We start from the raw sequence: 112,933 nt of genomic DNA on the forward strand, positions 1-112,933 counted from the left end.
CCGCACTGGCTCAGGGCTCCGGAATCGTGGGATGCCGCCCGCCGGAAGCGCCCGCCCCAGGCTTCACAAATTCACAAGTGGGTGAAGCCCAGGTTCCCAGGCAAAGGGCCGGTCAACAAGAGGGCGCGCGGCGCGAGTTCAGGGGCGCTCGCGGTGCACAGCAGCACCCCTGTGCACCGCTGGTGTCTCGTACCGGCCGGTAGGCGCCACCGGTCGTTCAGACACCAGTAGGGCTGGTACCGGTCGGTCGTTCAGACACCAGTAGGGCTAGTACCGGTCGTTCAGATAGTCGAGCAGGGTGTCGTGGAGCAACCCGTTGGACGCGGCCGCGTTGCCGCTGTGCGGGCCCGGGCGGCCGTCGAGGCCGGTGAAGGAGCCGCCGGCCTCCGTCACGATGATCGCGTTCGCCGCCATGTCCCACAGCGACAGCTCCGGCTCGGCGCAGAGGTCCACCGACCCCTCCGCGACCATCATGTACGGCCAGAAGTCGCCGTAGCCGCGGGTGCGCCACACCGTGCGCGTCAGGTCGAGGAAGCCGTTCAGCCGGCCCTGCTCCTCCCAGCCCGACAGCGAGGAGTACGCGAAGGACGCGTCCGACAGCCTTGAGACGCGCGAGACGTGCAGCCGCGACGCCGAGGACAGACTGCGCCCCGTGAACGCGCCGTGCCCCTTCGCCGCCCACCAACGGCGGCCCAGCGCGGGCGCCGAGACAACACCGACGACGGGTTGGTAGCCCCCTTCGCCCGCCTCCATCAGCGAGATGAGCGTGGCCCACACCGGCACGCCGCGCACGTAGTTCTTGGTGCCGTCGATCGGGTCGATCACCCAGCGGCGCGGGCCCGTGCCCTCGACGCCGTACTCCTCGCCGAGGATCGCGTCGCGCGGCCGGGCGCGCTGGAGCTGGCCGCGGATGAGCTCCTCGGCGGCCTTGTCGGCCTCGCTCACCGGTGTCATGTCCGGTTTGGTCTCGACCTTGAGGTCAAGGGCCTTGAACCGGCCCATGCTCGCGGCGTCGGCCGCGTCCGCGAGCACATGGGCGAGCCGCAGGTCATCGAGATAGTCGGGCATGACCGAACCGTATCCGCCTCTTCGCCGGAAGGGCCACACGGGACGGGGGATCTTCCTGGGGCGCCTCCGCGGGCGGCCCCGCGCTGCCGTGCGATCGCGGCGTGTGACGGCCGGTACGCGCCCCTCAATGCCGCCGAGAACTCTTGACACTGTTGGTGCACGCGTCAACCCTGTGCGTCAGAGCCGCTGGTCCCGAGGGAGGCGATGATGCCTGCAGCGCGGGAATCCCTGCTGGACGCCGCTTATACGGCGCTCCAACACCGTCCGTGGTCCGCCGTGCGCATGGTGGACGTGGCCGCGGCGGCCGGTGTCTCCCGCCAGACGCTGTACAACGAGTTCGGCAGCAAGGACGGGCTCGCCCGCGCCTTGGTGCGCCGGGAGGCGGACGGGTACCTCGCCGGTGTCGAGAGGGCTCTCGCCCCACCCGGGGACATCGGCGAGCGACTGGCTTCGGCCGCGGAGTGGACCGTCTCGGCGGCCCGCCAGAACGTCCTCGTCCGCGCCATGCTCACCGGATGCTGGAGCGAGTCGTTGCCGTCGCCGTCGCTCGCGGCCGTGCCGTCCGGCTCCGCCGTACCGGCACAGCGGCGGGCCGATGGGCCGCTGCCCTCACCGTCGGATCTTGTGGGCCTGGTCCGTGATCGCGCCGTGACGGCGGTGGCCGTGCCCGGCCTCGGCAAGGGCGATGCCGTGGAGTTGGCCCGTGTTTGTGAGGTGGTCGTCCGGTTGTCGCTGTCGTGTGTGGCGGCTCCGCCAGGGGAGGGTGGGGTCGCGGAGCTGGTGCGGGCCGCTCTGCCGCGGCAGGTTCGGTGACGGTGCGCCCCGGGCCCCGCCTCTCATGGGGCGTGCCCCTGTTATGGGGCGTGCCCCCTCGGTCTCAGTGAGTCGAGCCCGAAAGCTGCAAGCCGATCACGCCCACGATCACGAACGTGATCGAGACGATCTTGAGGGTGGACACGAGGTCCCCCAGGAACACCATCCCGTAGATCGCCGTCCCCGCCGCCCCGATCCCCGTCCACACCGCGTACGCCGGACCCACGTCCAGCTTCTTCAGGGACAGCGTGAGGAGGCCGAAGCTGCCCAGCGCGAAACAGCAGAACGCGATGGTCGGCCAGAGCCTGGTGAAACCGTGGGAGAGCTTGAGGCAGACGGCGAAACCGGTCTCGAGAAGTCCGGCCACGATGACCAGCAGCCACGCCATGTGTCGTCCTCCCGCGTCCCCACGCCGACTGCTCAGGTCCTGTCGGATCTCGATGCGAGTAAGCCTTTACCTGCGGGTGAGCGACGCAAACACCGGCGAGGTCAGTCGCCCTCCCTGCGTTCCCTTGTGGAGAGCAGCCTGCGCAGGGAGTAGAGCCGGGCCGGATCCGCGTGCCCCTCGGCGACCCATGCGTCCAGCGCGCAGTCCGGTTCGTCGTGGCTGCACGCCCGCGGGCAGCCCTCGGTGCCGGGCTCGAGGTCCGGGAAGGCGTGGATGACGCGGGACGGGTCGATGTGGGCCAGGCCGAAGGACCGTACGCCCGGGGTGTCGACGACCCAGCCGCCGGCCTCCCGCAGCGGCAGCGCGAGCGCCGAGGTCGTGGTGTGCCGGCCGCGGCCCGTGACCGCGTTGACATGCCCGGTCATGCGACGGCGGTCCTCCGGAACCAGCGCGTTGACCAGGGTCGTCTTGCCCACACCCGAATGCCCGACGAACGCGGTGACCTTGCCGTCGAGGTGCTCGCGCACCCGGTCCGCGGCGTCGCCGGTCTCCAGTTCCTCACGGCTGGTGACGACGTAGGGGATGTCCAGGTCGCCGTACAGCTCCAGGAGCTTCTCGGGCGGGGCGAGGTCCGACTTGGTCAGCACCAGCAGCGGGTCCAGGCCGCCGTCGTAGGCCGCGACCAGGCAGCGGTCGATCAGGCGCGGGCGCGGCTCGGGGTCCGCGAGGGCGGTGACGATGGCCAGTTGGTCGGCGTTGGCGACGACCACGCGCTCGTAGGGATCGTCGTCGTCGGCGGTGCGGCGCAGCACCGACGAGCGCTCCTCGATGCGGACGATCCGCGCGAGAGTGTCCTTCTGGCCGGACAGGTCGCCGACCAGGGCGACGCGGTCACCGACCACAGCGGCCTTGCGGCCCAGTTCACGGGCCTTCATCGCCAGGACCGTACGGCCGTCGACGAGGCAGGTCAGCCGCCCGCGGTCCACGGTGAGGACCATGCCCTCCGCCGCGTCCTCGTGCTTCGGCCGGATGTTCGTACGCGGCCGGTTTCCCCTGCGGTTGGGACGCGTGCGGATGTCGTCCTCGTCGGTGTGCTTGCCGTAGCGGCGCATGGTCGTCAGTCCGCCCGTCAGTTCCCCAGCATCCCGGTCCACAGGTCGGGGAAGTCCGGCAGCGTCTTGGCCGTGGTCGCCACGTTCTCGATCCGCACGCCCTCGACCGCGAGGCCGATGACGGCGCCCGCGGTGGCCATGCGGTGGTCGTCGTAGGTGTGGAAGACCCCGCCGTGCAGGGGGCGCGGGCGGATGTGGAGACCGTCGGCGGTCTCGGTGACGTCACCGCCCAGCTCGTTGATCTCCTTGGTCAGGGCGGCCAGGCGGTCGGTCTCGTGCAGCCGCAGATGGGCCACGCCGCGCAGGGTGGACGGGGAGTCGGCGAGGGCCGCCACCGCCGCGATGCCCGGGGTCAGCTCGCCGACCTCGCCCAGGTCCACGTCGATTCCGTGGATGGCGCCGGAGCCGGTGAAGACCAGGCCGCGTTCGGTCAGTTCGCAGGAGCCGCCCATCTCGGTGAAGATCTCACGCAGGCGGTCGCCGGGCTGGGTCGTGCGGGCCGGCCAGTCCGGGATGACGACCTTGCCGCCGGTCACCAGGGCGGCGGCGAGGAACGGCTGGGCGTTGGACAGGTCCGGTTCGACGGTCAGGTCACGGCCGAGCAGGGCGCCCGGCGTGACCCGCCAGACATCGGGCTCGCCGCCCGACTCCGGGGTGTCCACCTGGGCGCCGACGGCGCGCAGCATGTCGACCGTCATGCGGATGTGCGGCAGGGAGGGCAGGGTCGCACCGGTGTGGCGGACCTCGACGCCCTGGTTGAAACGGGGGGCGGACAGCAGCAGGGCGCTGACGAACTGGGAGGACGAGGACGCGTCGACCGACACCGGTCCGCCGTCCAGCGCGCCGCCGCCGTGGACGGTCAGCGGCAGGGCGCCGCGGCCGTCGTCGTCGATACGGGCGCCCAGGGCGCGCAGGGCGTCGATCACGCCGTTCAGGGGGCGTTCGTACGAGCGTGGGTCGCCGTCGAAGCGGACCGGGCCGTCGGCGAGCGCGGCCACCGGGGGCAGGAAGCGCATCACGGTGCCGGCGTTGCCGACGTCGACCGTGGCCGGGCCGTGCAGTGCGGCGGGGATGACGCGCCAGGTCTCGCCGGAGCCGTCCGGGCCGACCCCTTCCTCGATGCCGACGCCCATCGCGCGCAGGGCCGCGGCCATCAGCAGGGTGTCGCGGGAGCGCAGCGGGCGGCGCAGCCAGCCCGGCTCGGAGGCGAGGGCGGCGAGCACGAGGGCGCGGTTGGTGACCGACTTGGACCCGGGCACGTGAACCGTCGCGTCGACGGCTCCGCTCGCGTGCGGGGCGGGCCAGAGGGCGGTGTGCGGGGGGTTCGGGGCCATGGCCCCACTCTATAAGGGCGCTGTTGAGGGGAGCATCGTTCGGGAGCGGCGCCGTCATGGCTGGTCGCTCCCCGCTCAAGTTCTCGGCTCCGTTCGAACAGCTCCTTTCGAACAGGGGACCTCCGTCGCGGCGGGGCCGCACATCGACACGGTCGGTCCCTGTTCGGCGTCACATTTCCAGCAGCCAGCGTCCGCCGCCCATCAGGGAGCAGAGCGACACCGTGTGGAACAGGAACAGCCACAGCCCGGCGGGCACGTTCGTCAGCCGGGCGAGCTGGTCGGCGTCCGAGTCCCGGGCGCCCCCGCGGGACCGCTTGGCCTGCAGCTCGAAGGCGGGGCGTACGCCGCCGAGGAGCAGGAACCACACCGCCGCGTAGGCGAAGGCCGCCTGCACCTGCGGGCCGGTCAGCCAGGACACCGCCAGGAACGTGCCGCCGGTCAGCAGCACGGTCAGCGCCCCGTACGCGTTGCGGATCATCACCAGCATCGACACGAGCAGCGCGGTGGCCAGCCACAGCAGCGCGGTGATGTGCCCGGCGGCGAGCAGCGCGGCGCCGCCGAGGCCGAGGAGCGGGGGAGCGGTGTAGCCCGCGGCTGCGGTGAGGATCATGCCGAGCCCGTACGGCCTGCCACGGCTGACCGTGAGGCCGCTGGTGTCCGAGTGGAGCCGGATGCCGGTGAGCGTGCGGCCGGTGAGCAGCGCGACCAGGCCGTGACCGCCCTCGTGCGCGATGGTGATCGCGTTGCGGGATATCCGCCACACGCTGTGCGGGACGACCACGGCGAGCGCCGCGACCATGGTGGCGATCACCACCCACAGTGCGGGGTCCGGTTGGCTGCCGAAGACCGCGTCCCAGAGATCGGGCAGCGAACTCAGCGAGGTCGAGGCGAGGCTGTCCATTGCGGTGAGTGGCTCCAGGTGTGTCGGCGGATCTGGCAGTGTGGCACGCATGTGCGGACGGTACGCAGCGAGTCGCAGGCCCGAGGATCTCGCAGGAATCTTTGAAATCGAGAAGATCGAGGAGCCGGAGCCGGAGGGGTCCCCGGCGCCCGACTACAACGTGGCTCCGACCAAGGAGGTCTACGCGGTACTGGACCGTCCTGTGAAGGACGCCGGCGACACGCGCCCGGTTCGCCAGCTCCGCCGGCTCAGGTGGGGCCTCGTGCCCTCCTGGGCCAAGTCCCCCGAGGGCGGCGCCCGCATGATCAACGCGCGCGCCGAGACCGTGCACGAGAAGCCGTCGTACCGCCGCGCCTTCGCCGCCCGGCGGTGCATCCTGCCTGCCGACGGCTACTACGAGTGGGTCACCGGCAAGGACGAGCGCGACCTGGAGGTCGAGGGGAGGCGGAAGCGCCCGCGCAAGCAGCCGTACTTCGTGCTGCCCGCCGACGGGTCGGTCTTCGCGATGGCCGGGCTGTACGAGTTCTGGCGGGACCGGACCCTGCCCGACGACCACCCCCGGGCCTGGTGGGTGACCTGCTCGGTGATCACCACGGAGGCGGAGACGACCCCGCTGGCGGTGGCCCCCGCCGAGGGCCCGCGCACCCTCGCCGACATCCACCCCCGGATGCCGCTGATGCTCACCCCGGACCGCTGGGACGCCTGGCTCGACCCGTCCCGCACGGACCCCGACGACCTGCGCTCCCTGCTGGACCCGCCGCCCCCCGGCCTGATGCGCGCCTATCCGGTCTCCACGGCGGTCAGCAACGTCCGCAACAACGGCCCGGAGCTGCTGAAGGAGCTGGCGGGGCCCGAAGAGGGCACACTGTTCTGACGTGACCGATGTGACACAGAGCGTCGAGACGGACGCCGGCACGGCCCGCGTCACCTGGCACCGGGCGAAGCAGGCGAGTCTGGTCCTGGCCGTGAGCCACGGCGCCGGCGGCGGCATCGAGGCGCGCGACCTCCAGGCACTCGCCCAGGTCCTGCCCGCCCACGGTGTGAGCGTCGCACTCGTGGAGCAGCCCTGGCGCGTCGCCGGCAAGAAGGTGGCGCCCGCGCCGAAGACGCTGGATCTCGGCTGGCGCGGGGTGTGGCCCGCACTCGCCGCCCCCGGGCTGCCGGTGATCTCGGGCGGACGCAGCGCCGGGGCCCGGGTCGCCTGCCGCAGCGCCGCCGAGCTGGGCGCGCACGCGGTCCTCGCCCTGAGCTTCCCGCTGCATCCGCCGGGCAAGCCGGAGAAGTCCCGCGCGGACGAACTGCTGGGCGCGGGCGTGCCCACGCTGGTGGTACAGGGCGGCAACGACCCGTTCGGCAGGCCGGAGGAGTTCCCCCGGGGCGGCTACGAGATCGTCGAGGTGCCGTACGGCGACCACGGCTTCGCGGTGCCCAAACGTGCGGACATCACCCAGGAGGAGGCCCTGGAGACCATCACCGACGCCGTGGTGAAGTGGGTCACGTCACTCGGGTGACGGCGGGGAATGTTGCGAGGCGGACCACTGTTGTCGGGATCAGACAGCACCGGGCGTGCTGTACGCACCGACGAGAGGAAGTCCGCCGCATGGGTTCGACCATCTGCCCACCCGTCGCCCACCACCACCCTGTGGACGGGCTGCGCCCGGCGGAGTCTGATTCGAGCCGCAGCAGCAGCGCTGACCTGGACTGGACGGTGCTGCACGCGGCCAGGACCGCTCCGATTCGAGCGGCGGCGGGCAACGATGTTCGTCTATCCTCCGATTCGAGTGGGATCGGTTTCGGTCCTGCCATGTCGTTGGAGGAGGTGGGTCCGGTCACCGGTACCGACGCAGGGACCGACTACGGCCAGGCGGAGCAGCCCGAGGGCCGGGGCACGGGCATGGAGTCGTCCGGCGAGCGCAGTGCGCGCTTCGAGCGGGACGCGCTCGAATTCCTCGACCAGATGTACTCGGCCGCGCTGCGCATGACGCGCAACCCGGCCGACGCCGAGGACCTGGTGCAGGAGACGTACGCGAAGGCGTACGCGTCCTTCCACCAGTTCCGCGAGGGCACCAACCTCAAGGCCTGGCTGTACCGGATCCTGACCAACACGTTCATCAACTCGTACCGCAAGAAGCAGCGCGAACCCCAGCGCAGCGCGGCCGAGGAGATCGAGGACTGGCAGCTGGCACGCGCCGAGTCGCACATGTCGACCGGCCTGCGCTCGGCGGAGTCGCAGGCGCTCGACCACCTTCCCGACTCGGACGTCAAGGAAGCGCTCCAGGCGATCCCCGAGGAATTCCGCATCGCCGTCTACCTCGCGGACGTAGAGGGCTTTGCCTACAAGGAGATCGCCGACATCATGGGGACACCCATCGGCACGGTGATGTCCCGGCTGCACCGGGGCCGCCGTCAACTGCGCGGCATGCTCGAGGACTACGCCCGCGAGCGAGGGCTGGTCCCGGCCGGCGCCGGAGAGTCGAACGAGAAAGGCTCGGGCTCATGAGCTGCGGAGAGCCGCACGAGACTGACTGCAGTGAGGTCCTGGACCATCTCTACGAGTTCCTCGACAGTGAGATGCCGGACGTCGACCGCACCAAGTTCCAGCAGCACTTCAAGGAGTGCTCCCCCTGCCTGGAGAAGTACGGGCTGGAGGAGGCCGTGAAGAAGCTGGTCAAGCGGTGCTGCGGCCATGACGACGTGCCGACGGACCTGCGGGCGAAGGTCATGGGCCGCATCGAGCTGATCCGCTCCGGCCAGACGGTCCCCGAGCACGATGTCACCGTGACTCCGCAGGAGTCCTGAACTCGCGTTCGGATGCTCGGTCAATCTCCGGCGGCTCGTCACTCGAACGTGCTAATCCATGGGCCGGAGGCCCATGGATTCGGCCAATGCCACCCCGGTGCGCCACCTGCCCCCCTAGGCTCCCGAGCCTGAATGGGGCATGACCGGGCCCGCCCGGTTCCGGGGCCGGGCGCCGGTCGGCGGGAGGTGGCGTCGTGGGACCGGTTCGGCCTTGGGGCTACGTGTACGTCGGTTGCGCCGCCCTGGCCGCGCTGTTCTGCGTGGCTCCCGTGCCGGAGCTGCCCATCCCCTGGTGGGCCGTCGCCCTGCTCGCCGTGCTCTACGCCGGCTGCGCGCAGGTCCCCCGGTGCTCCCTCGTGGGCCGCCACGCACCTGACGGCATGGGCACGTTCTTCCCCGTTCTGCTCGCCGGCGCCTTCCTGCTGCCGCCCCCGGCCGCCGCGCTCGTGCCGCTGCCGGGTGCCCTGCTGGCCCGGGTCGACGGGCGGCCGGCCCGGCTGCGCCGGACCTGGCGGGCCGCACAACTCGCCCTGGCCGTGTGGGCGGCCTCCCGGGTGCACTGGTCGCTCGGCGGCCACGACGCGGTCGTCGGCCCCCGCTTCCCGTACGCGCTCCTGCCCGCGGGTGCCGCCGTGGTGGCGTTCTGCCTGGCACTCACCGCCCTCGACGGCGGAATCCTGGCGCTCGCCGAGGGCGTACCGGCGCACACCGCCTGGCGCGGCCTGTTCCTGCGCTCCCTCGCGCCCGTCACCGTGCACGGCCTGGCCGGGCTCATGATGGCCGTGCTGTGGCGCAGCACATACGGGCCGGTCGCGGCTCTGCTCGTGCTGCTGCCCATGTACGTCTCCTGCTGGGTCTTCGCCCAGTACCACCGCGAGCGGGCGGCCCATCAGGCCACGATCCGGGCGCTCGTCCAGGCGGTCGACATCAAGGACGGCTACACCCGGGGCCACAGCGAGCGGGTCGGACAGGCCTCGATGATGATCGCCCGCGAACTCGGCATGGACGACGAACGCGTCGAGGTGCTGCGGTTCGCCGGGATCCTCCACGACGTGGGCAAACTCGGCGTGCCCACCCGGCTGCTGCGCAAGGACGGGCCGCTCACCCCCGAGGAGCGGCGGATCATCGAACTGCACCCCGAGTACGGCCACGAGATGGTCCGCGGCATCGGGTTCCTCGACGAGGCGCGGTCCGCGATCCTCCACCACCACGAACGCCTCGACGGCAGCGGGTACCCGTACGGGCTGACGGGCGACCGCATCCCCGAGTGCGCCCGCGTGGTCGCCGTCGCGGACGCCTTCGACGCCATGACCTCCACCCGCTCATACCGGCGGGCCCGCCCCGTCGCCGCGGCCCTGGACGAACTCCAGCGGTGTGCGGGGTCGCAGTTCGACCCGGCGATGGTGCGGGCGTTCGTCCGGGCCCTGGAACGGTGGGGGTACCCCTGCTCGAGCGAAGGGGGAAGAGGGGGAGGCCGGCACCCGGTAGTGACCGTGGACGAGGAGCGGCGCGAAGGGGCCGGGGAAGCCCGGGCGCGCGGAAACGTACCGCCTCCGGCCCTGCCCTCGGCCGGCCGCCCGGCCGAGCGGGGACCCGGTGGGGGCGGTGCATGACCGCCCGCCGCCTGCCCCTGGTCCTCGCCCACGCGGCGGCCGGGCTTCTCGGCGCCGGCTGCCTCGCCCACACCCTCCGGCACGGCCTCGAGGAACCCGGTGCCGCCCTCGCCTTCGGGGTGCTCATCGGAGTCGGCGAGCTCGGCCGGTGGAGCGGGGGCGGCGAACGGGAGCCCGCACCCCTCGGGGCGGCCGGTGCGCTCGCCTACGCCCTGCTCGGGGAGACCGCCGGCCGGCCCACCCACCACGGCGTGCCCCAGGTCGTCGCGGTGGTGCTCGCGGCCTCCCTCGCCTGTTGCGTGCCGCACGTGGCCCGTGGGCGCGGCCCCACCACCGACCACCTCACCCGCCGCCTGCTCACCGTCGGCTTCGCCGCGGTCTGCTTCCAGCCCCTCTACCACCACAGCGGACCGCATCAGCGGAGCGGACCCGCGTACGCGCTGGTCGTCGTCGCCCTGCTCGTCCTGACCACCCTCTGCGACGCGCTGCTCGCCGCCGCGCTCGCGCACTGCCGGACCCGCTGGCCGTTCGGGCCGCTGCTGCGCGACGAGCTGCGCGGCAGGCGCGGCATCGGCTCCGCGGTGTGCGCCACGGGAGCCGTGATGTCCCTGGCCGTCGCGGTCGTCGGCCTCTGGGCGCTGCCCGTCTTCTCGCTGCCGCTGCTGCTCACCCAGCTCTCCTACCGGCGCTACGCGGCCGTGCGCACCACCTACCGGCAGACCATCGCCTCCCTGGCCCGTGCCACCGAGATCGCCGGGTACACGCCCCCCGGACACGCCCGCCGCGTGGCCGAGCTCAGCCGGGCCGTCGGCCGTGAGATGGGCCTCACCGAGCCCGAGCTGACCGTCCTGGAGTACGCGGCCCTCATGCACGACATCGGACAGCTCAGCCTGGTCGACCCCGTCCCCGCCGGGGCCACCGCCCGGCTGCCCGCCGAGGAGCAGCGGCGCATCGCCCTGCTCGGCGCCGCCGTGGTGCGTCAGACCGGCGTGGACGCCGAGGTCGCCGTCGTCGTGGCACAGCAGGCCGACCCCTACCGGGAACAGCCGGTGAGCGCCAGAATCGTCCGGGCGGTCAACGCGTACGAGGAGATGGCGAGGGAAGAGACAGGACCGGGGGGACCGCTCGGCGCGCTGGAGCGGCTGCGGCTCGCCTGCGCCCGCGACTACCAGCCGGAGGTCGTGGAATCACTCGCACGAGTGCTGCAGCGAGACGGTCTGAGGGCCCCAGTGGTGGGGTAACCCATCGGTAATGAGCGCCCGTCCGGCCGTACGTGGTTGGATGCGAGGAGAGGGTGTTCGGGGGCACAGCTTGGTCCGTGGCCCCCGCAGACGGCAGGAATCCGGCAGGCGGGAATCGCAAGGGACTGGCAGGCGGAATCGTGAGGATCTTCGGAAAGGGACGGCACCGGCCCTCCGCCTCCTGGCGGCAGGCCACCGACCGCGCGTTCACCCTGATCGGTGACGGCCGGTACGAGGACGCGGGAGCGCTGCTGACCCGTGCCGCGGACCTGGAGCCCTGGCTTTCGGAGTCCTGGTTCAACCTGGCGCTGCTGCACAAGTTCCGCCACGACTGGGAGCAGGCCCGTACCGCCGGACTGCGCGCGGTGGCGCTGCTCGAGAAGGAGACCGGGGCCCCCGACTGGTGGAACGTGGGCATCGCCGCCACCGCCCTGCAGGACTGGCCGTTGGCCCGCCGCGCCTGGCAGGCGTACGGGCTGAAGGTGCCGGGGGGTGCCGCGGACTCCTCGGAGCCCGCCGGGATGGAGCTGGGCAGCGCGGCCGTGCGGCTGTCGCCGGAGGGCGAGGCCGAGGTGGTCTGGGGGCGCCGGCTGGACCCGGCCCGTATCGAGGTGCTCTCCATCCCGCTGCCGTCCTCCGGGCGCCGCTGGGGCGAGGTCGTGCTGCACGACGGGGTCCCGCACGGGGAACGCACGACGGCCGCCGGGCACACCTACCCCGTCTTCGACGAGATCGAGCTGTGGGCGCCCTCGCCGGTGCCCACCTGGGTGGTCCTGCTGGAGGCCGCCACGGAGGCCGACAGGGACGCGCTGGAGCAGCTGGCCGCCGACGCCGGGTTCGCCGCGGAGGACTGGTCCTCGTCCGTGCGGCTGCTGTGCCGTACGTGCTCCGAGTCCCGGATGCCGGCCGACGAGGGTGACGGCGAGAACCTCGACCCGCACGACCACAGCGAGCCTGGCCACCCGGGGCCGCTGGGGCACCGTACGGACGGGCAACTGTGGGTGCCCGAGCGGGAGTGCGGGGTGGCCGCGCCGGCTTCGCTCGTTCGGGGGCTGCTGGACGGGTGGGTCGCGGACAGTCCTGACTCCCGGGACTGGCGGGACCTCGAAGAGGTGTGTTGACCGGGCCTTCACCGGTCTCCCGGGGAAGCCACCCGAGCACGCCCCGTAGGCTGTACTCGCAGATTCCCATGGTTGCAGGAAGGCGTACGTCGGTCATGGCGCAGCAGGACACCGATCAGCAGCACGCGGGCGTGCTCCCCGTGGACGACGAGGGCTTCGTCGTCGACACGGAGGACTGCGAGGAGCGCGAGACGGCCTGGCGGGAGCGTGGCACCTCACGGCCGATCACGGTCGTCGGCAACCCGGTGCTGCACAAGGAGTGCAAGGACGTCACCGAGTTCGGCGAGGAGCTCGAGCAGCTGGTCGCGGACATGTTCGCCAGCCAGCGCACCGCGGAGGGCGTGGGCCTGGCCGCCAACCAGATCGGTGTCGATCTGAAGGTCTTCGTCTACGACTGCCAGGACGACGAGGGCGTGCGCCACGTGGGCGTGGTCTGCAACCCCAAGCTCGTCGACCTGCCCGCCGAAAAGCGCCGTCTGGACGACAGCAACGAGGGCTGCCTGTCCGTGCCGACCGCCTACGCGCCGCTCGCCCGCCCCGACTACGCCGAGGTCACGGGGCAGGACGAGAAGGGCAACCCGATCAAGGTGCGCGGCACCGGCTACTTCGCCCGGTGTTTGCAGCACGAGACGGACCATCTGTACGGCTACCTCTACATCGACCGGCTCTCCAAGCGCGAACGCAAGGACGCCCTGCGACAGATGGCCGAGAACGAACCCCGCTACCCCGTGGTGGCCAACGACTGAGCCCAGGGGGCGTCTCGAACGCCCCCGGCACTCCCTCGTCGACGGCGCCGGGCCGGGCACTCCGCCCGGCCCGGCGCCGTTCGCGTAGGTGTCGCGTTCATGTGTGCGTCGCACATTCGATCCCTTGTACGCATGAACTGATCCTTAATCAGTCACACAAGGGGAGAATCTCGGCACAGTAGGGGAGTGGGTGAAGCAAATCCGTTCCCATGCCGGTCAGTTGTAGTGCTGAATGGAATGCGCGGGACAACGCGACGGCGGTGCGCCCGGCACGACGGAGGGGGCGCGGCGCCAACCGGCCGCTGAGAGGGGTTTGTTCGTGCCAGCTTTCCCACACAGCACTTCACCGACGGCGACCGCGGTCGCGGTTCCACCGGCGCTCCGACTACCGGTGATCGAGGCCGCGTTTCCCCGTCGACTGCACCCGTATTGGCCCCGCCTGCAGGAGAAGACACGTTCCTGGCTGCTGAAAAAGCGGCTCATGCCGGCGGACAAGGTCGAGGAATATGCCGACGGACTGTGCTACACCGACCTCATGGCGGGCTACTACATCGGCGCCCCCGACGAGGTCCTGCAGGCGATAGCCGACTACAGCGCGTGGTTCTTCGTCTGGGACGACCGCCACGACCGGGACATCGTCCACCGTCGGCCCGCCGCCTGGGGGAGGCTGAGGTCGCGGCTGCACACGGCCCTGGACTCTCCCTCGGACCATCTGCACCATCCGGATCCCCTGGTCGCCGGGTTCGCGGACAGCGTGCTGCGGTTGTACTCGTTCCTCGGCCCCACGTGGAACGCGCGCTTCGCCCGGCACTTCCACGCGGTGATCGAGGCGTACGACCTGGAGTTCCGGAACCGCACCCTCGGGCGGGTCCCGACGGTGGACGCCTACCTCGAGCTCCGCCGGCTCACCTTCGCGCACTGGATCTGGACGGATCTGCTGGAGCTGAGCGCCGAATGCGAATTACCGGAGCACGTCCGGAAACACCCCGCATACCGGCGGGCGGCCTTGCTGAGCCAAGAGTTCGCCGCCTGGTACAACGATCTGTGTTCGCTCCCCAAGGAGATAGCGGGGGACGAGGTCCATAATCTCGGAATCAGTCTCATCCATCATGAGGGGCTGACGCTCGAAGAGGCCGTCTCGGAAATACGGCGGCGGGTCGGTCAATGCGTCACCGATTTCATCACCGCCGAAAAGGAGGCAGTGCGGTTCGCCGACACCCTCGCGGACGGAACGGTACGGGAAAAGGAACTGGGCATCGCGGTCAGGGCGATCGTCGCAAACATGCGGAACTGGTTCAGCACCGTGTACTGGTTCCATCACGAGTCCGGCCGGTACCGGGTCGACAGCTGGGACGACCGGTCGACACCCCCGTACGTCGACAACGAAACGGCAGGTGAGAAATGACTCTGGAATCGGTCAGGGCCCAGGCGCCGATGGAGCCGTCTGTTCCGCCACTCGCCGGGGGTGGCGTCCCCGGTCTCGGGCACGGCTGGAAACTGGCCCGCGATCCGCTCGGCTTCCTCACCCGACTGCGGGACGACGGCGACGTCGTACGGCTGAGGATCGGCCCGAAGACGCTGTACGCGGTCACCAGCCCCGAACTCGCGGGCGCCCTCGCGCTCAGCACCGACTTCCAGATCGGCGGGGCGCTGTGGGAGTCGCTCGAGGACCTGCTCGGCAAGCAGGGCGTGGCCACCAGCAACGGGGCGCTGCACAGGCGCCAGAGGCGGGCCATCCAGCCGGCCTTCCGGCTCGAGGCCATCCCCGCCTACGGCCCGATCATGGCGGAGGAGGCGCACGCGCTCGTGGAACGCTGGCGCTCCGGCGCCGCCCTCGACGCCACCACGGAGGCCTTCCGCGTGGCCGTCCGCGTCGCCACCCGCTGCCTGATGCGCGGCAGTTACATGGACGCCCGGGCCGAGCGGATCTGTGCGGCGCTCACCACACTGTTCAGCGGTATGTACCAGCGCATGGTCCTGCCCCTGGGGCCGCTTTATCGCCTGCCGCTTCCGGCCAACCGCGAATTCAACCGGGCATTGGCCGATCTGCATCTCCTGGTCGACGAGATCGTCGCCGATCGCCGGGCATCCGGTCAAAAGCCGGACGATTTGCTGACGGCTTTGCTGGAGGCGAAGGACGAGAATGGCGAGGCCATCGGGGAACAGGAGATCCACGACCAGGTCGTCGCCATCATCACCGCCGGAAGCGAAACCGTCGGTTCCATGATCATGTCGCTCCTGAAGGTCCTCACCGAGCGCCCGGACCAGGGTGACAAGATCCGCGACGAGGTGAAAACCGTCGCGGGTGACCGGCCGGTGGCATTCGAGGACGTCCGCAAGCTGACGTACACCGCGCACGTCATCGTCGAGACAATGCGTTTGCATCCCGCCGTATGGATATTGACGCGGCGGGCGGTGGCCGACACACAGTTCGGCGGGTACCGCATTCCGGCCGGGGCCGACGTCGTCTACAGCCCGTACGCGATCCAGCGTGATCCACGCTCGTACGGGCGGCATCTGGAGTTCGACCCCGACCGGTGGCTTCCGGAACGGGCCAAGGAGGTCCCCAAGCACGCGATGACCCCGTTCGGCGTCGGCAACCGCAAGTGCCCGGGCGATCACTTCTCGATGGCCGAACTCACCCTCCTCACCGCGGCGATGGCCTCCGCCTACCGCTTCGAACAGGCACCCGGGTCCGAGCCCGGGCCCCGCATCGGCATCACGCTCCGCCCGCGCCGACTGCTGCTGCGGGCCCTGCCGCGCTGACCACCCGCACCCGCACCGGACGCGGGTTCAGGCGGCCCTGGGGCCGCCTGAACCCGCGTCGGCAGGCGTTCAGAAGTCCTCGTCCAGGTCGACGGTGCCCTCCACCGCGACCTGGTACGCCGACGGACGCCGCTCGAAGAAGTTGGTCAGCTCCTGGACGCCCTGCAGCTCCATGAAGGAGAAGGGGTTCTCCGAGCCGTACACCGGGGCGAACCCGAGGCGGGTGAGGCGCTGGTCGGCGACGCACTCCAGGTACTGCCGCATCGAGTCGGTGTTCATGCCCGGCAGGCCGTCACCGCACAGATCGCGGGCGAACTGAAGCTCCGCCTCGACGGCCTCCCGGAGCATGTCGGTGACTTGCTGCCGGAGCTCGTCGTCGAAGAGGTCCGGCTCCTCCTTGCGGACGGTGTCCACGACGTCGAACGCGAACGACATGTGCATCGTCTCGTCGCGGAACACCCAGTTGGTGCCGGTGGCCAGGCCGTGCAGCAGGCCCCGGCTGCGGAACCAGTAGACGTACGCGAAGGCGCCGTAGAAGAACAGGCCCTCGATGCACGCGGCGAAGCAGATGAGGTTGAGGAGGAACCGACGGCGGTCCGCCTTCGTCTCCAGGCGCTCGATCTTCTCGACCGAGTCCATCCACTTGAAGCAGAACTCGGCCTTCTCGCGGATGGACGGGATGTTCTCCACGGCAGCGAAGGCCGCCGCCCGGTCGTCCGGGTCGGGGAGGTAGGTGTCCAGGAGTGTCAGGTAGAACTGGACGTGGACGGCCTCCTCGAAGAGCTGGCGGCTCAGGTAGAGCCGCGCCTCGGGGGAGTTGATGTGCTTGTAGAGGGTCAGCACCAGGTTGTTGGCCACGATCGAGTCGCCCGTCGCGAAGAACGCGACCAGCCGGCCGATCAGGTGCTGCTCGCCCGGGGTCAGCTTGGCGAGGTCCGCGACGTCCGAGTGGAGGTCGACCTCCTCCACGGTCCAGGTGTTCTTGATGGCGTCCCGGTAGCGCTCGTAGAAGTCCGGGTAGCGCATGGGGCGCAGGGTCAGCTCGAAGCCCGGGTCGAGGAGGTTCTGGTTCCGGGTGGATGTCGCGGTCGGCACGGAGCGCCGTCCATCAGGGGTGTTGGTCGGGTGACGGGTGGGCATTACTGGCAGGCCTCGCAGGACTCGGGGTTCTCAAGGGAGCAGGCGACCGCGTCGGGGTCGGCGACCTGCTGGACGGGGATGGGCTTCTGGGTCTGCGCCTGGCCCTGGGCGGCACGGGCGATACGGGTCGCCGGCCGAGAACGCAGGTAGTACGTCGTCTTCAGGCCCTGCTTCCAGGCGTACGCGTACATCGAGGAGAGCTTGCCGATGGTCGGCGTCTCCATGAACAGGTTCAGTGACTGGGCCTGGTCCAGGAACGGGGTGCGGGCGGCGGCCATGTCGATCAGGCCGCGCTGCGGGATCTCCCAGGCCGTGCGGTACAGCGCCCGTACGTCGGCCGGGATCCAGGCGAAGTCCTGCACCGAGCCGTTGGACTCGCGCAGCGCCTCACGGGTCCGGGCGTCCCACACGCCCAGCTCCTTCAGGTCGTTCACCAGGTAGGAGTTGACCTGGAGGAACTCCCCGGAAAGCGTCTCGCGCTTGAACAGGTTGGAGACCTGCGGCTCGATGCACTCGTAGACGCCGGCGATCGATGCGATCGTCGCGGTCGGGGCGATGGCCAGCAGCAGCGAGTTGCGCATCCCGGTCTTCGCGATCCGCTCGCGCAGCGCCGCCCAGCGCTCCGGCCACGTGAACTCGACGCCGTAGTGGTCCGGGTGCAGCACACCGCGGGCCGTACGGGTCTTCTCCCACGCCGGCAGCGGGCCGTTGCGTTCGGCGAGGTCCGTGGAGGCCTCGTAGGCAGCGAGCATGATGCGCTCGGCGATTCGGGTGGACAGCTGCCTCGCCTCAGGGGAGTCGAAGGGCAGCCGCAGCTTGAAGAAGACGTCCTGCAGGCCCATCGCCCCGAGGCCGACCGGGCGCCACTTGGCGTTCGAGCGGCCGGCCTGCCCGGTCGGGTAGAAGTTGATGTCCACGACGCGGTCGAGGAAGGTCACGGCCGTGCGGACCGTCTCGTCCAGCCGCTCCCAGTCGATGTCGCCGGTTGCGGTGTCGACGAAGGCACCGAGGTTGACCGACCCCAGGTTGCAGACCGCCGTCTCCCCGTCGTCGGTGACCTCCAGGATCTCCGTGCAGAGGTTGGAGGAGTGGATCACGTGGCCCGGCTCGGCCGTCTGGTTGGCGGTGCGGTTGGCGGCGTCCTTGAACGTCATCCAGCCGTTGCCGGTCTGCGCGAGGGTCCGCATCATGCGGCCGTACAGGTCCCTGGCGGGGATCGTCTTCTTGGCGAGACCTGCCGCCTCGGCCCTGCGGTAGGCGGCGTCGAACTCCTCGCCCCACAGGTCGACCAGCTCGGGCACGTCCGAGGGGGAGAACAGCGACCACTGCTCGTCCGCGTTGACCCGGCGCATGAACTCGTCCGGGATCCAGTGCGCGAGGTTGAGGTTGTGGGTGCGGCGGGCGTCCTCGCCGGTGTTGTCCCGCAGCTCCAGGAACTCCTCGATGTCGGAGTGCCAGGTCTCCAGGTAGACGGCGGCGGCACCCTTGCGCCGGCCGCCCTGGTTCACGGCGGCGACCGAGGCGTCGAGGGTCTTCAGGAACGGGACGATGCCGTTGGAGTGCCCGTTGGTGCCGCGGATCAGGGAGCCGCGGGAGCGGATGCGGGAGAAGGCGATGCCGATCCCGCCGGCGTGCTTGGAGAGGCGGGCGACCTGGTGGTAGCGCTCGTAGAGGGAGTCCAGCTCGTCCTTCGGGGAGTCGAGGAGGTAGCAGGACGACATCTGGGGGTGCCGGGTGCCGGAGTTGAAGAGGGTGGGGGAGGAGGGGAGGTAGTCGAGCCGGCTCATGAGCCCGTAGAGCGCGGCGACGTCGTCCACCGCCCGGCTGCCCGTCTGCGGATCGAACGCAGTGTCCTCGGCGAGCCCGGAGGCGACGCGGAGCATGAAGTGCTGGGGCGTCTCGACGACCTTGCGGGTGATCGGGTGGCGCAGGAGGTAGCGGCTGTGCAGGGTGCGCAGGCCGAAGTAGCCGAAGCGGTCGTCGGCCCGCTCGTCCACCAGGGCGTTGAGACGGTCGGCGTGCAGGCGTACGAACGTGGCGGTGCGGTCCGCGATGAGTCCTTCCCGGTGGCCGACGGCGATGGACTCGGTGAACGACGTGACGCCCTGGGAGGCGGCCTCGGCGCGGATGCCGATGGTCAGCAGGCGGGCGGCCAGCTTCGAGTAGGCGGGGTCCTCGGAGATGAGGCCCGCGGCGGCCTCCGTGGCCAGCTCGCGCAGCTCGGCCTCGTCGGCACGGGCGGACCGTCCGCGCAGCGCGGCGGCGGCGACCCGGCCGGGGTCGGCGTCGGGAAGGTCGGTGGTCAGCTCGGTCAGGGTCCGCAGCAGCGCGGCACCGGGACCGTCGGATTCCAGGCCCGTGGCTGAAGCCGGATCGACTGGCGCGATGGTCACGTGGGGCTCTCCCTCGCTCGGCACGGGGCCTGGCGGAGGGCAGGGGGCAGCACACGAGCGCACGCGGCGTCGCGTCCACCGGCCCATTCCGCGAGGCCCGGACGTCAGGGCACCCGGACCGGACGGCCGGGCGCACTGTCGGCAGGTCCTCGGACTGACGCTCGTACGACGGTATGCGGGCATACGTGTACGAGTACACCGTTGCGGGACAGTTCCGGATTCGCACCGGATTCCCCTGCGGCGACAGCGAGCATGAGCATACATCTTGTGCCGAGCTGCGGCGCCACCCCCAGATGTTGTGTCGCAGTCGCCTCAGAGTGTCAACTCGTAGGTGAGGAGGGTGATGTCGTCGAGTTGAGGGAGAGGGTTCCAGTCCCGCTCGGGTGTGCGAACGAAGCCCAGGCGTTCATAGATGCGATGGGCGGTGCGCATCGTGCGCTGGGTCGACAGGACGACCCGTACGCAGCCGTCCGTGGCCCGTGCGCGGTCGACGCAGGCCCGGACGAGAGCCTCTCCCGCGCCCCGGCCGCGTGCGGCGTGCGCGACCGCGAGCATCCGTATCTCGGCCTCCCCCGGTCCCGCGATGTCGGCCATGGGGCCGCCGGTCGGTACGAAGGTGACGCCGCCGAGAACATGCCCGTCCGCCACGGCCACCAGCACCTCTGCCGCGGCCGCCCGCCCTGCCACGTCCTTCAGTTCGTCGAGGTAGGCGTCGCTCTCGCCGAAGTCGAGGAGGCCGTCCCGGAGATAGGCCTGCGCGGTGGTCTCGCCGAGCGTGTCGTACTCGTCGGGGGTCGCCTGCCGGATGATGAGGTCCATGGGGCCGAGTGTGCCGGACGGGTACGACAACGGGCCGCCGGATTTTCTCCGACGGCCCGCTGACCCGCGTGCGACGTGGACTCAGTGCGAGGTGCCGGCCGTGGCCGGCGGCAGCTCCACCTGGACCCCCGGGTCGCCCGCGTCCGCCGTGTAGTCCTCCGGCTTCGTCTCGTCGATGCCCTCGGGAGCCTTCAGCGCCTTCAGGACGAACGTCAGCACCACCGTCACCACCACGTTCATCACGAACGCCGTCAGGCCGATGTAGCCGATCTCGCCGATGCCGGGGATCTCCTTGGCGGAGCCGCCGAAGTGCGGCTGGGTCGGGGACGCGACACCGTACGCCGCCAGCGTGCCGTAGACCATGCCGACCGCCCAGCCCGCCAGCAGCGCCCAGCGGTGGAACCAGCGGGTGAACAGACCGCCGACCAGGGCCGGGAAGGTCTGAAGGATCCAGATGCCGCCCAGCAGCTGGAAGTTGATGGCGACCGTCTTGTCCATGGTCAGGACGAAGACCAGGGCGCCCACCTTCACCAGCAGCGACACGAGCTTGGAGACCCTGGTCTCCTCCGCTGCCGTCGCGTGCGGATTGATGAAGTCCTTGTAGATGTTGCGGGTGAAGAGGTTCGCGGCTGCGATCGACATGATCGCCGCGGGCACCAGTGCGCCGATGCCGATCGCCGCGAAGGCCACTCCGGCGAACCAGTCCGGGAACATGTCCTCGAACAGCTGCGGAATCGCCAGCTGCCCGTTCTGGACCTTCACACCCGCGGCGATCGCCATGAAGCCCAGCAGCGCCAGCAGTCCCAGCATCAGCGAATACAGCGGCAGGATCGTGGTGTTGCGGCGGATCACCTCACGGCTGCGCGAGGACAGCGTGGCCGTGATCGAGTGCGGGTACATGAACAGGGCCAGCGCCGAGCCCAGCGCCAGTGTGGCGTACGTCCACTGGGTCGCCTCGGCCGGGACCAGGGCACCGCGCGGCTTGCCCGTCTTCGGGTTGGCCTGCGCGAACGCATGGCCCGCCTTCGCGAAGACGTCGTCGAAGCCGCCCAGCTTGATCGGGATGTAGATGATCGCCACCGCGATGACGATGTAGATCAGCGCGTCCTTCACGAACGCGATCAGGGCGGGCGCCCTGAGGCCCGACGAGTACGTGTACGCGGCCAGCACACCGAAGGCGATCAGCAGCGGCAGGTCCTTCACGAACCAGTTGGTGTTCTCGCCGCCGCCCACACCCATCACGTCCAGCACGGCCTGGATGCCCACCAGTTGGAGCGCGATGTACGGCATGGTCGCCAGGATTCCGGTGAGCGCCACCGCCAGCGACAGGCCCTTCGAACCGAACCGGCCGCGCACGAAGTCCGAGGTCGTGACGTACCCGTGCCGGTGCGAGACCGACCACAGGCGCGGCAGGAAGGTGAAGATCAGCGGGTACACCAGGATGGTGTACGGCACCGCGAAGAAGCCCGAGGCGCCCGCCGCGTAGATCGCCGCCGGCACGGCCACGAACGTGTACGCGGTGTACAGGTCGCCGCCGAGGAGGAACCAGGTGATCCAGGTTCCGAACGAGCGGCCGCCGAGGCCCCACTCGTCGAGGCTGTGCTCGTTGTCGGCCCTGCGCCAGCGCGCCGCCAGGAAGCCCATGACCGTGACGGCCAGGAAGAAGAAGACAAAGACGCCGAGCGCGACGCCGTTCACGCCGTCCTTCACTGCGACGCACCCCCCTGCCGGCCGGCGCGGGCGCGCTGGTCACGCTGCCACAGCTTGTACGCGAGCATCGTCAGCGCCGTGGAGATGAGCACCCACAGCATCTGGTACCAGTAGAAGAACGGGATGCCGATGAACGCGGGGTCCGTCTTGGCGTACGAGCCGACCCACAGCATCGCGACGAAGGGTGCTACAAGGCAGAGGGCGATGACGACGCGCACCGGCGTCACCACCGCCGCTCTGGCTGCATCTGGTTGATCGGACATGCGGCTCCGTCCCCTCACTGGTCACCTGTGCACCTGTGTAATGCGCAGGCAATGTAGGTGACCCCGTCATGAGAGCGGAAGCCCTCGTCCGCATATCGGTCGTGACCAGGTCCGGAAAGGCGCTGCTGGTTTACTCCGCAGGCCGCTTCAGCCGGGCCACGAACTTGTAGCGGTCCCCTCGGTAGACGGACCGCACCCACTCCACCGGCTTGCCCTCGCGGTCGAGCGAGTGGCGGGAGAGCATCAGCATCGGCAGGCCCACGTCCGTACCGAGCAGACCCGCCTCACGCGGGGTGGCAAGCGAGGTCTCGATGGTCTCCTCGGCCTCCGCGAGATGGACGTCGTAGACCTCCGCGAGCGCCGTGTAGAGGGAGGTGTACTTCACCAGCGAGCGGCGCAGCGCCGGGAAGCGCTTGGCGGACAGGTGGGTCGTCTCGATGGCCATCGGCTCGCCGCTCGCCAGTCGCAGCCGCTCGATGCGCAGCACCCGGCCGCCGGGCGAGATGTCGAGCAGCCCGGCGAGCGTGTCGTCGGCCGTGATGTAGCCGATGTCCAGCAACTGAGAGGTCGGCTCCAGGCCCTGCGCGCGCATGTCCTCCGTGTACGAGGTCAGTTGCAGTGCCTGGGACACCTTCGGCTTGGCGACGAACGTGCCCTTGCCCTGGATGCGTTCGAGCCGTCCCTCGACGACCAGCTCCTGCAACGCCTGGCGCACCGTCGTGCGGGAGGTGTCGAACTCCGCGGCCAGCGTGCGCTCGGGCGGCACCGGCGTGCCCGGCGCCAGCGTCTCCGTCATGTCGAGCAGATGCTTCTTCAGACGGTAGTACTTGGGCACGCGCGCGGTGCGGACGGTCGTCCCGCCCTCGCTCTCCGCACTGCTGACATCGGTGCTCATGCTCTGCCTTCCCGGCTCCGGATGCCGAAGCGACCGACAGTCCGTCGGTCACGGCTCACATCGTGGCACGGCTTCATGGGGAGCAGGGCCCCACGCTCCGTGATCCCCGTTCCACGGACGGGGATCCCCTCTGTATACCGTCGGCATCCTCGCTGGTCTAGTCCACATCGTGGAAGTGGTCCAGTCGCGGCCGCGGGAATCCGGGTGCCCGTTTTCGCTGGGTTCCTACTTAAAGGTCCTTTCATATGTAGGTCACATAACGAACACCCTGAGCGGCTCGAACACCCTTGACGCGCCTATTGGTCTGAGCCAAGCTCCCCCCTACTGGTCTACACCATTGGTCCAGTCCCGGCCCCACGGGCGGTGCGCGTCGTCACGCCGCGGGGACAAGGGGGGTTTGTGGCATCCCTGAGGAGGATGGCGTGAAGCGCAAACTGACAGTCGCGATCGGTATCGCGGGCATGATGGTCTCCATCGCGGCGTGCGGCGGCGGGAAGTCCGGCGGGTCGAGCACGGGGGCGGACGCCAAGGAGCTCACCGTCTGGCTGACGGTCGACGCCCAGAACAACTGGCCGGCGCTGGTGAAGGCCGCCGACGACGCGGTGCTGAAGAAGCACCCGGGGCTGAAGATCAACCACGAGTACTACGGCTGGCCGGACAAGAACACCAAGCTCGACGCCGTCCTCGCCACCGACAAGGCGCCCGACGTGGTCGAGATGGGCAACACCGAGATGCTCGGTTACATGGTCAAGGGCGCCTTCGCCCCCGTGGACGCGGCCAAGTTCGACAACTCGGCCCAGTGGCTGGACGGCCTCAAGGCCTCCGTGACATACGACGGCAAGACCTACGGCGTCCCCTACTACGCCGGCGGCCGCGTCGCCAACTGGCGCAAGGACATCGCCGCTTCGGTCGGTGTGAAGACGCCGCCGAAGACGTACCAGGAGCTCACCGCCGACCTGGACAAGATCCAGACGAAGGAGGGCAGCGGGTTCAGCGCCTGGTACCAGCCCACGCGCGACTGGTACGCGGCCATGTCCTTCGTCTACGACGCCGGCGGCTCCATCGCCAAGCAGGAGGGCGGCCAGTGGAAGGCCGACCTCTCCTCGCCGGAGTCCCTCAAGGGCCTCAACGAGTTCAAGACGGTCATCGACAAGTACATGCACGGCGACAAGACCAAGGACGAATCCGACCGGTACATCGTCTACGGCCAGGGCAAGTCCGCCATGATCTTCGGCGCCGCCTGGGAGGGCGCGGCCGCGGCCGACCCGAAGGCCGACAAGACCGGGGGCAAGCTGAAGACCAGCCTCGAGAACTTCGTGATGCCTGGTCCGTCCGGCAAGAACATGCCCGTCTTCCTGGGCGGTTCCGACCTGGCGATCCCGGTGAAGTCCAAGGCGCAGGCACTGGCCGCCGAGTGGATCAACGCGTTCACCGGATCGCAGGGCCAGAAGGGCCTCATCGCCAAGGGCAACCTGCCCAACAACAAGACCGACCTCGCGACCCTGAAGAACGACCCGGCGACGGCGGTCCCGGCCACCGCGGCCGAGTCCAACTGGTTCGTCCCCATGGCACCCGGCTGGGGCCAGGTCGAGAAGGCGCAGGTCCTGCAGACGATGCTGCAGGACATCGGCACCGGCAAGAAGTCGGTCGAGGCCGCCGCGAAGGACGCGGACGCCGCGATCGACAAGGTCATCAACACCAAGTGAGCCGACGGCAGGGCCCCGTGGACCCCGGGGGTGTTCGGGGAGGGGCCCTGCGTCTCGTACGACCGTGGGGGCGCGGCTGCCGTCCTCCCGCGACCGTGCGGGTTTCGCCTTCGTACGACCTGAAGGACCGCTGAGGAGCGCGCGATGAGTGCCGCAGACACGACCACCCCTGCCAAGGTGCCGCCGCCGCGGCCGGCGCCTCCACCACCGGGCGTCGCCACCGTGAGGCCACGCAGAGGGCGGGCGCCGGGCGGGGCCGCCGTCCCCTGGGCGCTGCTCGCCCCCTGTCTGCTGGTCCTCGCCCTGGTGATGGGCTATCCGCTGGTCCGCCTGGTGACCCTGTCCTTCCAGAAGTTCGGCCAGTCCCAGCTGTGGGGGTTCCAGCCGGCCCAGTCGGCCGGCCTCGCCAACTTCACCAACGTCCTTGAGGACGGCGAGTTCTGGGCGGTCGTCGTGCGCACGACCGTCTTCGCGGCCGGCTCGGTGATCTTCACCATGGTCCTCGGCATGCTGATCGCGCTGCTGCTCCAGCGGGTCTCCGGCTGGATGAAGACGCTGATCAACGTCGTGCTGGTGGCCAGCTGGGGCATGCCGGTCATCGTGGCCACCACCGTCTTCAAATGGCTCTTCGACTCGGACTACGGCATCCTCAACGCTCTGCTGAGCAAGCTGCCCGGCGTGCATCTGATCGGCCACAACTGGTTCGCGAGCGGACCGCAGGGTCTGGCCGTGATCATGCTCCTCGTGGTCTGGGGAGCCGTCCCGTTCGTCGTCATCACGCTCGGCGCGGGCCTCACTCAGGTGCCGAAGGAGCTGGAGGAGGCGGCCCGGCTCGACGGCGCGGGCTCCTGGGGCGTGTTCCGGCATGTCACCCTCCCGATCCTGAAGCCGATCATCGTGATGCTCACGACCCTCTCCGTCATCTGGGACATGGGCGTCTTCCCGCAGGTCTTCGTGATGCGCGGCGGCCACCCCGAGGCCGAGTTCCAGCTGCTCACCACCTACTCGTACGACCGGGCGTTCGTGGTCAACGACTACGGCCAGGGCTCCGCGATCGCGCTGATCACCGTGCTGTTGCTGCTCGGCGTCGTCGCCCTCTACATGCGTCAGATGCTGAAGATCGGAGAAGTCGAATGAGCGGCATGAGCGCGACGACGCTCGCCGGGCGCGACCTGGCCCGCCGCCGGACCAGGTCCCGGCTCGGCTGGAACCTCCTCGGCCTGCTGGTCTTCCTCACCGCGGGCTTCCCCGTCTACTGGATGATCGACACGGCGTTCAAACCGGCGAAGGACGCCATCGACCCGGACCCGAGTCTGCTGCCCACGGGCGTCACACTGGCCAACTTCCGCCGGGCGCTGGACATCGCCGACTTCTGGGGACCGGTCGGCCGCAGTCTGATCGTGTCACTGTCGGTGGTCGCGATCGGCATCGTCGTCGGCATGCTGGCCGCGCTCGCCATCTCCCGGTTCGCCTTCCGCGGCCGGAAGATCGTGATCGTGGGCATCCTGGCGATCCAGATGGTCCCGCTCGTCGCCATGATCATTCCGGTGTTCCTGCTGCTCAACGACCTCGGACAGTACGACAAGCTGTCCGGCCTCATCATCACCTACCTGACCTTCATCCTCCCGTTCACGGTGTGGACGCTGCGCGGCTTCATCGTCAACATCCCGCGCGAGCTGGAGGAGGCGGCGATGGTGGACGGCTGCTCGCGTACCGGGGCCTTCCTGCGCGTGGTCTTCCCGCTGCTGGCCCCCGGTCTGGTCGCCACCTCGGTCTACGGCTTCATCCAGGCCTGGAACGAGTACCTGTACGCCCTGATGCTGATGAGCCAGCAGAACCAGACCGCGACCGTGTGGCTCGGCAACTTCACCACCAAGCACGGCACCGAGTACGCCCCGATGATGGCCGGCGCCACGATGATGGCGGTGCCGATCGTCGTGCTCTTCCTCCTCGTCCAGCACAAGATGGCCGCGGGCCTCACCGCGGGCGCCGTGAAGGGATAACGCCCTCCGATGACGACATTCGCCAGCGGTACGGACACTCTGACGCGCGACGCGCTGACGGTCCTCCAACCCGGTTTCATCGGCACCACCGCCCCCGACTGGCTGCTGCGGCGCCTCGGCGAGGGCCTGGCGTCCGTGGGCCTGTTCGGCCGCAACATCACCTCACCCGGACAACTCGCCGCGCTGACAGCCCAGTTGCGCGCCGAACGCGACGACGTGCTCGTCGCGATCGACGAGGAGGGCGGAGACGTCACCCGCCTGGAGGTGCGGACCGGCTCCTCCTTCCCGGGCAACCACGCGCTGGGCGCGGTCGACGACGTCGACCTGACCCGCGAGGCGGCGTACGCACTCGCCCGCCGGCTCGCCGAGTGCGGGGTCAACTTCAACTGGGCGCCCTCGGCCGATGTGAACTCCAACCCCGCCAACCCGGTGATCGGCGTCCGGTCCTTCGGCGCCGACCCTCAGCTGGTCGCCCGCCACACCGCCGCCTACGTCACCGGCCTGCAGTCCGCCGGCGTCGCCGCCTGCACCAAGCACTTCCCGGGCCACGGCGACACGGAGGTCGACTCCCACCTCGCCCTCCCGCGCATCGACGCGGAACCAGCGGTGCTCCAGGACCGCGAACTCGCCCCGTTCCGCGCGGCGATCACCGCCGGCACGCGGGCGGTGATGAGCGCGCACATCCTCGTCCCGGCCCTGGACCCGGACCGCCCGGCAACGTTGTCCCGGCGCATCCTGACCGACCTGCTGCGCGACGAGCTCGCCTACGACGGCCTGATCGTCACCGACGGCATGGAGATGCGGGCGATCGCCGGGACGTACGGCATCGAGCGCGGCAGCGTCCTCGCCATCGCGGCCGGTGCCGACGCCATCTGCGTGGGGGGCGGCCTGGCGGACGACGAGACGGTACGACGGCTGCGGGACGCCCTGGTGGCGGCGGTCCGCTCCGGCGAGCTGGCCGAGGAACGGCTCGCCGAGGCCGCGGAACGCGTACGGGCGCTGGCACGGTGGACGGCGTCGGCGGCAGCGGACGGCGCCGGCCCACACCGGCCGCCCGTCGCCGACATCGGACTGCTCGCGGCGCGCCGCGCGCTGACGGTCACCGGCGAAGAGGGCTTCACCCCGCTCACCGAGCCGCCCTACGTCGCCGCCCTCACCCCCGTCGCCAACATCGCGGTCGGCGACGAGACCCCGTGGGGCGTGGCCGCCGAACTGCTCCGCCTGCTTCCCGGCACGGAGACCGGCAGCTTCGCCGGGGAGGCGGCGGGCCGTGCGGCGCTGGCGGCCGCCGGGCCCCGGCGGATCGTGGCGGTGGTCCGCGACGAGCACCGCCACCCCTGGATGGCCTCCGCCCTGGACACGCTCCTCGCGCAGCGTCCCGACACCATCGTGGTCGAGATGGGCGTGCCCCAGGCCGCTCCTCGCGGCGCCCTGCACATCGCCACCCACGGGGCGGCACGGGTGTGCGGTCGGGCGGCGGCGGAGGTCATCGCGGGCCGTTGAGCCGTGGCGGGGAGGACGCCGGGTCCGGGTGCCGTCCGGACCCGGCGTCCTCCTTGTGAGGCGTCTTCCTTGTGAGGGGGCTAGATGCCCTGCCAGTCGGGCTTGTTGGCGTAGGTGTGCCGGAAGTAGTCGGCGAGCTTCAGCTTGGACGCGGCGGCCTCGTCCACGACGACGGTCGCGTGCGGGTGGAGTTGGAGCGCGGAGGCCGGGCAGACGGCGGCCACCGGGCCCTCGACGGTCGCGGCGACCGCGTCCGCCTTGCCCTCGCCGGTCGCCAGCAGCACCAGGTGCCGCGCCTCGAGGATGGTGCCTATGCCCTGGGTGATCACATGGTGCGGCACCTGGTCGATGTCGCCGTCGAAGAAGCGGGCGTTGTCGATACGGGTCTGCTCGGTGAGCGTCTTGATGCGGGTGCGGGAGGCGAGCGAGGAGCACGGCTCGTTGAACCCGATGTGCCCGTCGGTCCCGATCCCGAGCAGCTGCAGATCCACGCCGCCGGCCTCGGTGAGCGCCCTGTCGTACGCCGCGCACGCGGCCTGGACGTCCTCCGCGGTGCCGTCGGGCCCCAGGAAGGCGTCCATGCCTATGCCGAGCGGCTCCAGCACCTCTCGCCGGAGGACGGAACGGTACGACTCCGGATGGTCCGCGGGGAGTCCGACGTACTCGTCGAGCTGGGCGACGCGCGCCCGCGAAAGGTCCACGGCACCGGAACGCGCCCTCGCTGCCAGGGCCTCGTACACCGGCAACGGTGTCGACCCGGTGGCCACACCGAGCAGGGCGTCGGGCTTGCGTCGGAGCAGCTGTGCCATGGCCTCGGCGATGAGCTCGCCACCCGCCTGGGCGTCCGGAACGATGACAACTTCCACGCTGGGCCTGCCGATCTGAGGAGAGGGACTGGAACCAGGGAGAGGGACCATGTGGTTTAGACCAATCTAACAGAGGTGGGGCCGGCGCAGGGCTGCGGACAGGGGTACAGGCGGGAGGTGGGAAGGCGGTTCGGCGGGAGCCGGCGGCGCCCGGAACGCGGGCCCGGCCGAGGCCGCCCGCCTGGCGGATTCGGGCCGGCAGGCGTGCAGATCTGCCGCGCTCTGCCCGGTGTCACCGGGCGCAGATCCGCCACTGCCTCCCCGCCGAGGCATCGCCGGGTCCGAGGGGGTGGAATAGGAGCCGTCAGGACAGAGCGAGAGGCACTGCCCAGCCCGGGAGGAACCCCCATGACGCCGACGACACCGGACCCTCAGCGAGACCTCCCGGGACGGACCATGGCCCGGGAGATGGCCGAACAGCCCGCCGTGCTGCGCCGCATCCTCGACGAGGGGGCGCCGCGCATCCGGGAGGTGGCCCGCGAGGTCGCCGCCCGCAAGCCCCGGTTCGTGCTGCTGACGGCCCGCGGCACCTCGGACAACGCCGCGCTCTACGCCAAGTACCTCCTGGAGATCCGCCTCGGCCTGCCCTGCGGTCTCACCTCGATGTCCACGACCACGGCCTACGGCGCCCGCCCCGACCTCACCGACGTCCTCGTCATCACCGTCAGTCAGTCCGGCGGCTCCCCGGACCTGGTCGCCTCGACGCGGGCCGCCCGCGAGGCTGGCGCCCTCACGCTCGCCGTGACCAACAACCCGGACTCACCGCTGGCCGCCGTCTCCGAGTACCACATCGACGTCATGGCCGGTGAGGAGAAGGCCCTCCCTGCGACCAAGACCTACACCGCCTCCCTCCTCGCCCTCTATCTCTTCGTCGAAGGGCTGCGCGGCGGCGACGGCGCCCCCGCGAAGGCACTGCCCGACCTCGCCGAGCAACTCCTCGCCCGCCAGGACGAGGTCCGCACCCTCGCCGCCCGCTACCGCTTCGCCGAGCGCATGGTCATCACCTCGCGCGGCTACGGCTACCCCACCGCCAAGGAAGCCGCCCTGAAGCTGATGGAGACCAGCTACATCCCCGCGCTCTCCTACTCCGGCGCCGATCTCCTGCACGGCCCGCTCGCCATGGTCGACAACGTCTCGCCGGTCATCGCCGTCGTGACGGACGGCAAGGGCGGCGCCGCGCTCCAGCCCGTACTCGACCGGCTGCGCGGCCGCGGCGCCGACCTCGTCGTCATCGGGCCGACCAGCCAGGTCGAGCAGGCATCGGCGGGGTTCGTCCTGCCGACCGAGGGCGTGGCCGAGGAGGTCCAGCCGATCCTGGAGATCATCCCGCTCCAGCTCCTCGCGTACGAGGTCACCATCGCCCGCGGCCAGGACCCGGACGCCCCGCGCGCCCTGGCGAAGGTCACGGAGACGCACTGATAGCGGCTGGACGCGCCGGAAGTGACGGAGACGCACTATAAGGGGCTGGATGTGCCGAAGGTCCGCGGGAGCCCCTAGGTCAGCGAACCTCCCGTCGCGTCCACCCAGCTGCCCGTGACCCACCGGCCGGCGTCCGAGGCCAGGAACGCCACCACGTCGGCGACGTCCGCCGGAGTGCCCACGCGGCCCAGTGCCGATATGGAGGCGGCCCAGGCCGCGCCGTCCTGCGTGCCGTGCAGCAACTCCGCGGTGTTGTCGGTGTCGATGATCCCGGGCGCCACCGAGTTCACGGTGATGCCGCGATGGCCCAGCAGCTTGGACAGGTCGCGGGTGAAGACGTCCAGGGCGCCCTTCGTCATCGCGTAGGCGATCTGCTGCGGCATCGCCGCGGTCCTGGACAGACCGGAGGAGATGTTGATGACACGACCGCCGTCCCTCAACCGGTCCAGGCCGCGGCGCACGATGAAGAACGGCGCCTTCACATTCACCGCGAAGACCTTGTCGTACTCCTCTTCCTCGATCTCCGACAGCGGGCGCGCACCGCCGATCCCCGCGTTGTTGACCAGGATGTCCAGGCCGTCCGCATGGCGGTCGAACGCCTCCCACAGGGCCTGGGCGTCGCCCGGCAGCCCCAGCTCGACGCCGAGCGCGAATGCGGAACCGCCGGCCGCCTCGATCGCCGCGACCGTCTCCTTCGCCGCCGCCTCGTTCCGGCCGTAGTGCACGGCCACCCGCGCACCGTCACGCGCCAGCCGCTCGGCGATTCCCCGGCCGATGCCCCTGCTCGCCCCCGTGACGAGCGCGGTCCTCCCCGCGAGCACGTCCATGCCGATGCCCCCATTCCCTAGCGATCGATACAGAAAAGACCGTACTGCAGGGCCGGGTCATTTCTCTAGCCCCCGCTATAAAATCCATCCCATGGTGGAGAGCCAGGACACCGACCGACGGACCGAGCCGCTGCCCGGTGGGCTGACACGGGCCGCGGTCGAGCGCGAGCCCGCGGCCAAATCGACGCCGGCGCGCGGCGGTTCCGGGTCGTCCCGCCCACGCGGACGCCCCCGTTCCTTCGATCGCGAGACCGCGCTCGAAAAGGCCCTCCTCGCGTTCTGGGAGCACGGCTACGAGGCCACCTCCGTCTCCGACCTCACCCGGGTCATGGGGATCGGTGCGCCGAGCCTGTACGCGGCGTTCGGTGACAAGCGGTCCCTCTTCGAGGAGGTCGTCGGCGTCTACGACGAGCGGTACGGATCCTTCGGCGACCGGGCCCTCGCCGAGGAGCCCACCGCTCGTGCTGCTGTCGAGCGGATGCTGCGCGAGGCCGCCGAGATCTACACCGCTCCCGGGCACCCGCACGGCTGCCTCGTCATCCACGCCGCCGCCAACTGCACGACGCCGGAGATCGAAGAGTCCTTGCGGGCGCGGCGCAACGCCAACATCGACGCCTTCGAGAGTCGTATCCGGGCCGGAGCCGCCGCCGGTGAGCTGCCCGCCGATACCGATGCCCGCACACTCGCCCGGTACGTCGGCGCGATCATCCAGGGCATGTCCCAACAGGCGCGTGACGGGGCCACCCGGGAGGAACTGGAAGCACTCGCCGAGCTCGCCCTGGCCGTCTGGCCCCGCGCACGAACCGACCGGGACTACGCTCCGAGTGGGCCGTCGGGATGGCCGGGACGGATGCGTGCGGACATGGATGTCTGATAAAGAGACAACAACAAACATCCTCAAACGCATGGACACATGCCCCGAGACCCAGGCACCATGGTCTCGCCGGCGTGGTCTAGTCCATCACGCCGACAACCCTAGGTAAAGTAAGTAAAGACACAAGCCCCGCCTTCCCCGCACAGGAAGGCGGACCGAGGAACCGGCGCTCTCTGCCCTGACTGCTCCGGCTCCTCGACCTTCGGCCGACCGGGACCGCACACCCCGCGGCCGTTGATGCTCCGGGCTGCGGTGCCGGGAGGGTTGAGGGTCCCTCCCAGGCGCCGCGGCCCGCGGGTGCTTTCGGGGGCCGTACGTGGCGCCGCATCCCGGGCCGCCTCCCCGGCAGGGTCGTACCGAGGTGCCTGCACCGGCCGATTTCGATCGATGTCCGAACGCCCAGGTACCCTCGCACACGTGCCCTCCATGAACGAACTGGTCCGCCAGCACACCGCCCTCAGCGACTCCGACCTGGAGTGGCTGCATCTGCTGGTGTCGGAGTGGCAGCTGCTGTCCGACCTCTCCTTCGCCGACCTGGTCCTGTGGGTGCCCACTCTCGACGGCACCCGGTATGTGTCGGTGGCCCAGATGCGCCCCAACACCGGCCCCACGTCCTACCAGGACGACATGGTCGGCCACCTCGTCCCCCGCGGCCGCCGCCCCATGCTGGACGCGGCCCTGGACGAGGGCCGGATCGTGCGCGAGGGCGACCCGGAGTGGCGCGAGGAGGTCCCGGTCCGGGTCGAGTCCATCCCCGTCCGCTGCGGCGGGCGCGTCCTCGGCGTCATCGCGCGCAACACCAACCTGCTGACCGTGCGCACCCCGAGCCGCCTGGAGCTCACCTACCTCCAGAGCGCCTCCGACCTGGCCCAGATGATCGCGGCCGGCGCCTTCCCGTTCCCCGACCAGCAGGTCGACATGGACGCCTCACCGCGCGTCGGCGACGGCCTGATCAGGCTCGACGCGGACGGCATCGTCCAGTACGCCTCACCGAACGCGCTGTCGGCGTACCACCGGCTCGGCCTCGCCGCCGACCTCGTCGGCCACCACCTCGGCAAGACCACCGCGGAACTCGCCCCGACCAAGGGGCCGGTGGACGAGGCACTGGTCAAGCTGGCCAGCGGATGGGCGCCGCGCGAGTTCGAGATCGAGGCCAACGACGGGGTGATCCAGTTCCGCGCGATCCCCCTCAAGCCCAAGGGCACGCGCATCGGCTCGCTGGTCCTGCTCCGGGACGTCACCGAACTGCGGCGCCGCGAGCGCGAGTTGATCACCAAGGACGCGACCATCCGGGAGATCCACCACCGGGTGAAGAACAACCTCCAGACGGTCGCCGCCCTGCTCCGCCTGCAGGCCCGCCGCATCGAGTCCGATCGTGGCAGGGAGGCCCTCGAGGAGGCCGTGCGACGGGTCGGCTCGATCGCCATCGTCCATGAGACGCTGTCCCAGAACCTGGACGAGCGCGTGGAGTTCGACGAGATCGCCGACCGGGTGCTCGCCATGGTCGCGGAGATCTCGCCCGGCATGGTCACCGGCCGGCGCAGCGGCCGCTTCGGCATCCTCGACGCGGAGGTCGCCACGCCGCTGTCCATGGTGCTCACCGAGGTCCTGCAGAACGCGCTGGAGCACGGCTTCCGTCAGGGCGACACCGGCACGGTCGAGGTCTCGGCCGTCCGCGGCGGTACGCCGAAGGAGGCGCGCCTCCTGGTCACCGTCCAGGACGACGGGGTCGGCCTGCCCGAGGGCTTCGATCCGCAGACCGCGGGCAACCTCGGACTGCAGATCGTGCGGACGCTGGTGGAGGGCGAGTTGGGCGGGACCTTCGACATGGTCCCGGCCCCGGGGCGCGGCACGCGGGTGATCCTGGACATCCCGGTTCGTGCGCAGAAGTGAGCCCGGGCGGCGGCCGAGCCGGTACGGACACCGCCGTTCCCCGGCCCCTGAGGGCATCGTCCCCACAGCAATGAGCCCCGGACCACCAAGTGGTCCGGGGCTAAAGCTCGTTGGTGCCAGCTGCTGCTAGCGACTGCGCGCTGCGGCTCGGGGGCGGGAGAAGCGTACTCGCTGTACGCGCCGCCAAGCTCAGGCTCGTTGGGGCGGGTGTGTCAGGCGGAGGCCTGACGGGCCCGGTTGCGGGCGGCGCGGCGCTTCATGGCGCGGCGCTCGTCCTCGCTGAGACCACCCCAGACGCCGGAGTCCTGGCCGGACTCGAGCGCCCACTGCAGGCACTGCTCGATAACCGGGCAGCGACGGCAGACGGCCTTGGCTTCCTCGATCTGCAGCAGCGCAGGACCAGTGTTGCCGATGGGGAAGAAGAGCTCGGGGTCTTCCTCGCGGCAAACGGCGTTGTGACGCCAGTCCATGGCTGCTACCTCTCCGTGGTATTACGTGCAGATTGCTTGTGAATGTGAACGCTTTCACGAATCCCTCAACAAGTGAAGGGCCGATCGTCAGACTCACTGACGTGGTCCTGTGAATTGAGGAGGGGTTCGAGCGCTCTCGATGGAAGCCGGTGTTGCGGGCTGTCCCGAGCGCCACGTAGAGACTCGCAAACCTCAGCGGCGGATACAACCCCTTCCGGAAAGTTTTTTTTGATTCCTTGGTGTCGACTAGGTCACAGCCGTACTTCCAAGGGGTGGATCCTGGCCTAAACGTTCGAGTGAAAGGACTTTAGCCCCTTCTGCTCACACAATCACACGCAGTGCACGGCGTACGCCTGTGAACGTCACGCTCGTACGCACCCCGAGGTGGTCACCGTCCATCTGAAGGGGGAGGGGCGCCTTGGAATGCAAGGTGAACCCGGTCAGGTCGTGCAGCGCGACCACATGCCTGCCCCGGGGCCCCCGCTCGGGGGACGAAGTGAGCAACTGGGTCGCATACCGGGCAACCGAGGCCGTCGAGAGGCGGCTGAGGGCCAGCACGTCGAGGCCGGTATCGAACGAGGCCTTAGGCGAGGCGTACACCGGACGGTTGCCGAGAAACGTCCAGGGCGCGGTGTTGCAGATTATGGACATGACCAGATCCGTGACCGGCTCCTCGCCCGCCCGCTCCAGAGTGATCGTGCCGTGCCTGCGATGCGGTTCCTCCAGGAACTGGCGGACCATCTGGCGCAGATAGAGCGCATGCGTGGACCGCTTGCCCTGCTCCCGCTGCTGCTCCACTCGGCCCACCACTCCCGCGTCGAAGCCGAAGCCTGCGTTGAAGGTGAACCAGCGGGAGGGCACCGCCTCGTCCTCGGTGCCCGGGGTGCCCGCGGCGAGACCGAGGCCGACCACACGCTCACGGCGCTCGCGCAGGCCGTCGAGGATGGCGCCGGTGGCCTCCACGACGTCGTTGGGCAGGCCGAGGGCGCGGGCGAAGACGTTGGTCGAGCCGCCGGGCACCACGGCGAGCAGGGGGAGGCGGTCGGGGTCGGGGCCGTGGTGCAGCAGGCCGTTGACGACCTCGTTGACCGTGCCGTCGCCGCCGAGCGCCACGACCAGGTCTATGTCCTCGCTCTCCGCGGCCTGCCGGCCGAGGTCCCGGGCGTGCCCCCGGTACTCGGTGGTCACCGCCTCGAGCTTCATCTCGCTCGCCAGAGCGTGGATGAGGACATCACGGGTACGTGCGCTTGTGGTGGTTGCCGCCGGATTGACCACGAGAAGTGCACGCATGGTGTGCAGAGTACCTACTGGGCGGTACTCGGCCCTAGCCCGGGTAGGGATCGGGTAAGAGGGCCGGGAGTGGTCCTGGGCACAGAGGGGCCGAAGGCGTCGGCCGCGGTGGCCGGGGGCGAGGGCTACCCTTCAGGGGTGAGCGCTGAGCAGAACCCCACCCCTGAGACCCGCGAAGCCGGGCCCCGCCCCACGCGGCTGACCGCCGCGGCGGCGCTGGCCGGCCTGGAGGGGCTGGCCCTGGTCGGGGGCGGCGTCTGGACGCTCGTCCTCGGCCTCACGGGCTCGCCGGACGACCGTCAGCAGGCCGTCACTCTCGGCATCACCCTGATCGTGCTCGCGCTGCTCCCTCTGCTGGCCGCGCGGGGTCTGCTGCTGCGGCGCGGCTGGAGCCGGGGGCCCGCCGTCATCACCCAGATCATGGCGCTGCCGGTGGCGTACAACCTGCTCCGCGCCGACAGCGTCGCGATCCCGGTCGGCATCGTGCTCGCGGGCGTCGCGGTGACGGCCCTGGTGCTCCTCGTGAACCCGGCGACGACGCAGGCCCTCGGGATCCGCGGGCCCGGCCGCGCGGAGGAGCCGAAGCGGTAGGCGGCGCCCGGCTCTGCGGAGGAGCCGAAGCGGTGGCCGGCGTCGAAGAGCCGGCCGGCGTCCGGCCACGCGGGGCAGCCGGAGAGTAGCCGACGTCCGGCCGTGTCGGCTCGGCGTCGCGACGCCGAGCACAGGACCGCGCCTGATTTCCCTGCCCGACGACACCGGCGACAGCAGCGACCCGCCGACACCGGCGACATCGCGGCCGTCGCGGCCCTTCCGCGCCCCGAGCCTGCGCGAGGGTGGGGCGCCGGCCGTCGCGGGGCGCCGCTGACCGGCAGCCCCGCGTGCCGCCGTCCTACTCCTCCACCAGCAGCTTGTCCCGCAGCTGGGCCAGCGTCCGGGCCAGCAGACGCGAGACGTGCATCTGCGAGATGCCGACCTCCTGTGCGATCTGCGACTGGGTCATGTTGCCGAAGAAGCGCAGCAGCAGGATCCGCTTCTCCCGCGGCGGAAGGTCCTCAAGCAGCGGCTTGAGCGACTCGCGGTACTCGACGCCCTCCAGCGCCTCGTCCTCCGCGCCGAGCGTGTCGGCGACCGCCGGGGACTCGTCGTCCGTGTCGGGGACGTCCAGGGACAGCGTCGAGTACGCGTTGGCGGACTCCAGGCCCTCCAGGACCTCCTCCTCCGAGATGGCCAGCTTCTCGGCCAGTTCGTGGACCGTCGGAGAGCGGCCGTGCTGCTGGGACAGCTCGGCCGTGGCCGTCGTCAGGGCCAGGCGCAGCTCCTGCAGCCGCCGCGGCACCCGCACCGCCCAGCCCTTGTCGCGGAAGTGCCGCTTGATCTCGCCGACGACCGTCGGGGTCGCGTAGGTCGAGAACTCGACGCCCCGCTCCGGGTCGAAGCGGTCGACCGACTTGATCAGCCCGATGGTGGCGACCTGGGTCAGATCGTCCAGCGGCTCGCCGCGGTTGCGGAAGCGGCGTGCGAGGTGCTCGACGAGCGGCAGGTGCATACGGACCAGCTTGTTGCGCAGCTCCGCGTACTCCGGGCTGCCTTCCTTCAGCTTGCGCAGTTCGACGAACATCGCCCGCGCGCCGCTGCGGTCCTGTGGGTCGTGCTGTGCGCCGACCGGCACACCCTGCTCAGCGTTTCGCTCGTGCTCGCTCATCGTCCCGCCCGTCGTCCGCCGCCCTCCGGAGGACGTGCCCGTGGCTCCGCCTGCATCCCGTCGTGCGCCGCCCCGGACGGAGAGCGCCTCGTCCGCTCCGGCCGGACCCGTCTGCACGGGTGCCATGACCGCCGACGCCTGGCCCTCCGGGTGCGGACGGGCCTGCTCGGGGATGCCGTCCACGCCTTCCGCCATGCGCGGCGGCCCACCCGGGCCGCCCGCGCTCCCGGCGGAGAACTTCCGTGTGCCGCGCTCTTCGTCCCGCACCGGCCCGTCCCCGTTCGTCACGCCGGCCCGGGTCCCGCGCCGCGCTGTTTGTAGAGGCTGATGGACACGGTCTTGTCGTCGGAGACCGCGGAGGAGACCTTGCCGGCCAGGGCCGACAGGACCGTCCAGGCGAAAGTGTCCCGCGAGGGGGCATGACCGTCCGTGGTCGGGGCCGCGACCGTGACCTCCAGCGAGTCGTCGATGAGCCGGAAGACACAGCTGAGCACCGAGCCGGGCACGGCCTGCTGCAGCAGGATCGCGCAGGCCTCGTCGACCGCGATGCGCAGGTCCTCGATCTCGTCGAGGGTGAAGTCCAAACGGGCCGCGAGACCGGCCGTGGCCGTGCGCAGCACCGACAGGTAGGCACCCGCAGCCGGCAGCCGGACTTCCACGAAGTCCTGGGTCGCGGGCTCGCCTGCGATCTGGGACACCCTCACCTCCAAGGTGGTACAAGCTGTTTCGGGGGCCGAGGGTTGCCCCCGGGGTAACGCCCCTCGTGGTTCAGCGGTGACGCTATCGCGCTCTCAACGTACCTGTCCCCGGGACCCCGACCCCTTGCTGTCACTCATAGTAAACCCATGTATACGCACAGTGGCTAGGGGTCTGGCGGAACCAATCGGGAAGGCACGCGCCGCTTTGACGTACCCGGACGTCAGACCGGCGAACCGTCCGGGTCCAGGGTCACACGCGCGCCGGTCCGCGGTCACACGAGTACATGGTCGACGAAGCACCAGCGCCAGTTCTCACCCGGTTCGAACGTGCGCATCACCGGGTGGCCGCTGGCCTCGTGGTGCGCCGTGGCGTGCCGCAGGGGCGAGGAGTCGCAGCAGCCCACGTGTCCGCACTCCAGGCACAGACGCAGTTGCACCGGGTGCGTACCGGCGGCGAGGCACTCCAGGCAGGTCTCGCTCTGGGGCTTGGGCTCGGGGTCCGGCAGCGCGTCGCCGTGCGTGCACTGTTTCATGATGGCCAGATTACGACGGGTCCGCGGGAAGCGGCGCCGAAAAAGAGGGTGGGCGGAAGACGATGAACGTGGTGCCACTGCTGTTGCTGGTCGCCGGTAGCGCGGCCGTCGCCGGGGCGGCACGCCGGACCCCGGTGCCGGCGCCGCTGCTGCTGGTCGCCGTGGGTCTCGCGGTCTCGTACCTGCCCGGGGTGCCCGAGTACACCCTCGACCCCGAGATCGTCCTGCCGCTGGTGCTGCCCCCGCTGCTGTACACGGCGGCCGCCGACAGCTCCTACCTGGACCTGAGGGCGCAGATGCGGCCGGTCGCCCTGCTGTCCGTCGGATACGTGCTCTTCGCGACGCTCGCCGTGGGCTGGGCGACGTATCTGATCGTGCCGGGCCTGCCGCTGACGGCGGCGCTGGTCCTGGGTGCGGTGGTCGCGCCGCCGGACGCGGTCGCGGCGACGGCGGTCGCCCGGCGGGTGGGCCTCCCCTCGCGGATCACCACGATCCTGCAGGGGGAGTCGCTGGTGAACGACGCGACCGCGATCACCGCGTACAAAGTGGCGCTGGCCGCGGCGGTCGGCGAAGGCGCGACCTGGTCGGGCGGCGTGCGGGAGTTCCTGCTCGCGGCGGTCGGCGGTGTGGTGATCGGTCTGCTGCTGATGATGCCGATCCACTGGCTGCGCACCCACCTGAAGGAGGCGCTGCTGCAGAACACACTCTCCTTGTTGATCCCGTTCGTCGCCTACGGCGCCGCGGAATGGGTGCACGCCTCCGGTGTTCTCGCCGTGGTCGTCGTCGCCCTCTACCTCGGCTACCACAACTATCAGGTCGACTTCGCGACCCGGCTCCAGGAGGAGGCGGTGTGGAAGATGGTCGCGTTCGTGCTGGAGTCGGCGGTGTTCGCGCTCATCGGACTGCAGCTGCCGGTCGTCCTCAGGGGGCTCGGTCCGTACGAGGGCACGCGCGCGGCCTGGTACGCGGTGGCCGTGTTCCTGGTGGTCGTCGTGTCCCGGTTCGTCTGGGTGTACCCGGCGACCTTCCTGCCGCGTGCGCTCTTCCGCCGCGTCCGGGAGCGCGAGGACAACCCGACGTGGAAGGGGCCGTTGATCATCGGCTGGGCGGGGATGAGGGGGGTCGTGTCACTCGCGATCGCCTTTTCGATCCCGCGGGCCGTGCACGGCGGCGGCCCGTTCCCCGACCGCAACCTGATCCTCTTCCTGACCTTCACGACGGTGATCGGCACACTGGTGGTGCAGGGACTGAGCCTGCCACCGATCATCCGGCTGCTGCGCCTGCCGGGGCGTGACCCCCAGGCGGAGACGCTCGCGGAGGCGAACGCGCAGGCACAGGCGTCCCGGGCCGCCGAGCAGCGCCTCGAGGAACTCCTGGAGGACGAGCGCAACGCACTGCCGCCGCCACTGGCCGACCGGCTCCGCACCGTCCTGGAGCGCCGCCGCAACGCTGTCTGGGAGCGGCTCGGCTCGGTGAACCCGGTGACCGGCGAAACAGTCGACGACATCTACCGGCGGCTGTCCCGCGAGATGATCGGCGCCGAGCGGGAGGTCTTCGTCAAGCTCCGCAACCACCGCTACATCGACGACGAGATGCTCCGCACCCTGCTGCGCCGCCTGGACCTGGAGGAGGCGGCGGCGTACCGGGAGGCGACATGAGCCCCGGGCCGGGTCAGGGCTCCCCTAGGGGAAGGGGCGACCCGTGATCACGGCCGCCACCGTCGTCCCCCTCGGGAACGCCCCCTCCCGGGTCAGCGTGACCAGTCCGTACAGCAGCTTGGCGACATAGAGACGTTCCACCGGCAGGCCGTGGCGGGAGGCGAAGTCGGCCGCGAACGCTTCCAGTTCGGGTGCGGTGCGGCCGTACCCGCCGAAGTGGAAGCGGTCGTCGAGGGACCAGGTGCCGCGGCGGGCACCGAAGGCCCGGGTCTGCAGGGCGGTCACCTCGGCGGTCAGGAAGCCGCCCTTCAGGACGGGGATGCCCAGGGCTCGCTGGCCGGGGGCCAGGCCGGCCGCGAGGCCGGCCAGCGTGCCGCCGGTGCCGCAGGCCACGGCGACCACGTCCGCGCGGCCGCGCAGCTCCTCACCGAGCGCGCGGCAGCCGCGCACGGCGAGGGAGTTGCTCCCGCCCTCCGGAACCACATACGCCTCCTCGGCGTCCGCCGCCCGCAGGATGCCAGTCAGCGTCTCCGGCTCCGCCTTGTGGCGATACATCGACCTGTCGATGAAGTGCAGTCGCATGCCGTCGGCCCTGCATCGGGCCAGCGAGGGGTTGAGCGGGCGGTCGGCGAGCTCCCCGCCGCGGACCACTCCGATCGTCTCCAGCCCCAGCAGCCGGCCCGCGGCGGCCGTGGCCCGCAGATGGTTGGAGTACGCGCCCCCGAAGGTGAGCAGGGGGCGGCCTGCCGCGGCCCGCAGGTTGGGGGCGAGCTTGCGCCACTTGTTGCCGACCAGGTCCGGGTGGATCAGGTCGTCGCGCTTGAGCAGCAGCCGCACGCCGTACCGCGCGAACCGCTCGTCCACGACCTCCCGCAGCGGCGACGGCAGGCGCGGGCGCAGCGCGGTCGCCGGGTCGGGCGTTTCGCGTTCGCTTCGGGCGTCATTGCTGGTCACTCCGCCATTGTCGAACACCGGCCACCGGCCGAGGGCGCTCGGAAACCCGCGCTCAAGTGCCCAGGGCAGCAATGATCCATTCCCGCTCTTTCGTGTAATGGTGCGACCACGCTGCGTGATGGAAGGCTTGTCCTCGCAGATCGGATGCATGACCGGGAGGGGCATCACCAATGTCGGTAGGCGAAGAGGTCCGCGCCGAGGAGAACAGGCCGCAGCAGAGCCTCGGCACCGCGGCGGCGCGGAACCTGGCCACCACCACCAAGTCCGCACCCCAGATGCAGGAGATCAGCTCACGGTGGCTGCTGCGCACGCTGCCGTGGGTGAACGTGCAGGGTGGCACGTACCGGGTCAACCGCCGCCTGACCTACGCGGTGGGCGACGGCCGTGTGACCTTCGTGAAGACCGGTGACCAGGTCGCGGTCATCCCCGCGGAGCTGGGCGAGCTGCCCGCCCTGCGCGCGTACGACGACCTGGACGTGCTCGGTGAACTCGCCCAGCGCTGCCAGCAGCGCAGGTTCGCACCGGGGGACGTGCTTGCCGAGTTCGGCAGTCAGGCCGACGAGGTGTTCCTGCTCGCGCACGGCAAGGTGGAGAAGATCGGCACGGGCCCCTACGGGGACGACGCGGTGCTCGGCGTCCTCGCCGACGGCGCCTACTTCGGCGACCAGGCGCTGCTCGACCCGGACGCCATCTGGGAGTACACGGCCCGCGCGGTCACCACCTGCACGGTGCTCGCCCTGCCCCGCCGGGACGTCGACCAGATCGCGGAGCGGGCCCAGTCGCTGCGCGACCACCTCCACCGGCAGCGCTCGATCCCCGCCCAGCGCACCAACAAGTACGGCGAGAAGGCGATCGACCTCGCCGCCGGCCACACCGGTGAGCCGGAGATCCCGCACACCTTCGTCGACTACGAGGCCTCGCCCCGCGAGTACGAGCTGAGCATCGCCCAGACCGTCCTGCGCATCCACACGCGCGTGGCCGACCTCTACAACCAGCCGATGAACCAGACCGAGCACCAGCTCCGGCTGACGGTCGAGGCACTCAAGGAGCGCCAGGAGCACGAGCTCATCAACAACCTCGACTTCGGGCTCCTCAGCAACTGCGAGTACGACCAGCGGTTGCAGCCGCACGACGGCGTGCCGAGCCCCGACGACATGGACGAGCTGCTCAGCAGGCGGCGCGGCACCAAGTTGTTCCTCGCCCATCCACGTGCGATCTCCGCGTTCGGCCGCGAACTCAACAAGCGCGGACTCGTCCCGGAGACCATCGACATCGGAGGAAACCGCATCCCCACGTGGCGCGGGGTGCCGATCTACCCGTGCAACAAGATCCCGGTCACCGAGGCCCGTACGACCTCGATCATCGCCATGCGTACCGGGGAGGAGGACCAGGGTGTCATCGGACTCCGTCAGTCCGGTATCCCCGACGAGATCGAACCGAGCCTGTCGGTGCGGTTCATGGGCATCAACGAGCAGGCGGTCATCAGCTATCTGGTGACGGCGTACTACTCGGCCGCCGTCCTGGTCCCGGACGCGCTGGGGGTCCTGGAGAACGTCGAGATCGGCCGCTGGAGGTGATGCTCTTCCTCGGCTCGCCCGCCTGTGGGGGAGCGTTCAAACGCGGCCCGGAAACGGCACTCGGTGTTCCGCCCGTCACCGTGGGTAGATCCTCCGGGTATGTGTCCAGCGGCAGCGGAAGCGTCACCCTCCGCAGACTTACGAGGCGGTTCCATGAGTGAGTTCATGACGGAGCCGAAGCGGGGCCCGGCCCTCACGCGGCGCGGCCCGGCCGGTATCCCGAGGCGGCGTGACCCGCTCCCTGGCCGGCCGGCACCGCCCGACGTACACGAAGCCGCGGCGATACTGGAGCGTGCCCGGGCCACGGTCGACCCCGAGCTGCGCCGGGCCGTCGACTCGCTGCCCGGCTCGATGCGCCGGATCGCGCGCTACCACTTCGGCTGGGAGCACGCGGACGGCACCCCGGCGACCGGCAACGCGGGCAAGGCGATACGGCCCGCGCTCGTGCTCACCGCCGTCCGGGCACTGGGCGGGCAGGAGTCGGCCGCCGTAGGGGCCGCCGCCGCGGTGGAACTCGTCCACAACTTCACGCTGCTGCACGACGATGTGATGGACCGGGACACCACCCGCAGGCACCGCCCCACCGCGTGGACCGTGTTCGGTGACGCCGACGCGATCCTCGCGGGAGACGCCCTGCTGGCGCTGGCCCTGCGGCTGCTCGCCGAGGACCCGCACCCGGCGTCGGGCGCGGCCGCCGGCCGGCTCGCGGACTGCGTCGTCGAGCTGTGCGCCGGGCAGCACGCGGACACGGCCATGGAGCGGCGCGGCCCCCACGAGGTCACCCTCGCGGAGGTGCTCGCCATGGCGGAGGCGAAGACGGGCGCCCTCCTCGGCTGTGCCTGTGCGCTCGGCGCTCTGTACGCGGGAGCGGACGCGGCGGACGTGGAGGCGCTGGACGCGTTCGGCCGTGAGGCGGGGCTCGCCTTCCAGCTCATCGACGACGTGATCGGCATCTGGGGCGACCCCAGCCGCACCGGCAAGCCGGCGGGCGCGGACCTCATGGCCCGCAAGAAGTCGCTGCCCGTGGTCGCCGCGCTCGCCTCCGGTACACCGGCGGCGGCCGACCTCGCGGAGCTGTACGAGGGGCCGTACAGGGAAGGGGAGTTGGAGCGCACCGTGCTCGCCGTCGAGAGGGCGGGCGGTCGTGACTGGGCGCAGTCGCAGGCGGCCGACCGGATGGGCCGGGCGATGCAGGAGCTGTCCCGCGCGGTTCCCGACCCGGACGCGGCGGGTGATCTGCTGGCGCTGGCCGAGTTCGTCACCCGGCGCAGCACCTGACAGGCACCACCGCTGGACCCCGGAGACCCGGGCCCGCGCGGCTCCTGACCCCGCGCGGTCCCGGAGGCTCCGGCCCGGGGCGGGCCCCCGCACCTCCCCGCGATGTGCGGGGGCCCGCCCCTTCCCACCCGCGTCGCCCCGGCCGATCGAGTTCCGGTTAGGCTGCAACCGCCGTACGGTCAGGGCTAGTTGACGTGAAGGGGTGGGCTGATGGGCGTGGCGATTCGGGCGGCTGACCGAGGCGACCGGGAGCTGGTCGTCCGGCTGCTGGACGATGCGTTCCAGGACGACCCGGTCAGCAGCTGGGTCTTCCCTGGCGAGGAGTACCGTCGCAGGACGCACCACCGGCTGATGGCCGCGTTCACCGACATCGTGCTCGCCGAGGGACGCATCGACGTGACCGAGGACGGCACGGCCTGCGCGCTGTGGCTGTCCGTACCCGCGGGTGACCACTCGGCGGACGGGGGCGAGGACGGGGCGGAGGCCGAGGAGGGGGACGACGGGGCGCGGCTGCGCGAGGCCGTCGACCCGGAGAACGAGCGCGTGGAGCGGATCGCCCGGCTGATGGCCGAGGCGCACCCCGCGGACCGCGCCCACGAATACCTGTGGATGATCGGCGTGGCCCCCGGGCACCAGGGCCAGGGCCTGGGCACCGCGCTCGTCCAGCACGTCCTCGACCGCTGCGACAGCGAGGGCCGGCCCGCCTATCTGGAGGCGAGCAGCGCCCGCAGCACCCGGCTGTACGAACGCCTCGGCTTCGCCTTCACCGGACGCACCCTGGACCTCCCCGACGGCCTGCGGATGTGGCCGATGTGGCGCGAGCCGCGCTGAAAGACCGCTGAACCTGGCGACGCGGTCGAACGGCGGGCACAGGCCCCCGGACCCGGCCTGGACAGTGGAGGGCGTTCAGGTCGGCCGTCACGAACTGGTCTTGGACGCCCTCGTTGCGTCAGCGAGCGGCGGATGGTCGGCCGCGCCGGCAGATGCCTTCCGCGCGGGCGCGGGCACGCTCATGGCGTTGCGCGGTCAGGACATCGGGCGGGCAGTGGAACAAGGGGCGTGATGCAGGTCACAAGGAAAAGGTGACAGGGTGTTGTCGCGGACAGCTGCAACCGTCGACGCATGACGATCACAGACGAGGACTGCCTCGCCGAGACACTGGAATTCAACGCCCAGTTCGAGGCTGCTGCCGCGAGCCGTCCACCTCGTGGGCAAGCGCCGAATGCAGACGTGCTGGCGCTTCTGCGGCACAACCGACTCGGTGGCGACACGCCACCAGTGCGATTGCCGCAGGGCCAGGACCGCCTCGTCGCGGACGGGGTGAAGGTCCGGGCGTTCGTGCCGGAACACGTCGACGGCGTGTACCTGCACATACACGGCGGTGGCTGGGCGTTCGGCTCTGCGGACGGGCAGGACAAGAAGCTGTGGCGGCTTGCCGTGGAAGCCCGGCTGGCCGTGATGAGCGTGGACTACCGCCTGGCACCGGAGCACCCGTTCCCCGCCGGCCCCGACGACTGCGAAGCGGCCGCCCGGTGGCTGGTGGACCATGCCGAGGCCGAGTTCGGTACTGGGCGGCTGCTGATCGGCGGCGAGTCGGCCGGTGCCCATCTGAGCGTCCTGACCCTGCTACGACTTCGTGACCGGCACGGCATCACCGGCGCGTTCCGTGCGGCCCACCTGGCCTTCGGCCCGTACGACCTGTCGATGACACCGAGCCAGCGGCTGTTCGGCTCCCGGCGGTTGCTGAGCAACTCCGAGTCGATGAAGGGAAGTTACGAGCTTTTCACGCCGGGATTGGGCCCGGAGGAGCGCCGCGACCCGGAGGTCTCGCCGCTGTACGCCGATCTGAGAGGCCTGCCGTCCGCCCGGATCGTGGTCGGCACTCAAGACCCGCTGCTGGACGACTCCCTCTTCCTGGCCCAGCGGTGGCAGGCGGCCGGGGCGCCCGTCCAACTCGGCGTCGTCGCGGGCGCGATGCACGGCTTCACCCTGTTCCCGTTGACCATCACCGCACGTGAACAGCAGCGGGAGCGGGACTTCCTGGCCGGCGCGGGACGGTAGCGTCGGCCCCATGAACCGCACTCCTCGGCTCTACGCGCTGGTGGAAGAGCTGCGCGCCGCGGCGCCGCGAGCGTTGACGGTCGCCGCGCTCGCCGCGCGGTTCGAGGTGAGCACGCGCACGGTGCAACGCGATCTCCAAGCGCTGATGGAGGCGGGTGCCCCGGTGCGCACCACAACCGGGCGGGGCGGCGGCTGGTCGATCGACCCGGCGATGACCCTCCCGCCGATCCGCTTCACCGCCGAAGAGGCCGCGGCGCTGGTCGCCGCGCTCGCCACCGCCGAGGCATCCGCCCCCTACGCCGGCCCGGTCCGTACCGCGTCCCAGAAGATCGCGACCTCGATGACCGGCCCCGCCTCGACGGCGGCTCAGGAACTCGCCGCCCGAATCGTCGCGCTGCCGACGCGGACCGCGGAGTCGGTCTGGACCGCGGTGGAGCAGGCTCTCACCGACAACACGGTGCTGCGACTGTCCTACGTCGACGCGGCCGGGCAGGAGAGCGACCGCGCCGTTGAACCAGCAGGACTGCTCACCGCCGACGGCAAGTGGTACCTCATCGCCTGGTGCCGCACGCGGCAGGCCGGTCGAGGCTTCCGACTGGACCGCATCACCGCAGCGGCTCCGACCGGTGAGCAGGCGCGACCCCATGCCCTGGCCGACCTGCTGCTCGGCTCGGCCGCCGCCGGCGCGGTACAGCCCACCGCGCTGGCTTCGCTCATACCTCCGCCATGACAATCGGAACTGCTCGTCTAGGCTGGAGGCATGGGCAGTCAGGACCCCGTCTGCCCGTCCTGCGGGCAGCCCGTCGCCACCGTCGTACGGCGCCACAAGACGCTGGGCGCCGTCGTGCCCGTATGGCGCCCCGGCCCCTGCCGGAACCCGCAGTGCCCGGCGTATGCGTCCCGGGAACCCGAGGAGACGCAGCCGAAACGCCACGGCGAGCGCACCAGGAGAGACCGTTAGCCCGGCAGGCCGCCCGTCCAGGGGTCGCGGCCCGTCAGGCAGTAGGTGCCGCCCGCCGGGTCGCTCATCACGGTCCAGTGGGTGCCGTCGGCGACGTGTGTGGCGCCGAGCCGCTCGTGCCAGGCCCGGGCCGCCTGGATGTCAGCGCACGCGAGGTCCAGGTGGGCCGCGGCGGGGCGGTCGGTGCCGAGGCGTTGCAGCAGGATACGGACGGGGAGGCCGGCAGGTGGTCTGACCACGTGGAACTCCGGGAGCGAGCCGGGGGAGGACTCCCAGCCGGTGAGCTCGCTCCAGAAGGCGACCTCGGCGTCGAACACGGCCGGGGCGAGGTCGAGGCACACCTGGTCGAGGCGCGTCGCCGTGCCGCCGGGGCCCTCGACCGCCTGCGGTCGCGCCGACTCGCCGTGCCAGGGCACCGCGCAGAACAGCACGCCGCCGGGGGAGCGGAGGACCGCCCAGCCGGGATGGTCGGAGACGAGGTCCGCGCCCAGCCGTCGCGCCGCCGCGACGAGCGCGGGAACGTTCTCGACGGCGAGATCGAGATGGGCGCCGCCGCCCGCTCGTACCGCCTGGGCCTTCACACAGGCGTCGCCCGCCTCCGGCACCAGCGTGACGAACTCACCGTCGTCGCCTCGCGGTTCGGACGACTTGGTGCCGGTGACGGCGGTCCAGAAGTCGCCGGCCCGGCCGAACCGCTCGGCGGGCCGGTCGACGAAGACGTACGTCCAGCGGATCGGTTCGCTCATGAGGGGCACGCGGTCTCCCTGGCAGACGGTTCACGGGTTCGTACCGTCTCCCCGCGCCGTCCGGTCAGGCAAACGCGTTTCCCGTGGGTCAGGGGCGGCGGCGCTCGTTGAAGCGCAGCAGGTTGCCCGCCGGGTCGCGGAAGGCGCAGTCCCGTACGCCGTACGGCTGGTCCATGGGTTCCTGGAGGACCTCCGCTCCGGACGCCTGGACGCGGGCGAAGAGGGCGTCGCAGTCATCGGTGGAGAAGATGACACCGCGCAGAAGACCCTTGGCGAGCAGTTCCGCCATCGCACGGCGGTCGGCGGGGGAGGCGTCCGGGTTCGCCGCCGGAGGCTCCAGGACGATCTCCACGTCCGGCTGGAGCGGGGAGCCGACCGTCACCCAGCGCATGCCCTCGAAACCGACGTCGTTGCGCACCTCCAGGCCGAGGACGTCCCGGTAGAAGGCGAGCGCCTTGTCGTGGTCGTCGACGGCGATGAAGCACTGGGAGAGTTTCACGTCCATGAGGCCAGGCTAGAGCGCTATAGCTGCTCACGGGGATCTGTCCGCGTGTCGCCCGGCCGCCCTCGGCGGGGGCGCGTCAGTCCCTTCGCCACGCACGGCGGTATCGCGGCCCCCTGCTCGTGCGACCGCGCCCGGTAGGCGCTCGGGGTCTCGCCGACCAGTTCGGTGAAGCGTGAGCTGAAGGACCCCAGCGAGGTGCAGCCCACGGCGATGCAGACCTCCGTCACGGTCAGGTCGCCGCGTCGCAGCAGCGCCTTGGCCCGCTCGATACGGCGGGTCATGAGGTAGCTGTACGGCGTCTCCCCGTAGGCCTCGCGGAAGCTGCGCTGGAAGTGCCCCGCCGACATCAGCGCGGTGCGCGCCAGCGCCGGTATGTCCAGCGGCTCGGCGTACTCACGGTCCATCCGGTCGCGCGCCCGCCGCAGCCGGACCAGGTCCTCCACATCCACGCCGTCAGCATCGCACGGGCCACTGACAGTGGACCCTGACAGGAGCGGCCCTCGTGCCCTGGCGAGGAAGCCACAAGATCCATGAGGCGCCGCTGACCTACTCGGGTGACGACTGGACATCGCGCTCCTGCTCCCCGACGGGGACGAGCGGACTGTCTGCGGACCGAGGCGGCCCCGGTACGAACCTGCGGCCGCCTCAACCTGGTGGCTTTTTAACCCGGTGGGTCCTCAACCCGGTGGGTCCTCAACCCGGTGGGTCCTCAACCCGGTGGGTCCTCAACCCGGTGGGTCCTCAACCCGGTGGGTCCTCAACCCGGTGGGTCCTCAACCCGGTGGGCCCATGCAGTCAGTCGGCCACGGGTCTCCACTGGTCGGCCTCTCGTGCGGCTGCGCGTGCGCCGAGGAAGCCGACCCCAAGGGACACGGCAGCGCACGCCGTGACGCCGGCCGCGAGGACGGGCCAGGACACGGAGCCCTCGTTGACCAGGGCGATGAAGAAGACCGAGTGCCAGGCGGTGACTGCTCCGGCCGTCACGGTGGCGATGAGCAGGGGGACGGTGAGGTGCCACCAGGTCACGGAGCGGAAGACGCGTCGCTGTCCGGTGAGGACGGCGAGAGGAGCCAGGACGTGACGGATCCGGACGAACTCGGCCGCCGCGCTCAGTGATCCGGCGATCAGAAGGAAGAGGATGCCGGTGACGCCGTAGAGCTGGATCCAGTACGGCATCCGGGTGCGGGAGGAACCGAGCCAGTTGCCGCCCAGTGCGTCCACCTGCAGCGCGGGGTCGGACAGCGTGTAGGCGGCCCTTTTCACCTCGGTGAGCATGCCGGGCCGCGGAGTGACGACGAGGAGGGTCTGTGTGCCGTCCGGCTTCACACTCAAGCGGGAGGTCGCCTCGAAGGTGATGTCGCCGTACCAGCGGCCCATCTCCTGGACGCGGGCATCGCTCCATGCCGACGGTTTGCCCGTGCAGGGCACGCTCAGCGTCTTCAGGTCGGGGCAGGATCCTTCGATCGTCACCCACGGATCCAGCGAGTGGCCCGGATCGTGCAAGGTCCGGGTCAGGAGCAGTGACCCGGACGGAAGCCGGGAGCGGAACCGGTCCGTTTGCGACGTGGTCATGGCGCCGGTGGACACTTCGATCACGGTGTCCTTGATTCGCTGGTGTGTGGCCACCGCAGCCTGCGAGTGCGAGCCGAGTCGGCTCGTCCACACCTGCATCTGGGCGACGATCCCAATGCCGATCACCATGGCCAGGGCGAGCCGCACGATCACCCCTGGGTGCGCTGCCGTCCACCGACCGCCGATCAGGCGTGCCGCGTGCCCCGTCCGGATCCCTTGGTCGGCGAGGGTGGTGCCGAGGCGACGGGTGACGAGTGCGATGACGGAAGAAAGGAACGCCCACATCACCACGGTCCCGGCGGTGAAGACCGGGATCTGCGCCTTGCGTGGCACGTACTGGCTGGTCACCACCAGGGCGGTGCCGACTCCGCAGACGGCCAGGCGCCAGGCCGGGACACGGGACGAGAAGGACGCGGGGCGCGTCGAGGCGCCGTCACGGCGGATGCGGTGGGTGCCGACCACGATGGCCATGACCGCCAGCAGTGATCCCACTGCCGAGACGGCCGCGGTGGGCCAGGCGGACCACACGTCGCGGTGATCGAGGAGGTAGCCGGTGGGGAACAGCCGGGTGTCCCACAGCGAGGCGGCGGCGTACGGAATGAGCGCGGCGAGGGTGCCCCAGACCGCGGGGACGACGGACTCGCCGACGTTGACGATCATTCGATGCTTCCAGGTCGCGCCCAACGCCTGGAGGAGGCCGCTGCGCCGGTCCCGGGTGCGCGAGCCGACCCGTGCCGCGATCACGGTCAGGGCGAGGGCGGGCAGGCCGGCCAGGGACCACAGAGCCATGAGGGGGATGTGGACGGACCGTTGGTCGGCCATCTCTCCGGTGGCTCCGCCTCCGCTGCCGAAGGCCGAGACGTACATCCAGCGGGGATCGTCCTTCGCGGGCGGGGCTGCGACTCGTACGTAGGCGATCCGCTCCGAAGGAGTGACGAGCCCGTCGGCGCCGACTGTTCCGGCGAACATGCCGTACCGGGTGAGGATTCCCTGTGCGCGGCCGGTCCTGATGAGCTCGGGAGACAGCAGCACCTGGCCCGGCTCCGGCCACTTGGCCACACCGGCAGGGCGGGGCGCGCCAGGGGTCAGCGGGTGGACGAACACGACGGACACGGCGACGGTGCCGATCTTGTCTGCCCCCTCCCGGTACATCAGTGCCGCATCCCGCTTGTTGAAGGTGAGCACGGGGCCTCGGGCGTCGGCTCGGGTCTCGCGGCCGTGGTAGGTGGCGAGGGTGGCGACGGTCGCCAGGGTGACGAAGGCGAGGGCGGCTGCTGCCGCGCTCAGGGACCACCGGCGCAGCCGGTCGCCAGGGGCGGAGCGACCGGCTGCCAGGCCGATCCTGAGGAGCGTGCCCACGTTCCCTCTCACCGGGCACCTGCTTCAGCCAGGATGCCGCCCCGCAGCTCGTGGCGGCGGTCGGCCTGCTCCGCCACGGACAGATCGTGGGTGACCAGCAACAGGGCGCAGTCCCGGTCACGGGCCGCTGCGAACAGAAGGCGAGCGACCTCGTCCTTGGCGTCCGGGTCGAGGGCACCGGTGGGCTCGTCCGCGAGGAGCACTGCCGGACGGGTGATGAGGGCGCGAGCGACGGCGGTGCGCTGGCGTTCGCCACCGGAGAGCATGCCGGTGGGGGTCGATCCGGCGGGAACGCCGAGTTCGTCGAGCAGCGCGGTCGCCTCTCGGCGGGCGTCGGACTGACGTTCGTTGTCGAGCAGGAGGGGAAGGGCGACGTTCTCCACCGGGCTGAGTTCGGGAAGGAGTTCACCGAACTGGAAGACCATGCTCATCGTCTCCCGCCGGGCCTGGGCGAGGGCGGTCGGTTTGAGGCGGGTGATCTCCCGGCCTCCTGCGGTGATGGTCCCGGTCTGTGGCTTGATCAGGCCCAGGATGCACATCAGGAGCGTGGATTTGCCGGAGCCGCTCGGCCCGGTGACTGCGACGGACTCGCCCGGGCGGACGGACAGGTCGACGCCGTCGAGGAGGGTGCGCCCCCCGACCTGGTAGCGCAGTCCGCTCACGCGGAGGCCGGATGAATCACCGTGTTTCACAGGAAAATGTTCCTCGTCTCGGAAATGGGGCCGCCGCGCCGGTCCCATACGGGGGTCGGCGCGGCGGAAGAAGCTACCGGGAAGAGTCCGGTTACGGGATCGTCCAGGTGGACGCGCAGTCGTCGGGCGTGCCGTCGTTCTCGTCACACGCCTTGAACTTGTAAATGCGCGATCCGTCGCCGGAGTAGACGGTGGTGCCGGGACCGCTGTGGTTCCACAGGGTCCGCTTGGTGTCCGGGCTGGCCGTGCGGAAGTATTCGGCCTTCGCCGGATCGCCGTCGTTGCTGTTGTCCTTGATTGCGATCTTCCCGCTGTCGCCGCCGGCGGCGGGGGACCAGGCGTGGGCGCCGCCGCCGTAGGAGTCGGCCGCAATCGCGGTCGTGGTCGGGAGTATCAGCCCGGCAGCGAGAAGTGTGCCGGCGATGAACTTCAATCTGTGCACCTGTGAACCTCCTGTGGGGTTTGAGGTGATCAACGTAGGCACATGTGGGAAGCGGGGCCAGAAGGATTTATTGGGTTGACTGTGATTCGGACAATCAGTCGAACAGGCTGGATGCCTTATACCGCTTGAGATGTGTGGCCTGAGTTCGGTCGATAGTTGTCAGAGGTTGACCGGTTCTTTCCGTGCTCTTGGTCGGCGGAATACCCGATTCCATCAGAGGCGGAGTATTCGATTCCAAATAGAGCCCGTGGTGCGAATTCGGTGAGGCGTGCTCATCGAGCGACCCGAGTGATGATTCAGCCGCTCAGGAGACTGTCTTTCAGCCACTGGCGGCAGCCGGGAGGCGTTGGGGGGTGGCGGCCGGCGGCCCCGGTGCGGGCGGGACTCGCGGTCGAAGACGCCCGGGCGGGATCAGCGAGGACGGGGCGGCGCGGCCAGGGAGGACTGCGTGCAGGTCCTGCTCGAAGCGGGGCACGGTGGTGGCGCGCGGGGCACGTCGGGTGACCTTCGCCAGGACTGGCCGGACGGTCCGCTGGTAGCCGGCCTACAGGTGGCGGAGGGGGGTGCGGCTGCCTGCGGCCTGCTGCTCGTGGCCGCGTACGCCGAGCGGCGGGCGTGGCTGAACGCCCTTGTCACTGCCCTCAGTTCGGCTCGGTGCGGGACGTGGCCGGGAAGACGGGCCTGCCGAAGACCGCCGACTCCCGGCGTCCCGGCCCGGTCGGTGAGGCCGTCAGGGACGCCCCTTGACGCACCTCGGCCCTCGACCACCGCCGCTGGAAGACGGCTGGAACTGCCCGCGCGTCCGCCGCCATCACGCTGCGGATCTACGCCCGGCTTTGGCCGGGAGAAGAAGACCGCACCCGGGCCGTCATGGACGCCGTGTTCGGCGGCCTGCGGTCCGGGTGCGGACAGGGGGACACTGCAACCAACGTAATCGCAGGTCAGAGGGCATGATTCAAGATCAGGCCTTCTTGGTCTCCCAGAAGATCTTGTCGATTTGGGCGATGTAGTCCAGCGCCTTCTGGCCCGTCGCCGGGTCCGTCGAGCCCTTGGCGGCCGAGAGGGCCTTCAGGGTGTCGTTGACCAGCTGGTGCAGCTCCGGGTACTTCTCGAAGTGCGGGGCCTTGAAGTAGTCGCTCCACAGCACCGACACGTGGTGCTTGGCGAGCTCGGCACGCTGCTCCTTGATGGTGGTGGCGCGCGCCTGGAAGTGCGGGTCGTCGTTGGCGGCCATCTTCTCCTGGATGGCCTTCACCGACTCCGCCTCGATGCGGGCCTGGGCCGGGTCGTAGACACCACAGGGGAGGTCGCAGTGGGCGCTGACCTTGACCTTCGGGGCAAACAGGCGGGAGAGCATGAAGCTGTCCTTCCTCGTGATCGTCATCTCAGGTGGGACATTACTCCGTAGGGGACCGGTTTTGGCGAGTGCCCCCAGGGGCTTACGCCAAAAGTCCAGGGTGAGACTGGGACTGGTGGAGGAACGGACCGGGGAGGTGCCGGATGATGCCGGAGCTGTCACAGGAGACCGAACGCACGAGGGCGTTGCTGCCGCTGGGGGTGGCGGAGGTCACAGGGCCGTCCATGGTGCCCACGCTCCAGCACGGGGACCGGCTGCTCCTGCAGTACGGGGCCCGGGTGCGACCCGGTGACGTCATCGTGCTGCGTCACCCCTTCCAGCAGGACCTGCTGGTGGTCAAGCGTGCCGTGGAGCTGCGCGAGGGCGGCTGGTGGGTGCTCGGCGACAATCCGTACGCGGGTGGGGACAGCACCGACTACGGCACCGTTCCCGAGGAACTGGTCCTCGGGAAGGTGTGGTTCCGTTACCGCCCGCTCAGGGACGGTCAGCGCTCGGCCTTCGCGCTGCTGCGCTGGGTGCTCTCCGCCGCCCGGCCCGTGTTCTCCGACCGGTCCGCCTCCAGGCGCTTGCGGGCCCGGTAGGCCGCCACGTTCGCGCGCGTCGCGCAGCGGTCCGAGCAGTAGCGCCGGGAGCGGTTCGTCGAGGTGTCGAGGTAGGCGTTACGGCAGGGAGCCGCCTCACACAGGCCCAGGCGGTCCACGCCGTACTCGGTGAGGTGGAACGCCAGCCCCATCGCGGCGATGGCCGCGTAGCCCGCGGTCGCGTTCGACGGGTGGTCCGCGAGGTGCATGTGCCACAGGGGGCGGCCGTCGTCGTCCCGGTGGTCGTGCCCGGAGATCTGCGGGCTCACCGGGAATTCGAGGAGAAGGGAGTTCAGCAGGTCCACGGCGAGCGTCTCCTCACCCCGGTCCGCCGCCTCGAAGACCGAGCGCAGCCGGGCCCGGACCGAGCGGAAGCGGGTCACATCGGCGTCGGTGGCACGGCGGGCCGCCGACTGGTTGCCCCCGAAGAGGTCGCGGACGGCCTCCACCGAGGTCAGCGAGTCCTTGCCCCGGGCCGGTTCCTCGCTGTTCACGAGACGTACGGCGTAGTCCGAGTAATAGGCCAGTTCCACTTGTAGTCCTTACGAAGGCGCTCTATCGTCGTGCGTGCGATGCGTAACAGATGACCCTGCCTCCAGGGTATTACGCGGTTCTGTGAAGAAGGGGGCTTCCCATGGACACAACGACCGGATCCACGACGGGCACCGACTGGCAGGCCTGGCAGAAGAGCTGGGACCGCCAGCAGGAGTGGTACATGCCCGACCGCGAGGAACGCTTCCGGATCATGCTCGACATGGTCGAGGCGTTCGTGGGCACCGAACCCCGTGTGCTCGACCTCGCGTGCGGCACCGGCAGCATCACCGCCCGGCTCCTCGCCCGCTTCCCGAACGCCACCAGCACCGGAGTCGACCTGGACCCCGCCCTGCTCACCATCGCGCGCGGCACGTTCGAGGGCGACGACCGCGTCACGTTCGTCGAGGCGGACCTCAAGGACCCCGACTGGCCGGCGCGCCTGCCGTACGAGGCGTACGACGCCGTCCTCACCGCCACGGCCCTCCACTGGCTGCGCGACGAGCCCCTCGAGGCCCTCTACGGCCGGATCGCGGAACTCGTCCGCTACGGCGGCGTCTTCATGAACGCCGACCACATGATCGACGACACCACGCCCCGGATCAACGCGGCCGAAAGCGCCCAGCGGCACGCCCGCATGGATCAGGCCATGCGCGACGGCGCCCTCGACTGGGCCGAGTGGTGGGCGCTGGCCGCCAAGGACCCCGTCCTCGCCGCGCCCACCGCCCGTCGTTTCGAGATCTACGGCGCCCACGCCGACGGCGACATGCCCTCCGCCGCCTGGCACGCGCGCGTACTGCGCGAGAAGGGCTTCGCCGAGGCCCGCCCGGTGTGGTGCTCCCCGTCGGACACGCTGCTGCTGGCCCTCAAGTAGGGCCGAATGTCTGCCTGCTGTGCCGCGCGAATTCCCTTGATCCTCGTCGCCGCCGTCGTTGGCTGATCACCAGGGAGCGCGCCTGGCGAAGGGGGAAGTGTGCGCAGCAAGTTGCTCGGCGCCCTGGCACCCGTTGGTCTCGCGGCTGCCGCGATCGTTCCGCTCACCGCCGGTACGGCATCTGCCGACCCGCCGTGTGCCGAGGACGTGTACGGCAAGAAGGTGTATTCGGGAAGCCAGGAGGGCTACCAGATCGATGTGACGCTCAACCGTTGCAACCGGCCGACCCGGGCGATGGCGAAGTGCGCGGCCCTCGGCGGATCCGGGATCAACTACGGCCCCACCGTCACACACGGAACCAGCAGGACCGACTTGTGCGCCCGGGGTTCGCAGATGGTGGACGAGGGATGGCAGGTCTACTACGGCGGCAAGTGGAACAACCGCTGGGTGGGCTGATCCTGCAGCAGAGTGGCCCCCATGTCGCGGACATGGGGGCCACTTTCGTGTGTCTCGAGCCGTCTACAGGACCTTCGACAGGAAGGACTTCGTCCGTTCGTGCTGGGGGTTCGTCAGGACCTCACGCGGGTGGCCGGCCTCGACCACCACACCGTCGTCCATGAAGACGAGCGAGTCGCCGACCTCCCGGGCGAAGCCCATCTCGTGCGTGACGACGATCATCGTCATGCCGTCCTCCGCGAGGTCCCGCATGACGTCGAGGACCTCGCCGACCAGCTCCGGGTCGAGGGCCGAGGTCGGCTCGTCGAAGAGCATCAGCTTGGGCTCCATCGCCAGCGCGCGGGCGATGGCGACACGCTGCTGCTGGCCGCCGGAGAGCTGGGCGGGGTAGTGGCCGGTACGGTCACCGAGGCCGACCCGGTCCAGCAGCCGCTGCGCCCGCTCGCGGGCGGCGGCCCTGCTCTCGCGCTTGACCTGGACCGGCGCCTCCATGACGTTCTCCAACGCCGTCATGTGCGGGAAGAGGTTGAAGCGCTGGAACACCATGCCGATGTCCCGTCGCTGCGCCGCGACCTCCTTCTCCTTCAGCTCGAAGAGCTTGTCGCCCTTCTGCCGGTAGCCGACCAGGTCCCCGTCGACGTACAGCCGCCCGGCGCTGATCTTCTCCAGGTGGTTGATGCACCGCAGGAAGGTGGACTTGCCCGAGCCGGAGGGGCCGATGAGGCAGAACACCTCCCGCGGGTTCACCTCGAGGTCGATGCCCTTGAGGATGTGCGCCGACCCGAAGGACTTGTGGACGCCCTCTGCCTTGACCATCGGGCCGCCGCCGCTCTTGGCGACGTCCTTGCCGAGACTGCTCATCGGGCCACCTCCGGGCGGCGGAACGAACCGAACAGGCGGAGGTTCCTCTTCAGCCGCTGCAGCGGGGTCGGCGGCAGGTTGCGCGTCGAACCGCGGGCGTAGCGGCGTTCGATGTAGTACTGGACGATGCTGAAGATCGTGGTCAGGATCAGGTACCAGATCGACGCCACGAAGTACATCTCCACGACCGCCAGCGAGGTGCTGGAGATGTCCTGGGACCGCTTGATGAGCTCGTTGAACTGGACCGCGTAGGCGAGCGACGAGGTCTTCAGCATGTTGATGAACTCGTTGCCCGTCGGCGGGACGATCACCCGCATCGCCTGCGGGAGGATCACGCGCCGCAGGGTCTGACCGTGGGTCATGCCCAGCGCGTGCGACGCCTCCGTCTGCCCCTCGTCCACCGACTGGATGCCCGCGCGCACGATCTCCGCCATGTACGCGGCCTCGTTCAGGCCGAGGCCCAGCAGAGCCGTCAGGAACGGCGTCATCACCTGGTTCATCTCGTCCTTGTAGAACCCCAGGTTCAGGATGGGGAACACGAGTGCGATGTTGTACCAGAGGAGCAGCTGGACCAGGACCGGGGTGCCGCGGAAGAACCAGATGTAGAACCAGGACACCGTGCTGGTGACCGGGTTCGACGACATCCGCATCACCGCGAGGACGACGCCCAGGGCGAGGCCGAGCACCATGGCGAGCACCGAGATGTACAGCGTGTGCCAGGCGCCGGAAAGGATCGTCCCGTCCGTGAGGTAGTCCGGGATCACGCTGTAGTTGATCTTCGCGTTGGAGAACGCGATCCCGATCAGCACCACCACGGCGACGACCAGGACGCCGGCCACCCAGCGCCCGTAGTGGCGCACCGGTATGGCCTTGATCTGCTCCGGCGGCACCGTTGGCGCCGGAATCTTGTCGACAGTGTCAGTCACGGTGACTGCCCTTCAGTGTTGCGTGGGGCTCAGGAGCCGCCGTTGATCTTCGCGTCGGTCACCGCGCCGTCCGTGACGTTCCACTTCTGGAGGATCTTCTGGTACTCGCCGCTCTTGATGATCGCGCTCATGGCCGCCTGGAGGGCGTCGCGCAGCTGGGTGTTCTCCTTGCTGACCGCGATGCCGTACGGACCCGCCTCGATCTGGTCGCCGACGACCTCGAAGTCCTTGCCGCCGCCCGAGGTCTTCGCGTTGTAGGCCGCGACCGGGAAGTCGTTCAGGTCGGCGACGGACGCGCCCTGCTTCAGACGGAGCAGCGCCTCGGGGTCGGTGTCGAAGGTCTGCAGCGTGATGGGCTTCTTGCCGTCCTTCGTGCACTTCGTGTTCTGCGCCTTGGCGACGCCCTCGGACGTGGTGCCCTGCTGCAGGGCCACCACCTTGCCGCACAGGTCGTCCAGCGACTTGACGCCCTTCGGGTTGCCCTTCTGGACGAGGATCGAGGTGCCGGCGGTGAAGTAGTCGACGAAGTCGACGCCGTTGCCGATCTTCTTGCCGGTGTCGGAGTCGATGCCGTTCTGACGGTCCTTGGTGTCGTTCATCGCGGACATGATCACGTTGAACCGCTTGGCCTGCAGGCCCAGGATGAGCTGGTTGAACTTGCCGTTCTGGAAGTCGAACTTCACGCCGAGCTGCTTGCCGAGGGCGTCCGCGATGTCCGGGTCGATGCCGACTGCCTTGCCGCCCTGCATGAACTCGACCGGCGCGTACGAGATGTCGGAGCCGACCTTGATGACGCCCGCGTCACGGATGTCCTTGGGGAGCTTGTCGGCGAGCGGCGCCGAGGACGTGGACGAACCGCCGCCGCTGTTGTCGGTGCTGCCCTTGTCCGTGTGGTCGCCGCAACCGGCCAGCACCAGGGTGCCCGCGACCGCGATGGCGCCGACCGCGGCTATTCGGGAGCGCGTGGCGGTCGTACGACGGGTGGAGCGTGCGGTCATGGTGGGTTCCTCCGGCGGAATGGGGTTTGTGCCGACGGGGTCGACGAGTACACACACCTTCGGGCGTCGCGACCTCGTGTGATTGAGGCATCTTGCCAGTCGCACCGCGGCATTCAGGTGACTCGCTATGTCAAAATCGGATAACGGGTGACCCCCGAACCGCCTCGGACGGCCGATTTCGGCCGCACCTTGTGCGGGAATCCTTTCTTCCGGCCGGAAGATCTTCGGTGCATCTCACCATGCGGTCGGTCTCACGCCCGCCCGCGTGGTCGTGTGAGGGCGTGCAGTGGACTTGTCCACATTTTCGGCCATGAGTCATCTCACCGGCGTGTGACCTTCGCGTTATGGACTCGTCCCGAGCACCATCCGTCCGGTAAGAAGGTGCCTTACACCCCTCATCCGGGGCTCAGGGCGCGTGTGCGGCGCGCCCGTCGCGTATGTGCCCTTACGCACCAGTCACGTGGGTCGTACGCGGTGCCCGCCCACCCCTCAACCAGGAGTGGTCACCCTCAAACCATGCAGATCTAAGGGGTACAAGACAGTGGCAGCGGAGATCGTCAACTCGCGCAGCGCCAGCAATGCGGATCAGGACGGCGGGGCCGAGCCCCACGATTCCTTCGATCCGGCGTTCGCGCTGCACCGCGGCGGCAAGATGGCCGTGCAGGCCACCGTGCCGGTCCGCGACAAGGACGACCTGTCCCTGGCGTACACGCCCGGCGTCGCCCGGGTGTGCACGGCCATCGCGGAGCAGCCGGAGCTGGTCCACGACTACACATGGAAGTCGTCGGTCGTCGCCGTGGTGACCGACGGCACGGCAGTGCTGGGGCTCGGTGACATCGGCCCCGAGGCCTCCCTCCCGGTGATGGAGGGCAAGGCGATCCTGTTCAAGCAGTTCGGCGGCGTGGACGCGGTGCCGATCGCGCTGGACTGCACGGACGTGGACGAGATCATCGACACGGTGGCCCGGCTCGCGCCCTCCTTCGGAGGCGTCAACCTGGAGGACATCTCGGCGCCGCGGTGCTTCGAGATCGAGCGCCGGCTCCAGGAACGGCTGGACATCCCGGTCTTCCACGACGACCAGCACGGCACGGCCGTGGTGACGCTGGCCGCCCTGCGGAACGCGGCGCGGCTGACCGGGAAGGGGCTCGGCGATCTTCGGGCCGTCATCTCCGGCGCCGGCGCGGCGGGCTTCGCCATCGCGAAGATGCTGATCGAGGCGGGGATCGGCGACGTCGCGGTCGCCGACCGCAAGGGGGTCGTCTCGCGGGAGCGGGAGGATCTGACGTCGGTCAAGCGGGAGCTCGCCGAGTTCACCAACAAGGCGGGGCTGTCGGGATCTCTCGAGCATGCCCTGGAGGGCGCCGACGTCTTCATCGGGGTCTCCGGCGGCACCGTGTCGGAGGAGGCGGTGGCGTCTATGGCGGAGGGTGCCTTCGTCTTCGCGATGGCCAACCCGAACCCGGAGGTGCATCCGGACGTCGCGCACAAGTACGCGTCCGTGGTGGCGACGGGCCGCTCCGACTTCCCGAACCAGATCAACAACGTGCTGGCGTTCCCCGGCATCTTCGCCGGAGCCCTCCAGGTGCGGGCGTCCCGCATCACGGAGGGGATGAAGATCGCGGCGGCGGAGGCGCTGGCGGGGGTCGTCGGGGACGATCTCGCCGCCGACTATGTGATTCCCTCGCCGTTCGACGAGCGGGTCGCCCCTGCGGTGACGGCGGCAGTGGCCGCGGCAGCTCGGGCGGAGGGCGTGGCTCGGCGATAACGGCGCGCTGGGTGGGCGGGGTCTTCTCCCCGCCCACCCGCGTGGTGTGAAGCGCCGCGTCCCGGTCGGCGGTTGCAAGGCGCCCGGCGTCGGGGGTGGGCCGGGCGTTGGCTGCGCTTTCCGGCGGCAGGGGAGCAGGGAGCAGGGAGCAGGGACACGCGTCACAGCCCGTCTCGGTTCCCTCCGCCAGGCGCGGAGCCTAATCTCAAGGTCATGTTCGCTGCCTACGCCGCCCGTATCGACCGCGACAACCCCCTCTCCGGCCTTGAGTTGGGAGAGCGCCCGGCCCCCGAGCGGAGGCCCGGCTGGACGACCGTGACCGTCAAGGCCGCCTCCCTCAACCATCACGACCTCTGGTCCCTCAGGGGCGTCGGGCTCTCCGAGGACAAGCTCCCCATGATCCTCGGCTGCGACGCGGCCGGCGTCGACGAGGACGGCAACGAGGTCGTCCTCCACTCCGTCATCGGACAGACCGGCCACGGCGTCGGCCCCGACGAGCCCCGCTCCATCCTCACCGAGCGCTACCAGGGCACGTTCGCCGAACAGGTCTCCGTGCCCACCTGGAACCTCCTTCCCAAGCCCAGGGAACTCTCCTTCGAGGAGGCCGCCTGCCTCCCCACCGCCTGGCTGACGGCCTACCGCATGCTGTTCACCAACGCCGGCGTCCGCCCCGGTGACTCCGTCCTCGTCCAGGGTGCGGGCGGCGGTGTCGCGACCGCCGCGATCGTGCTCGGCAAGGCGGCCGGCCTCAGGGTCTTCGCCACCAGCCGGGACGAGGCCAAGCGCAAGCGGGCCGTGGAACTGGGCGCCGTGGAGGCCCTGGAGTCCGGGGCGCGGCTGCCGCAGCGTGTGGACGCCGTCATCGAGACCGTCGGTGCCGCCACCTGGTCCCACTCGGTCAAGTCCCTGCGTCCCGGAGGCACCCTCGTCATCTCGGGTGCCACCAGTGGTGACCGGCCCTCCCACGCCGAACTCACCCGCATCTTCTTCCTCGAACTGAAGGTCGTCGGCTCCACCATGGGGTCCAAGGACGAACTGGAGGACCTGCTGTCCTTCTGCGCCGCCACCGGCGTACGCCCCGTCATCGACGAGGTCCTTCCCCTCGACCGGGCCCGTGAGGGCTTCGAACGCTTGGAAGCCGGAGACCAGTTCGGGAAGATCGTGCTGACCGCCGACTGACGGCGACGGCACCTTCCTCCACGTGCCCATGGCGGGCTCGGGATTCGTCCCGAGCCCGCCATGGGCGTTTCCATGACCGGCCTGTCAACTATGGTTGACAGGCTCGGAATGTCAACCTATGTTGACATCATGACCGAAGCAACGGATCTCGCCGAGCGCGCAGGCGACCGTGATCCGCGAGTGGGGCTGCGAGCCGTCGCCGCGCTGCGCAGGCTGCTGGAGCAGCTGGAGGCGGTTCAGGTGCGCAGCGCGCGCAACCAGGGCTGGTCGTGGCAGGAGATCGCCGCAGAACTCGGAGTCAGCAGGCAGGCCGTGCACAAGAAGTACGGGAGGCAGTGATGTTCGAGAGGTTCACCCAGGACGCCCGCGCGGTGGTCGTCGGCGCCGTCGCGCACTGCGAACGCGCCGGTGAGCAACGCGTCGACGAAGCCCACCTGCTGCTCGCGCTCCTCGAGAGGGAGGGCGGCCGTGCCGCGTTCGCCCTGGCAGCGCTCGGGCTGACCGGGCGGCGCGACGCGGTCGAACGGGACCTCGCAGAGGCCCGCCGTCGCGGCGGGCTCACCCGCGCCGACGCGGACGCTCTCGCCGGGCTCGGCATCGACCTCACCGCGATCGTCTCCCGGGTCGAGGAGGCACACGGACAGGGCGCGCTGGCCGGGACTCACGCAGGGGCCGTACGGCGGTCCGGGCGCCGCCCGTTCACCCGGGGCGCCAAGGACGTACTCACCCGGTCCCTGCGCGCCGCCGTCGCGCACGGCGACCGGCACATCGGTGACGAGCACCTGCTCCTCGCCCTGACCGCCCGCCCCGGCGTCCCCTCCGAGGTCCTCGCCGACCATGGAGCGACCTACGCGGCCGTGGAGGACCTACTGTGGGGCGGCAGCGGCCGGGCGAAGGCGGGGTGAGCCCACCCGCCGGGCGACGCTCGGCCGGTCGTGAGGAGCCCTAACCCTTCCGCGACCGCAGCGTCGCCCCGATGTGCGCCGCCGCCGTCGACAGATGCCGGCGGGCGTCGCGCAACTGCTCCTCCGTCACCCCGTGATCCCGGGCCGCGTCACGGATGTCGTCACGGAAGCGGTCCAGGAGCCGGTCCAGGGCGCGGGCCGGGTCGCCCGGGAAGTCCTCGTGCGCCCAGGACGGTTCGTACGCACCCGGGAAGTCCTCCGGGGTCGTCGCGTACTCGGGCTGCTCCGCCGTCTTGGACGCGCCCGCGGCCCCCGGGCGCCCGAAGCCGAAGTCCTTGCCGAAGTCCTTGCCGAACTCGCCGAACTCCTTGGCCAGTTCGGCCAGACCCTCCCGTACGCCCGTCGGCCAGTCGCCCCGCGCGAAGTGGTCCTGGACCTGCTCCTGCACCCGTCGCGCCATGCGCTGCAGCTCCTCCTGCGCCTGGGCGCGAGCCCGCTCCTGCGCCTCCTTGGCCTGGCGGCGTGCCCTCTGGGCCTCCTCGCGGGCCCGTCGGCTCTCGTCCTTGGCGCGCCGGGCCTGCTCCTTCCACTCCTGCTTGACGCGGCGCATCTCCTCCCGGGCGGCGCGCCACGCCTCCTTCTCTGCCTGGTCGCCGTACGCCCCGAAGGCACCCTCGTGCTCCTTGGTGCCCCGGCGCGCCTCGGAGACCGCGGCCCGCATCTCGCGGCGCAGGTCACCCGCCGCCCCTCGGACGTCCGCCTGGATCTCGGCGGCCAGCTCGGCGACCGACTCACGGATCTCCAGCTCCAGGTCGGCCAGTTCACCGCTGCGGTCGGCCAGTTCGGCGCGGCCCGCGTCCGTGATCGCGTACACCTTGCGGCCGCCCTCGGTGGTGTGCGTGACCAGGCCCTCGGCCTCCAGCTTGGCCAGCCGGGGGTAGACGGTGCCGGCGGACGGTGCGTACAGCCCCTGGAAGCGCTCCTCCAGCAACCGGATCACCTCGTATCCGTGGCGTGGTGCCTCGTCGAGGAGCTTCAGCAGGTACAGCCGCAGGCGTCCATGGGCGAAGACGGGAGGCATGTCAGAGCCCCTTCCGCTCGGCAGGGCCGCCGGTCGTGCCGTGGGCGGCACGGTCGGCCGGGGCGGCGTCGTCGCTGCTGGTGCCGCGGGACGCGTCGGCGGGCGGAGTTTCCCATGGCTCGTCCTCGGCGGGTGGGCGGCGCAGCAGGGCGATGGAGCCGGAGACGGTGGTCGCCTTCAGCCGGCCGTTGCCCCCGCCCAGGCGGCCCGTGATCTTCTTCGCGCCCCACTGCCCGGTGACGCGCAGGTCGTCGAAGGCGTTGGACACCGTGCCGCTCGCGGTGTTCGCCTCCACCTCGGCGTCCGCCGGGTGGGGGAGACGGATGGCGATCTCGCCCGAGACGTTCGTCAGACGGGCGTCGGTGGGACCGCTCGTGGGATCGAGGTCCAGGATGATCGAACCGCTGACGGAGTCGGCCTTCACGGACGGGCACGCGCCCTCGATGACGGTCAGGTCGCCGGAGACGGAGTTGAGCCGCAACTCGCCGGTGACGCCCTGGGCCTCCACGTTCCCCGACACCGTGGTGGCGCGGACCGGGCCGGAGAGACCGACCAGGGTCGTCGCTCCCGTGACGCTCTTGACGTCGGCGCCGCCGTCGATCCCGGAGACCAGGGCGTCCGCTCCCACCACGCCCACCTCCACGCGGGTGGCCGCCGGGACGGCGAGGGAGACCACCGCGCTGCGACGCCAGCCCTTCGGGTCGAGCCACTTGAGGAAGCCCTTCCAGGGCAGGTCGTCGTAGGCCACGGTGAGGGTGCCGTCCTTCTGTGTCACCGTCAGGGCGGGGCCCTCGACCTGCGAGACCTCCAGCCGTGCGGAACCCTCGTCGGTGCCCACCACGTTCACCGTTCCGTTGACGATGCGCACATGGAGTGCGGTCACCGGGTCGTCGAAGGTGAGCTTCCTCGGCTCTGCGACGGACCACTCGGGCATGGTGCTGACCTCCTCGGCCGGTGCGGGCGCGGGCGGGCGACGGGCGGTCGCCTCGGCAGGCCCGCACGCCGCACACGCTCGCCACACGTCGACGGACGCGGCATATCGCGTCTTCGCTATTCACGATATATCGCGGACACGGGAAGTCAAGACACTCGTTCCGGTGATCGCTCACGCACAACGGTGGGGCGCCCCCGTCCACGGGGGCGCCCCACCTGACGATGCCGCCTACTCGTCTTCCTCGTCGTCCAGCCGTGCCAGCCAGGTCGCCAGCCGCTCCACCGGCACTTCGAAGTCCGGGTTGAGGTCGACGAACGTCCGCAGCTGCTCGGCGAGCCACTCGAAGGTGATCTCCTCCTCGCCGCGCCGCTTCTCCAGTTCCTCGATTCCACGGTCGGTGAAGTACATGGACTGCTCCCCTGCGCTCGTCTCCGGGACGGACTCCGGAAAACAGCCTACGTACTGGTCGGGGAGGTGGTGCGGGCACATCGGTCACCCTCCTCGATCCACGAGCGATCTGCGCCGGTGCATCCGCCGAGGGATGGCCGGAGGGCCCCGGCTCCCGAGGAGCGGCCGCAGTCCGCCGCACTGCTTCGGAGCGGGCGCCGCACACCGCGGCGCTCGTAACCCCCGTGGTGACGCACAGAGGTCCGGCCCCGGGGGATACCGGGGCCGGACCTCCAGGGCCGGGTGTGGTCCGAGGCCTACGCCTCGAACACCTCACGCACCAGCTGCTCCTGCTCCGCCTGGTGCCGCTTCGCCGAGCCCACCGCGGGGGACGACGAGTGCGGGCGGGAGATGCGGCGCAGGCGCTCGCCGGCCGGGATGTCCGCGCCGACCGCCAGGTCCAGGTGGTCGATGAGGTTCAGGGCGATGAACGGCCAGGCGCCCTGGTTCGCCGGCTCCTCCTGGGCCCACAGGTACTTCTCGGCGTTCGGGTACTTCTTGATCTCCTCCTGGAGCTCCGCACCCGGCAGCGGGTACAGGCGCTCGAGGCGGATGAGCGCGGTGTCCGTGATGCCGCGCTTGGTGCGCTCGGCCTCCAGGTCGTAGTACAGCTTGCCGGCCACGAAGACGACCTTGCGGACGGCAGCGGGGTCCACCGCCGAGTCGCCGATCACCGGGCGGAACTGACCCGAGGTGAACTCCTCCGTCTTCGACGCGGCGGCCTTGAGACGCAGCATCGACTTCGGGGTGAAGACCACCAGCGGCTTGTGGTGCGGGTTGTGCACCTGCCAGCGCAGGAGGTGGAAGTAGTTCGACGGGAGGGTCGGCATGGCGACCGTCATGTTGTTCTGGGCGCAGAGCTGGAGGAACCGCTCGACGCGGGCCGAAGAGTGGTCCGGGCCCTGACCCTCGTAGCCGTGGGGGAGCAGCAGGACGACACCGCTCGTCTGGCCCCACTTCTGCTCCGCCGCCGAGATGTACTCGTCGACCACCGTCTGCGCGCCGTTGACGAAGTCGCCGAACTGCGCCTCCCACATCACGAGCGCGTCGGGGCGGGCCAGCGAGTAGCCGTACTCGAAGCCCATGACCGCGTACTCGGACAGAAGGGAGTTGTAGACGTTGTAGCGCGCCTGGTCCTCGGCGAGGTACTGGAGCGGGGTGTACTCCTCGCCCGTCTGGCGGTCGATGAGGACCGCGTGGCGCTGGCCGAACGTGCCCCGCTGCGAGTCCTGACCGGACAGGCGGACCGGGGTGCCCTCCAGGAGGAGGGAGCCGACCGCGAGGGTCTCGCCCATGCCCCAGTCGATCGTGCCGTCCTCGACCATCGCCGCCCGGCGCTGCAGCTGCGGCAGCAGACGCGGGTGCACGTGGAAGGAATCGGGGATGTTGACCTGGGACTCGGCGATCCGCTTCACGACCTCCGTGGAGATCGCGGTGTTCACGGCGACCGGGAACTCCGCCTGCGGGTCCGACACCGGGCCGACGCTCGGCTGGGCGGTCGTGGCCTCGCGGACCTCCGTGAAGACCTTCTCCAGCTGGCCCTGGTAGTCCTGCAGGGCCTGCTCGGCCTCCTCCAGGGTGATGTCGCCGCGACCGATCAGGGACTCGGTGTACAGCTTGCGCACCGAGCGCTTCTTGTCGATCAGGTCGTACATCAGCGGCTGGGTGAAGGCCGGGTTGTCCGACTCGTTGTGACCGCGGCGGCGGTAGCAGATGAGGTCGATCACCACGTCCTTGTTGAACGCCTGGCGGAACTCGAAGGCGAGCCGCGCGACGCGCACGACGGCCTCGGGGTCGTCGCCGTTCACGTGGAAGATCGGGGCCTCGATCATGCGGGCCACGTCCGTCGCGTACATGGAGGAGCGCGAGGACTCGGGGGCCGCGGTGAAGCCGACCTGGTTGTTGATGACGATGTGGACCGTGCCGCCGGTGCGGTAGCCGCGCAGCTGCGACATGTTCAGGGTCTCGGCCACCACGCCCTGGCCCGCGAAGGCCGCGTCGCCGTGGATCGCCACCGGCAGGACCGTGAAGTCCGTACCGCCCTTGTTGATGATGTCCTGCTTGGCCCGGGTGATGCCTTCGATGACCGGGTCGACCGTCTCCAGATGGGACGGGTTCGCGGCCAGCGAGACCTTGATCTGCTCGCCGTCCAGGCCCGTGAAGGTGCCCTCGGCGCCCAGGTGGTACTTCACGTCGCCGGAGCCGTGCATCGACTTCGGGTCGAGGTTGCCCTCGAACTCGCGGAAGATCTGCGCATACGACTTGCCGACGATGTTCGCCAGCACGTTCAGGCGGCCGCGGTGGGCCATGCCGATGACGACCTCGTCCAGGCGGGACTCGGCAGCGGAGTCGATCACCGCGTCGAGCAGCGGGATGACGGACTCGCCGCCCTCGAGGGAGAAGCGCTTCTGGCCGACGTACTTCGTCTGCAGGAAGGTCTCGAAGGCCTCCGCCGCGTTCAGCCGGCGCAGGATGCGCAGCTGCTCCTCGCGCTCCGGCTTGGAGTGCGCGCGCTCCACGCGGTCCTGGATCCACTTGCGCTGCTTGGGGTCCTGGATGTGCATGTACTCGATGCCGGTGGTGCGGCAGTACGAGTCGCGGAGCACGCCGAGGATGTCCCGCAGCTTCATCATCGACTTGCCGGCGAAGCCGCCGACGGCGAACTCGCGTTCCAGGTCCCACAGGGTGAGGCCGTGCTCGACGATGTCCAGGTCGGGGTGCTTGCGCTGGCGGTACTCCAGCGGGTCGGTGTCGGCCATGACGTGGCCGCGGACCCGGTAGGAGTGGATCAGCTCGAAGACGCGGGCGGCCTTGGTGACGTCGTCGTCGTGGCTGGCGTCGATGTCCTTGAGCCAGCGGACCGGCTCGTAGGGGATGCGCAGGGCCTCGAAGATCTCGTCGTAGAAGCGGTTCTCGCCCAGCAGCAGGTTCGCGACCTGGCGGAGGAACTCGCCGGAGGCGGCGCCCTGGATCACCCGGTGGTCGTAGGTCGACGTGAGCGTCATGACCTTGGAGATGCCGAGCTTGTTCAGGGTGTCCTGGGAGGTGCCCTGGAACTCCGCGGGGTAGTCCATGGAGCCGACGCCCATGATCACCGACTGCCCGGGCATCAGGCGCGGCACGGAGTGGACGGTACCGAGGCCGCCGGGGTTGGTGAGGGAGACGGTGACGCCGGTGAAGTCGTCCATCGTCAGCTTGCCGTCGCGGGCGCGGCGGACGATGTCCTCGTAGGCCTGCCAGAACTCGAAGAAGTTCAGCGTCTCGGCCTTCTTGATCGCCGCGACGACGAGCTGGCGGTCGCCGTTGGGCTTGACCAGGTCGATGGCGAGGCCGAGGTTGACGTGGTCCGGCTTGACGAGGGTGGGCTTGCCGTCCTTCTCCGCGTAGTGCCAGTTCATCGACGGCATCGCCTTGATGGCCTGGACCATCGCGTAGCCGATGAGGTGGGTGAAGGAGATCTTCCCGCCGCGGGCGCGCTTGAGGTGGTTGTTGATGACGATGCGGTTGTCGAAGAGCAGCTTCACCGGGACCGCGCGCACGGACGTGGCCGTGGGGATCTCCAGGGAGGCGTTCATGTTCTTCGCGACGGCGGCGGCGGGGCCGCGCAGCGTCACCAGTTCGGGGCCGGCGGGGGCCTCGGACACGGGCTCGTCCTTCTTGGGCTGGGCGGGGGCCGCGGCGGGCTTCGCGGCGGCGGGTGCGGCGGGCTTGGCCGGAGCCGGGGCGGCGGCCGCCGGGGCGGGCTTCGCCGGGGCCGGTGCGGCGGCGGGCTGCGGTGCGGCGGCGGCCGGGGCCTGCGGTGCGGCGGGGGCCGCGGGGGCGGCCTGCGCTGCCTGGGGCGCCGTGGTGGTCTCCGCGGCCCCCGCGGCCGCGGTACCCGCCGGAGCCGAGGCGGCAGCGGCGGCGGCCCCGGGCTTGTAGTCGGCGAAGAAGTCCCACCAGGCACGGTCTACCGAATTCGGGTCCTGGAGGTACTGCTGATAGATCTCGTCGACGAGCCACTCGTTGGGACCGAACGCAGCAGCGGGATTCCTCCCGGCTTGGTCGTCGGTCGAGACGCTCGGGTTACTCGGGGACTGTGGCGACACGGCGGCAACCGCCCTCTTCCGCTTCACAAGGTGATTGGACAGCGGGAATAAAGGCTACGCCTCCAAGACCGTGAAGGTCAGGTCGGGCCGGTTCATCGTCGCGTAAGTCACATCAGAAAGTGCGTTTCAGGGGTTGAAATGGCGGGAAACAAGCGTGGTTCCGGTTGTGGACGGGTGCGACGACCCGGGCCCGGCGCGGGGAGTACGCGGGCCTCTGCCTGATCACACGTGTCCGGCTGCGCGGACAGGCATGGATCTTGTTGCTCCGCTTCGAACTTTACGTCAACTTGGCAGAGATGGCTCTCCTGGAAGGGTGACCTGGATCCGGCAGCCGCGCGGGGATTCGGCCACACCGATCCGGCCACCGTGCAGATCCACCGCCCAGCGGGCGATCGCCAGGCCGAGGCCCGTACCGCCGTCGCTGCCGGGCCCGTGCGGCCGGTTCACGGCGCCGCGGTTGAATCGCTCGAAGACCCGGTGCCACTCCGACTGGGGGATGCCGGGACCCTCGTCCAGCACCTCCAGCTCCAGGGAGTCCGGGGCGGGGCCGCGCCGGGCCTTCACCGTGACGCGGCCGTGCGGCGGGCTGTGCTTGACCGCGTTGTCGATCAGGTTGGCGACGACCTGGTGGATCCGCTCCGGGTCCGCGTGCGCGGTCAGCTCCGGCGGGGAGACGTCGAGGTGCAGATGGACGTCCGTACGGGTGTGGGTGCCGGAGCCCGAGGCGATCCCCGCGCGCGCGGAGGACACCATCTGGGCCTCCTTGAGGACGCCCGAAAGGTACGGCCACACCTCGAAGCGGCGTTTCTTCAGCGGAACGACGCCGTTGTCCAGGCGGGAGAGGTCCAGCAGCGTCTCCACCAGGCGGCCGAGGCGCTCGGTCTGCTTCAGGGCCGTGCGCATGGTCTCCGGGTCGGCCTCGGTGACCCCGTCGACGATGTTCTCCAGCACCGCGCGCAGGCCCGCGATGGGGGTGCGCAGCTCGTGCGAGACGTTCGCCACCAGCTCCTTGCGCTGGCTGTCCTGGGCCTCCAGCTCGTCGGCCATCAGGTTGATCGTCTGGGCCAGGTCGCCCAGCTCGTCCCGGCGGTTGTCACGCACACGACGGCTGTAGTCGCCGTGCGAGATGGACCGGGCCACCGCGTTCATCTCGTCCAGCGGGGCGGTGAGCGAGTGCGCCACGAACTGCGTGATCAGCAGGGTGGCGATCATCGAGAACACCGTGATGAACCGCAGCTCGGTGGCGGTGCGCACCGCGATCATCAGCAGGCCCGTGGTGATGAACACCGAGATGACGACCAGCGCGCCCAGCTTGGTCTTGATCGAGAACGGACGTACGCCACCCCAGGGCTGCCCGGGGCTCCTCCGTGCGGCCGACCGCCCGTCGCTCATGGCGTCGGGGTCTCCAGGGCGTAGCCCACGCCGTGCACCGTCCGGATGCGCTCCGCGCCGATCTTCCGCCGCAGCGCCTTGATGTGGCTGTCGACGGTGCGGGTGCCGGAGGCGTCCGCCCAGTCCCACACCTCGGCGAGCAGCTGCTCACGGGAGAGGACGGCGCGCGGCGTGTTGGCCAGGCACACCAGCAGATCGAACTCGGTGGGCGTCAGATGGACGTCCTCGCTGCGCACCCGCACCCGGCGCTGCGCATGGTCGATCTCCAGTTCGCCGAGGCGCAGTATGCCCGTGCGCGGGGTCGCGGCGGCCAGCGCGGCCCGCTCCACCCGGCGCAGCAGCACGTGCACGCGCGCCGCCAGCTCCCGCATCGAGAACGGCTTGGTCATGTAGTCGTCCGCGCCGACGCCGAGCCCGACCAGCATGTCGGTCTCGTCGTCGCGCGCGGTGAGCATCAGCACCGGCACCGGGCGCTGGGCCTGCACGCGCCGGCAGACCTCCAGGCCGTCGAAGCCCGGCAGCATGATGTCGAGGATCAGCAGGTCGGGCTGCCAGGCCTCCGCCGTGTCGACCGCCGCCGGACCGTCACCTGCCGTTTGCACGAGGAATCCCTCCGCGCGCAGACGGGTGGCGATGGCATCGACGATCGTCTGGTCGTCCTCGACCACCAGGACGCGCCGCTGAGCGCCCGGGGTCGCCGTCGTGCCGTTGTGGGAGGTGTGTGTCTGCTCCATCGCCCGCCCCTGGGGTTGCTTTCCGGAATCCGTGGGGTGATCCCATGACTGCGTTTGACGCTTGAATGATCGGCGTCAGGGAAGCAGCGTACGGGGAGTTACCGCCGGTCGGCTATCCAGGTCCGATCGCGAGGTGCACGACGTCGGGAACGCCCCGGGCAACGGGCACCTCTTCGGTACGCACCTGCCGGAACCCGGCATTCCTAAGGGTTCCTTCAAATTCCGGAGAGGGCTCGGCCGACCACACGGCGAGCACACCGCCGGGTTTCAACACCCTTGCGCAGCTTGTGAGTCCGGAGGTCGAGTAGAGGCTGCCGTTGTCGTCCGTGACGGTCCACGCCGGGCCGTTGTCGATGTCCAGGCAGAGGGCGTCGTACGTGTCCGATGTCTCATTGACGTGGGCGACGAGGTCGGCCTCCACGATGCGGGTGCGCGGATCGGCGAGCGCGTCGGCGGACAGCGCGGACAGGGGTCCGTCGAGGTGCCAGTCGATGACGGCCCGTTCGCGTTCGACGACGGTGATGCGACCCCAGCGGGGGTCCGCGGCGGCGTGCGCGAGCGAGAAACCGACGCCGAGTCCGCCGATCAGCACGCTCGGGTCCGGGCGGCCGTCCAGGGCGTCGGACGCGGCCTGCACCAGCAGCCGTTCCGAGCGCCCGTCGGAGGTGTCCATCAGGAAGCAGCCGTTGGCGATGATCTGCAGCAGCTCGCCGTGGCGCCGCAACACGACCTCGCCGTGCGGCCCCTCACGACGGTCCAGGGCCACCGGGGTCTCGTCGGTGTCGTACGGATGAGGCATGGACCACATTCTGGTGACCTGCGGGGCGGGGGACGACGGATTTTCTCCGGCGATCGAACTGATTTTCCCGCTTTTTCCGCGGCAGTCGAACGGACCGCCGATGCCGCCGACGGCCGTCCGCGGTCACCCCGGACGCCGGAAACAGCTGGGAAGTTGCTATGAATCGCGTCTCGGGTGGCGTCGGTCATAGACAGCGACCGGCGCGGCGCGAAGGGTGGAGCGCGACGGAAGGAGCGCCGCACCTTGGAACGTACGGTCTCGGCGGCTGACGCCACGCTCACGCCCCCCGAGACGCGCGCGCCGCTTCTGGACGGCATGCCGCGTCAGCGCACGGCGCCGCCGCCCGTCGCGCCCCCGGCTGCGCTCCCGGTGCCGTGGACGGCACCACGCCTGGTGACGCTGCTGCCGAGCCCCAGGCGGGCGCCGTTCACCTTCGGCTACGCCGCCGTGTTGCTGGTGACCTCGCTGTTCGCACAGTTCGCCGACCCGTCGCTGGTGAACGCCCTGTATCAGGGATCCAGCACGGACGTGGTGCATCTGATGCGCAGTCCGGTGGTGGTGCTGCTGACCAGTGCGCTGTGGATCGCGGGCGGGATGATGTCGTACTACACGCTCGTCTTCCTGGTCGTGCTGACGGCGCTGGAGCGGCGGATAGGTGGCGCCCGCACGGCCGTCGTCTTCCTGCTCGGGCATGTGCTCGCGACTCTGGGCACCGAGGTCCCGGTCGGCCTCGCGGTGCTGGCGGGCCATCTGCCGGACAGTTCACTGCACCGCCTCGATTACGGCATCAGTTTCGGCGTGGCGGCGAGCCTGGGCGCGCTGACGGGATTGCTGCGGCCGTGGCTGCGCTGGACCGTGCTGATCCTGTTCGCGGCGCTACTCCTCCAGGACCTGGCCGAGTTCACGGACCCGCTGAGCAACTGGGGCCATCTGCTGGCGCTGGCGGTCGGCATCGCCACCTGGCCGCGGGTACGGCGCTGGGCCCGGACCGGAGCCGAGGTCACCCTGGCGCCGGCTCGGTGAATGCGGCCTCCGCCCCGCGGTTCGACTGCCGGGCGCCGCTGACGCGGCACGGTCGGAGGTGCCGCCCGCGGACGCCGTCCCGGCCTCTCACGGTCATCCGTCCCGCCCTCTGACCGGATCTGCCGCTCTGCCCCCGAGCCGCTCCGTGCCTGGTCACCGTACTCGCACCGACTGATCGCCGAGAGCGAACAAGGGTCGGGGAACAATCGAATCCTCTCGTGCATTGAGTCTGCACAGCTCAACTTGACTGCCGAAGGGGAGATCATGGCTTCGACGTCCTCACCGCTCACCCTGCCTGTGCTGCCGCTCGACGGCGAGGTTGTGCTGCCCGGCATGGTGGTCCCGCTGGACCTGAGCGACTCCGAGGTGCGCGCGGCGGTGGAGGCCGCCCAGGCGGCCGCCCGTTCCGAGCCCGGAAAGCCCAGGGTCCTGCTCGTTCCACGCATCGACGGCACCTACGCCGCCACCGGTGTCCTCGGCACCGTCGAGCAGGTCGGCCGGCTCGCGGACGGCGACCCGGGCGCCCTCATCCGCGGCCTGGGACGGGTGAAGATCGGTGCGGGCACCACCGGGCCCGGCGCGGCGCTGTGGGTCGAGGGAACACGCATCGACGAGACGGTTCCCGACCCGCTGCCCGGCCACGTCGCCGAACTCGTCAAGGAGTACAAGGCCCTCGCCGCCAGCTGGCTGAAGAAGCGCGGCGCCTGGCAGGTCGTCGATCGCGTCCAGGCCATCGACGATGTCTCCGCGCTCGCCGACAACTCGGGCTACTCGCCCTTCCTCACCGCCGAGCAGAAGGTGGAACTGCTGGAGACCACCGACCCGGTGGCCCGCCTGAAGCTCGCCACCCAGCAGCTCCGCGACCACCTCGCCGAGCAGGAGGTCGCCGAGTCCATCGCCAAGGACGTCCAGGAGGGCGTCGACAAGCAGCAGCGCGAGTTCCTGCTGCGCCGCCAGCTGGAAGCCGTCCGCAAGGAGCTGCGCGAGCTCAACGGCGACACCCGGGAGGGTGAGGAGTCCGACGACTACCGCGCCCGCGTGGAGGCCGCCGACCTCCCCGAGAAGGTCCGCGAGGCCGCCCTCAAGGAGGTCGACAAGCTGGAGCGCACCAGCGACCAGTCGCCCGAGGTCTCCTGGATCCGCACCTGGCTCGACACGGTGCTCGAGATGCCGTGGAACGAGCGCACCGAGGACGCGTACGACATCCGCGGCGCCAGGGCCGTCCTGGACGCCGAGCACGCGGGCCTGGAGGACGTGAAGGAGCGCATCACCGAGTACCTCGCGGTGCGCAAGCGGCGCGCCGACCGGGGCCTCGGCGTCGTGGGCGGCCGCCGCGGCGGCGCCGTGCTGGCCCTCGTCGGCCCGCCCGGCGTCGGCAAGACCAGCCTCGGCGAGTCGGTCGCGCACGCCATGGGCCGCAAGTTCGTCCGCGTCGCCCTCGGCGGCGTCCGCGACGAGGCCGAGATCCGCGGCCACCGCCGCACGTACGTCGGCGCCCTGCCCGGCCGTATCGTGCGCGCCATCAAGGAGGCCGGTTCCATGAACCCGGTCGTCCTGCTGGACGAGATCGACAAGGTCGGCTCCGACTTCCGCGGCGACCCGGCCGCGGCCCTGCTCGAGGTCCTGGACCCGGCGCAGAACCACACCTTCCGCGACCACTACCTGGAGGTCGAACTCGACCTGTCGGACGTGGTGTTCCTCGCCACGGCGAACGTCCTGGAGGCCATCCCGGAGGCGCTCGCCGACCGCATGGACATCGTCCGCCTGGACGGCTACACCGAGGACGAGAAGGTCGTCATCGCCCGTGACCACCTGCTCCCGCGCCAGCTCGAGCGGGCGGGCCTGGACAAGGACGAGGTCACGATCGACGAGGCCGCGCTGCGCAAGCTCGCCGGCGAGTACACCCGCGAGGCGGGCGTGCGCACCCTGGAGCGGTCCATCGCGCGGCTGCTGCGCAAGGTCACGGCACAGCACGAACTCGGCGAGCGGGAGCTGCCGTTCACCGTCCGGGACGAGGACCTGCGCGGGCTGCTGGGGCGCCCGCACCACGTGCCCGAGTCCGCCCAGGACCCGGCCGAGCGGCGCACCGCGGTCCCCGGTGTGGCGACCGGCCTCGCGGTCACCGGCGCGGGCGGGGACGTCCTCTACGTCGAGGCGTCGCTGGCCGACCCGGAGACGGGCGCGGCGGGCCTGACCCTGACCGGTCAGCTCGGCGACGTGATGAAGGAGTCCGCGCAGATCGCGCTCAGCTTCCTGCGCTCCCACGGCGCCGAACTGGAACTGCCCGTCGGCGACCTGAAGGACCGGGGCGTGCACATCCACTTCCCGGCGGGCGCGGTCCCCAAGGACGGCCCGAGCGCGGGCATCACGATGACGACCGCGCTGGCCTCGCTGCTGTCGGGCCGGCTGGTCCGCACGGACGTGGCGATGACCGGTGAGGTCTCGCTGACCGGCCGGGTCCTGCCGATCGGCGGGGTGAAGCAGAAGCTGCTCGCCGCGCACCGGGCGGGGGTCACCACGGTGATCATCCCCAAGCGCAACGAGCCCGACCTGGACGACGTCCCGGCGGAGGTGCTGGACAAGCTCGACGTCCACGCCGTCACGGACGTCCGACAGGTCCTGGAGCTGGCGCTCGCGCCCGCCACCAGCGACGCGGCGCCGGAGGTTCCGGTGGCGGCGTGACGGACGCTGCCGGATGAGGGAAGGCCCGGGTCTCGTGAGGGAGACCCGGGCCTTCGCCGTGGACCGGTGCTGCCGTTGGTCTACGCCTGCGAAATACTGACGGAGCTGCGGCGACGGCGACCTTCGGCGGAAACTTTCGAGGAACGGGATACCGGATCAGGTGACTGACGTGCACGAGGACGGAAACGGCGAGCGGCGTCAGGTGGACCCCGGCGCGTCGGCGGAGGGTGCAGACCGGTCCGGTGGCGCGAACCAGGAGTTCCTGGCGCTCGAGCGCGAGCTGACCGTGTTCCTGCGGCGCGCCCGCGCCAACGCCGGACAGATGGCCCGGGAGGTCCACCCGGACCTGGAGTCCGCCGCGTACGGGCTCCTCGTACGGCTGGACGAGAGCGGCCGCCAGCGCGCCACGGAACTCGCCGCCTACATCGGTGTCGGCAAGGCCACGATGTCCCGCCAGCTGCGCGCCCTGGAGGAGCTGGGTCTGGTCGCCCGGGAACCCGACCCGGCAGACGGCCGTGCCTGGCTCGTGCATCTCACGGAGGAGGGCCACCGGCGTGTCGGCCGCGTCCGCGAGGCCCGCCGCGCCCGCTATGTGCGCCAGCTCGCCCACTGGGACCCGCGCGAGGTGGCGGAACTGGCGCGGTTGCTGCACCAGTTGAACCTGGGGATGGACAAGCAGTAGCCGTACGGTGGCAGGAGCCCTACGGCTCCACGTACACCACCGTCGCGTCGTCGTGCGTCTTGCCGCGGCCGAGGTACGCCCGTTCCTCACGGTCGGCGCTCTCCAGCGCCCGTACGCGCTCCACCAGCGCCGCCGCTCCCTCCTTGCGGACGACTGTGAACAGATCAGTCCAGTCGCCCTGGCGGAACTTCTCCGTCCAGCGCGTCGCCCCGTCCGTCAGGCCCACCAGGGCGCGTACCCGCCCGCGCGGCAGTTCCCCGGTGACGGCTCGGGCCGCGACCGAGGGGTCCGCGGCCGCCGTGAAGAAGCCGCCCTCCTTGTTGCGGACCCTTGTGTCCACCAGCGCGTCCGTGGCCAGCGCCGCGCGCGGGAGGCGGGCGAGGCGGTCGTCCAGGAGGGCGGTGACCGTGCCGTCGGGGGCCTCGACGAGGAGCGCCGAGTCCGACAGGACGAGGTACTCCACCGCCGCCTCGGACCAGCGGGCGAGGACCACGGTCGCCTGGGGCGTCCGCGGGTGAGAAAGGTCACAAGTGGAGCCATGGGTGTCGGCGGTGCGGAGGACGGCCTCCGCGAGGATCTCCGACAGTGTTAGATCTCGGAAGGAAACGGACAGTTCGGTCAGCAGGCCGCCCAGGCGCGCACAGAACCAGGGGACGGAATGCAGACAGCCGTCGCCGCCGGCCGGCGGCGTCACCCCGTCCAGGACGACCAGCGCCCCGCCCTGTCCTGAAGCCGGAAGCGCGAGCGCGGCGAAGTCCTCGTTCGGGTGAGTCGCATCGCCGGGTTCGGACGTCAGCTCAATACGCATCCAGCCAGTCTGCACGAGGCCTTCACAAGGTCCACGAAAAGCTGTCAACGATCGCCGAATCGATGCGAGCGCGCAGGTCAGCCGCCTGGTTTGGTACGGAATAATCGCTTCCGGTGAAGCGTGGTGGCGAATATTGCCAAAGTGCGCCGCAGACGTCCAACCGGCCCACCGCGCAAGGCCTCCGCACGCGCCAGAGGAACTTGCCCGCCAACTCCCCACCGATGTTCACTCCTTCGGGTGGCGGGTCAGGCGAAGCGAGACCTCTGCCCACCGGCACTGGGAGGGTCGGAAGCCGTCGTACCGGGTCGGCATTCCCGTAGACGGAACGTCACCCCGGGCCCATGGGTACACGAGTGAGGAAGTGCGAGCACCGGTGCAGAAGACGCGGCCTCGGAGCACAGGCAAGCAGACGGTCCCCGCGCAGGGGGCCTCGTCCGAGTCCGCGGGCCACGGCCGCGCCGCCCATGTGCGCAACCGGCTGATCGTCGCCGTCGCCGTGGTCGCCGCCGCCATCGCCGGGGCCGGGGCGCCGAGCGTCGTCGCCGCCTCCGGGCAGTTGCACGACTCCCAGAACCTGGTCACGCTCGCCGAGCAGACCCAGGACGCGCTCGTCCTCGCCCACTCGCTGGCCGACGAACGGGACGAGGTCACCTCGTACGTGGCCGCGGGGCGCCCCGGGTCGAAGGCGCCCGCCGAGCAGCAGCAGGCCCGCGTCGACCGGGAGATCGAGGACCTGCGCGCCAACCCGGACCTCTCCGCCGGCCTGCGCAAGGACCTCGACGACGTGGCCGCGGTGCGGCGAGCGGCGCTCACCGGGAAGAGCACCGCTCTCCAGGCGCATCAGGCGTACTCCGCCGCCATCACCGAGCTGCACGCGCTCGCCGAGCAGCTGGCCGATCGGATGCCGCCGCGCGCCGGCTCCGGCGCCCACTCCCTCGCCGAACTCGACACCGCCGTACAGCAGGCCGCCGCCGCCCGCGGGCTGCTCCTCGCGGCCCTGAACATCCCGAGCACCACCCGGACCGTCATCAGCCCGGTCACCGGACTGCAGACCACCATCAACACCTCCTCGGCCGCCGACACCAAGCAGCGCGACGCGCTCACCGCCGCCGCCCAGCAGGCCGCCGTCCGCTCCGACGCGGCGGTCTCCGGCTTCCGCGACACCGCGCCCGCCGCGGCCAAGTCCTCCTACGACTCCACGGTCACCGGCCCCGAGGTCTCCTCCGCCGAGAAGTACCTCGCCTCCCTCACCGACCAGCCCACCCTCTCCGACAGCGACCTCGGCCTGAGCACCAAGAAGGTCGACGCCGCCCTCTCCGCCCGCGTCGACCTCATGCGCGGCGTCGAGTCCTCCCTCTTCGAGGCCCGCAGCAAGGACCTCGCCCGGCTGCGCGACGACGACGTCACGGCGCTGGAGATCCGCGTCGCCGTCCTCGGCGCCATCCTGCTGGCCGCCGTCGGCATCGCCATGGCCATGGCCCGCAGCCTCACCCGCCCGCTCGCCGTGCTCCGCCTGGGCACCGCGCGCGTGGCCGCCGACCCGGCGGGCGAGGAGCCGGTGAAGTTCACCGGCCGCAACGACGAGTTCGCGCAGGTCGTCCGCTCCGTCAACGCCCTGCACGCGCACGCGGTCGCCCTCCAGGAGCGTCTTTCCACCCTGGAGGCCGACCGCAAGCACCTCGTCGGCCAGCGGCAGACCATGGCCGACGAGCGCGAGAGGCTGCGCGCCGAACTCGCCCAGGCCGCTGCCCACCTGCAGCAGGTCCGCCACAGCATCCACTCCACCTTCGTCAACCTCGCCCTGCGCACCCTCGGCCTGGTCGAGCGCCAGCTGACCGTCATCGAGGGCCTGGAGGAGCGGGAGCAGGACCCGGAGCGGCTGTCCACGCTGTTCAAGCTCGACCACTTCGCCACGGTCATGCGCCGCCACAGCGAGAACCTCCTCGTCCTGGCCGGCGCCGAGCACGTCCAGCAGCACGCCGGGCCGGTGCCGCTCGTCGACGTGGTGCGCGCCGCGGTCAGCGAGATCGAGCGCTACGAGCGCGTCCGTATCGCCGCACTGCCCCCGCACGCGCACGTCGCCGGGTTCGCCGCCGACGACCTGTCGCACCTGGTCGCCGAACTCCTGGAGAACGCCACCTCCTTCTCGCCGCCCGACGTCCCCGTCGAAATCTCCGGCTGGCTCCTGGAGAGCGGCGAGGTGATGCTCTCCGTGCAGGACGAGGGCATCGGCATGGCCGCCGAGCGGTTGAGCCGGCTCAACGCCCGGCTCGCCGCCTTCGACCCGGAGGACTCCTACGACCAGGAGAGCGGCGAGGGCCTCGGGCTCGGCCTGTACGTGGTGGCCCGCCTCGCCCACCGGCATGGCGTGCGGGTGCAGTTGCGGGAGCAGAAGCAGGGCGGCGTCGCGGCCGTCGTGGTCCTGCCGAAGCCGCTGCTCGTCGAGGCGCCGGCCGCGGCCGTACCCGCCGGGGCCCCGGTGCCCGGGGGCGCGCACTCCTTCTCGTTGCCCGGCGCGGACGCGGAGGTCAACTCCAACGTTCTGAGCGGTCGTGCGCGGCTCGCGCCGGGCAGGCCCGAGGGCGACGAGGACCCCCTGATCGCGGCGGCGGAGGAGGCCGTACGGGAGCGGGAGGAGAGCGAGCAGCGGCAGGAGCCCGCCCACGGCGAGGAATCCGTACGGGACGACCGGGGCGCGCCGCGCGCCGAACCAGTACGCGAGCCCGCCGCCCCGGAGCCCGCCGCCGAGCCCGAGTTCGGTCCCGAGACCACGATGGAGCTGTTCCTTCCGTCGCCCCGCGTGGAGCCGTCGCCCCGGGCGCAGGAGCCCGCCCCGACCGCCGACATCCCCGCCCAGGCGGCTGCCGACCCCTATGCCATCGGGCCGGAGAGCCACGAACGCGCCGTGGACGAGGGCGAGCCGCGGCCCGCCGCGCAGGCGCCCCGCACCACCGCCACCGAGTCGCCCGCGCCGGAGGCACCCCAGGAGCCCGCGGCGCCCATGGAGCCCGCGGCGCCTCAGGAGCCCGAGACCCCCCGGCTCACCGCCAAGGGGCTCCCCAAACGCACCCCCAAGATCTCCACGCCCGCCCCGGCCCCGCGGCCGCGCGCCGGCGGTGTGGACGCCGAGGCGCTGCGCCGCAGGCTCGGCGGGTTCCACCGGGGAGCCAAGGAGGGCTTCCGCCACGTCGAGGCGGAGATCGCCGAGCGGACGGGGGAGACCAAGGCACCCGGGCACCGGTCCACGGCCCCACCTCAGCACGCGGCACCCGGCACCGCACAGGACGTTGAATCATCGGGGGGCACAGTCGAGGAGGCAAGCAGTTGACCGCGTCCAGTACCTTCGGACTGAGCAGTGAAGCCCGCAACCTGCACTGGCTGCTGACCAACCTGGTGGAGGAGGTGCCCGGCATCCTGTCGGTCGCGGTGGTCTCCTCCGACGGCCTGCTCCTGCTCTCGTCCGACCCCGGCCGGGTGGCGGATGCCCGCGCCGGCCGCGACGGAAGGCCCGGCGGCCCCAAGGGGTCCGCCGCCGACCTCGCCACCATCGTCTCCGGCATCGGCAGCCTCACCATCGGCGCCGCCAAGCTGATGGACGCCGGCCGGGTCAAGCACACGATGGTCGCAATGGACGAGGGCAGCCTGTTCGTCATGTCCATCAGCGACGGCTCGCTGCTCGGCGTGCACGGCTCCGCGGACTGCGACATGAGCGTGGTGGCGTACCACATGGCGCTCTTCGTCGGCCGCGCCGGACACGTCCTGACCCCCGAACTCCGCAGCGAGCTGCGCAGGTCCCTCGAGGCCGAGTCGGCAGGGAGCGCCCGATGAGCGGCACACAGAAGAAACTTCCCGTCCGCGGCGGCGAGCGCAAGCCCGCCCGTGTACGCCCCTACTCCCTGACCGGGGGCCGCACCCGCTTCGGCCACGTCCTGCTCGTCGAGACCTTCGTCGCCGCACTGGACGCCCCCGAGGAGCGGCGGGAACTGACGAATGGTTCACTGTCCACCCGCGTGATGCCGGAGATGCGGGCCATCGTCGAACTGTGCCGCCGTATGCGCACGGTGGCGGAGATCGCGGCACTGCTGAAGATGCCGCTCGGGGTGGTCCGCGTGCTCCTGAGCGACCTCGCGGACCAGGGAAAGATCCGTGTGTACGGAACCGGTCACGGCACGGGACAGCCGGACCGCGCTCTGCTGGAAAGGGTGCTGAGTGGACTCCGTCGTCTCTGACGCCGCCCCGGGCGTCGACCGACTCGTCGAGCCGGACGAGGAACTGAAGGCCTGGCAGACGGACCGTACGCGCGCCCCGATAGCCACGAAGATCGTGGTGGCGGGCGGCTTCGGCGTCGGCAAGACCACCCTGGTGAGTGCCGTCTCGGAGATCACGCCCCTGCAGACCGAGGCGCTGATGACCGAGGCAAGTGAGGAGACCGACGACCTCACCGGTACCCCGGACAAGCTCACCACCACCGTGGCCATGGACTTCGGCCGCATCACGCTCGACGACGACCTGGTGCTGTACCTCTTCGGCACGCCGGGCCAGCAGCGGTTCTGGTTCATGTGGGACGACCTGGTGCGCGGCGCGATCGGGGCGGTCGTCATGGCCGACACCCGCCGGCTCGCGGACTGCTTCCCGGCGCTCGACTACTTCGAGAGCAGCGGCCTGCCGTACATGGTCGCCGTCAACCACTTCGACGGCAGCGAGCGGTTCGAACCCGAGGATGTGCGCGAGGCCCTCACCATTCCCGCACACATACCTGTCATGATCATGGACGCGCGCCGCCGGATCTCGGTGATCGAGACCCTCCTGGCCCTCGTCGGCCACGCGCTGGACGTCACCCCCGAGTAGTTCTGACTAGGAGCACCACCCGCATGCGGAAGATACTCGTCGTCGGAGCCGGTCAGTCCGGACTCCAGCTCGCCCTCGGCCTGCAGTCGCACGGGTACGAGGTCACCCTGATGTCCAACCGGACCGCGGACGAGATCCGTACCGGCCGCGTCATGTCGACGCAGTGCATGTTCGACACGGCGCTGCAGCACGAGCGCGACCTGAAGCTGAACTTCTGGGAGTCCCAGGCCCCGAAGATCGAAGGACTCGGCGTGTCCGTGGCCGCTCCCGGCTCGTTCGACCCGGGCCCGTCGCAGCGTGCGATCGACTGGGTGGCCAAGCTCGACGGGTACGCGCAGTCGGTCGACCAGCGGCTGAAGATGGCCGGCTGGATGGAGACGTTCGCCCAGCGCGGCGGCCAGCTCGTCATCCACGGCGCCGCGGTCTCCGACCTCGACTACTTCTCCCGCACGTACGACCTGGTGCTGGTGTCCGCAGGCAAGGGCGAGCTGGTGTCCATGTTCGCCCGGGACCCCGAGCGGTCCCCGTACAGCGAGCCGCAGCGCGCGCTCGCCGTGTCGTACGTCCACGGCCTCGGGCCGCGCCCCGAGCACCCGGACTTCGACGCGGTCCGCTGCAACCTGGTCCCGGGCGTCGGCGAGCTGTTCGTCATGCCGACGCTCACCACCTCCGGCCGCGCGGACATCCTGTTCTGGGAGGGCATACCCGGCGGCCCGCTCGACGTCTTCAAGGGCGTCAAGGACCCCGGCGAGCACCTCTCCCTGACCCTGGAACTCATGGAGAAGTTCACTCCCTGGGAGTATGCGCGGGCCACGAAGGTGGAGCTGACCGACGCCGGCGGCACGCTGGCCGGGCGGTACGCGCCCACCGTGCGCAAGCCGATCGGGCGGCTGCCCGGTGGCGGACTGGTGCTCGGCGTCGCCGACGTGGTCGTGGCGAACGACCCGATCACCGGGCAGGGCTCCAACTCGGCGTCCAAGTGCGCGGCCGCGTATCTGGCCTCGATCCTCGAACACGGGGACAAGGAATTCGACGAGGCGTGGATGCAGCAGACGTTCGACCGCTACTGGGAGACGGCGCGCCACGTGACCAAGTGGACGAACGCGATGCTGGGCGTGCCGCCGGAGCACGTGCTGAACCTGATCGGGGCGGCGGGGGCCATGCCGCCGGTGGCGCACCGGATCGCCAACGGGTTCAACGACCCCTCGGACTTCGAGAACTTCTTCTACGAGCCGCAGAAGGCCGAGGCCTACCTGGCGTCGGTGGCCGGCGCCTGACCTGACGCCTCCGGGCGCACGGTGCCGGACGCCGTCGGGCTCTCGGCCGTCGGCGTCCGCTCCGCGTCGGGCGCACCGGAGGCCGGGGCCGTCTCCTGGGCCGCCGCGGCCGTCTCCTGCTCGAACCGGGCCAGGGCGGCCAGCTGTTCGGGGGTGAGGGAGGCGAGCCGCTGCTCGATGTCCTTCAGCCGCTGTTCGACGTCGTCCCGGGCCTTCTTCTGCCGGTCGGTGAGGGTGAGCTGGTCGTCCAGCGCCTTACGGGCCGCGCGGGCCAGGGTGTCGGCGCTCCTCTCGGCGTCGGTCAGCTGGTTCACGGTCGCGGCCCGCTCCCGCGTCAACTGGCCGATCAGATGGCCCTCGTCGAGCGCGTGCTGTGGATCGCGGGCGAACAGCAGGCGCACGTACGGGGAGAGGGACGCGCTGCTCTGGTACTGCTGCCGGGCCAGCCGTCCGGCCGCGACGCGGCTGCTCCGCAGGTCGAGCCGGGTCCTCGCGAGCTGCCCGTCGAGCCGGGACACCTCCGCCCGTCGCTGGTTCAGCTTCTCGGTGGTGGCGTCGTAGGCCTCGGTGGCCTGCTCCGCGTCGCGGTAGAGATGCTGAAGTTCCGTCAGGAGCTGGGCGACGGGTGGGGCGCTCGGCTGGACCGTGGTGGTGGGGGAGGGGTCCGGTTGGGCCGTGTTGCCGGGGACGGGGTCCGGTTCGGCCGTGGTGGTGGGGGAGGCGTCCGGCGGGGCCGTGTTGCCGGGGACGGGATCCGGTCGGGCCGTGGCGCTGGACAAGGCGTCCGGTCGGGCCGTGGCGCTGGACAAGGCGTCCGGTCGGGCCGTGGTGGGGACGGGATCCGGGACGTCGATCGCCGGCGCGGCGGCGAGCAGGGCCCACGTGGTCACCGCCGCCGTACCCGCCAGACGCCGCAACCTTTCTGACACGTCATCACCTCCGGATGCCGGGTGGTCCCTCCACCTCGCACCGGCAGGATGAGACGGGTGCGTCCCGTGCGCGCGCCGAGTGGTCGGTTCGGCGCAGCGAGGTCACTCGTGAGCGGTGTCCGGGCCGTCTCCCGGCGTGGCGCCTGGCGTCCGGCGCGGTTTCGACCACGGCCACCGCAGACGGCCGCCGGTGTCCCCCTCCGGGTCGTACTCGTACTTCCAGCCCGGGTGGAGACCGAACCTGCCGCTCGGGCCCGCCTGGACACGACGGTAGACGAGGACGGTGGGCGGACCTCCGCCACGCTCGGCTCCGCTCGCGCGGGGGGACCCCCACGCGGCGTCCGGGACCGGCACGCGGTACGTCTTCGGGGGATGGCCGGTGAGTCCGAGCAGGACGGGCAGGACGCGCCCGTCCAGGGGGCCGCCGACGAACGGGGTGTCTTGGCTCTTCACGGCACCAGTGTCACAGCAGGTGACCGGCGCCGCCGAGCACGGGCAGGACGCGCCGGGCCAGGGCGCCGACCGGGCCTTCGGCGCTCTCCAGGGCCAGCGCGGAGCGGACCACTTCGGCGGTCTGCGCATCACGTCCCGCGGTGGCCACCAGTCCGGCCACGAACTGCTCCACCAGCCAGTCCCGCAACTCCTCGACCGGGGGCTGCTTGTCCTGGTCGAGCCAGATGAGGGAGGCGGCCTCGACGGAGGTGATCCACATCCGTACGGTCATCCGCAGCCCGGGGCCGGGATCCTCGACGCCGAGGTGGGTGAGGATGTGCCCGGCCGCGGCCCGGCGCACGCCGTCGACGATGGCGGTGGTGCGGGACGTCTCGACCACGCTGCCGCCCTGGAGCAGGGCGCTGAAACCGGCGTCGTGCCGGGCGACGAAGGCGAGGTAGCGGTCGAGGGCGCGGGCGAGGCGGTGACTGAGCGGGCCCTCGGGGGGTTCGGCGAAGCACTGCCGGAGGTCGTCGGCGGCGGAGCGCAGCGCGGCCTCGTAGAGCTGCTGCTTGCCGCCGGGGAAGTAGCGGTAGACGAGGGGGCGGGAGACGCCGGCGGCCTCGGCCACGTCGTCGAGGGAGACCTCCTCGGGGGCGCGGTGCGCGAAGAGGGTGAGCGCGGCGTCGAGGAGTTGCCTGCGGCGTTCTTCCACGCTGAGCCTTCGGTACGCGCGCGTGGGGGCCTCGGAGGTCATGTTCGCAGCGTAATCGTGTTGCCGTAAGGACGAGGCACCCGGAGCTGCAGCGGCCGTGCAGGGGGCTGCGCTCCCGTCCTCCCATCGGCCTGAACGGCCTCGTCCTCAATCTCGCCCGCTCTCGGCTTCGCTCGAGCGGGGGGAGCCCCACGACGGGCTGGAAACGCCGGCCCGAAGGCGAGCCGTACTCACGCCAGCAACCCGGACGACCTCCACAACCGTCGGCCCACACCCCGGAGCACACCGATGTCGTCCAGGAAGTCCGTCAGCCGCTTCGCTCCCGTCTGCATGATCTCCCGGCGGTGGCCGCTCGCCCTCACCTGGGCCATCGCCTCCCGCTTGTCCAGGCCCACGTTCGTGTAGACCTCCGGGTTCACGAAGGCCACCGAGAACACCCGTGCGAACTCGCCGGACGTGATGCGGGTGAACTCCTGCGACCACCGCGGAGCGGTCACCATCTGGCGGCGCAGTTCCTCACGGGCGTAGCGGACGTGGCGGGCCTCCTCGACCACGTGGATACGGGTGACCCCGCGGATCAGAGGCTGCACCCGCTCGTCGGGGAACGTCAGCCGCTGCATCCAGTCCAGGACCTCCTCGCCCAGCAGCGTGGCCGTGAACGAGCCCGGCGTGGTCGAGATCGTCTTGAAGACGCGGCCCAGGTTCTGGTGCGCCCGGCTCACCGGGTACCAGGGCGTGTCACCGTGCGCGATCAGCCGGGCGAACATCTTCGAGTGCCGGCACTCGTCCTCGATCTCGGTCAGCGCGTACCGCACGTGCGCGCTCGTCGCCGCCTTGTCGTAGATGTGCCGGACCAGCAGCTGCATCAGGATGATCTCGAACCAGATGCCCAGCGAGGCGAGCGCCGCGGCCTCGTGCTGGGAGAGCCGTATCCGCTGCTCCTCGCTCATCCGCCGCCACAGCGGTGTGTCGTACAGCGACACCAGCTCCGGCGGCCAGAACCACTTTCCTTCCTCGTAGGGCGCGTCCCAGTCCAGTTCCTCGTCCGGGTCGAAGGAGTGTCTGGCGGAGGAGGCGAGGAGCCGCTCCGCCACCTGCTCCCGGTCCTTGAGCAGTCCGAGCGCGTCGCGCAGCACGTCTGCTTCGGTCACGGTCGTCATCGCTGTGCCCACCACCTCGTCGTACGGGCCGGCTGTTACCCGCGGTCACGGTCTTATGAGACTGCTTGTCAGCAAGGACGTCAATCCCTTGCGCTCCACTTGTTGACGCCGCGTCTACCTCGTGTGAGCGTGTGCTCATGCCGACGTTTGAGCTGTACGCCAAGGAGCCGGAGGAACCCCTCTGGCAGGTGCCCGCGAGTGGCGCGGCCCGCTTCAGCTGGGAGTACGACGACGGGCGCGACCGGCTGCTGGCCCTGTACCAGAAGGGCAAGGACAAGCAGTGGGACGGGCAGAAGCGGATCGACTGGCACCTGGAGGTGGACCCGTACGACCCGCTCGGCACCCCTGACGAGGCGATGACCCTGTACGGGACGCCGTACTGGGCGAAGATGACCGACAAGGACAAGGGCGAGCTGCGCCGGCACTACGCCTCCTGGCAGTTCAGCCAGTTCCTGCACGGCGAGCAGGGCGCGATGATCTGCGCGGCGCGGATCGTGGAGTCGGTCCCCGATCTGGACGCCAAGTTCTACTCGGCGACCCAGACGATGGACGAGGCGCGGCACGCGGAGATCTACGGCCGCTTCCTGCACGAGAAGATCGGGATGCTCTACCCGATCAACGACAACCTCCAGGCGCTGCTCGGAGACACCCTGCGGGACAGCCGCTGGGACATGCCGTACCTCGGCATGCAGGTCCTCATCGAGGGCCTGGCGCTCGCCGCCTTCGGCATGATCCGCGACACGACGGACAAGCCGCTGCCCAAGCAGATCCTCGCGTACGTCATGCAGGACGAGGCCCGCCACGTGGCGTTCGGCCGCATGGCGCTGCGGGACTACTACAAGCAGCTCACGGACGCCGAACTGCGCGAACGCGAGGAGTTCGTCATCGAGGGCTGCTACCTGATGCGGGACCGGCTGCGCGGGGTGGAGGTGCTGGAGAACTTCGGCATCCCCAAGGCCGAGGCGGAGGCGTACAGCGAGAACTCCGAGTTCCTCCAGCTGTTCCGGCAGTTGCTGTTCAGTCGCATCGTCCCGTGCGTGAAGGACATCGGCCTGTGGGGCAAGCGCCTCCAGCAGGCCTACGTCGACATGGGCGTCTTCGAGATGGGCGACTCGAACCTGGACCTGCTGATGGCCCAGGACGAGGAGATCGCCGAGAAGCTGGACGCGGAGCGCTTCGCGGCGGAGGAGGGGGAGCGGGTCGCCGAGGTGGAGGAGGCGATCGAGGAGGGTCAGCGTCTCGGCGGCTGATCACTCGATCGACGGGCGAATCGGCATATTCCCCTGGGTACGCTGGCTGTGCCAGGCAGACTCCGCCGCATGGGAGCAATCATGAGCGCCGCACGTGACTACGGTCTGGACGACGACTACGAATGGGCTCGTCCGCCGGTCGGCGGCTGGACGGCGGACGACCTGGACCGGCTCCCGAACCTTCCTCCGCACACGGAGCTGATCGACGGGAGCCTGGTTTTCGTGAGTCCGCAGACGTCGTTCCACATGCGCACGATCCGACTGCTGGACATCGCTCTGTTGGACCAGGCGCCCGACGAATTCGAGGTCTTCCGAGAGTTCACCGTGACGCTCGACCGCCGCAACCGTCTGGAGCCGGACGTCCTGGTGGTCCGCGCCGGAGCTGACACCGGGCCCAGGGACACACGGCTCTTGCCCGACGACGTCATTCTCGCCGTCGAGGTCGTGTCCGAGGACTCCGTGGAGCGTGACCGAGAGGCGAAGCCTCGCAAGTACGCCGCAGCAGGTATCCCGCACTTTTGGAGGGTCGAGCAGAACAACGGCCTTCCCGTTGTCTACATCTACGAGCTCGACCCCCAGACCAAGGCGTACGTGCCCACCGGCATCCATCACGACAAGCTCAGGCTGACCGTCCCGTTCCCCATCGACATCGACCTCACCGCCATCAACCGCCGCCCACCGGTCGCGCCTCCCCCGGAGGAAACGACGTCCGCAGGGTGAACGCGTACTCCGTCGGCCCGTGCGCACGGAGGTGAAGCAGCCGCTCCTCCGCCTCCGCCACCGTCGGGCGGTGGCCCGCCGGGACCCACCACAGGGCCGTCACGGCCTCTTCCAGCCGCTCGAACCACTCCCGGCGCCGCGCCAGCATCTCCCGGTGCAGGCCCTGGTACATGAACGCCGTCAGCGCGTCGATGTCGCGCCACATCGTCAGGTTGATGATCAACCACTCGTCCCCGAACACGGGGACGTCCGTGGCGTTGCCCGAGTCGTCCTTCAGCCGCCAGACGAAACCGTCGAAGGCGTCGGCCGCCGCGTTCACGGGGTCCAGCGCCTCCACGAAGTCCTTCAACTGCGGTGAGTCCAAGGGGGCCTTGAGGCGGGCGATGTTGACCTGGGCGAGTTCGTGGGCGGAGTGCGGCTGATCGGTCGTCATGCACCGAACGGTAGGTCGGGGTCACGCCGGGCGACAGCCCCCGTCTCAGCACCTGGACTCAACCCCTGCCGTGAGGACGGGAGTTGAGCACTGCCTCCATCACCGCCTTCGCGATCGGCGCCGCGTCCCCGCCCCCGCTGACCTCCCCCTGCCGGCCCGCGTCCTCCACCACCACCGCGACCGCCACCGCCGGCTCCAGCGCGTCGTCCGCCTGCGCCCAGGAGATGAACCAGGCGTACGGCTTCCCGGAGTTGTCGACGCCGTGCTGGGCCGTGCCCGTCTTGCCGCCCACTCGGGCGCCGGGGATCGCCGCGTTACGACCCGTTCCCTCCTGCACCACGTCCGTCATCATCTCCCGCAGTTGTTCCGCGGTGGTGGCGCTCATCGCCCGGTGCAGGGTGCGGGGCGTGGCCGTGGAGACCGTCTCGCCGTCCTTGGTCGTCGTCCGCTCCACCAGGTACGGCGCTTTCACATCGCCTCCGCCGGCCACGGTCGCCGCGACCATCGCCATCTGCAGCGGTGTCGCCCGGGTCTCGAACTGCCCGATCGAGGACAGCGCCAGCTGGGAGGCGTCCAGCTTCGGTTCGAACGTGCTCGGCGCCACCGCGAACGGCACCCTCAGCCTCCGCTCGTTGAAGCCGAAGTTCGCCGCCGTGCCCGTCATGTTCTGCAGCCCCACCTCCCCGCCCAGCTTGGCGAACACCGTGTTGCACGACCAGGTGAAGGCGTACCGCAGCGACGCGTCCTCGCAGCCCTCGGTCTCGTTGGACAGCTCGGTCGTCGTGCCGGGCAGCCGGTAGGGGTCGGGGGAGTCCGTCGGCGCGTCGAGGTCCGTCACCACCCCCGCCTCGAGGGCGGCTGCGGCCGTGACCACCTTGAACGTCGAACCGGGCGGATACGTCTGCCGGATCGCCCGGTCGAGCATCGGCCGCGCCGCGTCCCCGTTCAGCCTCTTCCAGGCCCGGGCCACGGACGGCGACGTCCCGGACAGCTCCCCGGGGTCGTACGACGGCGTCGAGACCAGCGCCAGGATCCGTCCCGTCGTCGGCTCCACTGCGGCGACCGCGCCCGCGCGCCCCGCCAGCCCCTGGTACGCCGCCCGCTGCGCCGCCCCGTTGAGCGTGGTGACGACATGGCCGCCGGGGATGCGCTTCCTCAGGACGCCGTTCCACAGGGGGAACGGATCGAGCAGCGGGTCGGTGCCCGACAGCAGTGCGTCCTCGGTGTGCTCCAGGAGCGTCGTCCCGTACACCTGGGAGGCGAAGCCGGTGACCGGCGCGTACAGCGGCCCGTCGGTGTAGGTGCGGGTGTGGCGGAACATGCCGCCCGTGTCCCGGGACCCGGTCACCGGGCGGCCGTCGACCAGGATGTCGCCGCGGGGGCTGCCGTACCGGGCGATCATCTGCCGGCGGTTGGCGGGGTTGTCCTCGTAGCGGGCGGACTCGAGAATCTGCACCCGGGTGGCGTTCGCCAGCAGGGCGATCAGCAGCACCGCGCACAGGGCCGCCGCCCGGCGGATGTACCGGCTCACGGCGCTGCCGTCCTGTCGTACTGGCTGCGGGCCGAGTCGCTGATCCGGATCAGCAGCGCCACGATGATCCAGTTGGTCACGAGCGACGAGCCGCCCTGCGCCAGGAACGGCATCGCCATGCCCGTCAGCGGGATCAGGCCCGTCACCCCGCCCGCGATCACGAACACCTGGAGCGCCACGATCGACGCGAGCCCCACGGCGAGCAGCCGCCCGAACGGGTCCCGCAGCGCCAGCCCCGCCCGGTAGCCGCGCTCCACCAGCAGCGCGTAGAGCAGGAACAGCGCGCACAGGCCGGCGAAGCCCAGTTCCTCGCCCGCCGTCGCCAGGATGAAGTCCGACTTCACGGCGAAGCCGATCAGCACCGAGTGGCCGAGGCCGAGCCCGGTGCCGAGCGCGCCGCCGGCGGCGAACGCGAACAGCGACTGGGCGAGCTGGCCCGCGCCCTGGCCCGCCTCGATCGACGCGAAGGGGTGCAGCCAGTCCTCGACCCGGGCGTGCACGTGCGGCTCCAGCCGGCCCACGGCGAACGCGCCCACCATCGCGAGCAGCAGACCGACCGCGATCCAGCCGGTGCGGCCCGTGGCGACGTACAGCAGCACCACGAACAGCCCGAAGAACAGCAGCGAGGTGCCGAGGTCGCGCTCCAGGACGAGGACGCCGACGCTCAGCAGCCAGATCGCCACCACCGGGCCGAGGACCCGCCCGGTGGGCAGCTGAAGCCGCCACACCTTGCGGCCCGTGAAGGCCAGCGCCTGCCGGTTGGCGGCCAGGTACCCGGCGTAGAAGACCGCGAGCAGCAGCTTCGCGAACTCGCCCGGCTGGATGGAGAACCCGGCGACCCTGAGCCAGATCCGGGCGCCGTTCACCGCCGGGAAGAAGATCGGCAGGGTGAGCAGGGCGAGCGCGGCGCCCCCGCACAGGTACGTGTAGCGCTGGAGCACCCGGTGGTGGCGCAGCAGCAGGACGACGGCCGTGAACAGTGCGACGCCGAGCGTCGACCAGGACAGCTGGGTGGGGGCCGCCCGGTGGCCCGGGGTCTCCAGATCGAGGCGGTAGATCAGCACCAGGCCCACGCCGTTGAGCAGCACCGCGATGGGCAGCAGCAGGGGATCGGCGTACGGGGCGCGCAGCCGTACCGCGCAGTGCGCGAGCAGCGCGAGCGCGCCGAGCCCGGCGCCGTAGCGGAGCGCGCCGGGCGGGAGGGTGCCGTGCCGGGCCAGGCCGACGGCGCAGTAGCCGTACACCGACAGCAGCACGGCGAGGACGATCAGGCCGAACTCGGTTCCCCGGCGCCGGGGCAGGCGCAGCGCGGGGGCGGGGGCGTCCGCCGGCGTCACGGTCCTCGCTCCTGGCGTTCCGGGCGGGATCATGTGCGGAACGTAGCAAGCGATAAGCGGTATGTCCCGTTATGCGGGGGCAATCAGCCCGTTCCGGTACTTATTGGCGTCTCCGGGAGGGAGAGCGTGGCCATGGCCCCGCCGTCCGGTGCGTTGGCGAACTCCAGCCGGGCGCCCAGCACCTCCGCCTGCCCGCACGCGATCGTCAGGCCGAGGCCGTGCCCCTTCGCGCCGCCCTCGGTGCGGAACCGCTGCGGCCCGTGCGCCAGCAGGTACTCCGGATAACCGTCCCCGTGGTCCCGTACGGTGACCCGCGCACCGTCGACCGTCAGCACCACCGGGCCCCGCCCGTGCCGGTGCGCGTTCGCCACCAGGTTGCCGAGCACCCGCTCCAGCCGCCGCCGGTCGGTCGCCACGCACGCGTCCCGCACCACCCGGACCTCGACCGGGGTGCCGGAGGCCCGCACCACCCGCTGCGCCAGCGGCGCGAGCCGCTCCTCGGCCAGCTCCAGGCGTTCGCCGCCCGCCTCCAGGCGGGAGATCTCCAGCAGGTCCTCGGTGAGCGTGCGCAGCGCCGCCACCCGGTCCCGCACCAGCTCGGTCGGCCGCCCGGGCGGCAGCAGCTCGGCCGCCGCGTGCAGCCCGGTCAGCGGGGTGCGCAGCTCATGCGCCACGTCCGCGGTGAACCGCTGCTCGCTCAGCAGCTTGCCCTGCAGCGTGGCCGCCATCGTGTCCAGGGCGCCCGCGACCGCGGCCACCTCGTCCTGGGGGCGCGCCGGATTCCTCGCGCGCCGGTCGTTCACGCGCGCGTCCAGGTCGCCCGCGCTGATCCGCCGGGCCACCTGCGCGGTCGCCTGCAGTCGCCGGGTCACCCGGGTCACCGCGAACGCTCCCACGCACAGCGTCACGCCGCTCGCCAGCGCCGAGGACCACACGATCGCCTCGTCCAGGGCGTCGATGATGCGGGCGCCCTGCGCGTAGTCGACCTGCACGGCGAGCGCCCGGCCGCCGTCGGCCGGGCCCGCCGCCCACATCGTGGGCTGCGGATCCCGGGTCCCGACCATCGTGCCGCGGTACCCGTCCGCCGCCAGTTCCCGCAGCGGCGCCGGCAGCCCCGGCGGGTCGACACCCGCGTCGTGCGGCAGCCGGTCGCCCGCCTCGTACGCCTGCGTCACCTCCGTCAGCCGGGCCAGTGCCCGGCCGCGGGCCTCACCGACGGTCCGGTCGGTGACCTGGACATGGACGAGCACGCCGAGCAGCGCGGCCAGACCACAGCACATGACGGTGATGAAGGCGGCCGCCTTCCAGGTCAGCGTGCCGGTCCAGCGCGGCAGCCGGTCGAGCGTGCGGCCGAGGGGCCTCATCGGGCGCTCTCCGACGGGACGGGGGCGGCCGAGGGGGAGACGGACGGGACGGGCGAGGCCGGGGCAGGGGCGGACGGGGCCGGTGCGACCGGCCGGCGTGGGGGTGCGGTGCCCACCCGCACGATCTCGTCCCGGGTCGCCAGCATCGCGTGCTGGTGCGGATCCCAGGTCCACTCCGTGCGGAACTCGTAGCCGGGCAGCGTCGACGGCGAGCGGATGATCACGGTGCTGCCCGCCAGCTCCACGCTGATCACGCTGTCCGAGGTGCCCATGACCTGCACCAGCCGGTGGTGTTCGACGGTGTACACGCGCACCGCCAGCTGGTCGTCCGGGAAGCGGATGCCGAGCACCATGTCGTCCTCGCCGTCGCCGGTGAGGTCGCGGTAGTACGCCCGCAGGACCGGGCACCGCCGTCCCTGCGGGCCCGCCACGCCGCAGTCCTTCAGCCGCTCGCGCGTCTCCGCGTACAGGGCGTGCGGGCCGGAGTAGGCGTCCGGGTGCGCGGCGACCTCGGCGCGCACGACGTCCAGGGGGTCCACCCGGCGGATGTCATCACCAGGAACGGTGACGCCCTTGACGGTCTCGGTGTCCGCCTCGCCGTAGTCCAGGGCGGGCGTGGAGGCGGGCGGCAGCTGGGGCCACAGCCGCACCGGGCCGACGGCGGTGGCGGTCGGGCCCGCGCCCCGCAGGGCACCGGAGTCACCGCAGCCCGCAAGGAGCAGGGCGGTCACGGCGACGCCGAGGGCCGCGCGCACGGGGCGACCGCGGAGTGACGGGCCCACACGGCGGCTGCGGAACGCCGTGCCGGCGCGACGGCTGGGGAACACGGGGGCATCCGTCCTTTTTGCTCACCTGATGACCGGTTGTTCACTCTACGATCGGCCAGTGAGGTTACTCCGCGAGTTCCTCCAGGAGGCGGGCGGTGTCCAGGCCCGCCCGCAGGTACTCCACGAACAGGTCGTTGTGCAGCGCCCAGGGCCCGCGCCGGGCGCGGATCATGCGGATCGCCTCCTCGGCGGTGTGCCCGGCCCGCACCAGCGCATGCGCGACGACCAGGCCCGAACGGTTGTACCCGTGGTAGCACCGCACGAGCACCCGGCGCCCGTCCTCCAGCGCGTCGTCGGCGGCCTGCGCCAGCCGCATCACACCCGCGAGCTGCGTTCCGTCCAGCGGGCCGTCCGGGATCGGCCACACATGGTGCTCGACTCCGTCGTCAGGCCCGTGCCCGGGCAGCCGCAACAAGGTCAGCACCAGATCGAACTCATCCCGTACGACGGCGAACTCCCGCTCCCCGGAGCGCCCCCTGAACTCATGGCCGCCCATCCACAGACCGGGCACGATCTCGCTCCACGGGCTCTCGGGAGCCGGAACATCGGGTTGCTTTCTGCGGGTCCGCAACGGCGCCTCCCACCGAGTCCCCAACTGCTCACAAAGGTAGCCGGGTTCTTGCCCCCGGAGCACCCCGCCTGTTCCCATGGTCGAGGGGTGATGGTGCATGGACGGACTGCGCGTCGTACCGACCTGGCGGCACGGACAGGAACGCCTGTACGTGTGCGGCACCGACGGGCGGAACATCGCCTGGTACGACCGGGAGACCGGCCGGGTCAACCTGCTGAGCGAGGACCTGCGCGAGGGCGTGCTCGACGCGCTCGGCCCGTTCGTGACGGGCCCGGTGACGGTCGGGCCGCCCCCCGTGCCCACCCCCGCCGAGCTGGCCCGGCTCTCCCTCCACCCGGACGACGACCTGGCGCCGAACCGGCCCGGTGAGGCCCTGCTGATCGCCCTGGACCGCGACCCGGGCCCCACCCGCCGGCTGCGCCCGGACCCACGGCGCCAGGCGCTCGACGCCGAGCAGGCGGTCGGTGACGCGCTGGACGGTCTGGAGGGCGCGGGCTGGCGAACCCTGCACTCGGTGCCGCTGCCCGGCGGCGACCGCATCCACCACCTGGCGATCGGCCCCGGCGGCCTGTTCGCGGTGCGCTCCCTCTACGCCCGCAGGCAGCGGGTCCTCGTCGCCGATCCGATGGTGACGGTGGGCCGTCAGGAGGCGCGGCCGCTGCTGCGCCAGGTGAGCGCCGACGCGGACCGGGCGTCGTACGCGCTGACGGCCGAGGTCCACCCGGTCCTGATCGTCACCGAGCCCGGCCGCCTGGAGATCACGGCGCCGCTGCGCAGGATCCGCGTCCTGAAGGACACGGACGTGCCCGCCCTGGCCCGCTTGGGCGGCATGCTGAAGCCGGCGGACGTGGAAGCGCTGCACGCGATGGCACGGGACCGGCACACGTGGTCCCGGGTGTGACCGTGGGGCGGCGGCACACCGCAGGGGTTCGGGGCAGTGGAACCGCTTCTTCTCAGGACAGTGGAACCGCCTGCTCTCAGGGCACCGGAACCGCTCGCTCTCACGGCTGCGGAACCGCTCGCTCTCACGGCTGCGGAACCGCTTGCCCTCACGGCAGCGGAACCGCTTGGTCGGAATCGCAGAGCGCGGCCATGAGGTCCCCGTACGCCTGCAACCGGGGAGCGATGTCCGGGGCGCGGAAGACGAGACTGCCGGGCGAGGCACAGTCCTCCACCTCCTCCCATGTAACCGGCGCCGACACGGTGGGCTCCGCCCGGGCGCGCAGTGTGTACGGCGTGGCGGTGGTCTTGCGCGCCGCGTTCTGGCTCCAGTCCACGAAGACCTTCCCGGGCCGCAGACTGCGGGTCATACGGTGGATGACCAGGCGGGGCATCGCCTTCTCCGCCTCCACGGCGAGCTGCCGGGCGTAGTCCGTCGTCCGCTGTGAAGGCGTCGGTTCCACGGTGGCGAGCAGATGCAGCCCCTTGGAGCCGGACGTCTTCGCGTACGCCGCGATCCCGTCCGCCGCCAGCCGCTCGCGCAGCCACAGGGCGACCTCGCAGCACTCGACGATCGTGGCCGGCGCTCCCGGGTCGAGGTCGAAGACCAGCCGGTCGGCGATGTCGGGCGTGTCGATGCGCCACTGCGGGGTGTGGAACTCGGTGACGAGGTTCGCCGCCCACATGAGGCTCGCCAGGTCCTGGATCAGCACCATGCGGGCCGCACCCTCCGTACGCGGCACCTCCGCCGTGGTGACCCAGTCGGGCGTACCCGGCGGCACGTTCTTGGCGAAGAACAGCTGTCCGTCCGGCCCGTCCGGATAGCGCAGGAAGGACAGCGGGCGGTCGCGGAGGTGAGGCAGCAGGGCGCCGGCGGTGGTCGCGTAGTAGTGCAGCAGCTCGCCCTTGGTGAAGCCGGTCGCGGGATGGAGCACCTTCTCCAGGTTGCTGAGCGCCAGCCGGCGGCCCTCCACCTCTGTGATCGGCGTCATACGATGAGAATCCCACGAGAACCCCATGAAATCGCCCGACCTATCCGGAAAAGGGGCGGAACGTGCGATCCATCTGGAACGGCTCCATCTCGTTCGGCCTGGTGAGCATCCCCATCAAGCTGATGAACGCCACCGAGAACCACGCGATCTCCTTCCGTCAGATCCATCTGGAGGACGGCGGCCGCATCCAGTACCGCAAGTTCTGCGAGCTGGAGGACCGCGAGGTGGCTCAGGCGGAGATCGGCAAGGGGTACGAGGACGCGGACGGCTCGGTCATCCCGATCACGGACGAGGACCTGGCTCAGCTGCCCATCCCGACCACCAAGACGATCGAGATCGTGGCGTTCGTCCCGGAGGACCTGATCGACCCGCTCCAGATGGACACGGCGTACTACCTGTGCGCGAACGGCACCCCGGCCGCCAAGCCCTACACGCTGCTGAGGGAGGCGCTCGGGCGCACGGGGAAGGTGGCGATCGCGAAGTTCGCCCTGCGGGGCCGGGAACGGCTCGGGATGCTGCGCGCGGTCGGTGACGTCCTCGCCATGCACGCCCTGCTGTGGCCCGACGAGATCCGCGCACCGGAGGGCGTGGCACCGGAGGGGAACATCACGGTCCGGGACAAGGAGCTGGACCTGGCGGACGCCCTGATGGACACGCTGGGGGAGGTGGACCTGGACGAGCTGCACGACGAGTACCGCGAGGCGGTGGAGGACCTGATCGCGGCGAAGGCGGAGGGCAAGGAACCGCCGACGGCGCCGGCGCCCGAGGGCGGCAAGGTGCTCGACCTGATGGCGGCGCTGGAGAAGAGCGTGCGGGTGGCCAAGGAGGCGCGGGGCGCGGGCGAGCAGAGGGCGCAGCAGAAGGCCGAGGTCACACGGTTGCCGCAGCGGAAGGCGGCGCGTACGGAGCCCAAGGAGACCGGCGGGAAGAAGAGGGCGCCGGCGACGAAGAAGACGGTGGCGAAGCCGGGGGCCACGGCGAACAGGACGGCGATTAAGCAGACCGCGGCCAAGCAGACCACGACCAAGCAGACCACGACCAAGCAGACCGCGACCGAGCGAAGCGCGACCAAGAAGACGGCAGCCAAGAAGGCGGCAGCCAAGAAGACCGCGGCGAAGAAGACACCGGCGAAGAAGACAGCGGCGAAGAAGGCAACCGCGAAGGGGGCCTAGGGGGCCCTAGCGCACCCGCCGCAGCGCCAGTACGGCGTTGTGGCCGCCGAAGCCGAAGGAGTTGCTCAGGGCCAGGTCGCCGTGTGAGGGGAGCGGGCGGGGGCGGCCGCGGACCACGTCCAGTGGGATCTCCGGATCCTGGGAGTCCTGGGGGTGGTGGGCCGTGGCGCCGATCGTCGGAGGGATGAGCCCGTGGTACAGGGTCAGCACCGTGGCCAGGGCCTCCACCCCGCCGGCCGCGCCCTGCAGATGCCCCAGGTGACCCTTGAGCGCCGTGACCGGCACGGCGTCGCCCAGCACCTCCCGTAGCGCGACGCCCTCCGCGAGGTCGCCGTCGGGCGTCGCCGTGGCGTGCGCGTTCACGTGGACGACGTCCACGGCGCGGGCACCCGCGTCCCGCAGCGCCCGCCGCAGCGCGAGCACGATCCCGGCGCCCGACGGATCCGGCGCCGCCATGTGGTGCGCGTCGGCGGACAAGCCCCACCCGGCGGCCTCGCAGTACACACGCGCCCCGCGCCCCCGTGCGTGCTCGTCCGCCTCCAGCACCAGGAACCCGGCGCCCTCGCCGTTCACGAACCCGTCGCGGTCCTTGGCGAAGGGCCGCGAGGGCGAGACGTCCCCCACCGCGTGCTGGGACAAGGCCCGCATCGCGGCGAACGACGCCATGATCGCCGGCGTCACCACCGCCTCCGCGCCGCCTGCCAGGGCCACGTCCACGTGCCCGTACCGGATCCGGTCGATCGCCTGCCCGATCGCCTCGGTCCCCGAGGCACAGGCACTCGTCACGGTGCGCGCCTCCCCGGTGATCCCCAGGTCGATCGATATCTGGGAGGCGGCCTGGGAGGGCACGGTCATGGGGGTGGTGAGGGGGGAGACCGCGCGAGGCCCCCTCTCCCGCAGCACCCGGTCACCGCCGACCAGCACGGAAGCGTCACCGAGGATGGAGCCCACGGACACGCCGACGCGCTCGGGTTCGAGTCCGCTGCCCACCGCGCCCGCCAGGTCGAACCCGGCATCCCGCCAGGCCTCCCGCGCCGCGAGCACCCCGAATTGCGCGGCCCGGTTCATCCGCCGCGCCCGGGGCCGGGGCAGCAGCGCGGCGGGATCGGCGGGCACGGTCCCGGCTGTGCGGACGGGCAAGCCGGCGAAGTCGTCACCCGTCAACTCGGATATCCCGCACCGTCCGTCGAGAAGCCCCTGCCACAACTCGGCCACTCCGACACCGAGCGGGGTGACGGCTCCCAGCCCGGTGACGAGGACCCGCCGCGGCGTGGCACCGAGGGACGGCCGGTGGGCACTCGGGTCGTGGCGTACGAGATGGCCGCGGGCCTCGTCCTGTGCGGCCGACCGAGGCAACCCGGCGTCCGGCAGAGGCGGTTGGGGTAAGGCGGAGGGGGAGGGGCGCATGGTGCCACGCAGCTTTCCGTAGATCCGAACGCTGCTGCCCCCAGGCCCGGTTGTGCTGTCCGTCGGTCAACTCCACTGTACTTCTCCCGCACAGGGGACGGCGTCGGCGGTGCTCCGTGGGACACCATGGAGCCATGCGCCGACGTAGACCCGACACCAGCGCGTGGCTCGAAGCCCCGGACCCGGTGCTCGCGCTCGCCCGGGAGGAGCTGGCCTTCTACGAGGAGGCACGCGACTCGGCCCGCAAGTGGCACCGCGTCACCGAGCTGGGGGCACTGGCGACTTCCTCGTCCACGGTGGTGGCGGCGGGGCTCCATGCTCCCGCCTGGCTCACCGCCCTGATCGCGGGCGGCGCCCTGTTCTTCACCGGCGTCCGGCAGGTGTTCGCACACGGCCCCCGCTATGTTCTGGCGGCACAGTCCCGTGAGTCCCTGCGACGAGCCATCAACCGCTACCAGCTGGTCCCCGAGGCCGACCGGGACACGCGAGCGCGCCGGGAGCTGCTCGCCACGGTGGAGCAGGTGGGCGACGAGGAACTGCGGCAATGGGTCGAGCAACGGCAAGGGACGACCTTGGACGGCAGCGGCCCGGACAGCGGCTCGCCGACGCTTCCCTGACCCCCGCACGGGCCCGCGTGGGTGGTGCCCGCCCACACCATCGCTTCACGCAACAGGCACACGACCGCACTGAAAGTTTAGGTTTCAAGCGTTACTCTGCCCCAGCAGTCGAGTGGCCGAGAACAGCCGATCCGCGCGGCACTCGCACCCCCCACCAGGCAGGAGACCCGGCGTGCGCGACGGCGATGTAGTGGTGATCGGCGGCGGCTATGCGGGCGTTCGCCTGGCAAAACGGCTGGACGCCCTGGCGCGGGTCACGCTGGTGGACCGCAAGGAGGTCTTCTTCCACCGCATCGCCTCCCTGCGCGCCGGCGTACGCCCGGAGTGGACGGCCACTCCTTTCATTCCGTACGACCGGCTGCTGCGCAACGGCCGTGTCGTCGTCGGCAAGGCGGTCCGCATCGACACCGCCGAACGGCATGTGGTGCTGGCCACCGGCGAAAGACTGCCGTACGACGTGCTGGTGATCGCCACCGGCGCCGACTACCCCGAACCGGCCCGCTTCACCGGCACCACTACCGAAGAGGCGGCCAAGTCGTTCGCCGGACACCAACAGCACGTGGCCGCCGCCGAACACGTCCTGGTCGTCGGCGGCGGGCCGTCCGGCGTGGAACTCAGCGCCGAGATCCGCCTGGCCCGGCCGGACGCCCGGGTCACGCTCGCCCACGCGGGGCCGGAACTGCTCCATTCCACGGGCAGCGCGCGGGCCGGCCGCAAGGCTCGCGCCTGGCTGGAGTCCCACGACGTGGAGGTGCGGCTCGACTCCTTCATGGCCCCCGGCAGCCTCTTCGGCACCTATCGCGACGCTCATGGCGACGTCGTCGACGCCGACCTCTCCTTCTGGGCGACCGGCACCACCCCCAACACACTCTGGTTGCGGCTGGCCGGCCATGGCGACTGGCTCAACGCCGCCGGCCATGTGAAGGTCGACCGGACGCTCCGGGTCGAGGGGCGGACGGACGTGTTCGCGGTCGGCGACGTGAACGACGTCAGCGAACTCAAGATCACCCCTGCCGCACTCGCCCAGGCGGACATCGCCGCCCACAACATCCGCGCGCACCTCCAGAGTTCCGGCAGGCACCGCAAGGAGCCCCGCTTCTACCGGCCGATCCGCCGCACCCCGCTCATCGTGCCGTTCGGCCCGGCCGCCGGAGTGACCGTGATGCCCGTGCCGGGCGGCGAAACCGCCGTCCTCGGCAGCCGCACCAGCACCCTGGCCAAGGCGAAGACCCTCCTGACCCCGTACATGAGGCGCCAGCTCGGCTACACCGCGGCCTGAGGTGCGGAACGGGCGAGGATCGAAACGTTTGCGTTTCGCTACGAGGTTCCCTACTCTCGGGACGGTGTACGAAACCGTTTCGGACAGAGGGCCCCCGCCGTCTCGCCGGAGCGACCCCCACACCGGCCGAACATCGAACGAACCGAACGCCGCACTCCGTACCTCGAGCGCTGGACGGACACCGTCGTCCTCCTCCACCCCGAGGTAGAAGGCACTGAGCCACCCGGAGCCCTTGAGCCCCGCAAGAGGGATCACATGGAATTCATCCAGACCGAAGCCGCCCCGGCCACAGATTCCGGCCGGACCCACCACCATGCCCAGCCGAAGCACCGATGGTGGGCGCTGGGCGTGATCGCCCTCGCCCAACTCATGGTGGTGCTCGACGCCACGATCGTGAACATCGCACTGCCGTCCGCCCAGCAGGACCTGGGCTTCGACAACAACGGACGGCAGTGGATCGTCACCGCCTACTCGCTCGCCTTCGGCAGCCTGCTCCTGCTCGGCGGCCGGCTCGCCGACCTGTTCGGCCGCAAGACCACCTTCATCATCGGCCTGGTCGGCTTCGCGGCGGCCTCCGCGCTCGGCGGGGCGGCGAACGGCTTCACCATGCTCGTCGTCGCGCGCGCCGTCCAGGGCCTGTTCGGCGCCCTGCTGGCTCCCGCCGCGCTCTCCCTGCTGACCACGACCTTCACGGACGCCAAGGAACGCGCCAGGGCGTTCGGCGTCTTCGGCGCCATCGCCGGTTCCGGCGCCGCCGTCGGCCTGGTCCTCGGCGGCCTGCTGACCGAATACCTGAACTGGCGCTGGACGCTGTACGTCAACGACGTCATCGCGGTCTTCGCGCTGATCGGCGCGATCGTCTTCATCAGCCGCTCGGTCCCGGCCCAGCGGCCCCGGCTGGACATCCCGGGTGTGATCCTGGTCTCCGGCGGCCTGTTCGGCGTCGTCTACGGCTTCGCCAACGCGGAGACGCACGACTGGAGCAACTGGATGACCTGGGGCTTCCTGGCCGCGGGCGGCGTGCTCCTGCTGGCGTTCTTCCTCTGGCAGGCCCGGGCGAAGCACCCCCTGCTGCCGCTGCGCGTGCTGGCGGACCGCAACCGCGGCGCCGCCCTGTCCACCGTTCTCATCTCGTCCGCCGGCATGTTCGGCGTCTTCCTCTTCCTCACCTACTACCTGCAGGCGACGCTGGGCTACTCGCCGGTGAAGAACGGCGTGGCCTTCCTGCCGATGGTGGGCGCGCTGATGGTGATGGCGCAGCTGTCCACCAACGTGCTCGTGCCGAAGATCGGCCCCAAGGTGATCGTGCCCATCGGCATGCTGCTGGCCGCGGGCGGCATGGTCTGGCTGACCCGCCTCGGCCTGCACAGCGGCTACGCCGCGCATGTGCTGCCGCCCCTGCTGCTGATCGGCGCGGGCCTCGGCCTGTCGATGCCCGCGGCCATGAGCTACGCGACCCTCGGCGTCCAGGCGAGCGACCAGGGTGTGGCCTCGGCGGCCGTCAACACCACGCAGCAGGTGGGCGGTTCGGTCAGCACCGCGCTGCTCAACACACTGGCCACCAGCGCCGCGACGGACTACGCGAAGCACCACATGACCGACCCGCTGGTCAAGGTGAACGCCGCGCTGCACAGCTACTCCACGGCGTACTGGTGGTCGGCCGGCTTCTTCGTCTTCGCGGTGCTGGTGACGGTGCTGCTGTTCCGCCGCAGGGCGACGCCCCGGGCGGCCGCGGACACGCCGGGCGCCCCGGCCTCGGGGGCCGCCCCGGACGCCGCTGAGCCCTTGGCCGTCGCCACCGCAGGGGACACCGGAGGCCGGGACACCGGAGGCCGGGACACCGACCGTCCGGACTTCGGAATCGACGGTCCGGGCGTCATCCGCGGCCAGGTGCGGGACGGGGCGGGCACACCACTGGCACGCGCCGCGATCACGGTGCTCGACCCGACGGGCCGCCAGGTCGCCCGGGCCACCTCACGCGAGGACGGCTCGTACGCCGTGGACACCTCCGCACGCGGGAGCCTGGTGCTCATCGGCTCGGCGGCCGGACACCAGCCGCAGGTCGCCACGCTGTCCCTGAACGGCGCACCGATCGCCTACGACCTGGTCATGCCCGCCGGCACGGGCACCCTGACCGGCACGGTGCGCGACACGGGCGCAGAGGCGCTGTCCGGAGCCCTGGTCGTCGTCACCGACGAGCGCGGAGCCGTGGCGTCCTCGACGACGACGGATACCGACGGCGCCTACCGGATCGCCGACCTCCTCCCCGGCGACTACGCGGTCACGGTCACCGCCCCGGGCCGCCGCCCGGCAGCCTCCCTGGTGACGGTCACGACCGAGGGCGTCCACCACGACATCGAACTCCGCCCCGCCGCCGACGTTCGCGGCACGATACGCACCCGGGACGGCCGCACGGTGGAGGACGCCCGGGTCACCCTGCTGGACGCGGAGGGCAACGTCGTCGCGGCCCGCTCCACCGGCCCCGACGGCACGTACGCCTTCACCGATCTCTCCGGCGACGAGTACACGGTGGTCGCCAGCGGCTACCCGCCGGTCGTCACGCCCGTGAAGATCGACGGGGGCGGGCGCCAGCAGGTGGACGTGTCGCTGGGGCACGAGGAGGCGTAGGGGTCCGGCAACGGCGGCGGCCGGCCCGGGCCGTCCGACGGGCGGTCCGGGCCGTCCGACGGGGCGGTCCGGGCCGGTGATCAGAGGATGCCGGTCAAACCCTCGATCGCCTTCTGGGCCCACTCCTGCGCCCCTGCCGCCGTACCGGCCACCACTCCGGTCGCGACCGGGGCCAGAGCTCCCCTCAGCATGGCGAGCGCGCGGCGGAGCCTGCCGTCTTCGGCCGCATCCGGCCGGGCGATCGTCGCGAGCACTTCTCTGGCTGCGGACTCGGCATCCTCTCGGTCGGCATCAGCGAGGCCGGCTTGGGGCAGCTCGCGCAGCAAGGTGGTGACCAGCGTGGCGAGTGCCTCGAAGCCCGGGGCGACAGCGCTGTTGTTCTGCTGGTTCTGGCTGACCGTGTTGTTGTTCCAGGCGAACTGGGCGCCTGAGACCTCGGCGTTGAACACCGGCCCGTCGTAGTTGTTGACGTTCTGCGGCTCGTTCATGTGCTGGAACCGTCCTCGTTGTTCTGCTGCTGGATGACGTTGTCGTTGTTCCATGCCAGTTGAGCCCCGTGGACCTCGGCGTTGAACACCGGCCCGTCGTAGTGGTTGACGATCGTCGGTGGAGGCTCGACCGGCTTTGCGGTCTGCTCGACGACCGGCAGCGACGTGCGCAGAGAGACAAGGTCGACGCGGCCGTTGTCCTGCACGGCCACACCCTGCGTTCCGGTGACGGAACAGTCCACCAGCCGTCCCCCGCTCGTGCCTTGGAAGCTCGCACCCGCGGTCGCGCAGTCGACGAACTCGCTGTTCATGACATCCAGGCGGGCGGAGTCCGTCCCGCAGAGGCCCAGGCTCTCTGAGCCGGTCACAGTGAGGTTCCGTGCGACGAGCCTCCCCTTGCCGAACCCGACGGCCCCACAGGAGCTCACCGCTGCGACGTCACAGTCATGCAGGAACAGCTGAGCCTCTTCGCCGACGCCGAAGCCCACCACTCCCCGCTCCGCCGACACGCCTTTCAACGTGACCCGGGACTGGCCCAGGACCTCCGCTGCGGACATGCCGAAATCACGGAACACCGAGTCGGTGACGTCGGCCGTGGTACCGCCGTTACCCCGCGTCTCCAAGTGCGACGGGCAGCGCTCGACGCGGACCTGCTCGAACACAGCCCTGGCCTCGTCGTGGACCCGCAGCGCGACGCTCGTCAGGTCCTCGATCCCGACCCGGGTGAAGCGGCCTCTGCCGGCATCGGTGACGGCTATGCCGACGTTGCCGCGGGAGATGCGGCAACCGTGAACCTCGGGAGCGCCGCCCTTGGTCGAGAACACCGCGATGTTGCCTGCGCCGAAGACCTCGCAGTCCTCGAACCTGCCACGGCCCGCGGTGTGGACGTTGATGCCGGTGTCGCGACACTCGGTGAACGCGCAGCCGCGCACCACAGGGTCGGCACCACTCACCACCGCGATCCCGTGTTGCGCGTCGAAGACCCGCGTGTCGTCCACGGAACCCTTCGACTGCTCGATGAACGCGATTCCCTCCGCGTGCACAGCGTTGATCGCGCAGTCGGTCACGGTGAGCTCCGCCTGCGAATCCGCCATGACGGCCGCTTTGCCGGTGCCGGTCAGCTCGCACCCGGTGACCTGGGCACGGGCACCGCTGACCCGCAGGCCATGGATCATGCTGCCCCCGATCCAACTGCCCCGGACCGAGACGTCGGCACCTTCGATCACCGCGACCGCGTTGTCGGTGGCGTCGGTGAACCGGCATCGTTCGACGAGCCCGTTCGCCCCGCTGAAGAGGGCTCTGCCGTGCAGGAACACGCTGTCCCGCAGTGTCACGAAGGTGCTCGGCCTCGCGTGCACGCTGACGCCGTTGTGCGCACGGACATCGCAGTGGTCAAGCGTGAGCGTTCCCGCATGGCAGCCGACGACGTCGGCGTCACGGCCCACCAACACGAGACCGTGCACCTGAACCGACCCGAAGGCGTCGAGGACGGCACCACGAGACCGGCTCACCACCACGGAGCCCGGATCGCCGAGCGCGGCCAACTGGACCTCGCCCTGGACGGTGAGCGCCTCCTCGTAGCGACCGGGCGCGATCTCGACCAGCGCCGCCCGGCCCCGTCTGGCCGCGGCGGCGAGCGCGGAGGTGATGTCGGGATGAGCGCGGCGGCCACCGTGCGGCGAGACGAGGTACCTCGCGACCATTCCCGCCCCCCACGCGCGGCCCACTGGAACCGCCGATATTACCGGAGCAGTTGGGAACGGCCCGGTCGCGCGGCGGTGGTCACGCCGAGCCAGGTGCGCAGGTTCGCCGCCGACTCCGCGGCCGGGCTGACGGTCGCAGCCGAGGCACTCCTTGCGAACCCCGCCACCGAGCGGGAGGAGTGCGGCACGTCGGAGTCGGACGGCCCGGCCACGCTCGTGGACTCCGCCGAGCCGCCTGGACGCGCCGGCGCCGAATCGCGCGTCGAACATCCCGGTGGCGGAAGGCCCGCTCAGGCGCCGGTCCCGCTGCCCGCCGGCTGCTGAAGGCCGTGGTTCGTCTGTCACCGTCGGTCTCCACTGGTCGGCGTCGGGGCGCCTCGGGCGGCCCGGAGACGGCCCCGTTCTGCGGCCGGCCTACTCTCCTGGGATGGACGCGTCTCCTTGCTTCTGCCTCCTCTGCGCCCCCACACAGTGGGGTGGTCCCGTATGGGAGGAACGTGACAGCCGCATAGCGAAGAGCGTTGCCGACTTCGGCTGGCATGTCATGGGCGTGGCCGGCGGTGACGCCCCCGGCGACTGGGGTTACTCCATCGGCCTATGGCACACATTGCGCAGTCCCGAGGTCAGCGTCTTCGGACTCCCCTCGCAGACCGCGATGCGCGTGGTGAACGCCGCTGGTGCCGCGATACGAGACGGGGAGCCACTGCAACCCGACCAGCGTCGGGGAGATGTTCTGAACGGTTACGACGTGGCGATCCGGCCGGTACACCCCAGCTGGTACCACGATTTCTTCGGCGCGGGCATCGACTTCTACCAGACCCCTCCGCTCCCCATTACGCAGCTGTTCTGGCCCGACAAGGCCGGACGGTTCCCGTGGGAGGAGGAGGTGGACGACCACTGCCGTGCCGGCCAGCCCTTGCTGTGGATCCCCAAGGAGGACTCGGACGGCCCGTGGGCCCACCTCACCCCGGAAGCGTAGATGCGCGCACGGGGCGACGGAGTCTCAAGGGGCGTGTCAGGTCGTACACGATCTTGAACATGACCGCCGGAGAGAAGCCTCGGACGGTGGGAGGTCCGGGGCTTCGGGGTGCTTGGAGATCGTTCAACCGGCGGGCATCGGGTCATTGGTGCAGATGGGCCAGGATCCCGTTGTTCACGGGGTACGGGCGTTCACGGGGCAGGAGTTGCCGGGCCATGTCCAGGTCACCGTCCCGTACATGGGCGTGGATCGTGTGGGCGAGCGGTGTGACGTCGGTGATGGAGACGATCCACTCGTCGGCGTAGAGACGTGCGGCTTCACCGGCGAGGCCGAGCTGGAGCGACCGGTGGGGCAGCGGCTGCAGACGCAGGTCGCGTTCGGGGTCCCACTGCACCCGGGCCGGGGCCCGCTTCAACTGGCGCTTCCACGCGGCGCGGTCGCCGTGGAGCCCATGTTCGTAGTGGGACAGGCAGGCGTGTTCCAGTGCCCACTCGAAACCTCCGCGGGTGATCTCGACGGCGAGGACGATGTCCTGGCCTTCCTTGGTGCCCCACCCGCAGCGGTACATCATCCACAGGAACGACGGCTTGATCCATGTCATCCGGTCCCGCTGCCACACCGCAGGGAAACGGCCCTCCCGGGCCGCCGGCAGACCGATCTGCGGTGCATACGCCTGGTAGACGGTGACCGTGGAGTCCGTGTGCAGGGCTCGGATCCGGTGCTTGGGTTCTGTCACGCGGACCAGGGTTGGACACACCGCTTCGCGTACGCCATCGAATTACCGCGGCGGAAGGCGGCCGCCCAGCCGGGACGGCTTCTGCGAGGCCCGTCCCTGTCCCGCAGACGCCTTGCCCCGTCACGACCCGGACCCCTCCACCGCCCAGGCCGTTGACCAGCGAAATGCAGAAGTCCGGCTGGAGTGCGAGGCGCCGCCGCAAACTCCTGTCGGAGACCGAGAGCGATCTCCGACACCTTTCCACAACCGTTCCCGTTCGCCCCGTTGACACCCCGCACACCCCCTTCTAGGGTCACGCCAACATTCTGAACATGTGACGATATTTCGAACGGTTGAAGGACAAGTGTCCTGCGTATCACTGGAATCAGTACACACGTGGCCGGTGCGCTGTGGTGCACCCTGACGCACGTGCAGGTGCGCCCCCGGCAAAGCGGTCACGAGCCCCGGCGGGGCCGGATGACGGGCCGCGCCGACGCATGGATCGGCGATCCGAGGGACACCGAGGCGACTGAGCACCGACTCAAGCAACGCGCCAGGGGGTTCTGACGCTCCACCAATTCAGCGAGACCCGCTGACTGCTCACTCCCCTGAACAGGTGCACCAAGACCGCCGACAACCCCGGCGGCTACGTGCGGATCCACGAGGTCGCCGAGCTGATCCGCCGCGGCGCACCGCTCTCTCTCAAGTCCGGTATGTCCAGGGCGCCCGGGGGCCCACCCGTACGGCACCCACCTGCGGAACCTGAACCTGGACATCGCCCGGAAGCGGATACGACGCGATCGACGCGCTCTCGACCTGCTCGCCGGCCGCCCGGCCCCGCCCCATGGCTTGCCCCACCGGCATCTGACACGCCGTCATCATCTGCTTACGCCGTCATGGTCTCAACGACGAGAAGAACAAGGAACGATCACCATGCTCGACCGAAGAGCCGCCCTCGCTGCCATCGCCGGAGCCGCCTCCCTCGCCCTCACCTTGTCCGCCTGTGGCTCCGGCCAGAACAGCGAGGGCAGCTCCAAGGGCGGCACCATCGGCATCGCCATGCCGACCCAGTCCTCCGAGCGGTGGATCACCGACGGCAAGAGCGTGGTCCAGGACCTACAGGCCCAGGGGTACAAGACCAAGCTGGTCTACGGCGAGAACGACCCGAAAACCCAGGTCTCACAGATCCAGAGTCTGATCAAGCAGGGCGTCGATGCACTGATCATCGCGGCCATCGACAACAAGTCGCTGAACGGCGTGCTCCAACAGGCCGCCGACGCGCACATCCCGGTGATCTCCTACGACCGGCTCATCCTCGGCACCAAGAACGTCGACTACTACGTCTCCTTCGACAACGACCAGGTCGGCCGGCTCCAGGCCTTGTACATCATCGACAAGCTCGGCCTGGAGCAGGGCAAGGGCCCGTTCAACATCGAGCTGTTCGCCGGCTCCCCCGACGACAACAACACCAAATACTTCTTCGACGGCGCGATGCACCTCCTGCAGCCATACCTGGACAACAAGCAGTTGGTCGTCCAGTCCGGCCAGACCGCGCTCAACCAGGTCACCACCCTGCGCTGGGACGGATCCACCGCACGGAAGCGCATGAACGGCATCCTCACGACGTCGTACAGGAGCAGCAAGATCGACGCGGTCCTGTCGCCGTACGACGGCATCTCCATCGGCATCCTGTCGGCGCTGAAGTCGCACGGCTACGGCTCCGGCAGCAAGCCCCTCCCGGTCATCACCGGTCAGGACGCCGAGCTGCCCTCGGTGAAGTCAATCATCGCGGGTCAGCAGTCGCAGACCGTTTACAAGGACGTCCGCCAGCTCGCCCAGGCCGCCTCGAACATGGTCGTCGACATACTCAGCAAAAAGCCGCCGCAGGTGAACAGCAGATACGGCTACAACAACGGTGTCAAGACCGTGCCCGCCTACCTGCTGCAGCCGACGAGCGTCGACAAGACCAACTACAACCTCGTTCTGGTCCTGAGCGGCTTTTACACCGCCGCCGAGCTCAAGTAACGGCACGACCACGGCGGAACCCCGACGACCTCACGGACTGGCACAAACACATGACTGACGAACGAGAGCCCCGGGCCGGCGCTGGTCCGGGGCCGGTCTTTCCGCGTACGTGCGGACGATCGCGTGTGATCACCGGCTGGTTGAGCTCCGGGACGCGACTGACTGCGCCATCTCATGACGTTGGTGCAACGGTCACGATCACTGCGCCGTGGGGTTGTTGTAGTCGTTGAGAAAGGGGCTGTGGCGTTCGGTGAGTGGGCCAACGCCGAGATCTTCACGCATGAGCTTGCGCATCTCGGCGGCTGCTTTGCCGCGAGCCTCCCAGCGGGCGCGATCCTCCGGACTGCTGACAGCAGTGCCGTCGGCGTAGCCGTCGCAGATGCTTCGCAGGCAGTGGAACACGCTGTTGGAGGCCTTGACGACGGGTTGGGGCGCGATGAGCCACATCCGTTCTGATGCGATGGCTATGCCTGACTCCCGAAAGGCTTCGCGCAGCGCAAGCGCCCGCTCGTCGTCGGACGGGTGCTCTCGCTCGGCCAAGGCCCGCAGGGTCTCACCGAGGACCTTCACGGTGGTCGTGTACTGCGTGTAGATGTCGAGCCGCAGCCGAAGAGCTTCTTTGACGTCCTCGCGCTTCCACCGATTCCGATCGGCGATGAGAGTGGCGACGATACCGATCGTGGCCCCGGTCAGGGTGGAGAGCAATGGCAACCAATCCATGCGGGCCAGCTTGGGCCATCCCGTAACGGCGGCACCAGGTGGGCTTCGAGAGCGAACCTGTGCCGCCAACAGCTTGGTGCAGCGGCACTGCGACGTGGTGCTGCTGTAGGCGACACGCAGAAAAGGGCAGGAGCCAGGCCGCCGACAAGCGGCCGTCGCCGTGGCAGTCCTGGGTACGGTGGACCGACACCGTGCAGCACCACGACGAGCGCGGGCTGAAGAACCGCCCGCCGGGAGAAACGCGGGTGGTGCCGCTGCCGCTGCCGCTGCCGCTGCAACTGGTGACCCTGTGGTGTGAGCACGTCGCCACGTTCGGTACGGCCGACGACGGCGGGCTGTTCGTCGGCGAACGCGGCGGTGTCATCAGCTACACCACCTGCCACCGGGCCTGCCCGGTGGGCACACTACTTGCCCGGTCGGGGCCCGGCGCTGGCGTAGTAGAGGACGCGTGCTTGCTTGACACGGTCCAGGTCGGTGCTGCGCTCGACGCCCTCTACGTTCAGCGGCGGGCGCATCCGGGAGATCAGCACACGCTCCAGCGGGACGGGGTCGGGATGTTCGCACCAGGTGAGCGTGAGATGCCGGTGCATCCAGTCGGTCAGGCGTCGCTCGTCCACGGGGGCCAGGACGACGCGATCGGTCCAGGTGGTGCGGTAGCCCTCGGTGGACATCAGCAGGCCGGCCAGTGTGCGGCGCAGGGTGGATCGGCGGGAGTCCCTCAGATGGTTGGAGAGGACGCGGGAGCGAAGCCGCTTGGCCTTGCCCAGGTACAGAAGCCGCTGCGTGGGGTCGCCCGAGCTGGTGGGCCCGCCGAATGGGGCCAGTACCTCGCACGGTGCCCACCAGGCGTACAGGCCCGCTGTGGTGGGCAGAGCGACGACTGCGGCCTCAAGGGAGTGTGGCTTGGAGAGCAGGTCGGCTGCGGCCTGCTGGACGATGACGTCGTCGAGCATGGGCGCACCTTAGTAGTCGCTCAGCCTGTGTTGAAGGGAGGCGGCCGAGTGCGGCACTTTGTCCCCACTCAGCCCCCCGGCGTAAGAGCTCTGTGTTTCGCGAACCGGGGGCGTCCCCTTGAGCCGCGCCCTACGACACGCGCCCTACGACACGCGCTCTGCGCCGCCGAGGTTCTTGAACCAGGCCGCGAGACGGGATCCCCGAACCGTCCGCCGCACAGTCCGGTCGGATGGGGCGGGACGGGAACACGGCGTCGGCGGTCGGACCGCTGACGAGCGGACCGACCGCCGACGCACCCGGGTGTCAGGCGCCGGAACCGGCCAGGGGGACCCGGGTCCACTTGAGGACCTGGGGGTTGTGCGGCTGGACGGTGACCTTCAGGTAGTCCTTGGCGTTGTTGGAGCCGTCGACGGTGACGCGGTGCAGGTTGGGCACCGCGGTGGTCAGGTGGTAGAAGGACAGCCACGGGGATCCGGCAGCCAGCGGCTGGTCGCTGTTGTAGAGGTGGCTGTCGCCGTTGAAGAGGTAGACCGGGCCGTCGAAGGCGGCCGACTCGCGGGCGATGGCGGCGACGATCGGCTGGAAGGCGTAGTAGTCGGCGTAGGAAGGATCGCTGACGGTGGGGTCGAACATGTCGGCCTGCATCATCAGGGTGACGGCTCGGTCGTGGTGGCGGCGGGCCGAGGCGAAGGTGTCGTGGATGGACTCGGTCACCGATGCCGTGCGGGCCAGTACCTCGGCGGCCTGCTCGGGGGTGGGCTGGGTGTTGCCGGTCCACGGCGCCATGCTGTTGTTGCTGCCCACGACGTGGACCGCGGCGAACGCGACGCCGGCGCGGGTGTAGCGGACGTCCTCCGGTACGCCCTCGTCGGCCTGCGAGGTCACCGGCACGCTGTCCTGGCCCAGGGTCCGGCCGGGGCGGGGGAAGAACACCTGGCGGATCTTCGCGAGGCGTTCCAGCGGGTTGTAGGAGCCGTTGTTCGGCCGGTGGCAGTCGGTCCACTCGTTGTCGCCCACCGTGTACACGAGCGGGTCCTTGAACTGGTCGAAGTCCGACTTGATCATCTGGAAGTATGCGTCGCTGCACACCGTCGAGCCGTTCTTGAT

The 112,933-nt window shown here is 70.6% G+C and carries 106 protein-coding genes, 2 pseudogenes and 1 riboswitch (1 of these 109 running past the window's edge); of the genes and pseudogenes, 51 read left to right on the forward strand and 57 right to left on the reverse strand.

The window, feature by feature from the left end; translation table 11 throughout:
- Window positions 1–267 precede the first annotated feature (267 nt).
- A complete protein-coding gene (gene hisN, locus SY2F82_RS13350; protein ID WP_200419222.1) occupies window positions 268–1,068 on the reverse strand; it encodes a histidinol-phosphatase in 801 nt (266 codons plus the stop codon).
- Between the two features lie 204 nt (window positions 1,069–1,272).
- On the opposite strand from hisN, the gene SY2F82_RS13355 reads away from it, so the two are divergent.
- Window positions 1,273–1,881, forward strand: a complete 609-nt coding sequence (locus SY2F82_RS13355) for a TetR/AcrR family transcriptional regulator (protein WP_200419223.1) — start codon at window positions 1,273–1,275, stop codon at window positions 1,879–1,881.
- Between the two features lie 64 nt (window positions 1,882–1,945).
- Here the strand turns inward: SY2F82_RS13355 and SY2F82_RS13360 are convergent, their stop codons facing one another.
- The 4 genes from SY2F82_RS13360 to SY2F82_RS13375 all read right to left on the reverse strand — a co-directional run bounded on the left by SY2F82_RS13360 (window position 1,946) and on the right by SY2F82_RS13375 (window position 5,616).
- Complete coding sequence (locus SY2F82_RS13360; RefSeq protein WP_200419224.1) at window positions 1,946–2,269, reverse strand: multidrug efflux SMR transporter; 324 nt, start codon at window positions 2,267–2,269, stop codon at window positions 1,946–1,948.
- 101 nt (window positions 2,270–2,370) lie between these two features.
- Window positions 2,371–3,381: a ribosome small subunit-dependent GTPase A gene (rsgA, locus tag SY2F82_RS13365; RefSeq protein WP_200419446.1), complete on the reverse strand. Its 1,011-nt coding sequence runs from the start codon at window positions 3,379–3,381 to the stop codon at window positions 2,371–2,373.
- 17 nt (window positions 3,382–3,398) lie between these two features.
- Window positions 3,399–4,715: a 3-phosphoshikimate 1-carboxyvinyltransferase gene (aroA, locus tag SY2F82_RS13370; RefSeq protein WP_200419225.1), complete on the reverse strand. Its 1,317-nt coding sequence runs from the start codon at window positions 4,713–4,715 to the stop codon at window positions 3,399–3,401.
- Between the two features lie 169 nt (window positions 4,716–4,884).
- Window positions 4,885–5,616 (reverse strand): M50 family metallopeptidase, encoded by a 732-nt coding sequence (locus SY2F82_RS13375; RefSeq protein ID WP_200419447.1) that lies wholly within the window; start codon window positions 5,614–5,616, stop codon window positions 4,885–4,887.
- 49 nt (window positions 5,617–5,665) lie between these two features.
- Here SY2F82_RS13375 and SY2F82_RS13380 point away from each other — a divergent pair, with 49 nt between their 5' ends.
- The 10 genes from SY2F82_RS13380 to SY2F82_RS13425 all read left to right on the forward strand — a co-directional run bounded on the left by SY2F82_RS13380 (window position 5,666) and on the right by SY2F82_RS13425 (window position 15,902).
- A complete protein-coding gene (locus SY2F82_RS13380) occupies window positions 5,666–6,490 on the forward strand; it encodes an SOS response-associated peptidase (RefSeq protein ID WP_200419226.1) in 825 nt (274 codons plus the stop codon).
- Between the two features lie 10 nt (window positions 6,491–6,500).
- Window positions 6,501–7,127, forward strand: coding sequence for an alpha/beta family hydrolase (locus tag SY2F82_RS13385; protein WP_200419448.1), 627 nt, complete (start codon window positions 6,501–6,503; stop codon window positions 7,125–7,127).
- A 308-nt stretch (window positions 7,128–7,435) separates the two neighbouring features.
- Window positions 7,436–8,116 carry an RNA polymerase sigma factor SigR gene (gene sigR / locus SY2F82_RS13390; RefSeq protein ID WP_200419449.1) on the forward strand — a complete coding sequence of 227 codons (681 nt, stop codon included), beginning with the start codon at window positions 7,436–7,438 and terminating at the stop codon, window positions 8,114–8,116.
- Window positions 8,113–8,415, forward strand: a complete 303-nt coding sequence (gene rsrA, locus SY2F82_RS13395) for a mycothiol system anti-sigma-R factor (RefSeq protein ID WP_200419227.1) — start codon at window positions 8,113–8,115, stop codon at window positions 8,413–8,415. The genes sigR and rsrA overlap by 4 nt, the downstream gene beginning before the upstream one ends.
- Before the next feature lie 194 nt (window positions 8,416–8,609).
- Window positions 8,610–10,028 carry an HD-GYP domain-containing protein gene (locus SY2F82_RS13400; protein ID WP_200419228.1) on the forward strand — a complete coding sequence of 473 codons (1,419 nt, stop codon included), beginning with the start codon at window positions 8,610–8,612 and terminating at the stop codon, window positions 10,026–10,028.
- Window positions 10,025–11,269, forward strand: coding sequence for an HD-GYP domain-containing protein (locus tag SY2F82_RS13405; protein ID WP_200419229.1), 1,245 nt, complete (start codon window positions 10,025–10,027; stop codon window positions 11,267–11,269). Before SY2F82_RS13400 ends, SY2F82_RS13405 begins: the two co-directional genes overlap by 4 nt.
- Before the next feature lie 140 nt (window positions 11,270–11,409).
- On the forward strand, window positions 11,410–12,390 hold the full coding sequence (locus SY2F82_RS13410) for a hypothetical protein (RefSeq protein ID WP_200419230.1): 981 nt from the start codon (window positions 11,410–11,412) through the stop codon (window positions 12,388–12,390).
- Between the two features lie 95 nt (window positions 12,391–12,485).
- Window positions 12,486–13,136: a peptide deformylase gene (gene def / locus SY2F82_RS13415; RefSeq protein ID WP_200419231.1), complete on the forward strand. Its 651-nt coding sequence runs from the start codon at window positions 12,486–12,488 to the stop codon at window positions 13,134–13,136.
- Window positions 13,137–13,455: 319 nt separating this feature from the next.
- Window positions 13,456–14,541 (forward strand): epi-isozizaene synthase, encoded by a 1,086-nt coding sequence (cyc1, locus tag SY2F82_RS13420; RefSeq protein WP_200419232.1) that lies wholly within the window; start codon window positions 13,456–13,458, stop codon window positions 14,539–14,541.
- Window positions 14,538–15,902, forward strand: a complete 1,365-nt coding sequence (locus tag SY2F82_RS13425; RefSeq protein WP_200419233.1) for a cytochrome P450 — start codon at window positions 14,538–14,540, stop codon at window positions 15,900–15,902. Before cyc1 ends, SY2F82_RS13425 begins: the two co-directional genes overlap by 4 nt.
- 69 nt (window positions 15,903–15,971) lie before the next feature.
- Here the strand turns inward: SY2F82_RS13425 and SY2F82_RS13430 are convergent, their stop codons facing one another.
- The 6 genes from SY2F82_RS13430 to SY2F82_RS13455 form a co-directional block, all read right to left on the reverse strand.
- Entirely contained in the window at window positions 15,972–17,042 is a 1,071-nt protein-coding gene (locus SY2F82_RS13430) for a ribonucleotide-diphosphate reductase subunit beta (RefSeq protein ID WP_200419234.1), read from the reverse strand.
- Window positions 17,042–19,435, reverse strand: coding sequence for a ribonucleoside-diphosphate reductase subunit alpha (locus tag SY2F82_RS13435; RefSeq protein ID WP_200419235.1), 2,394 nt, complete (start codon window positions 19,433–19,435; stop codon window positions 17,042–17,044). The genes SY2F82_RS13430 and SY2F82_RS13435 overlap by 1 nt, the downstream gene beginning before the upstream one ends.
- Before the next feature lie 122 nt (window positions 19,436–19,557).
- Window positions 19,558–19,725: riboswitch (cobalamin riboswitch) on the reverse strand.
- Between the two features lie 22 nt (window positions 19,726–19,747).
- The gene (locus tag SY2F82_RS13440) at window positions 19,748–20,254 is read right to left on the reverse strand and encodes a GNAT family N-acetyltransferase (protein ID WP_200419236.1); all 507 of its coding nucleotides are present in this window, start codon (window positions 20,252–20,254) and stop codon (window positions 19,748–19,750) included.
- A gap of 81 nt (window positions 20,255–20,335) precedes the next feature.
- Entirely contained in the window at window positions 20,336–21,964 is a 1,629-nt protein-coding gene (gene mctP / locus SY2F82_RS13445) for a monocarboxylate uptake permease MctP (RefSeq protein ID WP_200419237.1), read from the reverse strand.
- Entirely contained in the window at window positions 21,961–22,227 is a 267-nt protein-coding gene (locus SY2F82_RS13450) for a DUF3311 domain-containing protein (protein ID WP_200419238.1), read from the reverse strand. Before SY2F82_RS13450 ends, mctP begins: the two co-directional genes overlap by 4 nt.
- A 130-nt stretch (window positions 22,228–22,357) precedes the next feature.
- The gene (locus tag SY2F82_RS13455; protein ID WP_200419239.1) at window positions 22,358–23,122 is read right to left on the reverse strand and encodes a GntR family transcriptional regulator; all 765 of its coding nucleotides are present in this window, start codon (window positions 23,120–23,122) and stop codon (window positions 22,358–22,360) included.
- A 422-nt stretch (window positions 23,123–23,544) separates the two neighbouring features.
- On the opposite strand from SY2F82_RS13455, the gene SY2F82_RS13460 reads away from it, so the two are divergent.
- The 4 genes from SY2F82_RS13460 (at window position 23,545) to SY2F82_RS13475 (ending at window position 28,334) form a co-directional block, all read left to right on the forward strand.
- Complete coding sequence (locus SY2F82_RS13460) at window positions 23,545–24,828, forward strand: extracellular solute-binding protein (RefSeq protein ID WP_200419240.1); 1,284 nt, start codon at window positions 23,545–23,547, stop codon at window positions 24,826–24,828.
- Between the two features lie 144 nt (window positions 24,829–24,972).
- The gene (locus SY2F82_RS13465; RefSeq protein ID WP_200419241.1) at window positions 24,973–25,965 is read left to right on the forward strand and encodes a carbohydrate ABC transporter permease; all 993 of its coding nucleotides are present in this window, start codon (window positions 24,973–24,975) and stop codon (window positions 25,963–25,965) included.
- 5 nt (window positions 25,966–25,970) lie between these two features.
- Entirely contained in the window at window positions 25,971–26,831 is an 861-nt protein-coding gene (locus tag SY2F82_RS13470; RefSeq protein WP_200419242.1) for a carbohydrate ABC transporter permease, read from the forward strand.
- Window positions 26,832–26,840: 9 nt separating this feature from the next.
- The gene (locus SY2F82_RS13475; RefSeq protein ID WP_200419243.1) at window positions 26,841–28,334 is read left to right on the forward strand and encodes a glycoside hydrolase family 3 protein; all 1,494 of its coding nucleotides are present in this window, start codon (window positions 26,841–26,843) and stop codon (window positions 28,332–28,334) included.
- An 80-nt stretch (window positions 28,335–28,414) separates the two neighbouring features.
- On the opposite strand, the gene nagB is transcribed toward SY2F82_RS13475, so the two are convergent.
- A complete protein-coding gene (gene nagB / locus SY2F82_RS13480) occupies window positions 28,415–29,200 on the reverse strand; it encodes a glucosamine-6-phosphate deaminase (protein WP_200419244.1) in 786 nt (261 codons plus the stop codon).
- Between the two features lie 348 nt (window positions 29,201–29,548).
- Between nagB and SY2F82_RS13485 the strand changes: the two genes are divergently transcribed.
- Complete coding sequence (locus tag SY2F82_RS13485; protein ID WP_200419245.1) at window positions 29,549–30,619, forward strand: SIS domain-containing protein; 1,071 nt, start codon at window positions 29,549–29,551, stop codon at window positions 30,617–30,619.
- A gap of 74 nt (window positions 30,620–30,693) precedes the next feature.
- Here the strand turns inward: SY2F82_RS13485 and SY2F82_RS13490 are convergent, their stop codons facing one another.
- Window positions 30,694–31,446, reverse strand: coding sequence for an SDR family oxidoreductase (locus SY2F82_RS13490; RefSeq protein ID WP_200419246.1), 753 nt, complete (start codon window positions 31,444–31,446; stop codon window positions 30,694–30,696).
- 91 nt (window positions 31,447–31,537) lie between these two features.
- On the opposite strand from SY2F82_RS13490, the gene SY2F82_RS13495 reads away from it, so the two are divergent.
- Together SY2F82_RS13495 and SY2F82_RS13500 are read left to right on the forward strand one after the other, a co-directional pair.
- Complete coding sequence (locus SY2F82_RS13495) at window positions 31,538–32,320, forward strand: TetR/AcrR family transcriptional regulator (RefSeq protein ID WP_200419247.1); 783 nt, start codon at window positions 31,538–31,540, stop codon at window positions 32,318–32,320.
- Window positions 32,321–32,746: 426 nt separating this feature from the next.
- Window positions 32,747–34,213 carry a sensor histidine kinase gene (locus tag SY2F82_RS13500; RefSeq protein ID WP_200419450.1) on the forward strand — a complete coding sequence of 489 codons (1,467 nt, stop codon included), beginning with the start codon at window positions 32,747–32,749 and terminating at the stop codon, window positions 34,211–34,213.
- Between the two features lie 212 nt (window positions 34,214–34,425).
- On the opposite strand, the gene SY2F82_RS13505 is transcribed toward SY2F82_RS13500, so the two are convergent.
- Both SY2F82_RS13505 and SY2F82_RS13510 read right to left on the reverse strand, forming a co-directional pair.
- A complete protein-coding gene (locus SY2F82_RS13505; protein ID WP_003992873.1) occupies window positions 34,426–34,683 on the reverse strand; it encodes a WhiB family transcriptional regulator in 258 nt (85 codons plus the stop codon).
- A gap of 321 nt (window positions 34,684–35,004) precedes the next feature.
- Window positions 35,005–35,973: a diacylglycerol kinase family protein gene (locus tag SY2F82_RS13510; protein ID WP_200419248.1), complete on the reverse strand. Its 969-nt coding sequence runs from the start codon at window positions 35,971–35,973 to the stop codon at window positions 35,005–35,007.
- A gap of 138 nt (window positions 35,974–36,111) precedes the next feature.
- Here SY2F82_RS13510 and SY2F82_RS13515 point away from each other — a divergent pair, with 138 nt between their 5' ends.
- Window positions 36,112–36,564, forward strand: a complete 453-nt coding sequence (locus tag SY2F82_RS13515) for a hypothetical protein (RefSeq protein WP_200419249.1) — start codon at window positions 36,112–36,114, stop codon at window positions 36,562–36,564.
- A 298-nt stretch (window positions 36,565–36,862) separates the two neighbouring features.
- On the opposite strand, the gene SY2F82_RS13520 is transcribed toward SY2F82_RS13515, so the two are convergent.
- The 3 genes from SY2F82_RS13520 to SY2F82_RS13530 all read right to left on the reverse strand — a co-directional run bounded on the left by SY2F82_RS13520 (window position 36,863) and on the right by SY2F82_RS13530 (window position 38,906).
- On the reverse strand, window positions 36,863–37,963 hold the full coding sequence (locus tag SY2F82_RS13520; protein ID WP_200419250.1) for an RNA polymerase sigma factor SigF: 1,101 nt from the start codon (window positions 37,961–37,963) through the stop codon (window positions 36,863–36,865).
- Window positions 37,960–38,373: an anti-sigma regulatory factor gene (locus SY2F82_RS13525; RefSeq protein ID WP_103839295.1), complete on the reverse strand. Its 414-nt coding sequence runs from the start codon at window positions 38,371–38,373 to the stop codon at window positions 37,960–37,962. The genes SY2F82_RS13520 and SY2F82_RS13525 overlap by 4 nt, the downstream gene beginning before the upstream one ends.
- A 272-nt stretch (window positions 38,374–38,645) precedes the next feature.
- Entirely contained in the window at window positions 38,646–38,906 is a 261-nt protein-coding gene (locus SY2F82_RS13530; protein WP_103839294.1) for a UBP-type zinc finger domain-containing protein, read from the reverse strand.
- A gap of 62 nt (window positions 38,907–38,968) precedes the next feature.
- On the opposite strand from SY2F82_RS13530, the gene SY2F82_RS13535 reads away from it, so the two are divergent.
- On the forward strand, window positions 38,969–40,564 hold the full coding sequence (locus SY2F82_RS13535; RefSeq protein WP_200419251.1) for a Na+/H+ antiporter: 1,596 nt from the start codon (window positions 38,969–38,971) through the stop codon (window positions 40,562–40,564).
- Between the two features lie 24 nt (window positions 40,565–40,588).
- Here SY2F82_RS13535 and SY2F82_RS13540 read toward each other — a convergent pair whose 3' ends face one another.
- Window positions 40,589–41,518 carry a 1-aminocyclopropane-1-carboxylate deaminase/D-cysteine desulfhydrase gene (locus SY2F82_RS13540; RefSeq protein ID WP_200419252.1) on the reverse strand — a complete coding sequence of 310 codons (930 nt, stop codon included), beginning with the start codon at window positions 41,516–41,518 and terminating at the stop codon, window positions 40,589–40,591.
- Window positions 41,519–41,688: 170 nt separating this feature from the next.
- On the opposite strand from SY2F82_RS13540, the gene SY2F82_RS13545 reads away from it, so the two are divergent.
- The 6 genes from SY2F82_RS13545 to SY2F82_RS13570 all read left to right on the forward strand — a co-directional run bounded on the left by SY2F82_RS13545 (window position 41,689) and on the right by SY2F82_RS13570 (window position 47,395).
- Window positions 41,689–43,095: a family 2B encapsulin nanocompartment shell protein gene (locus tag SY2F82_RS13545; RefSeq protein ID WP_200419253.1), complete on the forward strand. Its 1,407-nt coding sequence runs from the start codon at window positions 41,689–41,691 to the stop codon at window positions 43,093–43,095.
- A gap of 153 nt (window positions 43,096–43,248) precedes the next feature.
- Window positions 43,249–44,373: a family 2 encapsulin nanocompartment cargo protein polyprenyl transferase gene (locus tag SY2F82_RS13550; RefSeq protein ID WP_200419254.1), complete on the forward strand. Its 1,125-nt coding sequence runs from the start codon at window positions 43,249–43,251 to the stop codon at window positions 44,371–44,373.
- Between the two features lie 210 nt (window positions 44,374–44,583).
- On the forward strand, window positions 44,584–45,204 hold the full coding sequence (locus SY2F82_RS13555; RefSeq protein WP_200419255.1) for an N-acetyltransferase: 621 nt from the start codon (window positions 44,584–44,586) through the stop codon (window positions 45,202–45,204).
- Between the two features lie 291 nt (window positions 45,205–45,495).
- Entirely contained in the window at window positions 45,496–46,434 is a 939-nt protein-coding gene (locus tag SY2F82_RS13560) for an alpha/beta hydrolase (protein WP_200419256.1), read from the forward strand.
- A gap of 10 nt (window positions 46,435–46,444) precedes the next feature.
- Complete coding sequence (locus tag SY2F82_RS13565) at window positions 46,445–47,164, forward strand: YafY family protein (protein WP_200419257.1); 720 nt, start codon at window positions 46,445–46,447, stop codon at window positions 47,162–47,164.
- A 30-nt stretch (window positions 47,165–47,194) separates the two neighbouring features.
- The gene (locus tag SY2F82_RS13570) at window positions 47,195–47,395 is read left to right on the forward strand and encodes a hypothetical protein (protein WP_200419258.1); all 201 of its coding nucleotides are present in this window, start codon (window positions 47,195–47,197) and stop codon (window positions 47,393–47,395) included.
- Here SY2F82_RS13570 and SY2F82_RS13575 read toward each other — a convergent pair.
- From SY2F82_RS13575 to sodN, 7 genes are all read right to left on the reverse strand, one after another.
- Window positions 47,392–48,141 carry a VOC family protein gene (locus SY2F82_RS13575; protein WP_200419259.1) on the reverse strand — a complete coding sequence of 250 codons (750 nt, stop codon included), beginning with the start codon at window positions 48,139–48,141 and terminating at the stop codon, window positions 47,392–47,394. The two genes, SY2F82_RS13570 and SY2F82_RS13575, sit on opposite strands and share 4 nt — an antisense overlap.
- An 88-nt stretch (window positions 48,142–48,229) precedes the next feature.
- On the reverse strand, window positions 48,230–48,646 hold the full coding sequence (locus SY2F82_RS13580) for a VOC family protein (protein ID WP_200419260.1): 417 nt from the start codon (window positions 48,644–48,646) through the stop codon (window positions 48,230–48,232).
- A 17-nt stretch (window positions 48,647–48,663) separates the two neighbouring features.
- Complete coding sequence (locus SY2F82_RS13585) at window positions 48,664–49,095, reverse strand: helix-turn-helix transcriptional regulator (protein ID WP_200419261.1); 432 nt, start codon at window positions 49,093–49,095, stop codon at window positions 48,664–48,666.
- Between the two features lie 346 nt (window positions 49,096–49,441).
- Window positions 49,442–51,589 carry a permease gene (locus SY2F82_RS13590; protein WP_200419262.1) on the reverse strand — a complete coding sequence of 716 codons (2,148 nt, stop codon included), beginning with the start codon at window positions 51,587–51,589 and terminating at the stop codon, window positions 49,442–49,444.
- A complete protein-coding gene (locus SY2F82_RS13595) occupies window positions 51,586–52,239 on the reverse strand; it encodes an ABC transporter ATP-binding protein (RefSeq protein WP_236041393.1) in 654 nt (217 codons plus the stop codon). Before SY2F82_RS13595 ends, SY2F82_RS13590 begins: the two co-directional genes overlap by 4 nt.
- A 121-nt stretch (window positions 52,240–52,360) precedes the next feature.
- Entirely contained in the window at window positions 52,361–52,702 is a 342-nt protein-coding gene (locus SY2F82_RS13600; protein WP_236041395.1) for a hypothetical protein, read from the reverse strand.
- Between the two features lie 970 nt (window positions 52,703–53,672).
- Window positions 53,673–54,068, reverse strand: a complete 396-nt coding sequence (gene sodN, locus SY2F82_RS13605; protein ID WP_103839348.1) for a superoxide dismutase, Ni — start codon at window positions 54,066–54,068, stop codon at window positions 53,673–53,675.
- 146 nt (window positions 54,069–54,214) lie between these two features.
- On the opposite strand from sodN, the gene sodX reads away from it, so the two are divergent.
- The gene (gene sodX, locus SY2F82_RS13610) at window positions 54,215–54,649 is read left to right on the forward strand and encodes a nickel-type superoxide dismutase maturation protease (RefSeq protein ID WP_200419452.1); all 435 of its coding nucleotides are present in this window, start codon (window positions 54,215–54,217) and stop codon (window positions 54,647–54,649) included.
- On the opposite strand, the gene SY2F82_RS13615 is transcribed toward sodX, so the two are convergent.
- Window positions 54,553–55,182, reverse strand: coding sequence for an ABATE domain-containing protein (locus tag SY2F82_RS13615; protein ID WP_200419264.1), 630 nt, complete (start codon window positions 55,180–55,182; stop codon window positions 54,553–54,555). The two genes, sodX and SY2F82_RS13615, sit on opposite strands and share 97 nt — an antisense overlap.
- A gap of 101 nt (window positions 55,183–55,283) precedes the next feature.
- On the opposite strand from SY2F82_RS13615, the gene SY2F82_RS13620 reads away from it, so the two are divergent.
- Both SY2F82_RS13620 and SY2F82_RS13625 read left to right on the forward strand, forming a co-directional pair.
- Window positions 55,284–56,054: a trans-aconitate 2-methyltransferase gene (locus tag SY2F82_RS13620; protein WP_200419265.1), complete on the forward strand. Its 771-nt coding sequence runs from the start codon at window positions 55,284–55,286 to the stop codon at window positions 56,052–56,054.
- A gap of 99 nt (window positions 56,055–56,153) precedes the next feature.
- The gene (locus SY2F82_RS13625) at window positions 56,154–56,510 is read left to right on the forward strand and encodes a hypothetical protein (protein ID WP_200419266.1); all 357 of its coding nucleotides are present in this window, start codon (window positions 56,154–56,156) and stop codon (window positions 56,508–56,510) included.
- 63 nt (window positions 56,511–56,573) lie between these two features.
- On the opposite strand, the gene SY2F82_RS13630 is transcribed toward SY2F82_RS13625, so the two are convergent.
- From SY2F82_RS13630 to SY2F82_RS13640, 3 genes are read right to left on the reverse strand one after another with little or no spacing between them, the layout of a single operon-like run.
- Window positions 56,574–57,371: an amino acid ABC transporter ATP-binding protein gene (locus SY2F82_RS13630; protein ID WP_308437760.1), complete on the reverse strand. Its 798-nt coding sequence runs from the start codon at window positions 57,369–57,371 to the stop codon at window positions 56,574–56,576.
- Entirely contained in the window at window positions 57,368–58,297 is a 930-nt protein-coding gene (locus SY2F82_RS13635; protein ID WP_200419267.1) for an amino acid ABC transporter permease, read from the reverse strand. Before SY2F82_RS13635 ends, SY2F82_RS13630 begins: the two co-directional genes overlap by 4 nt.
- A gap of 29 nt (window positions 58,298–58,326) precedes the next feature.
- The gene (locus SY2F82_RS13640) at window positions 58,327–59,295 is read right to left on the reverse strand and encodes an ABC transporter substrate-binding protein (RefSeq protein WP_200419268.1); all 969 of its coding nucleotides are present in this window, start codon (window positions 59,293–59,295) and stop codon (window positions 58,327–58,329) included.
- 541 nt (window positions 59,296–59,836) lie between these two features.
- Between SY2F82_RS13640 and SY2F82_RS13645 the strand changes: the two genes are divergently transcribed.
- The 4 genes from SY2F82_RS13645 (at window position 59,837) to SY2F82_RS13660 (ending at window position 63,144) form a co-directional block, all read left to right on the forward strand.
- Complete coding sequence (locus SY2F82_RS13645; RefSeq protein ID WP_200419269.1) at window positions 59,837–61,060, forward strand: NADP-dependent malic enzyme; 1,224 nt, start codon at window positions 59,837–59,839, stop codon at window positions 61,058–61,060.
- 213 nt (window positions 61,061–61,273) lie between these two features.
- Complete coding sequence (locus tag SY2F82_RS13650; protein ID WP_200419270.1) at window positions 61,274–62,239, forward strand: zinc-binding dehydrogenase; 966 nt, start codon at window positions 61,274–61,276, stop codon at window positions 62,237–62,239.
- A gap of 129 nt (window positions 62,240–62,368) precedes the next feature.
- Window positions 62,369–62,578, forward strand: a complete 210-nt coding sequence (locus SY2F82_RS13655) for a helix-turn-helix domain-containing protein (protein ID WP_018571396.1) — start codon at window positions 62,369–62,371, stop codon at window positions 62,576–62,578.
- Window positions 62,578–63,144, forward strand: a complete 567-nt coding sequence (locus tag SY2F82_RS13660) for a Clp protease N-terminal domain-containing protein (protein ID WP_200419271.1) — start codon at window positions 62,578–62,580, stop codon at window positions 63,142–63,144. The genes SY2F82_RS13655 and SY2F82_RS13660 overlap by 1 nt, the downstream gene beginning before the upstream one ends.
- Window positions 63,145–63,184: 40 nt before the next feature.
- Here SY2F82_RS13660 and SY2F82_RS13665 read toward each other — a convergent pair whose 3' ends face one another.
- From SY2F82_RS13665 to SY2F82_RS13695, 7 genes are all read right to left on the reverse strand, one after another.
- The gene (locus SY2F82_RS13665; protein ID WP_200419272.1) at window positions 63,185–64,225 is read right to left on the reverse strand and encodes a PadR family transcriptional regulator; all 1,041 of its coding nucleotides are present in this window, start codon (window positions 64,223–64,225) and stop codon (window positions 63,185–63,187) included.
- A 1-nt stretch (window position 64,226) separates the two neighbouring features.
- A complete protein-coding gene (locus SY2F82_RS13670) occupies window positions 64,227–65,159 on the reverse strand; it encodes a DUF4097 family beta strand repeat-containing protein (protein WP_200419273.1) in 933 nt (310 codons plus the stop codon).
- Between the two features lie 228 nt (window positions 65,160–65,387).
- Window positions 65,388–65,567 (reverse strand): DUF6104 family protein, encoded by a 180-nt coding sequence (locus tag SY2F82_RS13675; RefSeq protein ID WP_200419274.1) that lies wholly within the window; start codon window positions 65,565–65,567, stop codon window positions 65,388–65,390.
- Window positions 65,568–65,863: 296 nt separating this feature from the next.
- Complete coding sequence (locus SY2F82_RS13680; protein WP_200419454.1) at window positions 65,864–69,694, reverse strand: multifunctional oxoglutarate decarboxylase/oxoglutarate dehydrogenase thiamine pyrophosphate-binding subunit/dihydrolipoyllysine-residue succinyltransferase subunit; 3,831 nt, start codon at window positions 69,692–69,694, stop codon at window positions 65,864–65,866.
- A 282-nt stretch (window positions 69,695–69,976) separates the two neighbouring features.
- A complete protein-coding gene (locus SY2F82_RS13685; RefSeq protein ID WP_200419275.1) occupies window positions 69,977–71,086 on the reverse strand; it encodes an ATP-binding protein in 1,110 nt (369 codons plus the stop codon).
- A complete protein-coding gene (locus tag SY2F82_RS13690; protein WP_103839275.1) occupies window positions 71,083–71,820 on the reverse strand; it encodes a response regulator transcription factor in 738 nt (245 codons plus the stop codon). Before SY2F82_RS13690 ends, SY2F82_RS13685 begins: the two co-directional genes overlap by 4 nt.
- A 112-nt stretch (window positions 71,821–71,932) precedes the next feature.
- Window positions 71,933–72,619, reverse strand: a complete 687-nt coding sequence (locus SY2F82_RS13695) for a spermidine synthase (RefSeq protein WP_200419276.1) — start codon at window positions 72,617–72,619, stop codon at window positions 71,933–71,935.
- A gap of 243 nt (window positions 72,620–72,862) precedes the next feature.
- Between SY2F82_RS13695 and SY2F82_RS13700 the strand changes: the two genes are divergently transcribed.
- From SY2F82_RS13700 to SY2F82_RS13710, 3 genes are all read left to right on the forward strand, one after another.
- A complete protein-coding gene (locus SY2F82_RS13700; RefSeq protein WP_200419277.1) occupies window positions 72,863–73,642 on the forward strand; it encodes a rhomboid-like protein in 780 nt (259 codons plus the stop codon).
- Window positions 73,643–73,906: 264 nt separating this feature from the next.
- On the forward strand, window positions 73,907–76,324 hold the full coding sequence (lon, locus tag SY2F82_RS13705; protein ID WP_200419278.1) for an endopeptidase La: 2,418 nt from the start codon (window positions 73,907–73,909) through the stop codon (window positions 76,322–76,324).
- 169 nt (window positions 76,325–76,493) lie between these two features.
- Window positions 76,494–77,006: a MarR family winged helix-turn-helix transcriptional regulator gene (locus tag SY2F82_RS13710; protein WP_374707152.1), complete on the forward strand. Its 513-nt coding sequence runs from the start codon at window positions 76,494–76,496 to the stop codon at window positions 77,004–77,006.
- Window positions 77,007–77,025: 19 nt separating this feature from the next.
- On the opposite strand, the gene SY2F82_RS13715 is transcribed toward SY2F82_RS13710, so the two are convergent.
- Entirely contained in the window at window positions 77,026–77,814 is a 789-nt protein-coding gene (locus SY2F82_RS13715) for a protein phosphatase 2C domain-containing protein (protein ID WP_200419279.1), read from the reverse strand.
- Window positions 77,815–78,187: 373 nt separating this feature from the next.
- Between SY2F82_RS13715 and SY2F82_RS13720 the strand changes: the two genes are divergently transcribed.
- The 5 genes from SY2F82_RS13720 to SY2F82_RS13740 are packed head-to-tail and all read left to right on the forward strand — an operon-like array spanning window position 78,188 to window position 83,939.
- Entirely contained in the window at window positions 78,188–81,142 is a 2,955-nt protein-coding gene (locus SY2F82_RS13720) for a nitrate- and nitrite sensing domain-containing protein (RefSeq protein ID WP_200419280.1), read from the forward strand.
- Entirely contained in the window at window positions 81,139–81,642 is a 504-nt protein-coding gene (locus SY2F82_RS13725) for a roadblock/LC7 domain-containing protein (RefSeq protein WP_200419281.1), read from the forward strand. Before SY2F82_RS13720 ends, SY2F82_RS13725 begins: the two co-directional genes overlap by 4 nt.
- Window positions 81,639–82,043 carry a DUF742 domain-containing protein gene (locus SY2F82_RS13730; RefSeq protein WP_200419282.1) on the forward strand — a complete coding sequence of 135 codons (405 nt, stop codon included), beginning with the start codon at window positions 81,639–81,641 and terminating at the stop codon, window positions 82,041–82,043. The genes SY2F82_RS13725 and SY2F82_RS13730 overlap by 4 nt, the downstream gene beginning before the upstream one ends.
- A complete protein-coding gene (locus SY2F82_RS13735) occupies window positions 82,024–82,662 on the forward strand; it encodes an ATP/GTP-binding protein (protein ID WP_103839268.1) in 639 nt (212 codons plus the stop codon). The genes SY2F82_RS13730 and SY2F82_RS13735 overlap by 20 nt, the downstream gene beginning before the upstream one ends.
- 23 nt (window positions 82,663–82,685) lie before the next feature.
- Window positions 82,686–83,939: a styrene monooxygenase/indole monooxygenase family protein gene (locus SY2F82_RS13740; protein ID WP_200419283.1), complete on the forward strand. Its 1,254-nt coding sequence runs from the start codon at window positions 82,686–82,688 to the stop codon at window positions 83,937–83,939.
- Here SY2F82_RS13740 and SY2F82_RS39685 read toward each other — a convergent pair.
- From SY2F82_RS39685 to SY2F82_RS13760, 4 genes are all read right to left on the reverse strand, one after another.
- Window positions 83,912–84,868 (reverse strand): hypothetical protein, encoded by a 957-nt coding sequence (locus SY2F82_RS39685; RefSeq protein WP_200419284.1) that lies wholly within the window; start codon window positions 84,866–84,868, stop codon window positions 83,912–83,914. The genes SY2F82_RS13740 and SY2F82_RS39685 overlap by 28 nt on opposite strands.
- 102 nt (window positions 84,869–84,970) lie before the next feature.
- Complete coding sequence (locus tag SY2F82_RS13750; protein WP_200419285.1) at window positions 84,971–85,321, reverse strand: hypothetical protein; 351 nt, start codon at window positions 85,319–85,321, stop codon at window positions 84,971–84,973.
- A gap of 10 nt (window positions 85,322–85,331) precedes the next feature.
- Window positions 85,332–86,057, reverse strand: a complete 726-nt coding sequence (locus SY2F82_RS13755) for a TetR/AcrR family transcriptional regulator (protein ID WP_200419286.1) — start codon at window positions 86,055–86,057, stop codon at window positions 85,332–85,334.
- 188 nt (window positions 86,058–86,245) lie between these two features.
- Window positions 86,246–87,175, reverse strand: coding sequence for a diiron oxygenase (locus SY2F82_RS13760; RefSeq protein WP_200419287.1), 930 nt, complete (start codon window positions 87,173–87,175; stop codon window positions 86,246–86,248).
- A gap of 137 nt (window positions 87,176–87,312) precedes the next feature.
- Here SY2F82_RS13760 and SY2F82_RS13765 point away from each other — a divergent pair, with 137 nt between their 5' ends.
- Together SY2F82_RS13765 and SY2F82_RS13770 are read left to right on the forward strand one after the other, a co-directional pair.
- Complete coding sequence (locus SY2F82_RS13765; RefSeq protein ID WP_200419288.1) at window positions 87,313–88,425, forward strand: ferritin-like domain-containing protein; 1,113 nt, start codon at window positions 87,313–87,315, stop codon at window positions 88,423–88,425.
- Between the two features lie 81 nt (window positions 88,426–88,506).
- Entirely contained in the window at window positions 88,507–89,145 is a 639-nt protein-coding gene (locus SY2F82_RS13770; protein WP_200419289.1) for a Uma2 family endonuclease, read from the forward strand.
- On the opposite strand, the gene SY2F82_RS13775 is transcribed toward SY2F82_RS13770, so the two are convergent.
- The 6 genes from SY2F82_RS13775 to SY2F82_RS13800 form a co-directional block, all read right to left on the reverse strand.
- Entirely contained in the window at window positions 89,090–89,578 is a 489-nt protein-coding gene (locus tag SY2F82_RS13775) for a DUF3291 domain-containing protein (protein ID WP_200419290.1), read from the reverse strand. The genes SY2F82_RS13770 and SY2F82_RS13775 overlap by 56 nt on opposite strands.
- Window positions 89,579–89,636: 58 nt before the next feature.
- Window positions 89,637–91,109 carry a penicillin-binding transpeptidase domain-containing protein gene (locus SY2F82_RS13780; protein ID WP_200419291.1) on the reverse strand — a complete coding sequence of 491 codons (1,473 nt, stop codon included), beginning with the start codon at window positions 91,107–91,109 and terminating at the stop codon, window positions 89,637–89,639.
- Window positions 91,106–92,479 carry an FtsW/RodA/SpoVE family cell cycle protein gene (locus SY2F82_RS13785; RefSeq protein ID WP_200419292.1) on the reverse strand — a complete coding sequence of 458 codons (1,374 nt, stop codon included), beginning with the start codon at window positions 92,477–92,479 and terminating at the stop codon, window positions 91,106–91,108. The genes SY2F82_RS13780 and SY2F82_RS13785 overlap by 4 nt, the downstream gene beginning before the upstream one ends.
- A gap of 50 nt (window positions 92,480–92,529) precedes the next feature.
- Window positions 92,530–93,810, reverse strand: a complete 1,281-nt coding sequence (locus SY2F82_RS13790; protein WP_200419293.1) for an ATP-binding protein — start codon at window positions 93,808–93,810, stop codon at window positions 92,530–92,532.
- Entirely contained in the window at window positions 93,807–94,637 is an 831-nt protein-coding gene (locus tag SY2F82_RS13795) for a hypothetical protein (protein ID WP_308437761.1), read from the reverse strand. The genes SY2F82_RS13790 and SY2F82_RS13795 overlap by 4 nt, the downstream gene beginning before the upstream one ends.
- 64 nt (window positions 94,638–94,701) lie before the next feature.
- Window positions 94,702–95,208: a dual specificity protein phosphatase family protein gene (locus SY2F82_RS13800; protein ID WP_200419294.1), complete on the reverse strand. Its 507-nt coding sequence runs from the start codon at window positions 95,206–95,208 to the stop codon at window positions 94,702–94,704.
- A gap of 97 nt (window positions 95,209–95,305) precedes the next feature.
- Here SY2F82_RS13800 and SY2F82_RS13805 point away from each other — a divergent pair, with 97 nt between their 5' ends.
- Window positions 95,306–96,109: a nuclease-related domain-containing protein gene (locus SY2F82_RS13805; protein ID WP_200419295.1), complete on the forward strand. Its 804-nt coding sequence runs from the start codon at window positions 95,306–95,308 to the stop codon at window positions 96,107–96,109.
- 148 nt (window positions 96,110–96,257) lie between these two features.
- Here the strand turns inward: SY2F82_RS13805 and ligD are convergent, their stop codons facing one another.
- Window positions 96,258–97,139, reverse strand: coding sequence for a non-homologous end-joining DNA ligase (gene ligD, locus SY2F82_RS13810; RefSeq protein ID WP_200419296.1), 882 nt, complete (start codon window positions 97,137–97,139; stop codon window positions 96,258–96,260).
- 62 nt (window positions 97,140–97,201) lie between these two features.
- Here ligD and SY2F82_RS13815 point away from each other — a divergent pair, with 62 nt between their 5' ends.
- Entirely contained in the window at window positions 97,202–98,311 is a 1,110-nt protein-coding gene (locus tag SY2F82_RS13815) for a Ku protein (protein WP_200419297.1), read from the forward strand.
- Window positions 98,312–98,317: 6 nt separating this feature from the next.
- On the opposite strand, the pseudogene SY2F82_RS13820 reads toward SY2F82_RS13815, so the two are convergent.
- Window positions 98,318–99,655, reverse strand: a pseudogene (locus tag SY2F82_RS13820) (beta-ketoacyl synthase); the annotation flags it as partial.
- 197 nt (window positions 99,656–99,852) lie between these two features.
- Here SY2F82_RS13820 and SY2F82_RS13825 point away from each other — a divergent pair.
- The 3 genes from SY2F82_RS13825 (at window position 99,853) to SY2F82_RS13835 (ending at window position 104,242) form a co-directional block, all read left to right on the forward strand.
- A complete protein-coding gene (locus SY2F82_RS13825; RefSeq protein WP_200419299.1) occupies window positions 99,853–100,335 on the forward strand; it encodes an SLATT domain-containing protein in 483 nt (160 codons plus the stop codon).
- Between the two features lie 172 nt (window positions 100,336–100,507).
- A complete protein-coding gene (locus tag SY2F82_RS13830) occupies window positions 100,508–101,614 on the forward strand; it encodes an NAD(P)/FAD-dependent oxidoreductase (RefSeq protein WP_200419300.1) in 1,107 nt (368 codons plus the stop codon).
- A gap of 255 nt (window positions 101,615–101,869) precedes the next feature.
- Window positions 101,870–104,242: an MFS transporter gene (locus SY2F82_RS13835; protein WP_200419301.1), complete on the forward strand. Its 2,373-nt coding sequence runs from the start codon at window positions 101,870–101,872 to the stop codon at window positions 104,240–104,242.
- 80 nt (window positions 104,243–104,322) lie between these two features.
- Here SY2F82_RS13835 and SY2F82_RS13840 read toward each other — a convergent pair whose 3' ends face one another.
- The 3 genes from SY2F82_RS13840 to SY2F82_RS13850 are packed head-to-tail and all read right to left on the reverse strand — an operon-like array spanning window position 104,323 to window position 106,645.
- The gene (locus tag SY2F82_RS13840) at window positions 104,323–104,730 is read right to left on the reverse strand and encodes a hypothetical protein (RefSeq protein ID WP_200419302.1); all 408 of its coding nucleotides are present in this window, start codon (window positions 104,728–104,730) and stop codon (window positions 104,323–104,325) included.
- Window positions 104,727–106,433: a right-handed parallel beta-helix repeat-containing protein gene (locus SY2F82_RS13845; RefSeq protein ID WP_200419303.1), complete on the reverse strand. Its 1,707-nt coding sequence runs from the start codon at window positions 106,431–106,433 to the stop codon at window positions 104,727–104,729. The genes SY2F82_RS13840 and SY2F82_RS13845 overlap by 4 nt, the downstream gene beginning before the upstream one ends.
- Before the next feature lie 38 nt (window positions 106,434–106,471).
- A complete protein-coding gene (locus SY2F82_RS13850; RefSeq protein ID WP_200419304.1) occupies window positions 106,472–106,645 on the reverse strand; it encodes a hypothetical protein in 174 nt (57 codons plus the stop codon).
- Between the two features lie 215 nt (window positions 106,646–106,860).
- Between SY2F82_RS13850 and SY2F82_RS13855 the strand changes: the two genes are divergently transcribed.
- On the forward strand, window positions 106,861–107,412 hold the full coding sequence (locus SY2F82_RS13855) for a DUF4262 domain-containing protein (protein ID WP_200419305.1): 552 nt from the start codon (window positions 106,861–106,863) through the stop codon (window positions 107,410–107,412).
- A 142-nt stretch (window positions 107,413–107,554) separates the two neighbouring features.
- Here the strand turns inward: SY2F82_RS13855 and SY2F82_RS13860 are convergent, their stop codons facing one another.
- Window positions 107,555–108,148, reverse strand: coding sequence for a DUF4291 domain-containing protein (locus tag SY2F82_RS13860; protein WP_200419306.1), 594 nt, complete (start codon window positions 108,146–108,148; stop codon window positions 107,555–107,557).
- A gap of 611 nt (window positions 108,149–108,759) precedes the next feature.
- Between SY2F82_RS13860 and SY2F82_RS38795 the strand changes: the two are divergent.
- Both SY2F82_RS38795 and chvE read left to right on the forward strand, forming a co-directional pair.
- A pseudogene (locus tag SY2F82_RS38795) lies at window positions 108,760–108,952 on the forward strand (hypothetical protein); the annotation flags it as partial.
- A 108-nt stretch (window positions 108,953–109,060) separates the two neighbouring features.
- A complete protein-coding gene (gene chvE, locus SY2F82_RS13865; RefSeq protein WP_200419307.1) occupies window positions 109,061–110,152 on the forward strand; it encodes a multiple monosaccharide ABC transporter substrate-binding protein in 1,092 nt (363 codons plus the stop codon).
- 198 nt (window positions 110,153–110,350) lie between these two features.
- Here chvE and SY2F82_RS13870 read toward each other — a convergent pair whose 3' ends face one another.
- From SY2F82_RS13870 to SY2F82_RS13880, 3 genes are all read right to left on the reverse strand, one after another.
- Window positions 110,351–110,872, reverse strand: coding sequence for a hypothetical protein (locus SY2F82_RS13870; protein ID WP_236041399.1), 522 nt, complete (start codon window positions 110,870–110,872; stop codon window positions 110,351–110,353).
- Between the two features lie 404 nt (window positions 110,873–111,276).
- Window positions 111,277–111,825, reverse strand: coding sequence for a GIY-YIG nuclease family protein (locus SY2F82_RS13875; RefSeq protein WP_200419308.1), 549 nt, complete (start codon window positions 111,823–111,825; stop codon window positions 111,277–111,279).
- A gap of 304 nt (window positions 111,826–112,129) precedes the next feature.
- Window positions 112,130–112,933, reverse strand: the 3' portion of a protein-coding gene (locus SY2F82_RS13880) for a metallophosphoesterase (protein ID WP_200419309.1). Its footprint extends 249 nt past the window's final position; 804 of the gene's 1,053 nt are visible here — the last part of the coding sequence; its start codon lies off the right edge, out of view; it ends in the stop codon at window positions 112,130–112,132.

Source organism: Streptomyces sp. Y2F8-2 (assembly GCF_014905555.1).
Taxonomy (GTDB): domain Bacteria; phylum Actinomycetota; class Actinomycetes; order Streptomycetales; family Streptomycetaceae; genus Streptomyces; species Streptomyces cynarae.

Bases quoted from the DNA above. Each gene is read 5' to 3' on its own strand.
- hisN (WP_200419222.1), bottom strand. From the start codon at position 1,068: ATGCCCGACTATCTCGATGACCTGCGGCTCGCCCATGTGCTCGCGGAC.
- SY2F82_RS13355 (WP_200419223.1), top strand. From the start codon at position 1,273: ATGATGCCTGCAGCGCGGGAATCCCTGCTGGACGCCGCTTATACGGCG.
- SY2F82_RS13360 (WP_200419224.1), bottom strand. From the start codon at position 2,269: ATGGCGTGGCTGCTGGTCATCGTGGCCGGACTTCTCGAGACCGGTTTC.
- rsgA (WP_200419446.1), bottom strand. From the start codon at position 3,381: ATGCGCCGCTACGGCAAGCACACCGACGAGGACGACATCCGCACGCGT.
- aroA (WP_200419225.1), bottom strand. From the start codon at position 4,715: ATGGCCCCGAACCCCCCGCACACCGCCCTCTGGCCCGCCCCGCACGCG.
- SY2F82_RS13375 (WP_200419447.1), bottom strand. From the start codon at position 5,616: ATGGACAGCCTCGCCTCGACCTCGCTGAGTTCGCTGCCCGATCTCTGG.
- SY2F82_RS13380 (WP_200419226.1), top strand. From the start codon at position 5,666: ATGTGCGGACGGTACGCAGCGAGTCGCAGGCCCGAGGATCTCGCAGGA.
- rsrA (WP_200419227.1), top strand. From the start codon at position 8,113: ATGAGCTGCGGAGAGCCGCACGAGACTGACTGCAGTGAGGTCCTGGAC.
- SY2F82_RS13405 (WP_200419229.1), top strand. From the start codon at position 10,025: ATGACCGCCCGCCGCCTGCCCCTGGTCCTCGCCCACGCGGCGGCCGGG.
- def (WP_200419231.1), top strand. From the start codon at position 12,486: ATGGCGCAGCAGGACACCGATCAGCAGCACGCGGGCGTGCTCCCCGTG.
- SY2F82_RS13425 (WP_200419233.1), top strand. From the start codon at position 14,538: ATGACTCTGGAATCGGTCAGGGCCCAGGCGCCGATGGAGCCGTCTGTT.
- SY2F82_RS13430 (WP_200419234.1), bottom strand. From the start codon at position 17,042: ATGCCCACCCGTCACCCGACCAACACCCCTGATGGACGGCGCTCCGTG.
- SY2F82_RS13440 (WP_200419236.1), bottom strand. From the start codon at position 20,254: ATGGACCTCATCATCCGGCAGGCGACCCCCGACGAGTACGACACGCTC.
- SY2F82_RS13450 (WP_200419238.1), bottom strand. From the start codon at position 22,227: ATGTCCGATCAACCAGATGCAGCCAGAGCGGCGGTGGTGACGCCGGTG.
- SY2F82_RS13455 (WP_200419239.1), bottom strand. From the start codon at position 23,122: ATGAGCACCGATGTCAGCAGTGCGGAGAGCGAGGGCGGGACGACCGTC.
- SY2F82_RS13465 (WP_200419241.1), top strand. From the start codon at position 24,973: ATGAGTGCCGCAGACACGACCACCCCTGCCAAGGTGCCGCCGCCGCGG.
- SY2F82_RS13470 (WP_200419242.1), top strand. From the start codon at position 25,971: ATGAGCGCGACGACGCTCGCCGGGCGCGACCTGGCCCGCCGCCGGACC.
- SY2F82_RS13475 (WP_200419243.1), top strand. From the start codon at position 26,841: ATGACGACATTCGCCAGCGGTACGGACACTCTGACGCGCGACGCGCTG.
- SY2F82_RS13485 (WP_200419245.1), top strand. From the start codon at position 29,549: ATGACGCCGACGACACCGGACCCTCAGCGAGACCTCCCGGGACGGACC.
- SY2F82_RS13490 (WP_200419246.1), bottom strand. From the start codon at position 31,446: ATGGACGTGCTCGCGGGGAGGACCGCGCTCGTCACGGGGGCGAGCAGG.
- SY2F82_RS13495 (WP_200419247.1), top strand. From the start codon at position 31,538: ATGGTGGAGAGCCAGGACACCGACCGACGGACCGAGCCGCTGCCCGGT.
- SY2F82_RS13500 (WP_200419450.1), top strand. From the start codon at position 32,747: ATGAACGAACTGGTCCGCCAGCACACCGCCCTCAGCGACTCCGACCTG.
- SY2F82_RS13505 (WP_003992873.1), bottom strand. From the start codon at position 34,683: ATGGACTGGCGTCACAACGCCGTTTGCCGCGAGGAAGACCCCGAGCTC.
- SY2F82_RS13510 (WP_200419248.1), bottom strand. From the start codon at position 35,973: ATGCGTGCACTTCTCGTGGTCAATCCGGCGGCAACCACCACAAGCGCA.
- SY2F82_RS13530 (WP_103839294.1), bottom strand. From the start codon at position 38,906: ATGAAACAGTGCACGCACGGCGACGCGCTGCCGGACCCCGAGCCCAAG.
- SY2F82_RS13535 (WP_200419251.1), top strand. From the start codon at position 38,969: ATGAACGTGGTGCCACTGCTGTTGCTGGTCGCCGGTAGCGCGGCCGTC.
- SY2F82_RS13545 (WP_200419253.1), top strand. From the start codon at position 41,689: ATGTCGGTAGGCGAAGAGGTCCGCGCCGAGGAGAACAGGCCGCAGCAG.
- SY2F82_RS13550 (WP_200419254.1), top strand. From the start codon at position 43,249: ATGAGTGAGTTCATGACGGAGCCGAAGCGGGGCCCGGCCCTCACGCGG.
- SY2F82_RS13555 (WP_200419255.1), top strand. From the start codon at position 44,584: ATGGGCGTGGCGATTCGGGCGGCTGACCGAGGCGACCGGGAGCTGGTC.
- SY2F82_RS13560 (WP_200419256.1), top strand. From the start codon at position 45,496: ATGACGATCACAGACGAGGACTGCCTCGCCGAGACACTGGAATTCAAC.
- SY2F82_RS13565 (WP_200419257.1), top strand. From the start codon at position 46,445: ATGAACCGCACTCCTCGGCTCTACGCGCTGGTGGAAGAGCTGCGCGCC.
- SY2F82_RS13570 (WP_200419258.1), top strand. From the start codon at position 47,195: ATGGGCAGTCAGGACCCCGTCTGCCCGTCCTGCGGGCAGCCCGTCGCC.
- SY2F82_RS13575 (WP_200419259.1), bottom strand. From the start codon at position 48,141: ATGAGCGAACCGATCCGCTGGACGTACGTCTTCGTCGACCGGCCCGCC.
- SY2F82_RS13580 (WP_200419260.1), bottom strand. From the start codon at position 48,646: ATGGACGTGAAACTCTCCCAGTGCTTCATCGCCGTCGACGACCACGAC.
- sodN (WP_103839348.1), bottom strand. From the start codon at position 54,068: ATGCTCTCCCGCCTGTTTGCCCCGAAGGTCAAGGTCAGCGCCCACTGC.
- sodX (WP_200419452.1), top strand. From the start codon at position 54,215: ATGCCGGAGCTGTCACAGGAGACCGAACGCACGAGGGCGTTGCTGCCG.
- SY2F82_RS13620 (WP_200419265.1), top strand. From the start codon at position 55,284: ATGGACACAACGACCGGATCCACGACGGGCACCGACTGGCAGGCCTGG.
- SY2F82_RS13630 (WP_308437760.1), bottom strand. From the start codon at position 57,371: ATGAGCAGTCTCGGCAAGGACGTCGCCAAGAGCGGCGGCGGCCCGATG.
- SY2F82_RS13640 (WP_200419268.1), bottom strand. From the start codon at position 59,295: ATGACCGCACGCTCCACCCGTCGTACGACCGCCACGCGCTCCCGAATA.
- SY2F82_RS13650 (WP_200419270.1), top strand. From the start codon at position 61,274: ATGTTCGCTGCCTACGCCGCCCGTATCGACCGCGACAACCCCCTCTCC.
- SY2F82_RS13655 (WP_018571396.1), top strand. From the start codon at position 62,369: ATGACCGAAGCAACGGATCTCGCCGAGCGCGCAGGCGACCGTGATCCG.
- SY2F82_RS13660 (WP_200419271.1), top strand. From the start codon at position 62,578: ATGTTCGAGAGGTTCACCCAGGACGCCCGCGCGGTGGTCGTCGGCGCC.
- SY2F82_RS13665 (WP_200419272.1), bottom strand. From the start codon at position 64,225: ATGCCTCCCGTCTTCGCCCATGGACGCCTGCGGCTGTACCTGCTGAAG.
- SY2F82_RS13670 (WP_200419273.1), bottom strand. From the start codon at position 65,159: ATGCCCGAGTGGTCCGTCGCAGAGCCGAGGAAGCTCACCTTCGACGAC.
- SY2F82_RS13675 (WP_200419274.1), bottom strand. From the start codon at position 65,567: ATGTACTTCACCGACCGTGGAATCGAGGAACTGGAGAAGCGGCGCGGC.
- SY2F82_RS13685 (WP_200419275.1), bottom strand. From the start codon at position 71,086: ATGAGCGACGGGCGGTCGGCCGCACGGAGGAGCCCCGGGCAGCCCTGG.
- SY2F82_RS13690 (WP_103839275.1), bottom strand. From the start codon at position 71,820: ATGGAGCAGACACACACCTCCCACAACGGCACGACGGCGACCCCGGGC.
- SY2F82_RS13695 (WP_200419276.1), bottom strand. From the start codon at position 72,619: ATGCCTCATCCGTACGACACCGACGAGACCCCGGTGGCCCTGGACCGT.
- lon (WP_200419278.1), top strand. From the start codon at position 73,907: ATGGCTTCGACGTCCTCACCGCTCACCCTGCCTGTGCTGCCGCTCGAC.
- SY2F82_RS13715 (WP_200419279.1), bottom strand. From the start codon at position 77,814: ATGCGTATTGAGCTGACGTCCGAACCCGGCGATGCGACTCACCCGAAC.
- SY2F82_RS13730 (WP_200419282.1), top strand. From the start codon at position 81,639: ATGAGCGGCACACAGAAGAAACTTCCCGTCCGCGGCGGCGAGCGCAAG.
- SY2F82_RS13740 (WP_200419283.1), top strand. From the start codon at position 82,686: ATGCGGAAGATACTCGTCGTCGGAGCCGGTCAGTCCGGACTCCAGCTC.
- SY2F82_RS13755 (WP_200419286.1), bottom strand. From the start codon at position 86,057: ATGACCTCCGAGGCCCCCACGCGCGCGTACCGAAGGCTCAGCGTGGAA.
- SY2F82_RS13760 (WP_200419287.1), bottom strand. From the start codon at position 87,175: ATGACGACCGTGACCGAAGCAGACGTGCTGCGCGACGCGCTCGGACTG.
- SY2F82_RS13765 (WP_200419288.1), top strand. From the start codon at position 87,313: ATGCCGACGTTTGAGCTGTACGCCAAGGAGCCGGAGGAACCCCTCTGG.
- SY2F82_RS13770 (WP_200419289.1), top strand. From the start codon at position 88,507: ATGAGCGCCGCACGTGACTACGGTCTGGACGACGACTACGAATGGGCT.
- SY2F82_RS13775 (WP_200419290.1), bottom strand. From the start codon at position 89,578: ATGACGACCGATCAGCCGCACTCCGCCCACGAACTCGCCCAGGTCAAC.
- SY2F82_RS13785 (WP_200419292.1), bottom strand. From the start codon at position 92,479: ATGATCCCGCCCGGAACGCCAGGAGCGAGGACCGTGACGCCGGCGGAC.
- SY2F82_RS13790 (WP_200419293.1), bottom strand. From the start codon at position 93,810: ATGAGGCCCCTCGGCCGCACGCTCGACCGGCTGCCGCGCTGGACCGGC.
- SY2F82_RS13805 (WP_200419295.1), top strand. From the start codon at position 95,306: ATGGACGGACTGCGCGTCGTACCGACCTGGCGGCACGGACAGGAACGC.
- ligD (WP_200419296.1), bottom strand. From the start codon at position 97,139: ATGACGCCGATCACAGAGGTGGAGGGCCGCCGGCTGGCGCTCAGCAAC.
- SY2F82_RS13825 (WP_200419299.1), top strand. From the start codon at position 99,853: ATGCGCCGACGTAGACCCGACACCAGCGCGTGGCTCGAAGCCCCGGAC.
- SY2F82_RS13835 (WP_200419301.1), top strand. From the start codon at position 101,870: ATGGAATTCATCCAGACCGAAGCCGCCCCGGCCACAGATTCCGGCCGG.
- SY2F82_RS13840 (WP_200419302.1), bottom strand. From the start codon at position 104,730: ATGAACGAGCCGCAGAACGTCAACAACTACGACGGGCCGGTGTTCAAC.
- SY2F82_RS13845 (WP_200419303.1), bottom strand. From the start codon at position 106,433: ATGGTCGCGAGGTACCTCGTCTCGCCGCACGGTGGCCGCCGCGCTCAT.
- SY2F82_RS13855 (WP_200419305.1), top strand. From the start codon at position 106,861: ATGGACGCGTCTCCTTGCTTCTGCCTCCTCTGCGCCCCCACACAGTGG.
- chvE (WP_200419307.1), top strand. From the start codon at position 109,061: ATGCTCGACCGAAGAGCCGCCCTCGCTGCCATCGCCGGAGCCGCCTCC.
- SY2F82_RS13870 (WP_236041399.1), bottom strand. From the start codon at position 110,872: ATGGATTGGTTGCCATTGCTCTCCACCCTGACCGGGGCCACGATCGGT.
- SY2F82_RS13875 (WP_200419308.1), bottom strand. From the start codon at position 111,825: ATGCTCGACGACGTCATCGTCCAGCAGGCCGCAGCCGACCTGCTCTCC.